Genomic DNA, 113510 nt, shown 5'->3' with positions numbered 1-113510 from the left:
GGTGGCGGGAGTGGCGTGGCTGGCGCTGAAGTAGACCTCCCGGCCGGGGCGGGCCGGGGCTGCGCCCCGTCAGGGGCGTTTTAGGGGCGCGGGGAACTGCGCGCTCAGCCACAAGCGACCCGCAGATCCAATAGAACCCGCTACTTCCACTTCACCGAGACGTCCCGGGTCTCAATATGCATGCCCAGCGGCACCCGCCATGGGTCCACGCAAACAGGCCAGGTCTTCTCAAGCCGCTGACCGGCGTCCAGTGCGGGCAGCTTCTCCGTGGACTTGATCGTGGCCCAGTCCACGCCAAGAGCACCGATGACGTGCGTCGCGAACGTCACCGTGCCCGAACGCACCGGTGATTCCCCGGTGTTGCGGAACGTGACGGTCACCTTCTCGCACCACCGGTCGTCCGCGGGCTTACGTTCCGGCGCGCTGACGCTCAGCTTCGCGGGGCCGCTGGGCGGTGCGCTGCTGCTTGGCGTGGTCGGGGGCGCCGAATCTCCGTCCGTACGCTCGGAGTTGTCACTGCCGTTCGCCGGGGCCGCGCTTTCCGGCGTGGTCGGGGACCCCGAAGCTGTCCGGCCGGAGGGCTTGCCGTCGGACGAGTTGTCGCCCTGGCTGCCGCCGGAACCGCCGTTCCTCTCCGGCGTGCCGGAGGTACCGCTCCCCTCCGGGGTGCCGGAGTTTTCGCCCTTGCCGCCGCCGGGCTCGTCGAGCGGCACGAACTCCACGTCCCCGGTGGGTGCAACTCCCTGCCCCGGCGCCCGCTCAGGGCTCGCCGCAGCCGGCCCCGTAGCCACATAACCGTCGCCGTCCTCGCTGCCGCAAGCAGCAAGGAGGCCGCCCAGGCACAGGGCAGCCGTAGACGCACCCAGTACGTTCCGCATGCCACGTCGCATCGCGCAAGTGTGGCTGACGGTTCGTCAATTAGGAACCCCGTCAGCAACTCGTGCTGCCTTACGGCAACTCCAGTCCCCCTGCGGCGCCTTGAGCCACAGGGGGAGTCCCGTCAGTCCGCGATGAGCCCTTCCCGGAGCTGCGAGAGCGTCCGCGTGAGCAGGCGCGAGACGTGCATCTGCGAGATGCCGACCTCCTCGCCGATCTGCGACTGCGTCATGTTCGCGAAGAAGCGCAGCATGATGATGCGGCGCTCGCGCGGCGGCAGTTTGGCGAGCAGAGGCTTGAGCGACTCGCGGTACTCGACGCCTTCGAGGGCGCTGTCCTCGTACCCCAGGCGGTCCGCGAGCGAGCCCTCGCCGCCGTCGTCCTCAGGGGCCGGGGAGTCGAGCGAGGATGCGGTGTACGCGTTCCCGACGGCCAGGCCGTCGACCACGTCCTCCTCGGAGACCCCGAGCGCCTTGGCGAGTTCGGGCACAGTCGGCGAGCGGTCCAGCTTCTGCGCCAGCTCGTCGCTCGTCTTCGTCAGCGCGAGCCGCAACTCCTGGAGGCGGCGCGGGACGCGCACCGACCAACTCGTGTCGCGGAAGAAGCGCTTGATCTCACCGACGACCGTCGGCATCGCGAACGTCGGGAATTCCACGCCCCGTTCGCAGTCGAAGCGGTCGATCGCCTTGATCAGGCCGATCGTTCCGACCTGGACGATGTCCTCCATCGGTTCGTTGCGGCTGCGGAAGCGCGCGGCCGCGTACCGGACGAGGGGGAGGTTGAGCTCGATCAGCGTGTCTCTCACATAGACACGCTCCGGGCTGTCCTGGTCGAGCGCGGCGAGCCGCAGGAACAGGGAGCGGGACAGGGTGCGGGTGTCGATGGCTCCGGAAGCCCCGGAAACAACTGAGCTCGGAAGCGCGTCGGGCGCTGATTCGCTCGGCGCTGATGCGCTCTTCGTGAGCGTGAGCACCTTCGAGCTGCCCTGGTCTGCGGACATGCCACCCCCTTGAGGTCGCGGACGGTCACGGCGGACGCTCCCGTCGGAGGAACGCAGCCTCCACCTGAATACCGGACGTGGGGCTGCGGCAAACGCGGTTCCAGCAGAATGTCACATGTCGGCAACACGCTGTAGTTACATGTCGACAAAGAAGGGTGACATCGATGCAGGAAAGAGGGGGTCTGGGGCTTTTCTGCTCGCGGGGCCGTCGGGAACCGCTGGAGAGCAGTCCACTCGATACGGTTACGCCTCGATACGGTTTGCGGATCGAAGTCGCGCGAAGCTTCTGGCCAGCAGTCTTGACACATGCATCTGAGAAACGCCCAATTCGGCGCTGATCTGTGATTGCGTCAGATTGCTGTAGTAGCGCAGAAGCAGGATGCGTTGTTCGCGCTCGGGCAGTTGGACGAGGAGATGGCGGACGAGATCGCGGTGCTCGACGCCGTCGAGCGCGGGGTCCTCATAGCCGAGCCGGTCGAGCAGACCGGGAAGCCCGTCGCCCTCCTGGGCGGCCTCCAACGACGTTGCGTGGTAAGAGCGTCCGGCCTCGATACAGGCCAGCACCTCCTCCTCGGTGATCCGAAGGCGCTCGGCGATCTCCGCGGTCGTGGGCGAGCGCCCGTGGGCCGTGGTGAGGTCCTCGGTCGCCCCGGTCACCTGCACCCACAGCTCGTGAAGACGGCGCGGCACATGGACCGTTCGTACGTTGTCGCGGAAGTACCGCTTGATCTCGCCGACCACGGTGGGCATCGCGAAGGTCGGGAACTGCACGCCGCGGTCGGGGTCGAAGCGGTCGATGGCGTTGATCAGGCCGATCGTGCCGACCTGGACGACGTCCTCCATCGGTTCGTTGCGGCTGCGGAAGCGAGCGGCGGCGTACCGCACCAGGGGCAGATTGGCCTCGATGAGAGCACCGCGGACGCGGCCGTGCTCGGGGCTGCCCGGTTCGAGTTCCTTGAGCTCGGCGAAGAGCACCTGGGTCAGGGCCCGGGTGTCGGCACCCCTGCTGCTGGGGGCGCTGGGGGTGCTGGGGGTACTCGGGGCGGTCTGCGCGTCCTGGAGGCCCGGCGCGCTCGGTGGGCCGGGGCTGCTCGCCTGCGGGGTCACGGGTGGCGCTTCGGGCGCAGTACTGGCCGGCACGGTCAACGCCACCCCTTCTCGGTCAAGCCCAATCAAGTCCTGTCGAGCTCAGTCAAGATCAGCCGACCTTGGTCAACTCATCCGTCAAAAGCGGTCATAGCATCACAAGACATGTGCACTGTGTGCAAGCACCCGATAACTACGTGTTGAGGGGCAAGTTGGGCCATAAGACGCAGAAAAGCCCCTCACCGTTCCGGTGAGGGGCCGCTTTTCGCGGGGCCGCTGAGCCGCGTCGCTCAGAACTCGTAGTCGGCGATCACCCACGTGGCGAACTCACGCCACAGGGCGACGCCCGCCTGGTGGGCCGGGTGCTCGATGTACCGCTTCAGCGCATCGGTGTCCTCGACCGCCGAGTTGATGGCGAAGTCGTACGCGATGGGCCGGTCGGTGATGTTCCAGTCGCACTCCCAGAACGTGAGCTCCGGGATCTGCTCGCCGAGCGCGCGGAAGGCCTTGACGCCCTCGACGACGCGCGGCTCGTCGCGCTCCACACCGTCGTTGAGCTTGAAGAGGACCAGATGGCGGATCATGCGCACTCCTGGGAAGCGGGGAGAGGAGAGTCGGGGACGGCGGGCCGAGCCGCTCAGTCCTTGCCTCCGTTGGCGACCCAGGTCATGAAGTCGCCGATGCTCTGAGCAGCGTCCGAAACCGCCTCGAAGCCTATCTGCACGTAGTCCGCGGCCTTGGCGGGGTCAGTGATGATCACGTAGAGCATGAAGACGACGAGCGCGAAGAGCCCGATTTTCTTCCACTGCACCGCCATGCTTCGGCCTCCCCTTACCTGCTGCGTCCTGTGACCCCTGTGACGGCCGTGAGTCTAACCCGGCCCATGCTCACAAGGCTTTTAGGGACCAACGGCCCGGCAGCAGAGGCCCTTTGCCGCCCCGTTCCGAGTGGCGCGAGACGCAGGATTGGTGATGTGCCCCAGCGGATCTGGCAGGAATCCGCGGGCAAGGGACTGGCCCCACTGCGGGGCCACGCGCCGTCGGCTTCCCCCCGAATGACGGCGCTGGCTTAGGGGTTCCAGTCCTCATCGGGGGGAGCGGCTTGTCCCCCCGATGCCGTTCCCCCCGTCCAATCGGAGAGAGCCCCGGTGCCTTCGCGGCAGGCACCGGGGCTCACTTGCGTATGCGGGTATGTACGGAGGTGTGGACGCGGGCCGTCCGGCCCCTCCCCGGAAACGACGAAGGCCCCGTCCTCGCGGACGGGGCCTTCGTATCAAGAGCGGTAGCGGTGGGATTTGAACCCACGGTGAGTTTCCCCACACTCGCTTTCGAGGCGAGCTCCTTCGGCCGCTCGGACACGCTACCGAGAGGAACTCTAGCCCAAAGAGGGCCGTGGTCAGAAATCCGTTCTTCCGAGGGCGCTCAACGCCCCCGGAAGAACCGCGTGAGCAGCCCCGCGGCCTCCTCGGCGAGGACCCCCTCGATCACCTCGGGGCGGTGGTTGAGCCTTCTGTCGCGTACGACGTCCCAGACGGAGCCCGCGGCGCCCGCCTTCTCGTCCCGCGCTCCGTAGACGACCCGGTCGACCCGGGACTGGACGAGCGCGCCCGCGCACATCGTGCAGGGCTCCAGGGTCACCACCAGCGTGCAGCCGGCAAGGCGCCACTCCCCGAGCGCGGCAGCCGCCCGGCGGACGGCCAGCACCTCCGCGTGCGCCGTCGGGTCGCCGGTCGCCTCGCGTTCGTTGTGGCCCGACGCGAGCACCGTCGTGCCGTCCGGGGACAGCACGACGGCGCCGACGGGCACATCGCCGCCCTGGACGGCCAGTTCGGCCTCGGCCAGGGCCAGCCGCATGGCGGCCCGCCAGCGGTCGCGTACGGGATCGGGCTCCAGGCCGGTTTCGGTCACACCGGGAACCTAGCGGACGGTCTCGAGCACCTCCGCCGCCCCGAGGATCTCGGCGATGTCGCTGAGCGCGTCACCGGGCTCCAGACCGAGCAGTTCCTTCTCGGGCACACCGAGGTCGGTCATGAGCTCCGAGTCGCCAAGCGGCCCCGCGGGCACCGCGTCCCCCGGGGCGTCCTCCGTGTCGTCGTCATCGGCGGAATCGGGGGCGGCGCCGGACTCGGCGGGTTCGCCGTCCTCCGTGCCGTCCAGGTCGAGGGCGTCCAGATCGACACCCGGGTCGTCGGTGCCCGGCTCACGGCCGAGCATCTCGTCGGTGAGCAGGATCTCGCCGTACGAACTCTTGGCGGCCGCGGCCGCGTCCGAGACGTAGATACGAGGGTCCTCCTCACCGTCCACGCGGACGACGCCGAACCAGGCGCCCTCCTGTTCGATGAAGACGAGGACGGTGTCGTCCTCAGCGCTGCCGGCCGTGGCCTCGCGGGCCAGGTCGGTCAGATCCGACAGGGTCTCCACATCGTCGAGCTCCGTGTCGCTCGCTTCCCACCCGTCTTCGGTGCGCGCGAGCAGTGCGGCGAAGTACACCGTGACTCTCCCACTGGTCATAGACAGTGCCGGTTGACGGTTTGGGTGTCCCCCCGGCGAGTTCGGGGAGCGGGGGAGTTGCTGTTCCAAGCCCCGCCCACTCGGAATCGTGGCAGAAACCACGGCCTGAGGAGAGGTCTTCCGCCCGCTGTGTCCGCGTCGCGTTTCCCGGACGGCTCCCCGACGCCTGCGTGAGAGGTGGCCGCTACCAGCGGAACGTGCGCATACGCATCTGCTGTCGCATCCGTGCCGCCCGGGCGCGGCGCGGCTTCACACGGTCGCGGAGCTCGATGGCCTCGGCCCGTTCGTGCAGGAACTGGGCACGACGGCGCCGGCGCTCGGCTTCGGTCTCGCGGTCCGGCTCTCGGCCGCCGGGCTCTCTGTCCGGCATGGGCAACACCACCCCAGGTCGTACGTCCACTTTCCCCCGTACGGCGGGTTTGATGCCAGCGCGGGTTCTTCCAGGGGGAACGGGGCGGGTGCGGGGAGGCCGTCGAGGGGGAGTCCGACCGCTCCCGGGAGCGGTCGGGGGCCCCGGGCGCGGTTACTGTTGAGGACATGCGGATCCACGTCGTCGACCACCCGCTGGTGGCGCACAAACTCACCACGCTGCGCGACAAGCGCACCGACTCACCGACCTTCCGGCGCCTCGCCGACGAGCTGGTCACCCTGCTCGCGTACGAGGCCACCCGGGACGTGCGCACCGAGCAGGTCGACATCGAGACCCCGGTCACCCCGACGACCGGCGTCAAGCTGTCCCACCCGCGCCCCCTGGTCGTGCCGATCCTGCGCGCCGGGCTCGGCATGCTGGACGGCATGGTCCGGCTCCTGCCGACCGCCGAGGTGGGCTTCCTCGGGATGATCCGCGACGAGGAGACCCTCCAGGCGTCGACGTACGCGACCCGCATGCCGGAAGACCTCTCGGGGCGCCAGGTGTACGTCCTGGACCCGATGCTGGCCACCGGCGGCACGCTCGTCGCGGCCATCCAGGAACTGATCAAGCGCGGCGCGGACGACGTCACCGCCGTGGTGCTCCTCGCCGCGCCCGAGGGCGTCGAGGTCATGGAGCGCGAGCTCGCGGGCACGCCGGTGACGGTCGTGACGGCGTCGGTGGACGAGCGGCTGAACGAGAACGGCTACATCGTGCCGGGGCTCGGCGACGCCGGGGACCGGATGTACGGGACCGCGGAGTAGCGCTCAGCAGTCCCTGAAACGGTCCTTCGGGACCAGCGCTCAGCAGTCCTTCTTGCCGTTGGACGTCGAGGACGTCGGCTTGGGTTTGGCGAGTACCGCCAGAGCCTTGTCGGCGTCCTCTTTCTTTGCCAGATCCTTGAACTTCGTACCCAGGATCAGGTCCACCTCGCCGCCCTTCCGGGCGTCCGGCCGGCTCTCGGCGCCCGCGAGCTGCGTGCCGAGCACCGGCAGCGCCGTGTCCATGGCGGAGGGGGCGCCGAGCAGTATCCCGGTGCCCTTGACCTTCTTGTCGTACTCCTTCGGCGCGTTGTCCACCTTGCCGATGGTGAAGCCTCGCTTCTTGAGCTCGGCCGCGACGTCCTTGGCGAGGCCGCCGCGGGGCGTGGCGTTGAAGACGTTGACCTTGATCTGGCCCGGCTTGGGCAGCGCCTTGGGGGCGGGCTCGGCGGACGGGTCCGGCTGCTTCGCCGCGCAGTCGCTGCGCGAGCTCGCCGCCGTGGCCTTGTCGCCGCCCGTGAAGACATCAATGAGCTGCAGTGTTCCCCAGCCGATCAGGCCGACCGCCGCGACGGACGCGACCACCGCGAGCACGATCCTGCGGCGGCCACGGGGTCGGCGCATACGCGGATATTTGGCCCCCGTGATGCGGTACTTGCCGCCCATGCCGGGGGGAGTGAGCATGCTCATGGGCGCAGCGTAGTGCGACGACGCCGTGATGCCTACTAAATGATCATTGACTCGGGCTCAGTCCAACCCGAAAGGGCCAATGAGGGCGTAGGTGTGGGTGCGAGGCGTGGGTGCGGGGTGAGGGTTGGGTGTGGGGTGAGCGCGTGGGTGAGGGCATGAGTGCCCGGTGTCACGGCTGTCCGCCGGGGTCAGCCCAGTTCGAGGACGCGGGCGTGCAGCACCTGGCGCTGCTGGAGCGCGGCGCGGACCGCGCGGTGCAGTCCGTCTTCCAGGTAGAGGTCGCCCTGCCACTTCACCACGTGCGCGAAGAGGTCGCCGTAGAACGTCGAGTCCTCCGCGAGGAGCGTCTCTAGGTCCAGCTGGCCCTTGGTCGTCACGAGCTGATCGAGGCGGACCGGGCGCGGCGCGACGTCCGCCCACTGCCGGGTGCTTTCCCGGCCGTGGTCGGGGTACGGCCGGCCGTTTCCGATGCGCTTGAAGATCACACGGAAAGCCTACCGGGCAAGGCTCTCCGGGCGCAGCCATGGAGACGGAGTGTGACTCTGGGAAATGACGCCGTAAATCGGGGCATACCGGGAACACTCAAGCCGGGAACAGGGGCCGAAGTGAGCGACAGCCAGCCGATGCCGTCCACAACGGGCCGCGCGAACCCCTCCAACGAGTCTTCGCCGGTCGCGGGGGTGACGACCGGAGGGGAGGGTTCCGGAGGCGTTGTCTCCGGTGGGGGCGCGCACGTGCTGCGGGCCTTCACGCCGGACGACCAGAAGGCGCTGAAGGCGACGGTGAGGACGTTCCCGAATTCCGTGTACGACCTGGAGGAGACGCTGACCGCGATCGGCACGGGCGAGGCGGTGATCACCGTACTGAGCGAGAAGGGCGCGCCCACGCCGGTGGCCGTGACGCGGTTGCGGGCACCGGAGTCGTTGATGGGGCCGGTGGAGGCGGGGGCGCTGGAGGGGGCGGTGAAGGGGTCGTCGCTGTACGGGCGGTACGCGGGGGCGGTTGACCGGGAGTCGGCGTACGAGAAGTTGACTGGGCGTCAGGCGGAGGAGGGGGCTGCGGGGGCGGAGAAGGGTGCCAAGGGGGGTGGCTCCGGTTCCGTGGTGGACCAGGTGGTGGGGAGCGGGATCTTCAAGTCGCTTGCGCGGTCGTTGGGGACGCAGATCGGGCGGGAGATTTCGCGGTCGGTCTTCGGGACGGCTCGGCGCAGACGCTGAGGCTGGCGGGGCGCCTTGAGCATCTGCGTCTGCGCCGGTGGGGGTCAGCGGCCGTTGTGCTCGGGGCTGTGGTTCTTCTCGGGGTCCTCGTCCTCGGTCTGTGAGGGGGTGGGGGTGTCGGGGTTGGGGTTGGGTGCGTTGCGTACGGCTTCGGCGCGGAGGAGGGCGTGCAGGGCCGCGTACGGGTCGATGGGCATGGGTGTCTGTCCTCGGTTCGCTGCTGGTGGTGGGGGTGGGGGGCGGCCCGTGTGTGTGGGGGGCCGGGCCTGTCAGCAGCGGAGGACTACGGAGTGTGGGGCAGGGCGGTGGATGAGGGCGCGGGTGGGGAGGGGGTGACTGCGGTGGGGGACGCGGGGGCGTGCGGCCGGGGCGGCGGAGGCGGGGGCGGGGCGCCTTGTGGGTACGCGGAGCGCGCTCTCGGCGGTGTCCTGGTGGGCCTCGCCGGTGGGCTCGGTGGAGATGGCCGCGGGTGGGGCGGGGGCGGCTTCGGTGGGGGCCGCGGGGGCGAGGACGGCGCCGAGGAGGGCGAGGAGGATGAGGGCAGCTCTGAGCCACGCGGGGCGGGGTGACGCGGCGCGGCTCATGAGGGGTCATGTCCCCCGACGAACCCCGCTTGCTGTGCCCCACAGCCCAGATCCGCCCTCTTGGGCTACGAACGAAGTCGGGGGGCGTGTGGGGTGCGGGGCTGCTTCGCCTGTGGGTGCGGGGCCGCGCCGGTATGTCCGTCCTCGCTATCGTCCGGTGGCCGCCGGGTCACTTCGGCACCGGAGCGCCGCGAGCCGTGCTCCGGGCAGACATACCGGCACGTCCCCTCCCGAGCGTCGCCGACTGCGCGCGCGTGCGGGCCAGGGCTCCCAAGGATGGGGCGCGGTGCTGCCCCATAGATGTCCCCCCTCGGGTTCCCCACCCACCCCTGCTGCGGACAATCACCCCACTCCTCCGACGCCGCGGGGCAATCGGGCGGATGGGCGGGAGAGCTTGTTCGTTCAGGGGTGGATGCGGGGTGATCGGGTGGGTGGGCGGGGGAGTTTGTTCGGCACGGGGCGGATGCGGGGCCCTGTTACTTGCCGGAGGCCTTCGCTGCCGCCTTGAGCTGCTGCTTGTGGGCGCGGACCCTCTGGAGGGACTCCGGGCCCGTGATGTCCGCGACCGAGCGATACGCGTCCGGCTCCCCGTACGCCCCCGCCGCCTCCCGCCAGCCGGCAGGCCGTACGCCCAGCTGCTTGCCGAGCAGGGCCAGGAAGATCTGTGACTTCTGCTTCCCGAAGCCGGGGAGGTCGTTCAGGCGCTTCAGGAGATCCTTGCCGGAGGCGGCCCCCTCCCACAGGGCGGTGGGGTCACCCTCGTAGTGCTCCACGAGGTATGCGCAGAGTTGTTGAATTCGTTTCGCCATCGATCCGGGGTAGCGGTGCACCGCCGGCTTGGTGGAGAGCAGCGCGGCGAACTCCTCGGGGTCGTACGCCGCGATCTCGTGCGCGTCGAGATCGTCCGCGTTCAACCGCCGCGCGATCGTATGCGGGCCCGCGAACGCCCACTCCATCGGAACCTGCTGGTCGAGCAGCATCCCGACGAGCGCGGCCAGCGGACTGCGGCCGAGGAGCTCATCGGCCTCCGGCTCCTGGGCCAGATGCAGGGTGACGTCGTCCATGGAGTCGATCATCCCGCTTGGGGTCAGGCTTCGCACGCCCGCGCCGGGCGGGGAAATCCGGGTGCGGTCACGGGCCCGGTCTCGCTACCCTCGCCGTATGTCTACGCCCCGCATCTCCTAGCCAGGACACCGGTCTCCACGTCACCCGTGTGTCCATTCGCTACTGCGGAGCGTTACCTCATGATCACCGCCCGACGCATCCACGTCCGCGTCGGCGCCCGGCTTCTGCTGGCCGGCGCCTCCTTCCACATCGCACCCGGCGACCGCATCGGCCTCGTCGGCCGTAACGGCGCAGGGAAGACCACTCTGCTCAAGACGATCGCGGGGCAGGTCACCCCGGCCGAGGGGGCCCTCACCCGTACCGGCTCCCTGGGGTATCTCGCCCAGGACCCCGCAGCCGCCGACCCGCACAGCACCGTCACAGCCCGCATCCTCTCCGCCCGCGGTCTCGACAAGGCCGCTCAAGCCCTGCGTACCGCCGAGAGCGCCATGGCCGAAGCCGAGAGCGCCCCGACGCAGCAGCGGGCCATGGCCGCCTACGCCCGCGCGGACGACGCGTTCCAGGCGCGGGGCGGTTACGCCGCCGAGGCCGAGGCCGCCCGCGTGGCCGCCGGGCTCGGGCTCCCCGAGCGCATGATGGACGCGCCGGTGGGCCACCTCTCGGGCGGCCAGCGGCGCCGCGTAGAGCTGGCCCGGATCCTCTTCTCGCGCCACGACACCCTGCTGCTCGACGAGCCGACCAACCACCTGGACGCGGATTCGGTGGGGTGGCTGCGGGGGTACCTCGGGTCCTATCCCGGTGGGCTCGTTCTCATCAGTCATGACACGGAGCTCCTTGCGGACACCGTCAATCGCGTATTTGTCGTCGACCCCGGTCGCGCCGCCCTCGACGTACACAACACCGGCTGGCACACCTACCTCACCCAGCGCGCCGCGGACGAACGGCGGCGCGGCCGTGAGCGGGCCAACGCGGAGCGGAAGGCCGCTTCGCTGCGCAGCCAGGCGGAGAAGATGCGTTCGCACGTCGCCACCGCCACCGCAGCGAAGAACATGGCCCGTCGCGCCGACCGTATGCTCGCCGCCACCGAGCCCGTACGCAGGGGTGAGCGGGTCGCGCGGATCCGGCTGCCCGAGCCCGCGCCGTGCGGGCGTACGCCGCTCGGTGCGATCAGTCTGGTGAAGGCGTACGGGGGGCATCGGGTGCTCGGCGGTGTTGACCTGGCGGTCGACCGGGGCAGCCGGCTCGTCGTCCTCGGGTTCAACGGCGCCGGGAAGACCACGCTCCTGCGCCTCCTCGCCGGGGCCGAACTCCCGGACAGCGGGCGGGTGGTGCACGGTCACGGAGCCAGGCTCGGCTACTTCGCTCAGGAGCACGACACCCTCGACGGCGGGATGACGGTGCGGGAGAATCTCGCCGCCGCCGCGCCCGGCCTCACGGATGGCGAGGTGCGGGGCGTCCTGGGGTCTTTCCTGTTCCGCGGTGACGACGCCGACAAGCCCGCCGCGGTGCTCTCCGGCGGCGAGAAGACCCGGCTCGCGCTCGCGGGGCTCGTGCACTCGGGGGCGAACGTGCTGCTCCTCGACGAGCCGACCAACAACCTCGACCCGGCATCGCGCGACGAGGTGCTCGGCGCGGTGGGCACGTATCCGGGGGCGATCGTGATGGTGACGCACGACGAAGGGGCCATCGACGCGCTGCGGCCCGACCGCGTGCTGCTCCTGCCGGACGGCACCGAGGACCTCTGGAGCCCGGACTACCGGGAGCTCGTCGCCCTCGCCTAGGGCGGCCTGGCGAGCGACGGGCCCTAGCCGGGGCCGCCAGTAGCGCTGAGGTTGCGTGGCGATCGTGCCCGCAGCCTCAGCGCCAGGAGCGGGAAGACCAGCACCGACACCATCCCGGCCCCGACGAGCGCCGCGGCCTCGCCCGCCGTCAGGGTCTTGTCGTCCAGGCCGATGGCGGTGATCGCGACGACGAGCGGCAGGGCCGTGGAGGAGTAGAGCGTGAGGGCGCGCCGGTCGCGTACGTCCAGGTCGCGTGGGGCGAGGAAGTACACGGGCAGGCCCCTCACGACGAGGAAGAGGAGGAGGAAGGCGGGCAGCAGGACGAGTGAACGGCCGCCGTGCAGCAGGGCGTCCAGGTCGAAGTCGATGCCGGTCACGATGAAGAACACCGGCACCAGGAAGCCGAAGCCCATCGCCTCGATCTTCCCGAGGACCACCTCGCTGCTCTCCGGCGCCGCGCCTTGCAGTACGAGACGGGTGAGCAGGCCCGCCGCGAACGCGCCCAGGAGCGAGTCGAGGCCGAAGGCGTACGAGAGGCCCAGCATCGCGGCGAGCAGCAGCATCACGAAGCGCACCGCGAACTGGCCGCTGCTGTGCAGGGTCTTGGCGATGACGTGGGAGAACCAGGGAGGTCTCGGCCGCATCGCCCAGTAGACTGCGGCGGCCGTGACGGCGGCGAACGCGGCGAGCAGCACGGTCGACGTGCCGGGGGCGCGGCCGCTCAGGAGCAGCGCCATCGCGATGATCGGGCCGAACTCCCCGACCGCGCCGAAGGCCATCATCACCGTCCCGAAGCGGCCCCGCAGGTCCCCGGAGTCGCGCAGGATCGGAAGGACCGTGCCGAGCGCGGTGCTGGTCAGCGCCGTGCCGATGACGAAGCTCTTGGTGACGGCGCCCGCGGTGAGCGCGAACGCGACGCCGAGCCCGAGCGCCAGCGAGATCACCCACGCCCACACCGAACGGCGCAGGGTGTCCCCGCGGACGGCGCCGAACTGGATCTCGTACCCCGCGAGAAAGATCAGCATCGAGAGGCCGAGGTCCGAGAGCACGTCGATCGCCGCGTCGTGGTGGGCCCACCCCAGTACGTCGGGGCCGATGACGATGCCGAGCAGGATCTCGAAGATGACCAGCGGGACGGGGACCCAGCGGCTGAAGCCGTAGGTGAGGAGGGGTGCGAGCACGGCGATGGCCATGATCAGGATGAGCGTCCCCGGCTGCGGCATAGGTCGTATTTAACCTAAACTCGGGCGAAACGGATATCGGGCAGTCAGTCCGGGCGATCCGCAGGGGGGACCTCATCCGATGAATCAAGGGGGCCCCATCCGGCACAGTCGGGAGTGGCGCCGCTGCTCCGGGCCCGCAGTAGAACCCCGCCGGGAAGCGTTACGCCGGGCCGGGGGTGGAAGCGTGGTCGGCCGCGTTCCGTAGCGCGTCCAGGAGGCCCGCCACCGCCGGGCGGTCGGGCGCCGGGCCCCGCACCGCCGCGTAGATGGAACGGAGCGGCACCGGATTGTGGACCTCGCGGACGACCACCCCGGAGTGGGGCGCGTCCAGGCCGAGTTCCGGTACGAGGCTGACGCCGAGGCCCGCGGCGACGAAGCCCTGCGCCGTGGCGTAGTCCCCGCTCTCCACCACGAAGTCCGGGCTGAAACCCGCCGCGCCGCACGCGTCGAGGATGGGGTCGAGGCAGGGCCCCGGCGACTCGCTCGCGACCCACGGCTCCTCGGCCAGGTCCGTCATCTCAAGGAACCGTTTCGCGGCGAGGGGGTGCCCCGCGGGGAGCACGGCGTGGTACCGGTCGTCCAGGAGGTGCTCGAAACGGACGCCGTCCACGCCCAGTTGGTCCTGCGGCCGGACCACGAGGGCCAGGTCCGCCTGCCGGTCCCGCACCTCCGGCATCGGATCGTCGGGATCCGACAGCTTCAACTCGACCTGCACACCCGGCTGTGCGCGCCGCAGCGCGGCCAGCGCCGGAGCGACCAGCGTCGCGCCCGCCGTCGTGAAGTACCGCATGGAGATCCGTCCCGTCCGCCCCGCCCGCAGCGCGGCGAGCGCGGTCTCCGCCTCGGCGATCTGCTTGCCGATCGCGACCGCGTACTCGGTGAGCAGCCGCCCGGCATCCGTCGCCCGCACCCCGCGCCCGGTGCGCTCCAGGAGGGCGATGCCCGCCTCCTTCTCCAGGGCCGCCATCTGCTGGCTCACCGCGGAGGGCGTGTACCCGAGGTTGCGCGCCGCGGCGGTCACGGAGCCGCTGGTGACCACTGCACGGAGGACCTGCATGCGCCGCGTATCAAGCATGCAGTCCAGCTTAACCAAGCCCCGGAACTCTTACGTATAACTAACAGGGGGAGTGGGTTGGCTGGTGGATAAAGTCAGCACCCAGCCAGCACCCAGTCCGCACCCGGTCACCACCCAGCCAGCACCCAGTGAGCGCCAACTGGCCGCGCCACCAACGAAGGAGCGCAACATGTCCTACCCGGAGCCCCGCTATCTCGGCGAAGAAGGCGAAATCAACGCGGTGTTCAGGCCGGCCGACACGGAGCCCGAACTGGTCAGGCCCGGCGGCAACCGCACGCACTACCTCGCGACGCACGCCTCCACCGGCGGCGAATTCGGCCTCTACAAAGTGGACTTGGGCCCGAAGTCCCCCGGGCCGAGCACCCACTTCCACAAGTCGATTTCGGAGTCCTTCTTCGTCCTGTCCGGCCAGGTCCAGCTCTACAACGGAGAGCGCTGGATCACCGGCGGCCCCGGCGACTTCCTCTACGTCCCGGTGGGCGGCCTGCACGCCTTCAAGAACGACAGCGACGACCCCGCCTCCATGATCATGCTCTTCTCGCCGGGCGCCCCGCGCGAGGAGTACTTCGAGCAGGTGGCGGAGATGGCACAGAAGGGCGGCAAGGAGTTCGGCGAGTTCCTCGTCAAGCACGACAGCTTCTTCGTCGAGCGCTGAGGACCCTGTCGCCCGAGCACCCCGATCACCTTGCCGGCCGGGACCTCCAGGTCGACGCCGTCCAGCGCGACGACGAGCAAGACGATGCCGGGGTCCGCTGTCAGCGGCGCCGGTGAATTGCGGGCACCGTCCAACGGCGGGACCCTGGAAAGGGCAGTCCCGGCAAGGAGTCCGTCATGGACGGCAGCACCCTCGAAGAGATGAGAGCCGCGCTCCGTGGCCCGGTCATCGGCCCGCAGGACCCCGAGTACGACCGGGCCCGCGCGATGTACAACGCGATGATCGACCGGCGTCCGGCCGCCCTCGTACGGTGCTCGGACGCGGCGGACGTCATGGCCGCCGTCGACTTCATCCGCGAACGTGACCTGGAACTAGCCGTCAGGGGCGGCGGCCACAGCGGCGCCGGGCTCTGCGAGGTCGACGACGGCGTCACCATCGACCTGTCGCCCATGCGCTGGGCACGCGTCGACCCCGTGGCGAGGACGGCCCGGGTCGGCGGCGGCAGCCGGCTCGCCGACCTGGACCACGCCGCCCATGCCTTCGGTCTCGCCACCCCCACCGGATTCATGTCGACGACGGGCGTCGGGGGCCTCACCCTCGGCGGCGGCCACGGGCACCTCACCCGCAAGTACGGCCTGACGATCGACAACCTCGTCGCCGTGGACGTCGTGCTCGCCGACGGCAGCTTCGTCACCGCGAGCGAGTCACAGCACCCGGACCTGTTCTGGGCCCTGCGCGGCGGAGGCGGGAACTTCGGCATCGTCACCTCGTTCCGCTTCCGGCTGCACCCGGTGGGTGACGTGGTCGTCGCGATCACGGTCTGGCCTGCGGACCAGACCCGGGACGTGCTGCGCTGGTACCGCGACTTCCTGCCGCAGGCACCCGACGACCTGAACGGCTTCTTCACCGCGCTCACCGTCCCGCCGGGCCCGCCGTTCCCCGAGGAGATCCAGGGCCAGAAGATGTGCGGCGTCGTGTGGTGCTGGACGGGCGACCCGGACGAGGCCGAGCAGGTCCTGTACGCGGTGAACGAGCCGGGCCCGCCCGCCTTCCACTTCACCGCACCGATGCCCTACCCGGCGCTCCAGACCATGTTCGACGAGCTGATCCCCAGCGGTCTCCAGTGGTACTGGCGCGGCGACTTCTTCGACCGGATCACCGACGAAGCGATCGACGTACACGTGAAGTACGCCGAGAACCTCCCCACCGACCTGTCGACCATGCACCTCTATCCCGTGGACGGGGCCGCCGCCCGCGTCGACCAGGAAGACACCGCGTGGGGTTATCGCGACGCGGTCTGGTCCGGAGTCATCGGCGGCATCGATCCGGACCCGGACAACGCCGGGACGATCAGAGAGTGGTGCGTCGACTACTGGGAAGAGCTGCACCCGCACTCCATGGGCGGCGCCTACGTGAACTTCATCGGCGAGGGCGAGGACCACAGCCGCGTGAAGGCCACCTACCGCGACCACTACTCCCGGCTCACCCGCATCAAGAACGCCTACGACCCGGCCAACCTCTTCCACGCCAACCAGAACATCGCGCCCGAGCTGTGAGCGGCCGTCCGCGCCGTTCGGGGGTTAGTACGTCCGCTGACCTATTTTCCGTGCTCCGGGCCGTACCACTGAAGGGCTTGCCCGGTAACTGCGGCGATGCGCTCGAAGTCGTGATCGCGATGGAGCAGGGTGAGCCCCTGCAGCTCCGCTGTGGCGGCGACGACGAGGTCGACCGCTCCCGCGCTTCGGTGTCTCCCCTGTCTGGTGAGGGCTTCCTGTACATGCCAGGCACGGTCGTAGGCGCGGTCGTCGACGGGAACCCAGCCGAAGATCAACCGCATGTCCTCGATGCCGCGCGCCCGGTCTGCAGCCGACCGGGCGCTGTAGAAGAACTCAAGCTCGGTGATGGGGCAGGTCGCGATGAGTCCGGCCGCGGCGGCTTGGTCCCAGCCGTATTGCTCTGCGTCCTCGCGCATGAACCGCGCGAGCGCGCTGGTGTCGATCAGGAACTGGGCCGCGTTCACCGGCGGTAGTTCGCCTTGTTCTCGAACAGCTCCAGATCGAATGCGCCCTCACCGGCCGAGGCTCGCAGCCGGGCGAGAGCCAGGGCGCGACGTCGACTCTCCAGGACCTCGCGAAGAGCGGTGTTGACGGTCTCCTTCTTGGTGCTCGTCCCGAGGGCTTTCGCCACGTCCGCGACCAGTTCGTCGTCCAGGTCGATAACCGTCCGACTCATGTTCACCTCACTGATATCAAATGTGGGGCTAAGTATATCTCGCAAGGCGGCATCGTGTGCCCTCCCTGGTGGGGGAGCAAATGTTCGTCTGGGCGTTCTGGGGCCTGTGGGAGCGTCCTGACCTGCGGTGCAGCTGGCCCGGACAGCGGCTGCTTATGCTGCGGGGCGAAGTCGTGTTGCAGCCGGTTCCGGGTCTTGAGCGGGGTGATGTATCCGAACTCGGGGTGTTTGCGGAGTCTGCTGTGGTTGTACTCGACCTTGATGGTTCGCCGTCCGGCCCCGCGGGTGGTCGAGCCACCTGTGCGTCCTCAAGGCTTATGGGTGGCTGGTGTCCGCGGTGCCGTTAACCGCCTCTCCGGGCCCATGAGCCTGTGCCCCGGAGCCGGGAACGCGGCCCGGAGCAGGAAGGAGCCGTCCGGTGTCGGGCCCGCGGTGAGTGCGCCGTCCAGGACGCGGGCGCGTTCGCGCAGACCGGCCAGGCCGTGGCCGCCGCTCTTCTCGGAGGCGGCCACTCCGGTGGTCTCAGGCGCGGCTTCACCGATGGCTCCCCGGGCCAGCGCGCTGCGGGCCTCGACAACCAGGCAGGTGTCGCCGTCCACGGACTCCACGCGCAGACCGACCGGGGCGCCGACGTCGCCGTGCCTCAGTACGTTGGTCAGCGCCTCCTGCACCGTGCGGTAGGCGGCAAGCTCCACTGTGGCGGGCCAGTACACCCCATCCCCCGGGGCGATGGTCAGGGGCTTCACCGTGAGTCCGCTGCGCTCGACGAGGACGGGGATGTCGGCCAGGCGAACAGTTCCTCGTCATCGACGATCACGACGTTGATGACGTCGTCAGGCCGCCCCACCTGTCTGTCCGCCACTGGCCCGTCGCCCCCGTCGTTCCCCCCTGTTGATCAAGTGCCCATCATGGGATTCCCGTCACTGATGTGCGCAAGCCGGACCCGTGCGAGCCGGGGCGACCGCGTCGGGGAAGACGTGCGGCAGCACGAGCAGCAGGGCGACGAGGCCCGTACCGGCGGCCGCGGGGACGAGCAGGGCCTGGCGGCCCTGGTGGCGCCAGGTGCGGACGAGCAGGGCGCCGAGGAGTCCGCCAGTGGTCATGTGGAATCGTCCAGGAGTCGATGGATGGTGGTTTCCATGGCAGTCCGAGCTGCGGTCTCAGTGCCGATTTCTGTGGTGCCTGCGGTGCCCGCGGTGCCTGCGGAGACGGGGCGTACGTCGGTGACCTCGACGCCGTCGGCGACGAGCCCGGCGATGTGCTCACCGATCGTTGTGTCCTGCCCGAGCTCGGCCCGCTCCCAGCCTCCGCCGCCGAGGGAAGTGCGCAGGTCGTACGTGGACCGCGACGCGGCCCGCTCCGGACCTCCTGCCACGGGCAGCCCGGTGAGCTCCCCACCCTTGAGGATCAGCAGTTGTGAGGCGAGCGTCATCGCCTCGGGCACGCTGTGCGTGGAGTAGAGGACGGTCTTGTGCGCGCCCCAGGAACGTACGAGTGCGCGGGTGTGCTCGGCGCTGACCGGGTCGAGCCCCGTCATGGGCTCGTCGAGCAGCAGTACGTGCGGGTCGGTCAGCGTGAGCCTGGCCAGGTCGGCCCGCTGGAGTTGGCCCCTGCTGAGCCGGGCGGTACGCCGGTCGAGCAGCCCCTCGATGTCGAACCGCCCGGCAGCGTCCCGTATCCGCGCGGTGCGCCGCGCCCCGTCCAGGCCCTGCACCCGGGCCCAGAACTCCAGGTTGTCCCGCACGCTCAACTGCGGGCTGAGCGCGGCACGGTGGGTCAGCACGCCGATCGCGCGCTTGGCCTCGCGGTGGGCGGCCAGGTCGGTGCCGCCGAGGAGTACCCGCCCCGCGAGCGGCGGCAGGATACCGGCCAGGACGCGCATGAGCGTGGTCTTCCCAGCGCCGTTGCGCCCGAGCAGGACATGCACCCCTGGGGCCAGTTGCGTGTCGATGGGGCCGATCACCGGGCGTCCGCGGTACCCGGCGACGACCCCGTCAAGCCGTACTCCCGTCACGGTGCGTCGAAGAGTGTGGCGCGCTGCTCGGCCGTCAGTTCGCTCTCGTCTACGCGACGGAGCAGCGACAGATGCCGGCCCGCCTTGCACCTGCCCAGCCGGCGCGGACCGAGCCGGATGGTGGTCACTGAGGCTCCGTGAACCCAGCTTCCCCAGAAAACGTGGCCCTTGCCGCACGCGATGATGGTGTCCGCGGTCATGTGTCTCTCCTTCAGCCGAGGTGGGGGGTGGACGTCGGTTCTCTGTCGGCTTCACCGGCTTCACCAGTTCCACCGGCTTCGTCTGCCCCATCGATGTCTTCGGGCTCTTCCGCGACCGGGGTCTGTCGCCCGTCCTGCGGTACAGCAGGCCGTCCTGGCCGTCGCCCCGACGGCGGTGCCGGGGCCGCCAATTCCACGCGGTCCGGCGTCGCGGCAACCGCGGCAGAACCGATCATGATCAGACTGAAACTCCACAGGCCGATGGTCGCGATGATGGCGCCGTGCAGCAGCACATCCATCCAGAAGGCCAGCTTCCGCCACCGCTCCGGGCCGATCAGCAACGCGGCGATCACCACCTCAATGAGGATCGCACCCCAGGTCATCGCACTCACCAGCAGCCCGTTTCCGGACATTTTCAGCAGCGGTGCCGCGAAGGGCTCGGCGACACCGAAGACCGGGTCGCGCAGCACGTAGTACTCGGCCGAACCATTCAGCCAGTCCGTGACGCCGAACTTGCTGATGCCGGACTGCAGATACAAAATCACCAGCTGTACGCGCAGGGCCCAGAAGGCGGCGAACGCCACCCCTCGGCGCCGCGGCCCGAGTGCGGTGGTCGGCCGCTGCCAGTGCCAGCGCCGGTCGTCGGCCAGGCCCATGAGGATCAGGAGCAGGCAGACGATCCGCGCGATGGCCTCGCCGCCGTCGGGCAGCGAGGTGCTGACGCCGATCGAGTACGCGATCCAGGCATGGATCCACACCGTCCAGCGGGGCCGGTATCCGCTGGCGACCAGGGCGAGCAGCGCGACCATGATCCAGCGGCGCCATTCCTGGGAGACCGCGTCACCGCCCACGCAGTACGTGGAGATGGCCTGCACGCCCGCGCAGTGCGGGTAGGGCTGCTCGCCGAGGAGGGGATGAAGCAGCGCGGCGGACGGCGTGAGTGCCAGCGTGATCAGATGCGCCAGGGCGATGATCGTGCGGCCGCAGCCGAACCACACCGACCGTGGGTCGAAGCGTCGCAGTGCCCGATCCACAGCACCGGCGAGGCTCCCGGGCGGAGTTGCCGTCGCTCGCGAGGCGGTCTCCTTGTTGCTGTCGGCCTTCGACGTGTCCCTTTCGGTTATCGACTTGCTGCTGTCGGCCATCGACGGTCCTTTCGCCCGTGGTCCGGCCTTCGTCGCCTCGGTCACCGCACCGGTACTCGCCGTCTCAGCCATCGCAACGGATCCGCAGGTGCGCCGCGCGGGTCACGCGCGAGGTCTCGGACAGCAACTCGCGATTGGCCCATGGCACGGCCCGCTGGTTGGTCACGATGATGTCTCCGCAGAGCGACGGAAGGGGCGAGGGGTTGGTCACCGCGGTGGCATGCCGGGCCGCGGCCCCGCGCAGACAATCGTCGTTGGAGCCCTGACAGGTCTGCCAGTGACGCACCTTGGAGGCGAGTAGCGCCTCCTCGGGGCCTTGGGCGCGCTGCCGCCGCGAGAGGCCGAAGAGGTTCTCGGCCCTGCCCTGCGGGGTCAGCGAGAGGTTCTCGGGCCTCGCTCCACCGCCGCGCGGCCGGTAGGCGCCGAACTGCTCGCTCTGCGGGTCCTTGGTGAAGAAGGCCCAACCCTGCGGAACGAACGCGGAGAAGGCGGTCTTCACGGGGGGGGCATCCATGGCTGCGTGGTCACATTGCGCGGCATGGCGAAGTAGGTGGAGGCGGCCAGGAGGGCGGACAGCGCGGCGGCAGCCGTGACGAAGGCCCGGCGCTCTCGCCGTACGGCCTGGGACGTGTCGCTCATGTGTGTTTCCTCGGACGTGTGGGGTGCCGCCCGCCTGGAAACGGCGGCACCCCATACACGGTGTTCACGGAGCCTCCGCGCTCATCGCGCCTTGGCCACCGCGACGTTTACAAAGCCTTGGCCACCGCGACGTTCAGCGCCTCGCGGGTGAACTGCGAGGTGTCGTCGGCGGGCCGGTAGGCGACCACCACGACCACGCCGACCTCGGCGACGGCCGCCACCGTGGTGGCCACCGTGCCGGTCTGGACGACGACGTTGTCCGTCTTGACCCAGAAGGAGCCACGCGCGACACCGTCGGGGAGCGACTTCTTGTCGGTGGCCTTGTCGACGTCGGCCGCGAGACGGGTGAGCGCGGCGTCGACCTTGTATGGGTCGCCGCTCTGCACGTTCTCGGTGACGGCCTGGTGGAACTGCGGGTCGGCCTCGCGCAGGGCCCCCGTGAAGGCGGCGGTCTTCGCCGCGTCCACCTTCTGGTGCGGGATGCCGAACTTGTCGAGCACGTCCGGGTGTTCCTGTGCGGCGCGGCCGCTGCCGAGCGCGAAGAGCCCGACGATCTCGTGGTCAGCACAGCGGCTGCGGTGACCGCGCCGACGCCGGCGATCCGGGTACGTCTGGACGCCTTGATCTGCACGTTGTCTCCTCATCGAAGATCTGGTCCAGACAAATGCCGGGACTGAAATTTGATCTTGGTTGCGGCAGTACGGCGCAGCAAGAAAGAGACCGCAAAGAGGCGGCAACGGGACCATCACGACTCTCTTGTCTCCCCCACGCATCAGGGGGGCGCACCCCCTGATCCGGGGGGTGCGTACCCGCCGGTCGTGGGGTGTCGAGCGGACGGCACTCGTCCAGAGGATGGGAACCGGTTGCTTCTGTGGGAAGACCCGCGAAGACCCGCGAAGACCGCACGAAGAAGGGCCCCACCGCGAACGGTGGGGCCCTTCGACATCGTGCCCGGTGAGGCACTGGCGGAGGATACGAGATTCGAACTCGTGAGGGGTTGCCCCCAACACGCTTTCCAAGCGTGCGCCCTAGGCCACTAGGCGAATCCTCCGCCGCAAACAATACAAGACGTTGAGGAGTGCTCGCGAACCAGATCGACTCCGATCCGAAGATCGCTCCCGAGATCGTCTTGAGGTGGGGGCGGAGGTGGGGTCCGGCGTCGCTTCCGGGTCCGGGGATCCGCTAGGGTGGGGTTCAGCCCCTCACGTGGCGCTATCTGACTGAACTCCCCCAGGGCCGGAAGGCAGCAAGGGTAGGTTGGCTCTGGCGGGTGCGTGGGGGGCGCTTTGCGTTGGGGCGGTCCTGGTTGTCAGTGGGCGCCATTAACCTCGTATGTGTGTCGTCTCTCGCGTTGTACCGCCGCTATCGCCCGGAGTCGTTCGCCGAGGTCATCGGGCAGGAGCATGTAACCGACCCGCTGCAGCAGGCGCTGCGCAACAACCGGGTCAATCACGCCTACCTGTTCAGTGGTCCGCGCGGCTGCGGAAAGACGACGAGCGCGCGCATCCTGGCCCGCTGTCTCAACTGTGAGCAAGGTCCCACTCCGACGCCCTGCGGCGAGTGCCAGTCCTGTCGCGACCTGGCGAGGAACGGCCCGGGTTCGATCGACGTCATCGAGATCGACGCCGCTTCGCACGGCGGTGTGGACGATGCGCGTGATCTGCGCGAGAAGGCCTTCTTCGGCCCGGCGAGCAGCCGGTACAAGATCTACATCATCGACGAGGCCCACATGGTCACCTCGGCGGGCTTCAACGCCCTCCTGAAGGTGGTCGAGGAGCCGCCGGAGCATCTCAAGTTCATCTTCGCGACCACGGAGCCCGAGAAGGTCATCGGGACGATCCGGTCGCGTACGCACCACTATCCGTTCCGGCTCGTGCCGCCGGGGACGCTGCGGGAGTATCTGGCAGAGGTGTGCGGCCGGGAGCAGATGGCCGTCGAGGAAGGTGTGTTCCCGCTGGTCGTGCGGGCCGGTGCCGGGTCCGTGCGTGACTCGATGTCCGTCATGGACCAGCTCCTCGCGTCCGCGGCGGACGACGGTGTGACGTATGCCATGGCGACGTCGCTTCTCGGTTATACGGACGGGTCGTTGCTCGACTCCGTGGTGGAGGCCTTCGCTTCGGGGGACGGGGCGGCCGCCTTCGAGATCGTCGACAGCGTCATCGAGGGCGGCAACGACCCTCGGCGCTTCGTCGCCGATCTGCTGGAGCGGCTGCGGGATCTGGTGATCCTCGCGGCGGTTCCCGACGCGGCGGAGAAGGGGCTCATCGACGCCCCGGTGGAAGTCGTGGAGCGGATGCAGGCGCAGGCGGGCGTCTTCGGCGGCGCGGAGCTCAGCCGCGCGGCCGACCTCGTGAACGAAGGCCTCACGGAGATGCGGGGGGCGACGTCGCCCCGGCTGCAGCTGGAGCTGATCTGCGCGCGCGTGCTGCTTCCGGCCGCGTACGACGACGAGCGCTCGCTCATGGCCCGCCTCGACCGTCTTGAGCGTGGCGGCAACTTCATGGCGGGAGCGCAGGCGGGCGGTGGTCCTGGCCCCGCGATGGCGTACGTCCCCGGGCCCGACGCCCATGCGGGAATGCCTGCGGGTGGGCAGCCGGTGCAGCAGGCGGGGCCCGCTGATCCGCAGGTTCCGCCGGGGGGCGGGGCTGCGGCGGCGCGGGCGGCTGTGCGGGGCGGGGGGCAGGCTGCTGCTGAGCCTCCGGCTCCGACTCCGACTCCGACTCCCGAGCCTGCGGCTCCTGCGGCTCCGGCTCCTCCGGCTCCGGAGCCGGCTGCGGCGCCTTCCGGTGAGCGTCGCCCTGGCGGGTGGCCCACGGCTTCGGCGCCGGGGGGCGGCCCGAAGCAGGCCGAGCCGGCTCCTTCGGGGGCCCAGCGTCCGGGGGGCTGGCCCACGGCCGCGCCCGCGGGTGGCGGTGCCGCGGCTCCGCAGCAGTCTGCTCCGGCGGCTCCTGCTCAGGTGGCTCCTGCTCAGGCGGCCGCTCCGGCGGCTGCTCCGGCTCCGGCGGCCGCGGTGGGCGGGCCCGACCCGCGTTCCCTGTGGCCGAACATCCTTGAGGCGGTGAAGGGGCGCCGCCGCTTCACCTGGATCCTGCTGAGCCAGAACGCCCAGGTGGCGGGCTTCGACGGGACGACACTGCAGATCGGCTTCGTGAACGCGGGGGCGCGGGACAACTTCGCGAGCAGCGGCAGTGAGGATGTGCTGCGGCAGGCGTTGTCCGAGCAGTTCGGGGTGCAGTGGAAGGTCGAGGCGATCGTCGACCCCTCGGGGGGCTCGGCACCGCCGCCCGCGGCGGGCAACTTCGGGGGCGGTGCGCCACCGGCTCCCTCGCGGCCGGCTCCACCGCAGCAGCAGTCGCCCCCGCCTGCGGCGCCCGCCGCGAGGTCGGCGCCGGCTGCCTCTGCGCCGACTCCGGCTCCGGCTCCCGCTCCGGCCCCGGCCCCGGCCCCGGAGCGGAGCGTCCCGGACCATGTCTCCCCGGAGGACGACACCTGGGCGGACGACGACCCCGACCTGGTCGAGTCGGCCCTGTCCGGTCATGACCTGATCGTCCGCGAACTGGGCGCCACGATCGTGGAGGAATACAACAACGAACCGTGAGGCGGGCTTGGGCAGGGGGGCGGGGGCTCGGCGGCTCCTGTTTCTGTACCGCCGCTGCGCGGCGGTCTCTCCCCGCCCACCCCGCAGCACGCCCTCGACGTAGGGGCAACGACGTCGCACTGCCGGGTGAACGGGCGGGTGGGCGGGGAGCATCCGCCGCGCAGCGGCGGTCTGGTCCGGGATCGGCCCGCAGACGAAGGCGCCGCAGCGAGGAGCCCCCCGGGCCCGCGGCTGGAGGAACGTACAAGCGAAGGAGCCCCCGCGGCTGAGGCTCCCGTACGAACGCACCGGCCCACGCCAGCTAGGCTGGCGCCCGTGAAGGTCCTCGTCATCGGCAGTGGTGCCCGCGAACACGCCCTGTGCCGCTCTCTGTCCCTCGACCCCGGCGTCTCCGCCCTGTACTGCGCCCCCGGCAACGCCGGCATCGCGGACGTGGCCGAGCTCCACCCGGTCGACGCCCTCGACGGCAGCGCGGTGGCCGCCCTCGCCACCCGGCTCGGCGCCGACCTTGTGATCGTGGGCCCGGAGGCGCCCCTGGTCGCCGGAGTCGCCGACGCCGTACGCGACGCCGGCATCCCCTGCTTCGGCCCCTCCGCGGAGGCCGCCCAGCTGGAGGGTTCCAAGGCCTTCGCCAAGGAAGTGATGGCGGGCGCCCAGGTACCCACCGCGCGGTCCTACGTCTGCACGACCCCCGATGAGATCGATGAGGCGCTGGACGCCTTCGGGGCGCCCTACGTCGTGAAGGACGACGGGCTCGCCGCCGGCAAGGGCGTCGTCGTGACCGACGACATCGAGGCCGCCCGCGCCCACGCCCTCGCCTGCGACCGCGTCGTCATCGAGGAGTTCCTCGACGGCCCCGAGGTCTCCCTCTTCGCCATCACGGACGGCATCACCGTCGTCCCGCTCCAGCCCGCGCAGGACTTCAAGCGCGCGCTCGACGGGGACGAAGGGCCGAACACGGGCGGCATGGGCGCGTACTCGCCCCTCCCCTGGGCCGACCCGAAGCTGGTCGACGAGGTCATGCAGAGCGTGCTGCAGCCGACCGTCGACGAGCTGCGCCGCCGGGGCACTCCGTTCTCGGGGCTGCTGTACGCGGGCCTGGCGATCACCAGCCGCGGCGTACGCGTCATCGAGTTCAACGCCCGCTTCGGCGACCCCGAGACGCAGGTCGTCCTCGCCCGTCTGAAGACCCCGCTCGCCGGAGTCCTGCTGGCCGCGGCGAACGGCACCCTCGTCGACCTGCCCCCGCTGCGCTGGAGCGACGACGCCGCGGTGACCGTGGTCATCGCCTCGCACAACTACCCGGAGACGCCGCGCACCGGCGACCCCATCGAGGGGCTCGGCGACGTCGCGGCACAGGATGCCCCGGACGCGTACGTCCTGCACGCGGGGACGAAGCGCGACGGCGACGCGGTGGTCAGCGCGGGCGGCCGTGTGCTCTCCGTGACGGCGACCGGCACGGACCTGACGGCGGCGCGCGAGAAGGCGTACGCGGCGCTGTCCCGCATCCGGCTCGACGGCTCCCAGCACCGTACGGACATCGCGGCGAAGGCGGCGTCGGAGGCGTAACCAAGGCCGCCCACGCGTCACCCACGAACGACTCTCAGGCCCCGGATCTGACACTGGATCCGGGGCCTGACCGTCATCCACCTTTACCCAAAGCCATTCCATCGAGTGACCGCTGGCCCATCCGGCTGACGATGCCCGGCACCCCAACTAGGGTGCGGCGCAAGCGGTTCAGGCGCCCAGAGCCAAACAGACCACCGGCATTGCGATGTCAGTGGCGGGTGCCACAGTGGGGGAGTGAGCAAATCCATCGGCGGCTGCCGTCCGCCCGTCGTCCCGGCCCCCGGCCGGGCAGCAGGCGGCACAGGCAGCAGGGGGTGACATCGGTCGTGTCAGGTACGGGTGTGGAGGTGGGCGTGCAGTCCGCGCGTTCCCAGGCGCTCGCCGTGCTGCGCATCCGCAGCAGGGCGCTGGCCGTCGCACTGCTGCCCGCGGCCGTCGCCGTCGTGCTGATCGCGGGCGGAGTCACGGGCCATATGACGGGCGGGAGTTGGGACGTCGTGCGCGGCGTCGTGACGGCCGTCGCCGCCGTCGTCCTGCTCGTCGCCGCGGGCGTCGCGCTCGTGGTCGCGCGGTCCAGGCCCGCTGTCAGCCCGACCGTCCCGATCACCGAGGGCTCGGCCCCCGATCTGTACCGCCTGGTGCGGGACCTCGCCGACCGCCTGGACGTGCCCGCCCCCTCGGCGATAGCGCTCACCCCGGACTGCGACAGCTGGCTGGAGGACCGCACGCACCCCGCGCACGGCCCGCCCGCGGAGACCCCCTCCCAGACATCGGCAGAGGGCAATGCAGAGGGCAATGGCGTACGAGACAGCCGTCCCGCCCCGCGCCGCCAGGCACCCGTCGCTCCGGTGCTCGTCATCGGCTCCCCGTTCCTGTGGTGGATGCGGGTCGGCGAGCTGCGGGCGGTGCTCGCGCCGGTCGTGGCCGGCACGGGGCCATCGGCGCACCCCGACATAGCCGCGGCCCGTCGCTTCATCCGCGGGCTCGACGCCGCGGTCGCGGTCACCTCCGCGCCGGGCCGCGGTGCGCTCGTGCGTACGGTCCTCGGTGGCCTCGGCTGGGTGGCGCGGCTGCTCCTGCGCAGCTGCCGGGGGCACGCGGGCGAGATGGAGCGCGGGGTCGCGGCCGCTGCCGCGGAGCGCGCCCAGGCCGTGGACTATGGAGTGCGGATCGTCGCCCAGGAGCAGGTGGGCCTGGCGTATGCCGGGTGGGACCGGCTCCTGACCAAGGTCGCGCTGCCCGCCTGGCGGATGGGCCGCTGGCCCTCACGCCTCGACGCGGGCGTCGTCTCCGCCCTCACCGAGCTCTCCCGCAGGGACCGCCTGGCCGAGGGCTTCACGTCCCGCCTGGGCGAGCGCCCCGCTTGTGACCTCCTGGAGGAGCCGGGCTCGGTGGACGAGGCGGCTTCGCTGCTCGCCGCACGCCTCTTCCACGGCGGCCCCGCAGAGCAGAGCCCGGACTGGGCGCCGGTGGCGTGGCAGGAGTATCCGGACGAGGTCGTCGACCGGAAGTGGCGCATGGACGCCGCCCGCCTCCACCGCGTCCTGGACTCCCTGGGCGTCAGCCACTCCGCCGACCCGACGGCACCCGACTCCAAGGGGCCGACGCTGGGCCGCGTGCTGGACCACCTGACGGCGGAGGGCTCCGGCCCCGCCGGTCCGCCCCACCAGGCCCCGGCTCCCCACATCGAAGAATCCGCGCCCAGCGAAGAACCCGCGCCCAGCGAAGAACCCGCGCCCAGCGAAGAACCCGAGGACGGCGAGGAGTCCACCGACGGCCCCGGTGGTCTCCTGGCCGCAGGCCTCACCGCGGAGCTCGCCCGCGAGGAAGCCGTGGCCCCGCCGCGGCCCGCGCCCACGGGACAGGGCCCGGACGACGCGCTCTGGGACGACGGAATGCTGCCGCTGTTCCCGCTCCAGCCGCCGCGTACGGGGCGGGAGTTGCTGGCCGATCACGTCACGGCGCTGGTCTGCTGCGCGGCGGTCGACACGGCGGGCGCCGCCCCCGGTCTCGACTGGCTGGACGGCCCGTCCCTCCTGGTCGACGGCGAGCGCGCGGCGGATCTCACGCCGCACGTCCTGAGCCTCGTGGAAGACGGCGACCCCATCCCGCTGCGCGGCTGGCTGGCCCGCCTGGGCGTCCGCCCGGAGAAACCAATCCGCCTGGTCTGACCCAACCCCGCTCCGGCCCCCGGCCCCGGCCACCCGCGGGCCACCCGCCCCCGCCCCCGCCCCCGCACCCAGCGCCCCGCACCCAGCGCCCGGCACCCAGTGCCCCGCGCTCGCCCTCGCCCCCACTCCCCGGAACGCTCCCTTCCGTTCTCGTCGATTAGCGACGAACGGTGACGGAGTGCGTGCGTAATGTGATGTGCTGGGATCGGCCGCCGGTCCGGAGATGCCAGCAGCCGCACACGGGGACACCGCGCACAGGAACCAGCACCGCGCAGAGCACTCGCACCGCGCAGAGCAATCTCGGGGGAGCAGCGAGGGAGGGGTACACACATGGGGTCGGAGCAGATCCGCAGGTGGGAATCGGGCGCCCTGGCGCACGCCGTGACCGACCCCTTCGGCCAAGGGCCCCTGCCCTGGCTCCGAGGCGCCGAGCACTACTTCGACGACACGGGTCAGGTCGTCCCCTGGTACATCGACCACGCCCCGGCCCCCGGCGCGCAGGACATCCCCGCGCCTCGCCACCGCGCCCGTACCAACGGCCCGCGCACCGCCGACGACGTGCACGGCCAGATCAAGGGCTTCGCCTCCACCGGCGCCGCCGCCCCCGGCGAGGCGATCGACTTCCACGTGACGGTGGACCCGCCCCAGCAGTTCTTCGTCGACATCTACCGCATCGGGCACTACGGCGGAGACGGCGCCTCGAAGATCACCACGAGCCCGCGTCTCTCCGGCATCGTCCAGCCGCCCCCGCTCGCCGCCGACCGCACGGTCTCCTGCCACCACTGGTGGCTCTCCTGGCGTCTGCAGATCCCGAGTTACTGGAGCGTCGGGGCGTACGTGGCGGTCCTCACCACGGTCGGCGGTTACCGCTCGCACGTCCCGTTCACGGTCCGCGACGACCACCGCGCCGATCTGCTCCTGCTCCTGCCGGACATCACCTGGCAGGCGTACAACCTCTACCCCGAGGACGGCCGCACGGGCGCGAGCCTCTACCACGCGTGGGACGAGAAGGGCCGTCTCCTGGGCGAGAGCGAGGCCGCCCACACGGTCTCCTTCGACCGCCCGTACGCGGGCGCGGGCCTGCCCCTGCACGTCGGTCACGCCTACGACTTCATCCGCTGGGCCGAGCGTTACGGCTACGACCTCGCGTACGCCGACACCCGCGACCTGCACGCGGGCCGCATCGATCCGACCCGCTACCGAGGCCTGGTCTTCCCGGGCCACGACGAGTACTGGTCGTCGAACATGCGCCGTACCACGGAGAAGGCCCGCGAGCACGGCACGTCCCTCGTCTTCCTCTCCGCCAACACCATGTACTGGCAGGTGGAGTTGGGCGCTTCCCCCTCCGGCGTGGAGGACCGCCTGTTGACCTGCCGCAAGCGCCACGGCCCCGGCAGACCGGCCCTCTGGCGGGAGCAGGACAAGGCCGAGCAGCAGCTCCTCGGCATCCAGTACGCGGGCCGGGTCCCCGAGCCCGCCCCCCTCGTCGTGCGCAACGCCGACCACTGGCTGTGGGAGGCGACCGGCGCGCACGAGGGGGACGAGATCGAGGGCCTGGTCGCGGGCGAGGCCGACCGCTACTTCCCGCGCACCGCGCTGCCGGAGAACCAGGGCCGCATCCTCCTCGCCCACTCTCCGTACGAGGACTCCGACGGCGTCATGCGCCACCAGGAGTCGTCCCTCTACCGCGCCCCCTCCGGCGCCCTGGTCTTCGCCTCGGGCACCTTCGCCTGGTCCCCCGCGCTCGACCGCCCAGGCCATGTGGACTCACGCGTCCAGCGCGCCACGGCCAACCTCCTGGACCGCATCTGCAAACGGGACTGAAAACCCACCGATGCCCACCGACGTCCCCCTGGCCGAGAGCAGTCTCCCCATGCTGGGAGAATCAGCAGCATTCAGTCAGAACCACGGGGAGGAACCGTGTCCGGATTCGTAGAAAAGCCCGAGCCGCTTCAGGTGCCGGGCCTGGTGCACGTGCACACCGGAAAGGTGCGCGACCTGTACCGGAACGAGGCGGGCGACCTCGTGATGGTCGCGAGCGACCGCATGTCCGCCTACGACTGGGTGCTGCCCACGGAGATCCCTGACAAGGGCAGGGTCCTCACGCAGCTCTCCCTGTGGTGGTTCGACCAGCTCGCCGACCTCGTCCCGAACCACGTCATCTCCACCGACGTCCCGCCCGGCGCCCCCGCCGACTGGGAGGGCCGCACCACGGTCTGTAAGTCCCTGGCGATGGTCCCGGTCGAGTGTGTCGCCCGCGGCTATCTGACCGGCTCGGGCCTGGTCGAGTACAACGACACGCGCACCGTCTGCGGCCTCGCGCTGCCCGACGGCCTGAGCGACGGCTCGGAGCTGCCCGCGCCGATCTTCACGCCCGCCACGAAGGCGGAGGTCGGCGAGCACGACGAGAACGTGAGCTACGAGGAAGTGGCCCGTCAGGTGGGCGCGGAGACGGCCGCCCAGCTTCGCCAGGCGACCCTCGCGGTCTACGGCCGTGCCCGTGACATCGCCCGCGACCGTGGCGTGATCCTCGCCGACACGAAGTTCGAGTTCGGCTTCGAGGGAGAGACGCTGGTCATCGCCGACGAGGTCCTGACCCCGGACTCGTCCCGCTTCTGGCCCGCGGACAGCTGGCAGCCGGGCCGCGCCCAGCCGTCGTTCGACAAGCAGTTCGTCCGCGACTGGCTGACCTCGCCGGCCTCCGGCTGGGACCGCAGGAGCGAGCAGCCGCCGCCCCCGCTCCCGCAGGAGGTGGTGGACGCCACGCGCGCCAAGTACATCGAGGCGTACGAGCGTCTGACGGGCACCGCCTGGTAGCGGCAGCCCCCAGAAACACAAGAACCCCCGGGCCGAAAGGCACCGGGGGTTCTTCGTGTGGAGCGGACGACCAGGTTCGAACTGGCGACCTCAACCTTGGCAAGGTTGCGCTCTACCAACTGAGCTACGTCCGCGCTGCGCCGAAGCGCGAAGCCAACTATACCCAACCTCGCTCGCGTGCGAGACGCACCGCGGCATGACGATTCTCCGCACCGATCTTGGTGGCGGCGGACGAGAGGTAGTTCCGGACGGTCCCCTGCGACAGCGCGGCCCGCTCGGCGATCTCCGCGACGGGCGCCCCGTCGGCGGCGAGTTCGAGAACCTCGGCCTCGCGGACGGTCAGCGGCGAGTCCCCGGCGGAGATCGCGTCGGCGGCCAACTCCGGGTCCACATAGCGATTACCGGCATGAACGGTACGGATGATCTCGGCGAGGCGCTGCGCGCTCACGGTCTTCGGCACGAAGCCCCGTACGCCCACGGCGAGTGCCCGTTTGAGATGCCCCGGTCTGCCATGGCTCGTCACGATCATGGTGCGGCAGTGCGGCAGTTCGTCCCGCAGCGATGTGGCCACACTCACACCGTCGGCGCCCGGCATCTCCAGGTCGAGCACGGCCACATCGGGCCGGTGGGCGAGGGCCATGGCGAGCGCCTCGGGCCCCGACGCGGCCTCGGCGACCACGACGAGGTCGTCCTCAAGCGCGAGGAGTGCGGCGAGGGCGCCGCGGATGAGGTGCTCGTCATCGGCGAGCAGCACACGCAGGCTCATGGCGCGACCCTTTCGGCTTCCTGTCGGCTGACCTGCTGGGGACTGTCCTGCTGGGGACCGTCCTGCCGGGGGCGGGCCGTCGGCACCTGTGCGGCGAGGCGGAACCGCCCGTCGCCGGAGGCGAAGTCCAGCGTCCCGTCCACCGCGGCGAGCCGCTCCCTGAGCCCTTCGAGGCCGGAGCCCTGCCTGCCCTCGGGCACGGCATCGGGCACCCCGTCGTTCTCGACGACCAGCGACGTACGTTCATCAGTGATCGTCAAGGTGATGTCGCACCGCTGCGCGTCCCCGTGCCGCAGCACATTGGTGGCCGCCTCGCGCACGACCCACCCCAGCGCCGACTGCACCGAGACCGGAAGACCGGCGGACGACCCGCTCACCCGGCAGGCGATCCCCGCCGCCTCGAGCACGCCCTGCGCACCCGCGAGTTCGACCGCGAGGTCGGCCTCCCGATACCCCCTCACCACTTCCCGTACCTCCCGCTGCGACTCCTGCGCGATCCGCTGCACCTCGACCATCTGGTCGACCGCCTCGGGCCGCCCGCGCTTCGCCAGCTGCACGGCCAGCTCGCTCTTCAGCGCGATGACGGCGAGGTTGCGCCCCATCACGTCGTGCAGGTCGCGACCGAACCGCAGCCGCTCCTCGGCCACCGCGAGCCGTCCCTCGACCTCGCGGGCCCGCTCGCTCTCCCACATCACGGCGAGTGTCCAGGCGCCGCAGCGGGAGGAGACCAGCGAGATCAGACCGGCGAGGACGATCACCAGGGCCTGGCCGAGGAGCCGCCCGTCGTGGATGCCGGCCGCCGCCGAAGCGGCCACCGCCGCGACGGCGATCACAGCGATCCGGATGAGGAAGGAGCGGACGGGCACGGCGAACGCGAGGGCCATCGCGTAGGGGACCACGCCGAAGAGGGACGCGAGGACGAGGGTCTCCGGCTCGGCGCCGTCCACGATCTGCAGGGCGATCACCAGGCCCAGGACGAGGACCATGAGCACCGCCGAAACGGCGAGATCGCGGCGCGGCATCCCCGCGCGCTTCAGATAGTGGTCGAGGGACCATCGGATGGTGCGGTTGACGTGCACACACTGCACGGCGGCGAGTGCGATCAGGGTCCAGCCGAGGACGAGCGGAATCGTCTGGTGCCGCAGGCTCAGGCCGACGGGCAGGGAGGCCCAGCTGAGGAAGAACAGCCAGGGCATGGAGTGCCACATGGCCATGCTCTGCAGCTCCACCTTCTGGATCTTGCTGGAGCTGTGCCAGTCCCGCTGCAGCCTTCGCATCCGCCCGACGACCACCGCCGACCCCTTCCTCAACGCCGCGGCTCCCAGCGGAACCACCGTCGTACAGCAAACACCGAGACCACGGTCCAGGCCACCGCGGTGACGAGGGCGCCCAAGGCCTCGGAACCGGAGAGGTCCCCGGTCCAGCCGCCGCGCACCAGCTCGATCACGGGCGAGAGCGGGAGGAGTTCGCAGACCGAGGCCAGCTTGTCGGGCATGACCTCGAAGGGGATGAAGAGGCCCGAGCCGAACATCGAGCCGAACGCCAGAGGCATGGCCATGACCTGCGCGGACTCCACGGACCGGCTGAGGCTGGCGGTCACCGCGCCGAGGGCGCTGAACATCACCAGGCCGAGCAGCACCCCGATGACGGCGAGATGCGGCGCGCTGGGCGCCCCCGCGTCGAGCAGGGCGACGCAGGCGACCGCGAGGACGACGATCTGGATCACGCCGATGGCGACCGAGGGCAGCGCGGCCCCGGCAAGGATCTCCGGGTCCCGCAGCTCACCGGTGCGCAGCCGCTTGAGCACCAGTTCCTCACGGCGGGCGGCGTAGACAGCGGTCAGCGCCGAGTAGACGGCGAAAAGCAGCGAGAAGCCGATGGAGCCGGGCACCACCACGGACCCCACCGAGAGCCCGGTGCCCTTCAGGTCCATGCCGTCCGCGGCCTGGTGCAGGCTGAACGGCATCACCAGCGGCACGAACAGCGCCGCGAACAATGTCCCCTTGCTGCGCCCGAGCAGCGTGAGCTCCGCCCGAGCGAGCGCGGCCATCCGCTTGGCGGGAGTCGTCACCGCTCGCGGGGTAACCGTCAGCGCACTCATGCCACCGTCTCCTTCTCCGCGACGTCAGCCGTACCAGCCGCATCAGCCGCACCCTCGGCCTCCCGCGCGATGCGCAGGAACGCCTCCTCCAGCGAAGCGGCCCGTACGTCGAGCCTGCCGAGCTCGACGTTCGCGTCCCGCGCCCACAGCAGCAGCCCCGTGGCCGCCCGCTGCAACTCGTGCGTGCGCAGCCGCACCCGGCTCCCGTCGATCTCGTGCTCGCTCACGCCGAGCTCGCCGAGCGGCGGCAGATCCCCGACGAAGTACCCGGCGGGCAGTTCGAAGGAGACCTGCGATGGCTGCTCGGCCACCACGTCGGCGACCCGGCCCGCGGCCGCGATCCGTCCCTCGTGCAGGATCGCGAGCCGTTCCGCGAGGTTCTCGGCCTCTTCGAGGTAGTGCGTGGTGAGCAGCACGGTGGTGCCGCCGTCGCGCAGGGCGCGCACCAACTCCCAGGTCTCGCGGCGCCCTTCGGCGTCGAGACCGGTGGTGGGTTCGTCGAGGAAGAGCACCTCGGGCCGCCCGATGAGGGCCGTGGCCAGGTCGAGCCGCCGCTTCTCGCCGCCGGAGAGCATCTTCACGCGTACGCCGGCCCGCTTGCCGAGCCCCACCATGTCCAGGGCTTCCGCGGCGGGACGGGCACCGCTGGTGCACGCCGCCCACATCCGTATGGTCTCCGCGACCGTCAGCTCGGAGGGAAAGCCGCCCTCCTGGAGCATCACACCGATCCGGTGGCGCACGGCGCCGCGCTCGGCGTACGGATCGTGGCCGAGCACCCGCACCCGCCCCCCGGCGGGTGCGGCGAGCCCTTCGAGGAGTTCGACGGTGGAGGTCTTGCCCGCCCCGTTCGTTCCGAGCAGCGCGAAGAGCTCGCCGCGTCCGACGGAGAACGAGACTCCCCGGACCGCCTCGAAACCGCCCCCGTACACGCGCCGCAGATCGGTCACGTCGATCACTTGGTCAGTCATGACTAGAGCGTCCCCCGGCCGCGAGCGCCGGAGCAGTGCGCGCTGTCACCGGCTCGCATGACAAATGTCAGAAGCGGGCGGCACCAGGGGCGGAGCACGAAGAAGGCCCCGGTCGCGATGGCCGGGGCCTTCTTCTCTGGAGCGAACGACGAGGTTCGAACTCGCGACCTCAACCTTGGCAAGGTTGCGCTCTACCAACTGAGCTACGTTCGCATTGCCTCCGACCAGCTCTCACTGATCGGCGCGAGCACCAGCCTACCGCACTCGAAAGAGTGCCTGATCGGCGATGCAGAGCGGGTGACAGGAATTGCACACTGCGCCTTCCCCCTGGAAGGGGGATGTTCTACTACTGAACTACACCCGCAAGACTCCGTGAGGTTCGGACCTTTCGGCCTTGCCCCTCGGCGTGCTCCAGACTTTAGCCGACCGGCGGGGGTGCAGGTCAAGTCGGTTGCCGAGGGGCCCTCATGGCCGGTCGTCGGCCGGGGCTCGACCCCAGGTCAGTTGGCCGCCTCGAAGGCCTCGTAGACCTTCTTGGGGATGCGGCCGCGCGGCGGCACGTCCATCTGGTGCGAGCGGGCCCAGGCGCGGACGGCCGCGGGGTTCGCCGCCACCGTCGTGTGCTTGAAGGCCTTGCCGGACTTCGACTGCTTGCGGGCCGCGTCCAGGTACGGGGCAAGTACCTTGCGCAGTTTCTTGGCATTGGTTTGGTTGAGGTCGATCTCGTACGACTTGCCGTCAAGACCGAAGGCGATCGTCTCCGCCGCTTCCCCGCCGTCGATGTCGTCAAAGAGAGTGACTACGACACGCTGCGCCACGAATATCGGTCCCTTCGTGCGGCTCCACCGCGGTTGACGTGCGGCGATGCCGGCTGTCCGGCTGTTATGGGCACTGTTATGTGCAAAGGATCGGCCAATCCCTTTTCCTTTGTACAGTGCCTGGCATTGCATTGTGAAGCCCGACTAAATCCGCCCGCGTGTCCGGACGCAATGACGATGCGTGATCTTTTCCAGGATTTTTCGCGAAGGTGCCCTGTTCGATACGTGAGTAGGGGCGGGAACGTGACCGTCCTCACGTAGGTTTCTACGAATCTACGCGAGTAGAATTTTTGTGCGGGTAGTCTGAAGGGACCGCTCAGCCAGCACCACACACCGGGAGTGCCAGTGGCACGCGTCGTAGTCGACGTCATGCTCAAGCCGGAGATCCTCGACCCCCAGGGCCAGGCGGTGCAGCGTGCACTGCCGCGCCTCGGATTCAAGGGGATCGCCGACGTACGTCAGGGAAAGCGCTTCGAACTCGAGGTGGACGGGCCCGTCGATGACGCGGCCCTCGCCCGTATCCACGAGATGGCGGAAACCTTCCTCGCCAACACCGTGATCGAGGACTTCTTCGTAAAGGTGGAGGAAGAGAAGTGACTGCTCGAATCGGAGTCGTCACTTTCCCCGGAACGCTCGACGACCGCGACACCCAGCGCGCCGTCCGCGTCGCCGGCGCCGAAGCAGTGCCGCTCTGGCACCGGGACAAGGACCTGAAGCAGGTCGACGCCGTCGTGCTTCCCGGCGGATTCTCGTACGGCGACTATCTCCGGGCCGGGGCCATTTCACGGTTTTCGCCCGTCATGGAGTCGGTCATCGCGCAGGCGAAGGCGGGGATGCCGGTTCTCGGTATCTGCAACGGCTTCCAGGTGCTCACCGAGTCGCACCTGCTGCCGGGCGCGATGCTGCGCAACAACCACCTGCACTTCATCTGCCGCGAGCAGAAGCTGCGGGTGGAGACGGACCGGACCGCCTGGACCGCCGACTACACGGCGGGTCAGGAGATCCGGATCCCGCTCAAGAACATCGACGGCCAGTACACGGCCGACGAGCGGACCCTGGACATGCTGGAGGCCGAGGGCCGCGTCGCCTTCCGGTATCTGGACGGCAACCCCAACGGCTCGCTCCGTGACATCGCCGGCATCACGAACGAGGCGGGCAATGTCGTCGGCCTCATGCCGCACCCCGAGCACGCCGTGGAGCCGCTGGTCGGGACCGGCCGCACCGACGGCCTCGGATTCTTCACCTCGATCCTGAAGAAGCTGGTCAACGCATGACTCTGGACACCGTCAAGCACGCAGCCGAGACTCCCGACGTCAAGCTGCCCTGGGCCGAACTGGGCCTGAAGGAAGACGAGTACGCGCGCGTACGCGAGATCCTGGGCCGCCGCCCGACCGGCGCCGAGCTCGCCATGTACTCCGTCATGTGGTCCGAGCACTGCTCGTACAAGAGCAGCAAGGTCCACCTGCGCCAGTTCGGCGAGAAGGCCCCCGAGGCTGATACACCGGGAGGGGGCGCGATGCTCGTCGGAATCGGTGAGAACGCGGGCGTCGTCGACGTCGGCAACGGCTACGCGGTCACCTTCAAGGTCGAGTCGCACAACCACCCTTCGTACGTCGAGCCCTACCAGGGCGCGGCCACCGGTGTCGGCGGCATCGTCCGCGACATCATCGCGATGGGCGCGCGCCCGGTCGCGGTCGTGGACCCGCTGCGCATGGGCGCCGCCGACCACCCCGACACGAAGCGTGTCCTCCCGGGTGTCGTCGCGGGCATCGGCGGCTACGGCAACTGCCTGGGCCTGCCGAACATCGGTGGCGAGCTCGTCTTCGACGCCTGCTACCAGGGCAACCCGCTGGTCAACGCCGGTGCCATCGGCGTCATGCGGCACGAGGACATTCACCTGGCCAAGGCTTCCGGCCCCGGCAACAAGGTCATCCTCTACGGGGCCCGCACGGGCGGCGACGGCATCGGCGGCGCGTCGATCCTGGCCTCCGAGACCTTCGACGACACGAAGCCGAGCAAGCGCCCGGCGGTCCAGGTCGGTGACCCCTTCCAGGAGAAGCTCCTCATCGAGTGCACCCTGGAGGCCTTCGCCGAGAAGCTGGTCGTGGGTATTCAGGACCTGGGTGCGGCCGGTCTCTCCTGTGCGACCTCCGAGCTGGCCTCCAACGGCTCCGGCGGTATGCGCGTCGAGCTGGACGACGTACCCCTTCGCGACTCCACGCTCACTCCCGAGGAGATCCTCATGAGTGAGTCGCAGGAGCGCATGTGCGCGGTCGTCGAGCCGGAGAAGGTCGAGCGCTTCCTCGCGATCTGCGAGAAGTGGGACGTCATCGCCACCGTCGTCGGTGAGGTCACCGACGGCGACCGGCTTGAGATCTTCTGGCACGGCGAGAAGATCGTCGACCTCGACCCGCGCACCGTCGCCCACGACGGCCCGGTCTACGAGCGTCCCTACGCGCGCCCGAAGTGGCAGGACGCCCTCCAGGCGGACGACGCCAACAAGCTGTCCCGCCCGGCGAGTTCGAAGGAGCTGCGCGAGCAGGTGCTCGCGGTCGTCGCGTCGCCGAACCAGGCCTCCAAGGCGTGGGTGACGGATCAGTACGACCGTTTCGTGCAGGGCAACACGGTGCTCGCGCAGCCCGAGGACTCCGGCATGGTCCGCATCGACGAGGAGACCGGCCTCGGTGTCGCCCTCGCCAACGACGGCAACGGCCGCTACTCGAAGCTCGACCCGTACGCCGGCGCTCAGCTGGCCCTGGCCGAGGCGTACCGCAACGTCGCCGCGACCGGCGCCAAGCCGCTCGCCGTGTCGGACTGCCTGAACTTCGGTTCGCCCGAGGACCCGGACGTCATGTGGCAGTTCGCCGAGACCACCCGTGGTCTCGCCGACGCCTGCCAGATCCTGGGCACCCCGGTGACCGGCGGCAATGTCTCCCTCTACAACCAGACGGGCGAGGCGGCCATCCACCCGACGCCGGTCGTCTCCGTCCTCGGAGTGATCGACGACGTCGCGCGCCGCACGCCGATCGCCTTCGCCGAAGAGGGCCAGCTGCTCTACCTGCTCGGCGACACCTCCGAGGAGTTCGGCGGCTCGGCCTGGTCGCAGGTCGTCCACGACCACCTCGGCGGGCTCCCCCCGAAGGTCGACCTGGAGCGCGAGCGGCTGCTCGCCGAGATCCTGATCTCGGCGTCGCGCGACGGCATGATCGACGCCGCGCACGACCTCTCCGACGGTGGCCTCGCGCAGGCCGTCGCCGAGTCCTGCCTCCGTGGCGGGAAGGGTGCGCGCCTGGTCGTCCCGGACGGGCTCGACGCGTTCACCCTCCTCTTCAGCGAGTCGGCAGGGCGCGCGGTCGTGTCCGTCCCCCGCTCCGAGGAGCTGCGCTTCACCGACATGTGCGGGGCGCGGGGTCTTCCCGCGACGCGGGTCGGTGTGGTCGACGGTGACGCGGTGGAGCTGCAGGGCGAGTTCACGCTGCCGCTGAGCGAGGTCCGCGAGGCGTACGAGGGGACTCTGCCGGGACTCTTCGCCTGACGGGTTCAGCTCGTACGTGACGGAAGGCCTCGCCCGTTGCCGGGGCGAGGCCTTCCGTTCGTCCATCAGTCCAGGAAGTCGAGGAGCTCGGTGGTGTCGAGCTTGATGCCGACCGGGTCCGGCAGGTCTACGGCAGCTCCCATCCGCATCTCGTGGACGTCGGTATAGCGGGCGGTCTCGGCATCGGGCTTGCTGTGGACCACGACCTTGCCGAACTCGCGGTCGATGAGCAGGTACACCGGAATCCCGGCCGCCGCATAGGCGGCGGGCTTCTCCTCGCGGTCCCGACGGTGCGTGTCGGTGTCGTACGAGGTGACCTCGACCGTCATGAGCACACCACTGGCGTCGGCCCAGTCGCGGCGGCCTTTGAAGTAGCCCTTCGGCGCCAGCGAGCTGTCCGGGCGCGCACGGCCCTTGCGGTACGTCTGGATCGTCAGCCCGTGCTCCGCGCTGTAAAGGCGCAGGTCCGGCCTGTGCTGCATGCACTGCTCCTGTAGCCACGTCACGATCTCGACGTGGTCCCCGTCCGGCACGTTCTTGACCCCGATCCGTCCGTTGACGAACTCCAGCCTGACGCCCTCGAGCTGCTTTTCGGCGAGGCGGGAGAGCTCCTCGAAGTCCTCCACCGACATCTGAGACGTGTGCTCGGCCATGACTGTCATGTTGCACTCCTCCCTGGGCAACGGCCAGTGTTGTCCGCTGACCAGCAGTGCCGGGGGTGTTCGGGGATCGTTCACCCGTATGAGGGGGCCACGCACCATGTCTGTACGTCAGCGCAAATTCGCCGTCCGGCTTCAGTACCTGCTGGTGCTGTGCGTCATCGGCGATGTGATCGCCGGGTTCTTCGTGGACCTGCCGTACCCGTACTGGGTGGGCTGGATTGCGATCGTCGGGGTGATCGTGATCGCCCTCGCGCGGCGCGGTTCCATCAGCAGGGAGATAGCGGCAGCGCCTCCGGCCGCCCGGGAGATCGCACCGCCCGTCACCGGCCGCTGGTCCGCCATGAACAGCCCCGCCGACAAGGTGCCGAGCCACGGCACGCACGGCTACGGGCAGACCTACGCGATCGACATCGTGGCCGAGCCGGAGGGCAAGGAGCGTCCCGCCTTCGCCTGGGCCTGGCCCATCGCGCGGGGCAACGAGGCCTTCCCCGCCTTCGGGGCCCCGCTGCTCGCCGTCGCCGACGCCACCGTCGTACACGCGGAGGACGGCCAGCGCGACCACCTCAGCCGCAACTCCCTCGTCGCGCTCGTCTACTTGATGATCGTCGAGGCCATCGTGCGGACGCTCGGCGGCGCCCGCCGCATCGTCGGCAATCACATCGTGCTCGACCTCGGCGAAGGCACGTACGCCATGTACGCCCACGTCCAGCACGGCTCGCTCGGCGTACGCGCCGGGGACAAGGTCCGGGCCGGGCAGGTCGTGGCCCGCTGCGGGAACTCCGGCAACTCGACCGAACCGCACGTGCACTTCCAGCTGATGGACGGCCCCGACCTGGACACCGCGCGGGGTGTGCCGTTCCGCTGGCGGGGGATCGGGGTGCCCGCGAACGGCGAGACGTTCACGGTGCGGGAAGAGGCCCTCCCGGTACCGTGACCTGCATGACTGAGGAGCTCGGGCTGCGCGCGCGCAAGAAGAAGCAGACCGCGTCGCGCATCTGGCAGGCCGCCGTGGACCTCTGCTCCGAGCGGGGCTTCGATCACGTCTCCGTGGCGGAGATCGCCGAGGCCGCCGAAGTGTCGAAGATGACCGTCTTCAACTACTTCGGCACCAAGGAAGGCGCGATCGTCGGCCCGATGGAGGAGCACGTCGGCGACCCGGCCCGCGCGGTGCGCGAACGGCAGCCCGGCGAGTCCGCGGTCGTCGCGATGCGCGGCCGGTTCCTGGAGCAGATCGCCGGGCGCGACCCGTCGATCGGCCTCAGCGGCGACCCGCGCGCCCTCAAGGTGCGCCAGCTCATCAGCGAGACGCCGACCCTCGCTCTCCGCATGGTCAGCTTCCACATGCGCAGCATCCAGCTCCTCGCGGACGCGCTCGCCGAGGAGACGGGTGACATGCTCCTCGCGCGGGTCGCCGCCGCCCAGCTGATCGGCGCCCGGAACGCGCTCATCGTGGAGAACCATCAGCGCACCCTCGACGGCGATCCGCTCGACGAGATCGCCGAGGACTGCGCCGCGGCCGCCGAGCGCGTGTTCGGCCAGGTGGAAAAGGGTCTCCAGGGGTACCCCGGGAAGAATTAGGCTCGGCCCATGCCACCGGCCAAGAAGCGCACGCGTATCTACGACTCCGCCAAGATCCGCACCGCCGTGCTCGCCCAGTTCGGGAACGTACGAGAAGCGGTCGCCGCCCTGGAGCCCGAGCAGCTCGCCCTGCCGACCCGGCTCGGCAGCTGGACCGTCCGCGAGCTTGCCGCGCACCTCACGATGGCGCTCGGCGGCGCCACCCGCTTCCTCGTCATGCCGGAGCCCCCGGCCCGTGAAGTGGCCCTGCTCGACTGGCCGTTCGCGACCGCCTCGGCCGCGGCGCAGGTCGACGAGGCATCGCGGGCCTTCGCCGCGCGGGACGACCTGGACGAGCTGTACGCGCGCACGCTCGCAGGCTTCGAGGAAGCCCTGCCGGACGTCACGGCGGGCCGCCTCATGCCGACCCGGTTCGGCGCGATGGCCCTCGACGACTTCCTGGTCACCCGCACCGTCGAACTCATCGTCCACACCGACGACTTGAACGACGCGGTGCCGGGCCTGGACGTCCCGTACGACCGTCAGGCCCTGGCCGCCTGCACCCGGCTGCTCGCCGACGCCCTCGCGGTGAAGGCCCCCGGCGGCGCCGTCGAGGTCAGGATCCCGCCGTTCGCCGTGGTCCAGTGCGTGGAAGGGCCCCGGCACACCCGCGGAACCCCGCCGAACGTCGTCGAGACCGACCCCCTCACCTGGATCCGCCTCGCGACCGGGCGTACGGACTGGAAGACGGCCCTCGACGCGGCGAAGGTCAGTGCGAGCGGGGAGCGGGCGGACCTGGCGGGGCTGCTGCCGGTCATGAGCTGATCAAGAAAGCCGAGGGGAACCAGAACCCCCACTTGTCCCGTCACAGCGGCATGCAGAAGCAACGACTGACTCCGACCGTCATGGCCCTGGCCGCCGCGGGCATGCTCACCGCGTGCGGCACCGAGACCGGCTCAGGCAGCGGGTCCGTCGGGTCCGAACCGCGCCTCGCCGGCGTCCACTGGAGCGTCGAGAGCGTCACGGTGAACGGCAAGAAGCAGCAGGCTCCGACCGACGCCTACGTCAAGATCGGCGACAAGGGGAAGGCCGAGGGCAACTACGGCTGCAACGGCTTCACGGCGGACGTGTCGACGGACGGCGACACCGTCGACTTCGCCAATGCCCTCTCCACCAAGAGGGCCTGCGACAAACTGGACTTCGAGAACGCTTTCAAGGGCGCCCTCGGCAAAGGCGAGCTGAAGGCCGCGGTCGACGGCGACAAGCTGACGCTCACCACCGACAAGGGAGAACGCGTGGCCCTCACCTCGGAGCCGGACGTCCCGCTGACGGGCACCAAGTGGAACGTGAACGCCATCGGCGACGGCAAGACCACGGCGTCCCTGCCGAAGGAAGTGGACGGCAAGGCCCATCTGACCTTCGACGAGGACGGAATGGTCCGCGGCAAGCTCGGCTGCAACAACGTCTCGGCCAAGGCCGAGGTGAAGGGCGACAGCATCACCCTGGGCGCTCCCCGGAGCACCCGGATGATGTGCGAGGGAGCGGCGGCGGACGCCGAGAAGAAGCTCCTGAAGCTCTTCGACGGCAAGGTGGACTTCAAGCTGACCCACCGGGGGCTCTCGCTCACCACCGCCGACGGCACGGTCGTCAGCGCGAACGCCGACCTGAAGCAGACGAAGGAGAAGTAGCGGGGTAAGGCAGCAACCCCGCGTCGGTCATCTCCCACGCCGCCTTCAGCTCCGCCAGCAGCTTCGGCTCGTCCACGGCCCGGTCGGCCTGCTCCCGCTGATCCGCGGTGAGGTGGAAGAGCTGGTCCTCGCCGCCCTTGCCCCGGTAGTACTTCCACTCCCCGCGCCGCAGCGCCCGCTCCCCGCGCACCCGCCAGAACAGCTCCCGCTCCGCGAGCTCCTCGCCCTTCAGGAGGTACGGCGCGAGGCTGGTCCCGTCCAGCGGGTGCCCGGGGCTCGGCCTGGCTCCGCCGATCTCCAGGAGCGTCGCCGTCCAGTCCGGTGTGAACACGGGCTCGTGGCTGACCTGCCCGCCGTCCAGCCGCGCCGGCCACCGCACGATGGTCGGCACCCGGATGCCGCCCTCCTGGAGCGAGGCCTTGTTGCCCGACAGAGGCCAGTTGTACGAGAAGCGCTCACCGCCGTTGTCGGAGGCGAAGAAGACCAGGGTGTCCCGCTCCTGCCCGGACTTCCTCAGAGCCTTCAGGACCTCACCGACCGACCGGTCCAGGTCCTGCACCATCTCCGTGTACTTCTCGACGGAGCCGCCGTCCTGGTGCCAGAGCGCACCCTTCTCGCCCGCCTCGATCCGCCGCACGATCTCGGCGCTCTGCTCCTCGTCCCCGTCGGCGATCCACGGCCAGTGCGGGGTGGTGAAGTTCAGATTGAGCAGCCACGGCTTGCCTCCGCGGTCCCGCCCCACGTACTCGCTCGCCCTCTCGGTCAGGATCCGCGTGTAGTAGCGCAGGTCTTTGTACTCGGCATCGCCCTCATAGAGGTCGTACTCACCGCCGAGCCCCAGCTTCGAGTAGTACTTCAGGGCTCCGCCGAAGTTCCCGAAGAACTCGTCCCAGCCCGACCTGGTGGGGGAGTAGTCCGGCAGATAGCCGCAGTGCCACTTGCCGATGAGCGCGGTCGCGTACCCCGCGTCCCGCAGCAGCGAGGCCAGCGTCGGATGTGTCGGCTCCAGGCCCACGGCCTTGTCGGCTATCGGCTCCGCGAGCCCGCCCTTCGTACGTCCCGGGAAGCGCCCGGTGTAGAGGCTGAAGCGGGTCGGCGAGCAGGTCGCGGACCCGGAGTAGGCGTCGGTGAACCGCACGCCCTGGCGCGCTAGGCGGTCCAGGTTCGGCGTCTTGATGTGCGGCGACCCGTAGGAGGAGAGGTCGGCCCAGCCCAGGTCGTCGCCGAGGATGAAAAGGATGTTCGGCCGCCGACCGCTCCGCCGCGTGGCCGCGCGGAAGGGCCGCTCACGGGCCTCGGCGGTGGCGGGCAGACCCACCGCGGCGGCGCCGGCTCCCACGGCACCCCCGAAGGCGCGTCGGGACAGAGGGGACTGGTCGTACGAAGGCATCGCGGCGCTCCTGAACGGGGCACGGCGCGGCAGGGCGGCACGTGCCCGGAGTCTGGAAGTGGGACAGAGAGTGAGTTCAGACAGCGCTGCGACAGATGGCGCTCGCGACACGGACCAGGTCGACGTGGCGGCGCTCCACAAGGGTGACCGTCAGGTCACCGAGGGGCGGCAGGGGCATGGACCAGGAGCTTCACGGGTCCCGGCCACCCCCGTCAACGCTCCGGCTCATCTGTTCACACGGGCTTCGTACTTCCCGTACGCACCGGGACCGCAATCACGCTCCGTACAGACCCCGTATCCCCAATTCGGACCAGTGGTCGATCTCGCCTACACTCGGTGTCGTGCCACGTGGTGACGGTCGACTCAATCATGATCTGCTCCCCGGCGAGAAAGGCCCCCAGGACGCTTGTGGCGTCTTCGGTGTCTGGGCCCCGGGTGAAGAGGTCGCCAAGCTCACTTACTTCGGGCTGTACGCCCTACAGCATCGAGGCCAGGAATCCGCGGGAATCGCGGTCAGCAACGGCTCCCAGATCCTTGTCTTCAAGGACATGGGGCTCGTCTCCCAGGTCTTCGACGAAACCTCTCTCAGCTCGCTCCAGGGGCATATCGCGGTCGGTCACGCCCGTTACTCGACCACTGGAGCCTCCGTATGGGAGAACGCCCAGCCGACGTTCCGTGCCACCGCGCACGGCTCCATCGCGCTCGGGCACAACGGCAACCTCGTCAACACGGCCCAGCTCGCCGAGATGGTCGCCGAACTGCCCAAGGAGAACGGCCGCGCGACCCAGGTCGCGGCGACCAACGACACCGACCTGGTGACGGCTCTCCTCGCGGGCCAGACGGACGACGACGGCAAGCCGCTGACCATCGAAGAAGCCGCCATGAAGGTCCTCCCGGACGTTCAGGGCGCCTTCTCCCTCGTCTTCATGGACGAGAACACGCTGTACGCGGCCCGCGACCCGCAGGGCATCCGCCCGCTGGTCCTCGGCCGCCTGGAGCGCGGCTGGGTCGTCGCATCGGAGTCCGCCGCGCTCGACATCTGCGGCGCGAGCTTCGTCCGCGAGGTCGAGCCCGGCGAGTTCGTCGCGGTCGACGAGAACGGACTGCGAACGTCCCGATTCGCGGAAGCGAAGCCCAAGGGCTGTGTCTTCGAGTACGTCTATCTGGCGCGCCCCGACACCGACATCGCCGGCCGGAACGTCTACCTCTCGCGCGTCGAGATGGGCCGGAAACTCGCCAAGGAAGCTCCGGTCGAGGCCGACCTCGTCATAGCGACCCCGGAGTCCGGAACGCCCGCCGCGATCGGTTACGCGGAAGCCTCCGGCATCCCCTTCGGCGCCGGCCTCGTCAAGAACGCCTACGTCGGCCGGACCTTCATCCAGCCCTCGCAGACGATCCGGCAGCTCGGCATCCGCCTCAAGCTGAACCCCCTCAAGGAAGTCATCAAGGGCAAGCGTCTTGTCGTCGTCGACGACTCGATCGTCCGCGGCAACACCCAGCGCGCCCTGGTCAAGATGCTCCGCGAGGCCGGAGCCGCCGAGATCCACATCCGGATCTCATCGCCGCCCGTGAAGTGGCCCTGCTTCTTCGGCATCGACTTCGCGACCCGCGCCGAGCTCATCGCCAACGGCATGACGATCGACGAGATCGCCACCTCGATGGGCGCCGACTCGCTCTCGTACATCTCCATCGACGGCATGATCGAGGCCACGACCATCGACAAGCCGAACCTCTGCCGCGCCTGCTTCGACGGCGTGTACCCGATGGACCTCCCCGACCCCGAGCTGCTCGGCAAGCAGCTCCTGGAGACGGAGCTGGCCGCCGGTCCGGCGTCCACGGCAGCGGCCGACGCGATCCGTCGCCCGTAAGCCACCCGTAGTAACGACACGAAAGCTCTCAATCACCATGCCTGAGACCACTGGTGCCAGCTACGCAGCCGCAGGCGTAGACATCGAAGCGGGCGACCGCGCCGTCGAGCTGATGAAGGAGTGGGTGAAGAAGACGAAGCGCCCCGAGGTCCTCGGCGGCATCGGCGGCTTCGCCGGACTCTTCGACGCCTCCGCCCTCAAGCGCTTCGAGCGCCCCCTGCTCGCCTCCGCCACCGACGGCGTCGGCACGAAGGTCGACCTCGCCCGCCAGCTCGGCGTGTACGACACCATCGGGCACGACCTGGTCGCCATGGTCATGGACGACATCGTGGTGTGCGGCGCGGAGCCGCTCTTCATGACCGACTACATCTGCGTCGGCAAGGTCCACCCCGAGCGTGTCGCGGCCATCGTGAAGGGCATCGCCGAGGGCTGTGTGCTCGCAGGCTGCGCCCTCATCGGCGGCGAGACGGCCGAGCACCCGGGTCTGCTCGGCCCGGACGACTTCGACGTCGCGGGCGCCGGCACGGGCGCGGTCGAGGCCGACCGTGTCCTTGGCCCCGATCGCATCCGTAAGGGTGACGCGGTCATCGCCATGGCGTCCTCCGGCCTTCACTCGAACGGGTACTCGCTCGTCCGGCACGTGGTCTTCGATCGCGCCGGCTGGTCCCTGGACCGCCAGGTCGAGGAGTTCGGCCGCACGCTCGGCGAGGAGCTCCTGGAGCCCACCAAGATCTACTCCCTGGACTGCCTGGCGCTCACCCGCACCACGGACGTCCACGCCTTCAGCCACATCACGGGCGGCGGCCTCGCGGCGAACCTGGGCCGGGTCATCCCGGACGGTCTGCACGCGGTCGTCGACCGCGAGACCTGGACGCCCGGCGCGGTCTTCGACGTCGTCGGCAAGGCAGGCCAGGTCGAGCGCCTGGAGCTGGAGAAGACGCTGAACATGGGCGTCGGCATGATGGCGATCGTCCCCGAGGAGTCCGCCGACGCGGCCCTCGCGACCCTCGCGGACCGCGGCGTGGACGCCTGGATCGCCGGTGAGATCACCGAGCGTGGCGAGCACACGACGGGCGCTGAGCTCATCGGTACGTATTCAAATTAAATACGCCTCGAAGTAAGCCCCCGGCGGGGCAGCACAAAACCCGGTCCGGGGTGGTGACCACCCCGGACCGGGTGAAGTGCAGTTGCTACGAGAACTGCGAATACTGCGAGTGCTACGAATGCAACGAGGTCAAGCGCCGCGGCGCTGCGACGAAGGACCGGACTCGTCGGCAGAGTCCTCGTCCTCGTCGTCGTTATACAGATCCGCGTACTGGGCGTACGGGTCGTCTTCCTCGTCGTCGTCCTCGAACGGCTCGCCATTCGGCGGCTGTTGCGAAGTCGAAGCGCCCAGCTCATTGGCCAGACGCGAGAGGTCAGTCCCGCCGCTGCTGTACTTCAGCTGGCGGGCGACCTTCGTCTGCTTGGCCTTTGCCCGGCCGCGCCCCATGGCTCGACCCCCTCGGATATGGGGCTTGGTGACCCCAGAGTCTTGACACGCGTTCATGATCAGGAACGGGCTCTCCGTGGAGAGGCCGGTCCGTAGGGCTTCCACGGTACCTGCTCCTGCGGCCATACGGTACGTCGCCCGCAGGACGCGCCTCGGCGCAGAACCCGCGAGGAGCCCTGTCCTCGCTGGTCAACTGCGATTTTAACCTCTTCTTGTCGGGCGACCCGCCGACGGGGGTGAGTCTTGTCTCTCGCGCACGTCGACGGGGCCCTTCCACGGCACCTGCGGAGTCAGCGGAGGCGGGCCTCCGCCATCCGCTGCTCGGCGATCCTGTCGGCCGCCGCGGCCGGCGGAATGCCGTCTTCCTTCGCACGAGCGAATATGGCAAGAGTGGTGTCGAAGATCTTCGACGCCTTCGCCTTGCACCGGTCGAAGTCGAAGCCGTGCAGCTCGTCGGCGACCTGGATCACACCGCCCGCGTTCACCACGTAGTCCGGCGCGTAGAGGATCCCGCGGTCGGCGAGGTCCTTCTCCACACCCGGGTGTTCGAGCTGGTTGTTGGCGGCGCCGCAGACCACCTTCGCGGTGAGCACCGGCACGGAGTCGTCGTTCAGGGCGCCGCCCAGCGCGCAGGGGGCGTACACATCGAGGCCCTCGACCCGGATCAGCGCCTCGGTGTCGGCGACGGCTGTCACGGACGGGTGCTTGTGGATGATCCGGTTCACGGACTCCTCGCGCACATCGGTGATCACGACCTCGGCGCCGTCCTCCAGGAGGTGCTCGACGAGGTGGTGGCCGACCTTGCCGACGCCCGCGACGCCGACCTTGCGGCCGCGCAGCGACGAGACGCCCCACAGGTGCATGGCCGAGGCGCGCATGCCCTGGAAGACACCGAAGGCGGTGAGCACCGAGGAGTCACCTGCGCCGCCGTTCTCGGGGGAGCGGCCGGTCGTCCAGCGGCACTCGCGCGCGACGACGTCCATGTCCGCGACGTACGTACCGACGTCGCACGCCGTCACGTACCGGCCACCGAGCGAGGCCACGAAGCGGCCGTAGGCGAGGAGCAGCTCCTCGCTCTTGATCTGCTCGGGGTCGCCGATGATCACGGCTTTGCCGCCGCCGTGGTCGAGACCGGCCATGGCGTTCTTGTACGACATCCCGCGCGCGAGGTTCAGCGCGTCGGCGACGGCCGCTTCCTCGCTCGCGTACGGATAGAAGCGGGTGCCGCCGAGGGCCGGGCCCAGGGCGGTGGAGTGGATGGCGATGACGGCCTTGAGGCCGCTGGCACGGTCCTGGCAGAGCACTACTTGCTCATGGCCCCCCTGGTCCGAGTGGAACAGGGTGTGCAGGACGCCGTTGTCTGCTTCGGTCACTGTGGTGACTCCCGGTCAAGTGGCGGCGGTTGGGCGGGCTCCCGTGCGGGTGGCGGGGGTCCGATGGGCATGAGACTAAAGCCTGTGAGAACCCGGTGGCCGCGCAGTGCCGAGGATCACCCTCTCCCGGCGCAGCGAGCGGTACGGCGGAGTTCGGCCATGGCACGATTTGCAGTGTTTTCCAGCCGGTACGCGGGGGAGGGAGCAGCCGTGCCCAAGGTGTCTTCGTTGGTCGTCCCGTACGCGTCCTACTTGCGCGTCTATGAGCCTCTCGCGGCCTTTCCCGAACCTGAACGAGACCACTGGGCGCGGTACGCGCGGCGCACCGACCGCCCCTCGTACCAGGAGGAACTGCGGCGCTCCCTGGCCGACTTGCTGCCGACACCGCCGGTGCCCGTCCCGGTGCACGAGAGCAGCGACGCGTTCGTGGTGGAGGCCGACGGAGTGGTGTGCGTCTGCCCCTGGCGCACCCGGCTGCGCGGCTGGCAGGCCCTGGGGGAGCTGGTGGGGCAGCTGCCGGTGCCGGTCCTCGACGCGGTCCTGCCGCCGGTGGTGCGCCGCCAGACGGCCGCGGACTACGAACAGTGGCTCGCCCGGAACCCTGACGCGCGCCCCTGGATCCGTACGTCGACGTGGCAGGTGCCGCTGAACTGGTTCGTGCTCGTCTCGGACGAGGAGCGTCAGTTCGAGAAGGGGTACGAGAAGCGGGGCGAGGACGAAGAGCGTGCGGCGGTGGCCTGCGCGCCCGTCCTGCGCTACCGCACGCCGATGGTGCAGGCGCGGCGCCGGGTGGCCCGCGGGCTCAGGACGCTGCGGGACGCCCTCGACGACGGACCGCTCGTCGAGGGTCTCATGGACGTGGGCCGGTGGCTGGAGGAGTTCCATCCGCGCTCCCTGGTCGAGCTCGACTACGGCGGGCTCGTGCATGCCCTGTCCGAGGGGCAGCTCGACGAGGACCACTCGGCGGCGGACGTGGCGGAAGGAATCGAGGCGCTGCGCAACGGCGACGGCGAGGGTGCCGGCGAGGCGTATGCGAGGCTCATGGAGCGATGGAGGGCGGTCCGGGACCGCCAGTTCTCGAACTGAGCCTCGGCCCGTTCTCGAACTCGGCGTCAGCGGGGCGTTGGTGGGTCACCCCCACGGGACACCCTGACGTGACGCCTACACGGGACGTAGGTCCCGATCCGGGCTTTTGTATCAAGCGTGACGGACCGCACTTACGGGGCCCTTGCGCCCATCACCCCCCCTCGTGCCAAAATAGGACAAGGAGTCCGGGGAGGGCTCCTTCCGTCCATGTATGGGCGGAATACTCAGCATTGCACGCTATGGGGGGTCTGTTGACTCCTGATCGCTCTGTGACTGATCGTCACTGTGGCGTGACTGTCCGCTATGGCATGGTCCATCGGCTTCCGTCGCTGATAGACACCTGGGAGGGCAATTCCATCGGTTTGGCCGACGTGGCTGGACGGATGGTGTAGTTGTAGTGCCGAGGACAAGCCGTTCGTCCTATAACCGACTCGACTCGCGTCCGCCATTTCGGGCAACGCGGGTCAAGGTGCAGAATTTAGAGGAATGAACCGAGAAGGTTCGGTTCTCCGAGGAGGCCGCTCATGACCGCTCGCACCCCTGATGCCGAGCCGCTGCTGACCCCGGCTGAGGTTGCCACGATGTTCCGCGTCGACCCGAAGACGGTGACGCGCTGGGCCAAGGCTGGCAAGCTCACGTCGATTCGCACGCTCGGCGGGCATCGTCGTTACCGCGAGGCTGAGGTCCGCGCACTGCTCGCGGGCATCCCGCAGCAGCGCAGCGAGGCTTGATTCACCGCAAAACCGCAGTAATCGCAGTATCCGCAGTAATCGCAGTACTCGGACGAAGAGCACGACCGCTGTCGGGTCCCCCAACCCGTCCGCAACGTCCGACCTCTAGCTACACGCGACGCGGGTCCCGCCCCAACGGGTCCCACGCCTGAGCCTCATGGGTGAGTCGTTTCGATCGCGCTGGACTCCGCCGGGTCCAGCGCGATCTTTTTTGTGCGCCCGGGAGGTGCTGGTGAGCGCCGCTGTGAGCGGGCTTGTTGGTCTCTGAGGAGTGCCGTTGCGCTGCCGCTGGGCCGGCCGGGGGGAGGCCGCCCAGGTGCTGGGTGGAGCCCCCTCCGGGTGGTGCAATTGCACATATTAAATTGACCTGTTGTAGGACGGGTGTAAGTTCCGGGGTTTCCAAAACTCCTTCGGTGACACCCATCACACGCCGTGACTCTTGTTGCCCTCGATGCCTCTGGGCTAGTGGAGCAGCTGGTGGAACCGCTGGAATCGCCTGCCCCGCCCAGGAGTTCAGCCTCCCATCGCGGAGGGGGGTCGCGGGTCGGCTTTGGTCACGCGTTCGGGGGACTTTCGTCCTCGTCCGGCTCGCAGCCCTCGCAGCCGCCCTCACAGCCGCCCTGGGCGGCAGAGGTGGCCGAGGCGGCGGAGGCGGCGGACGAGGTCTCCAGGGCGAGCCGCTCGAGCCGGTGGCAGATCGGGCAGTGCCGGGTCACGTGGCGATAGCTGGTCGCCGCGGAGAGGTGGGCGCGCAGCAGCGCGCGTATCTCGTGCCGTGCGGACGCCGCTGAAGCCGTCATACGCCACCTCCCGCTGGGGAGCGGGTCGCGCCCCGTTCCCTGTTGTCTAGGTACCGGCGGAATGTGACGCAGTCAAGATGCGGGAACGACGATGGGCCGCATCCCTGAGGGATGCGGCCCATCGATCTACTGCGGTCCTGACGGGATTTGAACCCGCGGCCTCCACCTTGACAGGGTGGCGAGCACTCCAAACTGCTCCACAGGACCTTGCTTTGCGGCGTCCACGCGACGGAGTCGCATATTGACTCTGTGCTGCGTTGCGCTGCGAGACAGGACTCTACAGCAGCGCAGGCCCGGCGGTCGAACTCACCCAGGGTGCGCGGATGATCACGGTGCGGCCGCGTCGATCGCCTTCACGATCCGCTTGTCCGAGACGGGGTACGCCGTGCCGAGCGCGTGCGCGAAGTAGCTGACCCGGAGCTCCTCCAGCATCCACCGGATGTCCAGGACCTCCTGGGGGACGGAGCGGCCCTGCGGGAGCTGTTCCAGGAGCCAGGCGTACTCGTCCTGCATCTCGTGGACCTTCTCCATGCGCGAGGTGTCCCGCTGCACGTTCGTCGGCATCTGCTGGAGCCGGCGGTCGGCGGCCACCATGTAGCGCATCAGGTCGGCCAGCCGGCGGATCCCCGTGGCCGTGACGAAGCCGGGGCCGATGAGGGCGTCCAACTGCGCCCGTACGTCCGTGAGGTTGGGCAGCAGCGTCGGGCTCTTCGTCGACTTCAGGCGGCGCTCGCAGGCCTGCCAGGCGGCGAGGACCTGCTGGACCTGGGCGACCGTGCGGACCGTCGTGTCGACGATCTCGGCGCGCACCTTCTCGTACAGCTTGCGGTACGACTCCTCGTCCCAGGCGGGACCGCCGAAGTCGCCGATCAGTTTGTCCGCGGCCGCCATCGCGCAGTCGGCGAAGAGCGCCTGGATGGAGCCGTGCGGGTTCGCGGACAGGGCGATCTTCTGGGCGTTGGTCAGCTTGTCCGAAGCGAACTTGGCCGGATTCACCGGGATGTTGCGCAGGATGAGGCGGCGCGTGCCCTTCCACATCGCCTGCTGCTGCTCGGCCTCGGTGTCGAAGAGGCGTACGGAGACGGTGTTCGCTTCGGAGCCGTCGTCCACGAGCGCCGGGTACGCCTTCACCGGCTGGCCCGCGCGACGCGTCTCGAAGACACGGCTGAGGGTGCCGATCGTCCAGTCCGTGAGGCCGGATCGCTCGACGGCCGCGCCGCCACTGCGCTCGGCGGTCGCGGCGGCCGCCTGGGAGAGGGCCTTGCGGGCCTTCGGGCGGAGCTGGAGCTTCAGCGCCTCCAGGTCCTTGTCCTCGGCGAGCTTCCTGCGCCGCTCGTCGGTGATCCGGAAGGTGATCTTCAGGTGGTCGGGTACGCGCGTGAGGTCGAAGTCGTCCGGTGAGACGGGGACGCCGACCATCCGCTGGAGCTCTCGCGCCAGCGTCACGTGCAGCGGTTCCTGGAGCGGCACGGCGCGGTCGAGGAACGCCGTCGCGTAGTTGGGCGCGGGGACGTAGTGCCGGCGGATCGGCTTGGGCAGGGAGCGGATCAGCTCGATCACGACCTCCTCGCGCAGGCCCGGGATCTGCCAGTCGAAGCCGTCAGCGGTGACCTGGTTCAGGACCTGGAGCGGTACGTGCACCGTGACGCCGTCCGCGTCCGCGCCCGGCTCGAACTGGTACGTCACCTTGAACTTGAGCGCGCCCTGACGCCACGTATCGGGATAGTCGTCCTTCGACACGTCCCCGGCACGTTCGTTGATGAGCATCGAGCGCTCGAAGTCGAGCAGCTCCGGTTCCTCGCGCTGCTTCTTCTTCCACCAGGAGTCGAAGTGCGCCCCGGAGACGACGTCTTCCGGCACCCGCTGGTCGTAGAAGTCGAAGAGCGTCTCGTCGTCGACGAGGATGTCGCGGCGCCTCGCGCGGTGCTCCAGCTCCTCCACCTCGGTCAGGAGGCGGCGGTTGGCGGCGAAGAACTTGTGGTGCGTGCGCCAGTCGCCCTCGACGAGCGCGTTGCGGATGAACAGGTCGCGGGAGACCTCGGCGTCGATCCGGCCGTAGTTCACCTTGCGCTGGGCGATGATCGGGACGCCGTACAGCGTGACCTTCTCGTACGCCATCACGGCCGCCGCGTCCTTCTCCCAGTGCGGCTCGCTGTACGTGCGCTTGAGCAGATGCTGGGCGAGCGGCTCGACCCACTCCGGCTCGATCTTCGCGTTCACGCGGGCCCAGAGGCGCGAGGTCTCCACCAGCTCCGCGGACATGATGAAGCGCGGGGGCTTCTTGAAGAGCGCCGAGCCGGGGAAGACCGCGAACTTGGCGGACCGGGCGCCCAGATACTCGTTCTTCGCGCCCTCCTTCACGTCCTTCATCCCGATGTGGGAGAGCAGCCCGGCGAGCAGGGAGATGTGCACCTGCTGCTCGGGTGCATCGTCCTCGTTGAGGTGGATGCCCATCTGCTTGGCGACCGTACGCAGCTGGGTGTAGATGTCCTGCCACTCGCGGATCCGCAGGAAGTTCAGGTACTCCGCCTTGCACATCCTGCGGAACGAGGACGAGCCGCGCTCCTTCTGCTGCTCGCGGACGTACCGCCACATGTTGAGGAAGGCCAGGAAGTCGGACGTCTCGTCCTTGAAGCGCGCGTGCTGCTGGTCGGCCTGCGTCTGCTTCTCGGCGGGGCGCTCGCGCGGGTCCTGGATGGAGAGCGCGGCCGCGATCACCATGACCTCGCGTACGCAGCCGTTCTTGTCGGCCTCAAGGACCATGCGGGCCAGGCGCGGGTCCACCGGCAGCTGGGCCAGCTTGCGGCCCTCCGGGGTGAGGCGCTTCTTCGGGTCCTTCTGCGTCGGGTCCAACGCGCCCAGTTCCTGGAGGAGTTGGACGCCGTCGCGGATGTTGCGGTGGTCCGGCGGGTCGATGAAGGGGAACTTCTCGATGTCGCCGAGACCGGCCGCGGTCATCTGCAGGATGACGCTCGCCAGGTTCGTACGGAGGATCTCCGCGTCGGTGAACTCGGGGCGGGCGGTGAAGTCCTCCTCCGAGTACAGGCGGATGCAGATGCCGTCCGACGTACGGCCGCAGCGGCCCTTGCGCTGGTTGGCGCTGGCCTGGCTGATCGCCTCGATGGGCAGCCGCTGCACCTTCGTACGGTGGCTGTAGCGGGAGATGCGGGCCGTGCCGGGGTCGATGACGTACTTGATGCCCGGGACGGTGAGGGAGGTCTCGGCGACGTTCGTCGCGAGGACGATGCGTCTTCCCGTGTGCTGCTGGAAGACGCGGTGCTGCTCGGCGTGCGAGAGGCGGGCGTAGAGGGGGAGGACCTCGGTGAACTTGTAGTTCTTCTTGTTCAGCGCGTCCGCCGTGTCCCGGATCTCGCGCTCTCCGGAGAGGAAGACGAGGATGTCGCCCTTGCCCTCGCCCTGGAGCTCCTCGACGGCGTCCGTGATCGCGGTGATCTGGTCGCGGTCGCTGTCCTCGGCATCCTCCTCCAGGAGCGGGCGATAGCGCACCTCGACCGGATACGTACGGCCGCTGACCTCGACGATCGGGGCGTCCCCGAAGTGCCGGGAGAACCGCTCCGGGTCGATGGTCGCCGAGGTGATGACGACCTTCAGGTCCGGGCGCTTGGGGAGGAGCTGGGCGAGATAGCCGAGCAGGAAGTCGATGTTCAGGGACCGCTCGTGGGCCTCGTCGATGATGATCGTGTCGTACGCGCGCAGCTCGCGGTCCGTCTGGATCTCGGCCAGCAGGATGCCGTCCGTCATCAGCTTCACGTACGTGGCGTCCGGGTTCACCTGGTCCGTGAAGCGGACCTTCCAGCCGACGGCCTCGCCGAGCGGCGTCCTCAGCTCGTCGGCCACGCGCTCGGCCACCGTGCGGGCCGCGATACGGCGCGGCTGCGTATGGCCGATCATGCCGCGGAGGCCACGGCCGAGCTCCATGCAGATCTTGGGGATCTGCGTCGTCTTGCCGGAGCCCGTCTCGCCCGCGACGATCACGACCTGGTGGTCGCGGATCGCCTCGGCGATGTCGTCCTTCTTCTGGCTGACCGGGAGTTCCGGCGGATACGTGATCTTGGGCAGACGGCTGCCCCGCTCGGCCATCCGCGCCGCGGCCTTGTCGACGTCCGCCGCGATCTCGGCGAGGACGGCGGCTCGGGCATCGGGCTTGCGGATCCGGCGCGCACCCTCGAGCCGGCGTCCGATCCGGTGCTCGTCGCGCAGCGACAGCTCGGACAGGCGCGGGGCGAGGGCGTCGAGGGTGAGGGCAGGCTGCGTAGACATACGGCGTCCAGGATCTCACCCGCCGCTCGGAGGTGGCGAACCGATTTCTCTGGCGGGGCGCCCGGGTTTCTCCGGCGAGGTGCCCGGGGACGTACGATTCCGGGCATGTCGTCCCGTACGCGTCTGTCGTGGTGCCCCTTGCTGGGGGTACTGCTCGTCGTGCTCGGGGGGTTCTGCGCGCCCGCGATGGCCGCGCAACCCGTGGCGAAGCCCACCGTGTCGGTGCAGGCCGAGGCGTCCGCGGGGGCGCCCGGCTGCGGCAAGGGCGGACAGCGGGACGCGGGTCAGGCTCCCGCCGCTCCGCCGCGCTCCAGCTCGGCGTACGAGCTGCTGCCCGCCCTGCATCAGGCCCATGCCGCGTCCGGCGCGTGGGACCTCGGGCAGACGGTGCCGTCCCTGACGCCGGAGCGCGGGCCGCCGCCGCTCACGCCGCCCTCGCCCATAGACCTCTCGATCCTGCGCGTGTAGAGGCCCCTGTCCCGGGGCCCTTCAACGACGTACATCACGTGCAGGAACGAGAGAGAACTCCCTGATGCCCAAGAACAACAACAAAAAGAAGAACATCGCCATCGGAGCGGGCGTGGCCGTCGCCGCCCTGCTGCTCGGCGCCGCTTCCTACAGCGCCACCAGGCCCGACGAGCCCTCCTCCGTCACCGCGAAGGAGGAGTCCCCCGCCGACGTCTCCGCCGACCCGCAGGCCGGGGTCTACCCGGAGCTGGCCAAGCTCGCCCGGCGCGACGGCAAGGACGCCCTTGCCCAGGGGCGCAAGGACGCGCCGGTCGTGCTCATCGAGTACGCCGACTTCAAGTGCGGCTACTGCGGGAAGTTCGCCCGCGACACCGAGCCGGGCCTCGTGAAGAAGTACGTCGAGGACGGCACCCTGCGCATCGAGTGGCGCAACTTCCCCATCTTCGGGGCCGACTCCGAGTCCGCAGCGCGCGGCGCCTGGGCCGCCGGGCAGCAAGGACGCTTCTGGCAGTTCCACGCGGCGGCCTACGCCGAGGGCTCCAAGGAGAAGGGCTTCGGGGGCGACCGCCTGAAGGAGCTCGCCGAGCAGGCCGGGGTCAAGGACATCGGCCGCTTCACGGAGGACGCGGGCAGCGCTGCCGCCAAGGCGGCGGTGAAGAAGGACCAGGAGGAGGCGTACGGCCTCGGCGCCACGTCGACCCCGTCCTTCCTGGTCAACGGGCGGCCCATCTCCGGCGCACAGCCGGACGAGGTCTTCGACCAGGCGATCGAGCAGGCGGCCGCGGCCGAGGGCAAGGCGGGGGACAAGGCGGGGGACAAGTGACCGCCGACGTCGGGTACTTCGCGGCGTTCCTCGGCGGTCTCCTCGCCCTGGTGAGCCCGTGCAGCGCGCTGCTCCTGCCCGCCTTCTTCGCGTACTCGATCGACTCGACCTCACGGCTGCTCGCGCGCACCGGCATCTTCTACGCCGGTCTCGCGACGACCCTCGTGCCGCTGGGCGCTGCGGGCTCGGTCGCCGGGCGGTTCTTCTTCGGGCACCGGGACCAGCTGGTGCTCGTCGCCGGGTGGCTGATCATCGCGCTCGGTGTGCTCCAGGTGGTGGGCATGGGGTTCGCCTCGCGGAAGATGGCCGAGCTTTCGGGCCGCATCCGGCCGACGACCGCGGTCTCCGTGTACGCGCTGGGTGCGGTGTACGGGCTCGCCGGTTTCTGCGCGGGGCCGATCCTCGGCAGCGTCCTGACCGTGGCGGCGGTGAGCGGGAGTCCCGTCTACGGGGGCCTGCTGCTCGCCGTGTACGCGCTGGGGATGGCCGTTCCGCTGTTCGTCCTCGCGCTGCTCTGGGAGCGGTTCGACCTGGGGCGGCGGAGGTGGCTGCGGGGGCGTGCCTTCCGTATCGGCCGCTTCGAACTGCACACGACCTCGCTCCTGTCGGGCCTCTTCTTCGTGGCCCTGGGTGCCCTCTTCCTCGCGTACGACGGGACCACCGCGCTTCCGGGACTGCTCGACGTGGACGACTCGTTCGCCGTGGAGCGGTGGGCCGGGAACGTGGGCCGGGCAGTGCCGGACTCGGTGCTGCTGGTCGGCGTGGTGGCGCTGGTGGGCGCCGGGTTCGCGGTGCGGGCGTGGCGGAGGAGGTCCGGTGGGGGGAAGGGGCCGGTCGAGGCCGAGCAGGGGTGAGTCTGTTTTGGGTGGTTTAGCGTTGTTCGTATGCCTGAACAGCCCGACCAGCCCGACCAGCCCGACCAGCCCGACCACGAAGAACACCGGCACGGCGCTCACGGCGCTCACGGCCCCCATGGGGCCCACGGAAGGGCTCCCACCGGGCGTGAGCGGTGGTCGGCGTTCAAGGAGTCGCCCTTCCTGCCCGCGGTCGTCCTCGTGTTCATCCTGGCGGCGGCCGCGGGCCTCTTCGCGGGTTCGTACACGTACTCCATGGCGAACCCGACCCCGCACCGCATCCCCACCGCGGTGGTCGGCGCCCAGGAGGCCACGCGGGGCAAGGCGTTCCTCGACGGCATGGAGAAGGCGCTGAACGCCTCCCTTGAGTTGCACGAGTACGACAGTGTCGCCGCGGCGAGGAACGGCGTGGAGGAGCAGAAGGTCTTCGCGATCCTCGCGGTGGCTCCGGGGGGCGGGGACAAGGTGAGGTTCGACGTCTCGGGGGCGTCGGGCGCCTCGGTCGCGCAGGTCCTGGCGGAGACGGCGCCGAAGGTGGGGAAGAAGGTGGGGGTGCCGGTGACCGTGAAGGACATCAAGCCCCTCCAGGAGGGCGACCCACGGGGCCTCGCGATCTTCTACATCTCGCTGGCCGCGGTGATCATCGGCTTCGTCGGGGCGATTCAGCTGAGCGTGCACGCGCGGGGTCTGAACCCGGCGGAACGGATCGCTTTCACCATCCTCTACGCGCTGCTCGGCGGGTTCGTGATCGCGGCAGTGGTGGACTGGTGGCTGGGGGCGGTGGATCTGCCGTTCGTCGAGTCGTGGCTGATCCTGGCGCTGACGATGTTCGCGTCGGGGATGGTCTTCACGATGTTCAACACCTTGTTCGGGCGCTGGGCGATGATCCCGACGTGGGGCCTGATGGTCCTGCTCGGCAACCCGTCATCGGGCGGCGCGGTGTCCTGGCCTCTGCTTCCGTCGGTGCTCGGCCACATCGGGAGGTGGCTGCCACCGGGGGCATCGGTGAACGCGCAGCACACGGCGGTGTACTTCGGCGGCCACCAGCACGCGTTCCCGTTCCTGGTGCTCGCGGGGTGGGCGCTGGTGGCGTCCACGGTGTTCTGGGTGTGGCGTCACCGGCACCCGGGAGGCCGCGAGAAGCCCGCGGCCCATGCGGCGGTTCCGGCGGCGGGGTGAGCGGGCGGTGCTGTTCCGTCTGTGGGGCGGGGCCGCGCCGGTATGTCCGTCCTCGCCATCGTCCGGTGGCCGTCGGGCTGCTTCGGCGGTCGCTGCAGGGCAATCGGGCGTGTGGGTGGGAAAGGCCTGTTCGCGCTGGTGAGGCCGGGAACGGCGAAGGCCCCGTCCGCTGGACGGGGCCTTCGAAGAGGTGGCTGGGGCCGGGATCGAACCGGCGACCTATCGCTTTTCAGGCGATCGCTCGTACCAACTGAGCTACCCAGCCACGCGATCCGCGAGCGGAATCGCAAGCGGTCCTGACGGGATTTGAACCCGCGGCCTCCACCTTGACAGGGTGGCGAGCACTCCAAACTGCTCCACAGGACCAAGCGTTGTGCGAGCACTAGTCTCGCACAAGGTGTTGCGTGCCCCCAACGGGATTCGAACCCGTGCTACCGCCTTGAAAGGGCGGCGTCCTGGGCCACTAGACGATGAGGGCTAAGGGCCCACCTGGGCGCTTTGCAGCGCGTCGGGGACGTGAGAAGCATATGGGATGCGGGGAGCTATCGCCAAAACGGTTATCGGGGGGCCGGGGTGCCGGTCCCGGAGGGACGGCCCCCAGGGGCCGGCGAGGGTGTCGCTCCGGGCCGGTTCTCCTTCGGCAGATGGCGGCTGACCTCCGCCTTCGTCAGTCCGAGGCCGCCCAGTTTGATCTCGTCCCAGGCCTGGAGGCGCCGGGTGTCGCGGTCCAGGTAGAGGACCGACGTCTCGACCGGGTCGGGGTACTTGCCCTCCACCGCCCGCAGCCCGCTGCCGCCCGTCGACCCCTCGATGCGCAGGCGGGTCCCGCGGTCCATGACCTCCATCTCCGAGTGGTGCACATGACCCGCGAGGACGAGCGGCACCTCGCCGTCCGTCTCGCGCGCGGCATCGGGGTTGTGCGCGACGGCGACGTCGACGGGGGTGCCGGCCGCCTGCTGGTCGCGCAGGGCCGAGGCGAGCCGGATGCCCGCCATCTCCTCGGCGGGCTTGCCCTCCGCCGCCACCGAGCGGTCCGGGGTGTACTGCGGATCGCCCGTCCCCGCGAACCGCAGGCCCGCGACCGACACGGCCCTGCCCTCGTCCAGGACGTGGACGTTCTTCATGCGCTGGAGGTAGCGCTGGGTGGTGTGCGAGTCGTGGTTGCCGCGGACCCACACGTACGGGGCTCCGAGGTCCTCGATCGGGTCCAGGAAGGCGTTCTCGGCGGCGCTTCCGTGGTCCATCGTGTCGCCGGAGTCGACGATGACGTTGATGTCGTACTGCTCGACGAGCGAGGAGATGATCTTCCAGCTCGCCGGGTTGAGGTGGATGTCCGAGACGTGCAGGACACGGATCGTGGACGGGTCGGGCTGGTACGCGGGGAGCGTCGACGTCACGTCGTACAGCTTCGTCACGTTGGTGACCAGGCGCGCCAACTCCTGCTGGTACACGTCGAATTCGCTCACGATGCTGCGGGCGTTGCCGACCACCGACGGCGCGCTGCTGAGGAGGCCGGAGAACTTCGGTTCGAGGACCGACTTCGGGTTCCACGTCGCGTACGCCGCCGTGCCCGACGCGGCGAGCAGGGCGAGGGCGAGGCCGCCCGCCGCGAGGGCCCGGCGCGGGCGCCGGTAGACCGCGAGGCCCAGTGTCGTGGCGCCCGCGACGACGGCCGCGCAGGAGCGCACGGCCAGGTCGAGCGTGCCGTGCCCGACGTCCTTCGCCACCTCGTCCTGGAGGCCCGAGAGGCGCTCGGGGTGGTCGACCAGGGCCTGGGAGCGGACGGGGTCCAGGCGGTCCACGTCCACGTCAAGGCGGATGGGTGCGATGTGCGAGCGCAGTTCGAGGGCGCCCAGCGGGGAGACGTCGATCTTCGTGCCGCCGGTGAGCGAGGGGCGCAGCGTCATCCGCGTGTCCATCGGCCCCACCGGCGCGTGCACGCTGCCGACGATCAGCAGGCCCAGCCAGGCGCCGAACAGGACGACCGCGACCAGGCCCATGGCGCGGCCGTAGGGATGCGGAGGGCTGACGAGTTCGCCGACCGGACGAGGGTGGCGGGATCGGTAGTGGCGTACGAGGGCGGCGGGCGCACGGAAGTCGCGAAGCCGGACCATTGGGGCCGTATGCCCATGGGGGCGGGTGGCTATGCGGGGCTGTGGCTGACAATGGGGGTGTGCTGGAGATGACGCGGGAAGAGTTCGAGGAACTGGTCGCCGAGGCGCTCGACCGGATTCCTCCCGAGTTGACGCGGTTGATGGACAACGTGGCGGTGTTCGTGGAGGACGAACCACCGGCCGAGGACCCGGAGCTGCTCGGGCTCTACGAGGGGACGCCCCTGACGGACCGGGGCGAGTGGTACGCGGGAGTGCTGCCCGACCGGATCACCATCTACCGGGGGCCGACGCTGCGCATGTGCGAGTCGCGCGAGGACGTGGTCGCGGAGACCGAGATCACCGTGGTGCACGAAGTCGCACATCACTTCGGGATCGACGACGACCGCCTGCACGCCCTGGGATACGGCTGACGGCCGGTGCCACGGGCCGTGCGCCGGTCCGTGTCCTCTTGCGGGGCAAGGGAGTTGGGTAGGGCGTCCCCGCTTCTCAGCGCCTCGGAGGTGCTCGGCCGTGCGCCAGTTGTACGTTCCTGTCCGGTGGGCCGCGGCGGCAGTGGCCGTCATGGCGACCGCGGGCTGTATGAGCATCGGCGACGACGGGGGCGGTGAGCCAGGGCCCGCGCGGTCCGCGGGCGAGCGCAGCGCGGCGGCCGCTCCGGACGGCGGGGGCGTGACGCCGGGTGCCGGTTCGGCCGGTGGCCGCGGTGGCGACCGTGACGACGGGAAGGGCGGCAAGCGCGGCAAGGGCGGCAAGGGGAAGAGTCCGGGCAAGGGGGGTTCGGGCGGGCGGGGTGGCTCCGGTTCCGGTGCCGCCCGGGCCTCGGCGTCCGCGACCGGCGGCGGCGATGCCCCGGCCCCGCCGACGAAGGACGGGCGGCCCACGCCCACGCGTACGAAGCCCGACGCGCCGCGCCCCACGCCGACGCCCGATCCCCCGAAGCCGACCCCGACGCCGACTCCCGAGCCCACTCCGGAGCCCTCCTCGTCGGCGCACGAGCCCCCGAAGCAGGAAGCGCAGCTGGGGGAGCGGTCGGAGGGGCTCAGGTCGCGGGAGCCCTCACCGGAGGCGGGGCCCGCTTAGGGCGGGGTTGGGAGGGGTTCGTCAGGGTTTGGCCTCCCTGTCCGAAAACCCGCTTCGTCGCAGGTGGGACGAGCTGTGAGGGGTGGAATCGAAGGTGCCCCGGAGGGTGCGGTTTGCCTTCTGGGGGGTTGGGTGCGTATGGTGGTAGATCGTTTGATCCCATTTGCCCGGCGCCGAAAAAGAAGAGCGCCGCGTGGCGCGTACTCTCCCTTGCCGTGGCTGACCGCATAGAGGCGGTCCATTGCGAAATCACGGAGTTGACGGGCGCGTGCCGAGACTCCGGAAGGTTTCGCATTTCGCATGTCCATTTCTCATTCTGACCACGCCGTCCTGCCCGAGAACGAGACGACCGACGAGCTGACGGTGGAGCCCACCGTCGACGCGGTCGAGGTCGTCGAGACCGTCCAGGCAGCCGACGTCGTGGAAGCCGCCGAGCAGGTCGTCGAGACCGAGGCGGCCGACGAGGCCGCCGAAGAGGCTCCGGCCGGCCCCACCTTCGGTGACCTCGGTCTGCCCGAGGGCATCGTCCGCAAGCTCGCCCAGAACGGCGTGACCTCCCCCTTCCCGATCCAGGCCGCGACCATCCCGGACGCCCTGGCCGGCAAGGACATCCTCGGCCGTGGCCGCACCGGCTCCGGCAAGACCCTCTCCTTCGGCCTCCCGATGCTGGCGACGCTGGCCTCCGAGGGCCGCACCGAGAAGAAGAAGCCCCGCGGCGTCATCCTGACCCCGACGCGTGAGCTCGCGATGCAGGTCGCGGACGCGCTCCAGCCGTACGGCGACGTGCTCGGCCTGAAGATGAAGGTCGTCTGCGGCGGTACGTCCATGGGCAACCAGATCTACGCCCTCGAGCGCGGCGTCGACATCCTCGTCGCGACCCCGGGCCGTCTGCGCGACATCATCAGCCGCGGCGCCTGCTCGCTCGAGAACACCCAGATCGCGGTGCTCGACGAGGCCGACCAGATGTCCGACCTGGGCTTCCTGCCCGAGGTCACCGAGCTGCTCGACCAGGTTCCGTCCGGCGGCCAGCGGATGCTGTTCTCGGCCACGATGGAGAACGAGATCTCCACGCTGGTCAAGCGCTACCTGAACAGCCCGGTCACGCACGAGGTCGACAGCGCCCAGGGCAACGTCACGACCATGACCCACCACATCCTGATCGTGAAGCCGCGGGACAAGGCGCCCGTCACGGCCGCCATCGCCTCGCGCAAGGGCCGCACGATCATCTTCGTCCGCACCCAGCTGGGCGCGGACCGCATCGCCGAGCAGCTCTGCGAGTCCGGCGTGAAGGCCGACGCGCTGCACGGCGGTATGACGCAGGGCGCCCGTACGCGCGTTCTTGAGGACTTCAAGAAGGGCTACGTCAACGCCCTCGTCGCCACGGACGTCGCCGCGCGCGGCATCCACGTCGACGGCATCGACCTGGTCCTGAACGTGGACCCGGCCGGCGACCACAAGGACTACCTGCACCGCTCCGGCCGTACGGCCCGCGCGGGCCGCTCCGGCACGGTCGTCTCGCTCTCGCTGCCGCACCAGCGCCGCCAGATCTTCCGTCTGATGGAGGACGCGGGCGTCGACGCCACGCGTCACATCATCAACGGCGGCGGCACCTTCGACCCGGAGGTCGCCGAGATCACCGGCGCCCGTTCGATGACCGAGGTGCAGGCCGACTCCGCGGGCAACGCGGCGACCCAGGCCGAGCGTGAGGTCAAGGACCTCACCAAGGAGCTGGAGCGCGCCACCCGCCGCGCGACGGAGCTGCGCGAGGAGGCCTCGCGTCTCACCGCGCGTGCCGCCCGCGAGCGTGGCGACGACCCGGAGACCGCGGTCGCCGAGGCCACCGCCGCAGCCGAGGCCGAGGTCGAGGCCGCTGTCTCCGTCCCGGAGCAGTCCGCTGCACCGGCCGCCCGCGAGGAGCGCCGTCCGCAGCGCGACGAGCGCGGCAACTACGAGCGTGAGCGCCGTGACGACCGCGGTGGCCGTCCCTCCTCGGGCGGTTTCCGTGGCGGTGACCGTCGTGAGGGCGGCGACCGCGGCGGCTTCAACCGTGACCGCGGCAACGACAGCCGTGGCGGCCGTTCCTTCGAGCGTCGTGACGACCGCTCCTCGGGTGGCTTCCGTGGCGGCGACCGTCGCGAGGGTGGCGGCGGCTTCAACCGTGACCGCAACGACCGTGGCGGCTCCGGCTTCCGTCGTGACGACCGTCCCTCGGGCGGCGGCTTCAACCGTGACCGCAACGACCGTGGCGGCTCCGGCTTCCGTCGTGACGACCGTCCCTCGGGCGGCGACCGTGGCGGCTTCCGCCGCGACGACCGCCGTGACGACAACCGCGGTGGCTCGAGCTTCCGTCGCGACGACCGCCCGTCGGGCGGCCACCGCGGCAGCGACCGCCCGTTCAACCGTGACCGCCGTGACGACCGCCCCTCCGGCGGCGCCCGCTCCGGTGGCCACGACCGCCCGGCGTTCAACCGCGACCGCTCCGGCACCGGCACCGGTTCCTTCGGCCGCCGTGACGACAAGCCGCGCTGGAAGCGCAACGGCTGAGGCCTGAGCGACTGAACCACGGCAGCGGGCCCGTCCCTTCGGGGGCGGGCCCGCTGCCGTATGCCAAACGTGACGTGTGTCATGTCCCTGCCGTGGGCAACGCTCGTGCATGAAACCACCACCCGGCTCACCGCCCGGCTCACCACCCGGCTCCGACGAGGAACGCCTCGCCCAGCTCGGGTACACCCAGGTTCTGGCGCGTCGTATGTCCGCGTTCTCCAACTACGCGGTCTCCTTCACGATCATCTCGGTCCTGTCCGGCTGCCTCACCATGTATCTGTTCGGCATGAACACCGGCGGTCCCGCCCTGATCACCTGGGGGTGGGTCGGGGTCGGACTGATGACGCTGTTCGTCGGTCTCGCGATGGCGGAGATCTGTTCCGCCTATCCGACCTCCGCCGGGCTCTACTTCTGGGCGCACCGGCTCGCGCCGACGCGGACCGCGGCCGCGTGGGCATGGTTCACGGGGTGGTTCAACGTGCTCGGGCAGGTCGCCGTCACCGCGGGGATCGACTTCGGCGCGGCCTCGTTCCTCGGCGCGTACCTGAATCTGCAGTTCGACTTCCAGGTCACCGAAGAGCGCACGATCCTGCTCTTCGCCGCGATCCTCGTGCTCCACGGCCTGCTCAACACCTTCGGTGTGCGCATCGTCGGGCTGCTCAACAGCGTCAGTGTGTGGTGGCACGTCTTCGGGGTCGCCGTGATCGTCGGGGCGCTCGCCTTCTCGCCCGACTCGCATCAGTCGGCGTCCTTCGTCTTCACCGAGTTCGTCAACAACACGGGCTGGGGCAGCGGGCTGTACGTGGCGCTCATCGGGCTGCTGATGGCCCAGTACACCTTCACCGGGTACGACGCCTCCGCCCACATGACCGAGGAGACGCACGACGCGTCGACCGCCGGGCCCAAGGGCATCGTCCGGTCCATCTGGACGTCCTGGATCGCCGGCTTCGTGCTGCTCCTGGGCTTCACCTTCGCCATCCAGTCGTACGACGGCGCCCGCGAGTCGGCGACGGGGGCGCCGCCCGCCCAGATCCTGCTCGACGCGCTCGGAGCGACCACGGGCAAGCTGCTCCTGCTGGTCGTCATCGGAGCGCAGCTCTTCTGCGGCATGGCGTCCGTGACCGCCAACTCCCGCATGATCTACGCCTTCTCGCGGGACGGAGCGCTGCCGTTCTCGCACATCTGGCACTCGGTCAACCCGCGTACGCGCACGCCCGTCGCGGCGGTCTGGCTAGCGGCCCTGGGCGCGCTCGTGCTCGGCCTGCCCTACCTGATCAACGTCACGGCGTACGCGGCGGTGACGTCCATCGCCGTCATCGGCCTCTACATCGCCTACGTCATCCCGACCCTCCTGCGGCTGCGCAAGGGCGACGAATTCGAGCGCGGGCCCTGGCACTTGGGCCGCTGGTCACGCCCGATCGGCATCGTCGCGGTGGCGTGGGTCGGCGTGATCACGGTGCTCTTCATGCTGCCGCAGGTCTCGCCGGTCACCTGGGGGACCTTCAACTACGCCCCGATCGCGGTCCTCGTCGTCCTCGGATCCGCCGCGACCTGGTGGTTCGCATCGGCCAGGCACTGGTTCCTCAACCCGGACCACGAACGCACGGCGGCCCGCGAGGCGGCCAGGAGCGGGGCGCCGGAACCGGCCGATCCCTGAGCGCGCGGCGGCCTTCGACGGCCCGTCGCGGAAGCTGCGACGGGCCGAGGAAGCGATACCCGATCGGACGACTGGGCCTCTGCGGCTATGCTCGGGGGGTGCGTCCGCACGGACCGTTAGCTCAATTGGCAGAGCAGTGGACTTTTAATCCATTGGTTGTGGGTTCGAGTCCCACACGGTCTACCGGAAGCAGGTGCGGGGAAACCCCCTCTGACCTGCTACGCAGCGTCCGGGTCGACTTTGGTCGGCTCGGGCGCTGCTTCGTTTCCGGGGCCTGCGCGAGCGGACGGGGCAGCAGTCGGCACTATTCTGGGAGACCTGCGGCTGAGCCCCGCCGCGCCTCATGGGAACCGACGAATGCGAGGTCGGAGAGTATGAGTTCGACGGTCGGTGAACTCCTGGACAGCCTGCCTGCGGCGGCGGATCAGGAACAGCGTCGGGGGTGGGTGGTTGCCTGCGCGCAGGCGTTGGGCCTTGGTGGGATCGCTGTCGCCTTGGGGCAGGAGCTGGTGTGGTTCAGCGATGAGACCAGTGCGCGCCTGGAGGACCTGCAGTTCGTCCTCGGGCAGGGGCCCGGGAAATTCGTCCACGACGAAGCAGAGGTACGCGCGTTGCCCGACCTCGGCCGGTCGCTGGCCCAGCAGTGGCCGCAGTTCGCTGCCGAGGCCGAAGAGCTGGGGATCGCGGCCTTGTTCGTCTGGCCCGTGCGCATCGGCGCCGTGCAAGTGGGGACGATGACCGGCTACCGGCGCACGGTGGGTCCGCTCACCGGACAGCAGTTGGCACAAGGCCAGTTGGTCGCCGACGCGCTGGCCCAGTACGTACTGAGCCACTGGCCGGCCGGCACCGACGTCGGCAACGGCCCGGGTCACGTAGGAGCGGTGGACCTGCACCGGGCCGAAGTGCATCACGCCACCGGCGTCCTCAGCGAGAGACTCGGCGTTTCGCTGGCCGAAGCCCTGGACCGGCTGCGCGCACGCGCCTATGCATCCGGCTTGTCCCTGTCGGACACCGCCCACACCGTGATTCGGCAGGAGCTGCCGTAATGCTCAGCCGTTGTGACTCGTGGCTGTCAGGGTCGCTGATTCGGCGGCGCGGTGGTGTTCGGCGTTGATGCGCTGAGCTTCTTCGAGTTGATCTTCGAGGATGACGATGCGGCAGGCGGCCTCGATGGGGGTGCCCTGGTCGACGAGCTCTCGGGCGCGGGCGGCGATGCGCAGTTGGTAGCGGGAGTAGCGGCGGTGGCCGCCCGCGGAGCGCAGGGGGGTGATGAGGCGGGCTTCTCCGATGGCGCGCAGGAAGCCTTGGGTGGTGCCGAGCATGTCGGCGGCCCGGCCCATGGTGTAGGCGGGGTAGTCGTCGTCATCGAGACGCCCGAACGAATCGTCTGCTGTCACTTGCACCTCTCTATGGAACGCGTGGAGGGGCCCGGGTGCTGTACGGCACCCGGGCCCCGAAGGAACTGCTACACCATCTGCCGGCCCTGTTGCTGCGCCGGCCTTCTGTTTCCGCAGACCCGACCGAGATGCTGTCGGGACTGCCGGGATCGCGGTTGCTTGACCGGAGACCACCTCACTATCGATGTCCTGCGGTACCCGGGCTCAAGATTCCGCCCGGGCGATCCTCCTGATGGCGCTCGGCTCCTCCGTTCTTCCCTCTTGAATCACTTGCTTACCTACGGGAACTGCGTACTGCTGGTGATGCGAACTACTGGTGGCCTTTCATAGCGCCACGCTTCGGCAGCCAGCCCCGTTGCCTCTCCTGCATCTGCTCTGGCTTCGGAACTCCACCACCGCATCGTCCTGCGAACTGCACTTGCGGGTATTGCTGCCCGGTAGTTCGTCTCTGCCAGGCCCTGCTGTCTCTCTGGGTTACGAGAGAAACCATAACCACACCACCGCCCAATGTCTACTCCAGCCAACATAGGTTTTCGTCTGTTCGATGGTGAGGTAATCGACCTCGAACAGCGAGGGTGAGCAAGCCCGGTATTGACGATCCGGTCGCAGCGCGTCACCCCGGACAGGTCCATGACCAGATGCCGACTGCGCCGGTCAGGGCCAGCGCCACACGGCGGGCCGCCGCGTACAGCTCGACCTTGGTCGCCAAGCCTGCGCACGTATCCCTAGTCGAGTCGGTGGGTGTTGATGACCTGTTCCGCCGTGTGCAGCAGGGGCTGGTTGTGGCTGAAGGCGTGGGCGCGGAGGCGGGCCAGGGCGTCGTCGGGGGTGAGCCCGTCCTTGGCTGCGAGGACACCGGCGGCCATGTGGACGGTGGGCGGGTAGCCCTGGGGGCCGCGCTGGGTGGGCCGGGAACCGCTGGTGAGCAGGTGCGGGTGCTCTTCCAGGGCGAGCAGGGCCAGAATGCGGGCGTAGGCGCTGGCCCGCTTCTTCTGGGCGGGGCTGAACGGGGTGGGCTCGACGCGGTAGAGGTCCATGGCACCGATGGCGAGGGCGCCGATCGTCAGGGGGAGCGCCAGAACGCTGCGGACGCCCTGTTCGGCGGCCACGCGGGCAAACGCGGGCCAGCGGTCGGCCGCGTGGTGCAGGTCCACGGCGTCGACGGGGGCGTGGCGGGTGTAGGCGTCGGTGCATGGTCCTTCGCCGGTGACCAGCTGGGCGTCTTCCACGGTGCGGGCGCGCTCATCGGTGGCGGTGCCCAGCAGGCGCAGTTCTCCGGCGACGACGAGGGTGGCTCCGGCGAAGTCGGCTTCCACGTCGTCGGCGCAGGTCCGGCAGGCGACCGTGAGCGTGACGCCGCCGGTGTGAGCGGCGGTGCTGATGCGTTGCCAGGCCGCGGCGTGGTGGTCCTGGTTCACGAGGTGTCCCTTTGACGAGGCCGGTGGCGGGAGAGACACGTCCTTCCGCCGAGGGCTGGGGCGGGTACCGGGCCGGGGTGCGGTCAGGCTTGTGCGGTCAGTTCGTGCGGTCAGGGGCGTTGCACTGTAGAGGAGTCGAGGGAGCCGTCGATGAGTTGCTTGCAGAGTCCGGCCAGGCTCTGCCGGTGGGAGCGAGCGTGTCGGCGCAGGGCATCGAACGCCTCGTCGAGGGTGGCCTGCCAGCGCTCGGCCATGATGCCCTTGGCCTGCTCGATGACGATGCGGCTGGAGAGAGCGGCCCGTAGCTGGGCGCGCTCGATGTTGCCGTGCACGACGGAGCGGTGCTGCAGGATGGCGATGGTGGCCACGTCCGCCAGTGCTTGCGCCACCCGCGCATCGGCGTCGCTGAGTTTCTGTTCACGGGAGTCGAAGAGGTTCAGCGCGCCCACGGCCTTCCGGCGCAAGTGCATCGGCAGGGCGTGGGTGGTGGCGAATCCGGCCTGGCGGGCACGCTCGGCGAAGAGCGGGAAGGCGGCTGTCTCGTCGGGGGACCTCAGGGAGATGTTGAAGCGGGCGGCGCCATCGCGGTGGCACTCCACGCAGGGCCCTTCGTCGGCCTGGATGGCGAAGAGTTCCAGCAGCCGGGTGTGCTCGTCCGATGCGGCGATCAGCTGCAGGCCGCCGCTGGGGTCGGCGAGCATGACTCCGACGGCGGAGACGTCGAGCAACTCATTGCACCGGTCGCACAGCTGGTGCAGGAAGTCGATCAGGTCGAAGTCGTCGACGAGGGTGTCTACGGCATCGACCATGGCTGCCAGCAGTTGTTCTTCACGTGTCATGGCCCTTCAGTCCCTTCGCCGGCAGGATTGTCCGGCCCGTTTTCATCATTGTGGAAGGCCAACCGCCTGGCTACCACGTCCTCGGCTACCTCGAGCAGGGGCCGCCCGCACCGGTAGGCGTGGGCGCGCAGCCGCAGGAGGGCCTGGGCGAGCGAGACCTCGGCCTGGACGCTGATCATGCCGCTGGCCTGGTGGACGGCGGCCCGGTAGAAGTCCGAGGAATCAGCTGCGGTGGCGAGGGCTTCTTGTTGCGGATCGCTGTCCAGCAGAACGGCGATCAAAGCGTTGGCCACGAGCCAGACGTCGGTCGACGTGGCGTCCGGCAGCGGGCCCGGTGCCGCGCGCTGCAGGGTCATCGTGCCCAGGCAGGCGGACCCGATGGCCAACGGGAAGCAGAAGACCGCGCCGACACCCAGGGCCGTGACCTCGGGCAGCAGGGCGGGCCACCGGTCCATCGGCAGGCGCGCCAAGTCTGCCACCAGGACGGGCTTGCACGTAGCGGCCACTTCGAGTGCCGGTCCCTGTCCCATCGTGAACTGCAGGTCCTCCAGCCATGCGCTGGCGCCCGCCGTGGACCACAGCAGTTCGCTCAGACCCCCGTCGGTTGTCGCGGAGACGGCGATGCCGTCCATGAGCAGAGCCTGGGCACACAGTTTCGGGTCGGCGCCGATCAGGCCCGGATTCCCGCGGGAGGGGTGCAGGCTCCGCAGTACGTGAGTCAGGTCACTCTCCGTGCTCACTGCGTTCACCTCCCACTATTGCCTCAGGAGGGGCCTCCGAAGGCGCGGAGGACGCACTGACGACGCCCTCCAGTTTAGGGACCTTTTGGCAGCGCACGCTCTTCCTCCGCCGAACGCGAAGTGAGGCGTACGGTGGAGATACAGGCTGCCCGCAGGCGAACAGCTCGCCCACCCCACCCTGACATTGGCTTCCGATCAGGGCAGCGTCGGCGGTGAATGCCGGAGTTCGGACGCCACCATGACTGCATGCCTCAGCGCCGCGCGCCTGCCCGCTTCCGCACCGAGCCTCCGGTGACAGGGGCCCGGCGGGAGGCCGTCTTCCTCGCCGCCCGCTACACAGGACACGCAGAACCCGGATCGACCATCGGCGAGGCGTGCCGGAGAGCCCTGCACAGCGCGTATTCCGTGGGGCTCACACTGGCGGCCGACGCCGCCCTGGCGCAGCGGGTGTCGCTCTGCGCGGTCGGGCCGCTGGCCCGCAAGGGCGAGGAGCTGCAGATCAGTCTCGGAGAAGGCCCCTGTGTGCAGGCCCTGAGCCAGCGCGCCCGGGTCCTGGCCGACGATCTCAACGACCAGGCCGCCACCCGGCACTGGCCTGTCTTCGCCCACCAGGCGAAGGCACACCACATCCGCGCCGCCTACGCCCTGCCGATCCTCAACGGCGCCGACCCGGCACGGCAGGCCGGCCTCGTCCTCACCCTGTACCGCCACCGCCCCGGCCCGATCTCCGACGCCGACCTGCAAGTTGCCCAGGACCATGCCGACGCTGCCGACCTCCTGCTTCTCGCCGCGCCCGTGCCGACCGAGGACGAGCTCGTCCACGCCTGGCTCCTGCCGGCGGACGCCGTGGTCCACCACGCCATCGGCATGATCAGCTACCGCCATTCCCTCACCACCGGCCAGGCGCTTGCCCTGCTGCGCGCCCACGCCCACACCCGGGCGACGACCTTGATCGCCCTGTCCCGTGCCGTCGTCGACGGCCACGTCACACTCTTCGATCCGCCCGACTCCGACACCGGAGAGAGCTGACGGGGTTGCCGGATCGCGACGGCAGGCACGGGGCGCGCCGCAGGGCGGGCTGCTGCCTGGAACGGCCCCCTATCGCGGCAGCCCATGGGGCCATATCCTGATCCCGGACGAAGGATTCACGTGCTGTCACCGACCACGTGATCCCAGCAGGCTCCCAGCCCCCGAGCCGGAACACCACTGAGGCCCGGCTGGAGCCGCATCGCCGACAACACAGCTCCAGCCTCCGCCCGCCCGGCATGTGGGGGCTATTCCCGCATCCCCAACTCCGGGAGGGCCCTCGTGAGGATGCGGTGGAGGGGAGCCGCGCATCCTCACGCTTGGGGATCGCCGTCACACACCGGCGGCGATTCCCAAGCCCGGCCTCACGACCGGTCCGTCCCAAGTCTCCCACCGCAGGCCGCCACTGGACCGGTTCCGTAGATATCTCGCTCACCGATGCCCTGTCGCCGTCAGCGTCTGTCGTTGTCCAGCTGAAGTCGGTGGAGCAGCACGGCGCGGGCGGCGGCGAGCAGGGGGAGGTCGTGGGTGAAGGCGTGGGAGCGAAGCCGGACGAGGGCCTGGGCCGGGGGTATGCCGAGTTCGGTGGCCAGGTACCCGGTGGCCTGGTGGACCTCCGCGAAGTACAGGTCGCTGTACTGGACGTCGAGGAAGCCGGTGGCGTCGGACCGGGCGGCGAGGTTGACGACGAGGCCGGCCAAGGCGTTGGCCAGGGCGAGGGAGTCGGCGAGTTGGCCGTCGGCCAGCGGGCCCGGGACGGTGCGGTGGCCGGTGAGCACGCCCAGCGTGATGACCCCGATCCTGAGAGGTAGCGCGAAGACCGCGGCGATGCCCAGGTCGGCCAACGGGCCGGCCAGTCCGGGCCAACGATCGGTCGCCACGGCCGCGACGTCAGGTATCAGCACCATCGCGGATTGCTGCGCCGCCTCAGGGGTGGGGCCCTGGCCCTGGACCCGCTGGAGATCTTCGAGCGCGCCGCTCAGCAGGCCGCTGTGTTGCAGGAGTTCGGCGTCCTGGCCGCCGGGAGCAAGGGCCAGTGCCAGGCCGTCAAGGCTCAGCAGTCGTGTGCAGGCGGTCAGCGGCAGCAGCGGCATGCCTGCCCCGCGATAGGAGGTCAGGGCGAGCAGATGTGGGGCCATCGGACGATCCGGCACGGCGCACCGCCTTTCCAAGGCTGCCGGTCAGGTGCTGGTGCCGGGATCCAGTAACGGCCCCTCGGCGGTGCCGTCCAGGACCTGCAGCGCCACGGCAGTCAGCGGGGCCCGCCGTTCGCGGGCGTAGCGGCGCATCAGGCGGAACGCTTCGTCGACGTCGATCTGACGGCGGTTGGACAGCGCGCCCTTCGCCTGCTCGATGATGACCCGGCTGTCCAGGGCCTGCTGCAGTTGGCCGATGACGCTCCGGTGTTCGTGTGCCGCCCATTGCTGGAGGATGCCGATGGTGGCGGTGTCCGCCAGTGCCTGGCCCAGCCGCAGACCGGCGGGGGCCAGCGGGTGGGTCTGGTCCCTGAACAGGTTCAGGGCGCCGATGACCTGACCGCGCAACTGGAGCGGGGCGGCCACCACCGAGGTGAACCCCGCCTGCCGCGCCTGCGGCGCGAATCGCGGCCACCGCACCTGGGCGTCGGCATCGTCCAGGCGTTCCTCGGCGACGGAAGTCCCGCGGCGGTAGCAGTCGTGACAGGGGCCTTCGTCCCACTCCACGCCGGCCAGCTCAAGACGGCGGGTGTTCTCGTCGGAGGCTGCCACGTCCACCACCGGACCGTGTGGCAGCGCAAGCACGACCCCGGCCGCACGGACATCCAGAAGGTCCACGCAGTGCTCGGTCAGTTGGTGCAGGAACGCGATGACGTCGAAGTCCTTGACCAGCGTGTCGGCGAGTTCCACGAACGCCGTGGCCAGCCGCTCCTCACGCGATGGATCCGTCATGGCGCACTCAGCGCCCCTTCCCCTTTTTGCACACTGCGGAAGGGACGAGGTGATGACCTGCGGAGTGCGGCGTTCTCCCGCCCACGACAGCCCGTCGACCGGAACCGACCCGGCAGCGCGATGATTGGGCCAGACACAGAGGGCTGGGAAAGCATCCGCTGGCGGGTATCGCACTTCTCAGGAGCCACCGACTACCGGCATCAGACCGACGCACAACCTGCTGGGGACGTCACGGATCCCCTCCACCGTACTGCGAATCGCCGCCACAAACCGGGCATGCCTCCTCCCGATCACCGGAAGGAGACACAGGCCGTGTCCTGGCCCCTGAGAACCGGTTCGCTTTCACTCCCCCTGATGGCGTAGAGTTGCATTCAACGGCGCGGGGTGGAGCAGCTCGGTAGCTCGCTGGGCTCATAACCCAGAGGTCGCAGGTTCAAATCCTGTCCCCGCTACTAAAGACCGAAGGCCCGGATCCAGAAATGGATCCGGGCCTTCGGTGTTTTCCGCCGTGACCGGGTCGGTAACCCGCTCGGCCCACACCGCTCGCCCCGCGTCGCCGCACCGGGAACCCTGAATGAGTGGGGCAGCGAGAAGGAAGCGGCGGGGGCGGCGGCGAGCGTCCCGATGTCCGGCACGAGCGCGCGCTCGTGCGGGCCCTCCCCCTGCTGCTCATCGTCGTCGGGGTCGTCTACGACCTCTCGACCCCGCCCAGGTTCACCGCCGCGCCCCTCTTCACCGCGGCCCCGCTCGTCGCCGCGCCCTTCTACTCGCTGTTCGGCACCACCCTCATCGGCGCCTGCTCCTGCGCCGCCGTGCTCGCCCTGCACTTCAAGAACAACACCGCCACCGACGTCGAGGCCGTCACCGAACTGATCACGGTGGCGACCGTCGCCGTCCTCGCTGCCGTCATCAACCGCGTCGTACGCCGCAGCGACAAGCAGCTCGCCTCCGCCCGCTCCATCGCCGAGGCCGCCCAGCGCGCCGTACTGCCGCAGCCGGACCCCCGCATCGGCGGGCTCGATATCGCGGCGCGGTACGAGGCCGCGGAGGCGGACGCGTTCATCGGAGGTGATCTGTACGCGGTGCAGGACACCCCGCACGGCGTACGCGTCATCGTGGGCGACGTACGGGGGAAGGGCATGGGCGCGGTCGCGGCCGTCGCCGTCGTGATCGGGGCGTTCCGGGAGGCCGCCGAGCAGGAGGCCACGCTGGAGGCCGTGGCGCAGCGCCTGGAGCGGGCCCTGGCGCGCGAGGGAACGCGGCGCGACGGGCTCGACGCCTTCGAGGGGTTCACCACCGCTGTCCTCGCGGAGATCCCGCACGGCGACGGTCCGGTGCGCCTCATCAACCGCGGGCACCCGGGGCCGCTGCTCCTGCGCGGCGACGGGCGGCTGTGCGTCCTGTCCGCCACCGAGCCCGCGCTGCCGCTCGGGATGGGCGATCTGGGCGTCTGGCCCGACCGCGCGGACGAGACGGAGTTCCCGCCGGGGGCGATGCTGCTGCTCTACACCGACGGGCTCTCCGAGGCGCGTGACATCCGGGGCGAGTTCTACAACCCGGCGGCCCGGCTCGGCGGCCGGATCTTCCCGGGGCCCTACGGACCTGACGCGCTCCTTGCGACGCTCGTCGAGGAAGTGCGGCGGCACACCGGGGGTGGAGGGACCGACGACATGGCGCTGCTCGCGGTGCGGCGGCCGATGTCACCGGCCGTGACCGAAGAACACCACTCCGCATAACAACTGACGTACTGTCAAGGAGATGTGAAGCTCCGGTGTGTGAAGAAGTGGGGTCAACTCGCCCCGTTCCAGACCTCGGTGTCCCGATAAGTACGGGCCAAAGACGTTAACGATCAGTCGGAACAGCTTGGAATACGACCCCGCTGTCTATTAACGTTCGATAACGCAGCGCGGTCGTCCCAGCCGTCACTCGAGTCGGCTCCGCGCGCACGCGCCTAATCCCGAAAGGGAGCCGGGGAACCACTAATTGGGGTGAATCGGGCATCTGTGCCTCCGTGCCAGATGTTCGTAGGAGACCTTCCTGCTCCGAACCCGTCAGCTAACCCGGTAGGCGAGAAGGAAGGAAAGGAGTGCGCCCCAGTGGCGTCCAACCGCCCTGCCCCCCAAGGCGTGTACGTACCGAATGACGACGATTTCGGTGGGTGCGACGACAATTCCTGGGAGGAATGGAATCCCACCGAGGAGTCCATCCGTCCCGTCCGCGGCAGGCACCGCGTCCACAAGCGGGGCGGTGGCGGGCTCGCCCGCAGCTCCACGGTTCTCGGCGTAGGCGTCATCGCCGCCGTCGGCGCGGGCGGCATCGCCACCGCGCAGGGCGGCAAGCCCCCGGTCGCCATCGAGATGCCGGACCTGTCGGCCGTCACGGACTCGCTGCCGGAGGCCAAGTCGCTTCCGGGCGTGGGGTCTTTGATATCCGACGACTCGTCTGACTCGGGCTCCGCGGACAACGGCGTGACGACCGCCGCCGCGCCCCTCAGCGCCGCGGGCCTCAGCACCGCCGACGCCGAGCAGGGCACCACGGACGCGGGCGAGGCACTGCGGGCCCGCATCATGGAGCAGGCCGAGAACCAGCAGGACCAGGCGGACGACGCGGTCCAGAAGGCGGCCGAAGAAGCCGCCGTCAAGCAGGCCGCCGAGCAGGCCGCCGCCGAGCAGTCCGCGGCCGAGAAGAAGATCGCCGCCGAGCAGGCCGCCGCGAAGAAGAAGGCCGAGGCCGCCGCGAAGAAGAAGGCCGAGGCGGAGCGCCTGGCCAAGCTCGCGAAGAGCTACACCCTCCCCGTCGCCTCGTACACGCTCACCGGCACCTTCGGTCAGCCCGGCTCCATGTGGTCCTCCGGCTACCACACCGGCCTGGACTTCGCGGCTCCCACGGGCACGCCCATCAAGGCCGTCCACTCCGGCACCATCAAGGAAGCCGGCTGGGCGGGGGCGTACGGCTACCGCACGATCCTGGAGCTCGACGACGGCACCGAGGTCTGGTTGTGCCACCAGTCCTCGATGAACGTCAGCGTCGGCCAGAAGGTCACCACCGGCGAGACCATCGGCCGCGTCGGCGCGACCGGCAACGTCACCGGGGCCCACCTCCACATGGAGGTCCACCCGGGCGGCGACTCCACCGGGGTCGACCCGGCGGCGTGGCTGCGCGGCAAGGGCCAGTCGCTCTGAGACGGCCCTTCTGAAGCAGCCCTTCTGAAGCAGCCCAGAACCCCGGCGGTCCTGGCGACAACCCCCCGACGTCAGGGCTGCCGGTTCGGCAGGCCCGTTCACGGACCGGAATCGGCGTCCCGCTGTATGGAATTCCGTGGTCCGTACAGGCGTTGAGCCCCGTATGACTTCTCTCCGCAAGCTTGGCTCGTCCGACCTCGAGGTCTTCCCGCTCGCCCTGGGCGGCAACGTCTTCGGCTGGACGGCCGACGAGGCGCAGTCCTTCTCCGTGCTCGACGCCTACACCGCCGCCGGCGGCAACTTCATCGACACCGCCGACGTCTACTCGGCCTGGGTGCCCGGCAACAAGGGCGGCGAGTCCGAGACCGTCATCGGCAACTGGCTCGCAGCGCGCGGCAACCGCTCCGACGTCGTGCTCGCCACCAAGGTCGGCGCCCACCCCGACTACAAGGGCCTGTCCGCGAACACCATCAAGTCCGGCGTCGAGGAGTCGCTGCGCCGCCTGCGCACCGACTACATCGACCTCTTCTACACGCACTACGACGACCCGACCGTCTCGGTCGAGGAGATCATCGGCGCCCTCGACGAGCTGGTGACGTCCGGCAAGGTGCGCGCCATCGCCGCGTCGAACGTGACCCCCGAGCGGCTCCAGGAGTTCCTGGACTTCTCCGACCGCGAGGGCCTCGCGCGCTACTCGGTGCTTCAGCCGCACTACAACCTCGTCTCGCGTGACACCTACGAGGGCCCGCTGGAGCAGGTCGCATCGCGCTCCGGCCTGGCCGCCGTCCCGTACTACGCGCTCGCATCGGGCTTCCTGACCGGCAAGTACCGCCCGGGTGCGGCGGTCGACAGCGCGCGGGCCGAGGGCGCGGGCAAGCACCTGGGCACCGACCGTGGCCTGCGCGTGCTCGCCGCCCTCGACGAGATCGCCCAGGCGCGCGGCGCCGAGCTCGCGACCGTGGCTCTGGCGTGGCTCGCGGCGCAGCCGACGGTGGCGGCGCCGATCGCGTCGGCCCGTACGGTCGAGCAGCTGCCGGCGCTGCTCGCGGTGGGGGAGCTCGAACTGACGGACGCCGAGGTGTCGGCGCTGACGGCGGCTTCCGCCTGAGCCGAGGCCCGGTCAGCCGCGGTAGGGGTTGTACGCGGGGTAGGGCATCGCAGGCTGGGCGTACGGATATCCGTAGGGGGGCTGCTGGGGGTACGGCTGCGGGTTGGGGTGTGGGTACGGCTGCCGGTACCCGTACGGCGGTGGCATCGGTACGAGCACGGGTGCCGTCGCCTGCGCCGCGTAGGCGAGGGCGGGCCGCGCGGCCTCGCGGCGTTCCCACAGCGCGTGCAGCAACTCCCGCTCCCGTACGACGAAGTCGGCGCCCGCCCTGCCCCGGCGCCCCCGGTGCCGCAGGAGCGCGAGAGACGTCGCGTACGTCTCGTACTGGGCGACCGTGCGCGCCGCGGCCTTGCCCTGGGTGTACGAGGCGTAGTCGCGGGCGAGGGTGCGGGCGCGCATCGTGCCGAGCGCGTAGGGCTCGGGCGCGGTGAGCCAGCCCGCGATCACGTAGGCGGGCAGTTCGGCGCGCACGATGCGCAGGCCGCGCTGCCTGATCCAGATGACCAGCCAGGTGAGCAGTCCGAACGCGGGCAGCATGAACAGGGCGTACACGGCGAAGAAGCCGTACTCCCCGAAGCTTGCCGAGCCGTTCCACAGGGCGTGCAGGCCCATCGCGAGGAGCAGCCCGCCGAGCGGCAGCAGGACGCGCCGCCAGTTCTGACGGTCGGCGCTGAGCGCGGCGATGCCGAAGCCGATGCCGGTGAGCACGGTGAACAGCGGGTGCGCGAAGGGCGACATCACGACGCGTACGAAGAAGGTCGCCGCCGTCACGGAGGCGAGCCCCGTCCCGCCGTTGAGCTGGTCGGTGCCGAAGGCGCTGCCGAGGTAGAGGATGTTCTCGGTGAACGCGAAGCCGGTGGCGGTCACTCCGGCTATCACGACGCCGTCGACGATGCCGGTGAACTCGCGTCTGCGGAAGAGGAAGACGAGCAGTACGGCCACGGCTTTCGCGCTCTCCTCGACGATCGGCGCTATGACCGTCGCGCCGAGGGTGTCCGCGCTGGTGGGGTCGGCCGTGGCGGTGGCTATCCAGCGGGTCGCGAAGCTGTTCGCGACGATGGCTATGAGGGCGGCGGCGCAGGCGCCCCAGGCGAAGGCGAAGAGAAGATTCCGCCAGGGGCCCGGCTGGACGCGTTGCAGCCAGCGGAAGGCGGCCACCAGGAGCGGTACGGGCAGCGTCGCGAGGCCGAGCCCGACCAGGAAGCCTTCGGTGCCGGTCTGTTCCCTGACCAGGGCCAGGATCACAAGGCCCGACAGGGCGAGCAGCGTGACCAGGGCGGCCGCGCGTATCGCCCGCCGCTGCCACCAGCGCGCGTGCCGCAGCCCGGCGGGCCCTGCGGGGGGCATTGGGTGCGGGTGCGGAGAACGGATGGCCACCCGTTGACCCTAACGAGGGACGGGGGTGGGCCGCGACGGTGTCTCGGGCCCGGTGGCTGGTAAGTCAGGCCTCTTGGCCGGATGCACGGCGGAACAGCAGGTCGTGGACGACGTGTCCCTTGTCCAGGCCCTGGCCTTCGAAGCGGGTGAGGGGACGGAAGGCGGGCCGGGGCGCGTACCCGCCGTCGGCCTGGGTGTTCTCGAAGGCGGGGTGCGCGGTGAGGACCTCCAGCATCTGCTCGGCGTACGGCTCCCAGTCGGTCGCGCAGTGCAGTACGGCGCCGGGCTTGAGGCGGGGCGCGGCGAGGTCGAGGAAGTCGGGCTGGATGATGCGGCGCTTGTGGTGGCGGGCCTTGGGCCAGGGGTCGGGGAAGTAGACGCGGAGGCCGTCGAGGGAGGCGGGCGGGAGCATTTCGCGGAGCAGGATGACGGCGTCGCCGTTCGCGACGCGGATGTTGGTGAGGTTGTTCCGCTCGGCGAGGCCGAGGAGATTTCCCTGGCCCGGGGTGTGCACGTCCACGGCGAGGATGCCGGTGTCCGGGTCGTCCGCTGCCATCTGGGCGGTGGCCTCGCCCATACCGAAGCCGATCTCCAGTACGACGGGGCTGTCGGCGCCGAAGAGCTCGGCGAGGTCGAGGGTGCGCTGCCCGTCGATGTCCAGGCCCCACTTGGGCCAGAGCCGCTGGAGCGCGTCCGCTTGGCCGGCGGTGACGCGGCTCCTGCGGGGCTGGAAGCTGCGGATCCGCCGCTCGAAGTGTGACCCTGCGGGGTCGGGCGCGGGCCCGTCCGGGAAGCGGGGCTCGCCCTTCGGGCGGGGGGCTTGGGGGCTGGTGGGGGTGGTGGGTGACTCAGACACAGTGGGGGGAGTTTAGTCCCCAACCCCGCCCCTTCCCGAAAACTCGCTCGGCGCGAGGGCCTTGGTGACCGTCATCGCCGGCTGCGCCGAGCTCGTCCTCAAACGCCGGACGGGCTGGAAATCCAGCCCGTCCGGCGTTTGAGGACATCTTGTACGGGGTCTGGGGCGGAGCCCCAGTTTCGGGAAGGGGTGGGATTGGGGAAAGCCCCGCAGGGACCGCCCCTACAGCAGCGCCAGCACCCGCCGGGCCACCGCCCTCCCGATCGGCAGCGAAGCCGTAGCCGCAGGCGAGGGTGCGTTCAGGACGTGCACCGCCCGCACCCCCTCCCGGATGAGGAAGTCATCCACCAGCGTCCCGTCCCGCAAGACGGCCTGCGCCCGCACCCCCGCCGCCACCGGCACAAGATCATCCGAGGTCACCGCGGGCAGCAGCCTCCGCACCGCCGAGGTGAACGCCTCCTTGGAGAAGGAGCGCCGAAGCTCCCCCGCCCCATACCGCCAGTGCCGCGAGGCCATCCGCCAGGCCCCCGGCCAGCCCAGCGTCCCCGCCACGTCCAGCGGCCGCACCACACCCCATCCGTACCCCTCACGGGCCAGTGCCGGCACCGCGTTCGGCCCCACGTGGACCCCGCCGCCGATGCCCCGCGTCAGATGCACCCCGAGGAAGGGGAAGGCCGGGTCCGGCACCGGATACACCAGGCCCCGCACAAGATCGGGCCGCGCCAGGTCGAAGTACTCCCCGCGGAAGGGCACGATCCGCATCCCGGGGTCGTCGCCGGTCAGCATCGCCACCCGGTCGCAGTGCAGCCCCGCGCAGTTGACCAGGACCTTTCCCCGCACCACCGAGCCGTCGGCCGTGCGGACGGCCACCCCGAGCGACTCGCGCCGGTCGATGCGGACGACCTCCGCCCCGTACCGGACGTCGGCCCCCGAGGCGTCCGCGAGGTGCTCCGCCACCGAGCCGTAGTCACAGATACCCGTCGTCCCGACCTGGATCGCGGCGAGCCCCCGCACCTCCGGTTCGAACTCCGCTATCTGGGCGGGGCCCAGCTCCCGCACCGGAATGCCGTTCTCCCTGCCGCGCTGGACGAGGGCGTGCAGGCGGGGCAGCTCGGAGCGCTCCGTGGCGACGATCAGCTTGCCGGTGACCTCGTGCGCGATGCCGTACTCCGCGCAGAACTTGACCATCTCGGCGGCGCCCCGCACCGCGTACCGCGCCTTCAGGGAGTCGGGGCGGTAATAGATCCCGCTGTGGATCACCCCGCTGTTGCGTCCCGTCTGGTGCCTGGCGGGGCCGGGCTCCTTCTCCAGGACGGTGACCCGCGTCCCCGGCGCGGCGCGCGTGATGGCATACGCCGTCGACAGACCGACGATCCCGCCGCCGATCACCAGCACATCGCAGTCGTACGCCACGGCTCGGACCATCCCGCATCACCTCCCACCCCGATAGTGCACTGCGCCACTGACAACGCCCTCAAACCCGGCGAGGACCGCAGGGTTACAAGGGGCGTAAATGCTGTTGCCGATCCGGCGGTGCAGAGGGTCCGGAGGTGCATGGGAGGCGGACTACGCGGGGGCCACGAGCAGCGGCCGGGCCCGCTCCCGCAGCTCCACCACCCGCGGCTCGTCCCCGTACGGCTCCAGGCGGTGCAGCAGGTCCTTCACGTACTCCGTGGTCCGCGCGGACGAGATGCGTCCGGCGACCTCCAGGGCGCGTGTGCCCTGCTCGCACGCCGCGTCGAGGTTCCCCGACTCCAGCTCGGCGACCGCCGACACCACGAGCCGAAGCCCGTGCGAGCGGACGAACTCCTCCGTCGGCCGTTTGAGCGCCTGCTCCGTGAAGCGCCGCACCTGGCGGGGCGCCTTCAGGTCGCGGTAGCACTCGGCGGCGTCCGCCGCGAAGCGGTCGTATCCGTAGAAACCGAGCCATGAGGGGTCGTTGTCGCCGTCCCTGGCCCGCTCCAGCCAGCCCTCGGCCGCCCGGAGGGCCGCTCCGGCCGCCTGCGCGTCATTGGCGCGCGCGTGTGCGCGTGCCTCGACGAGGCGGAAGAAGCTCATCGTGCGCGCGGTGGCCAGACCGCGGTTGCGCTCCAGGGCCGCCTGCGCGAGGTCGACGCCCTCGTCACCGAAGCCGCGGTAGGTCGCCTGGAGGGACATGGAAGCCAGGACGTAGCCCCCTAAGGGGACGTCGGCCGCCGCGCGGGCCAGGCGCAGGGCCTGGATGTAGTAGCGCTGTGCGGCCTCCTGCTGGCCGGTGTCGAAGGCCATCCACCCTGCCAGGCGGGTCAGTTCGGCCGACGCCCCGAAGAGCGAGCGGCCCACCTCGTCCGAGTACGAACCGAGCAGCAGGGGCGCCGCCTCGACCCGCAGGCACTCCGGGACCATCGACGAACGCCAGTCGCCGCCCCCGTACTTGGAGTCCCAGCGGCGGGCGTCCTCGGCGGCCTCCCGCAGTTTCACCACGTCGCTGTGGCCGACCTTCATCGGCTGCCCGCTGTCTTCGGAGTGGCCCCCCAACTCGCGGGGCTCGTCCAGGATGACGTCGCGGGCGACCGAGCTGTCGGCCGGGGTTATCAGCCAGCGCGAGGCCGGCGTCGCGTACGCGCTCACCGCGAAGGAGCCGGCGAGCGACTGCCAGATGCCTCCGCTGCCCGCGCGCCTGCCCGCCAGATCGAGGCGGTAGAGCTCGGTCGCCGACTTCACCGCGGCGCCCACGTCGCGCGGGAAGGCAAGGCCCACCTCAGGCGCCGGATCGGCGTCCGCGAGCCCGATCTCGTGCAGCGGGACGGGACGCCCGAGCTTCTGGCCGATGGCCGCGGCGATGAGGTGCGGGGCAGCGCCTTGCGGCACCATGCCCTTGGACACCCACCGGGCCACCGACGTCTTGTCGTATCGAAGCGTCAACCCGCGTTGTGCGCCGAGGTCGTTGACCCGGCGGGCGAGTCCCGCATTGCTGATTCCCGCGAGGGCGAGAACGGTGCCGAGTTTTTCGTTCGGCCCGCGTTGCTCCCTGGACATGCGCCACCCCTCGACACAGACGGCTGCCGTGCGATGGCTTGACCGCGCGGCATTCGTGCTGCGTTCCCCCAGGGGCAGCGGCGTCCGCGACTACGACCGCCGTGGCCCGGAACCTCGGCCGCAAGAGCATTTGGCCGAGCCCCCAGGTATATGCCTCCGCGAAAACATCAGCACACACAGCGTAGTTCGCCGAATCCCAAGCGTTAAGAGGCGTAGTTCCGTATGGCGAGATTGTTGCCGGTAGGGGAGCGGGGGAGTGACGGGGTGTGCTCCGGGTGTGTGGCCGTGCGCCTGCGTGTGCGCTCTTCACCGGCCATAAGGGGAGCGCTTCCATTGATGGTGCGTGGGTCGGCCCGCTGCGCTGGAGTCAGTGGGCTGGGGGACACCGCCGCCTCCATCCCCGCGGGCGGCGGACCAGTCCGGGGGGCGAACGACGCCTCCCGGACTGTGTGTTGCCTTTTACGGTTCCGTCACGCGAGCGCCACCGGCTGATTTGGCCGAAAATCGCCTCTCCGGAGGCCGGGGCAGTGCGCCCCCGCGCAGCGAACAGGGCGTGGTCGTGCCCTTCAAGTACCGCTCCCCCGGGGCAGATCGACGGGAGCGTGAGCACCCCCGTAGCCACTCCCGCGCGCCTCCTTCGTGGCAGCATGGGACCCCAGTTCTTCGATGCACTGGTTGTCCACAGCCTGTGGAGGCAACGATGCGGTGGTTGGTGGGGTGGAGCAGCACTGCCGCGAAGCCTTCGGTGGTGGGCTCGGCCGGGGCCACCGGTGAGGACGGCGAGACCGTTCATCCCGTGGGCTCCCAACTCCTTTGGGGCGACCCGGATCCGCTGTGGGCGGTGGGTGACTGGCGCGCCGACGAGGTGCGCACGGTGCAGGCCGACGAGCAGACGCGCATCGCGGTGCTCGGCACCTGCGGGGCGAGCGACGAGGAGCTCAGAGTCGGCCTGTTCGCCGCCCGCGGCGGAGCCCTGCGGCACCTGACCGCGTGGTCCGGGAGCTACACCGCGGTCGTCCAGATCGGGCGGCGCGTCATGGTCGCGGGCGACCTCGCGGGCGCGCGCCCTGTCTTCTACACCCCCTGGGCCGGCGGTACGGCCTTCGCGACGGCCGCGCTGCCGCTCGCCGACCTCATCGAGGCCCACCTGGACATCGGCCACCTCGCGGCGCTCCTGGCGGCGCCCGACGTGCCGGAGGCGCTCCAGGATTCGACGCCCTACCAGGGCGTGCGCCGTGTGCCACCGGGGCACGCGCTGATCCTGCGCGCGGGCGCCCGCGAGATCGCCGGGTACGAACACGTGGCGTCCCTCGCGGTCGCCGCGCCCGCCGCCGACGCGACCACCGCGGTCGACGGCGTCCGAGACGCCCTCGTGGAGGCGGTACGCACCCGGCTCGCGGCCCCGCGGCACGTCCCCGGAGCGACGGAGGTCGACCCCGGACCCGTGCCCGGCATGGGCCCCGCGGAGCGGCGCGCGGCGCGCGGGATGCCGGTGCCCGGCATCGGCGCCGACCTCTCCGGAGGGCCCGCGTCCGGCACGCTCGCGCTGCTCGCGGCGGGCCTCCCGGGGATGCCCGGCACGGTCCTCGGCCACGGCACGGGCGCGGGGGAGCGGCTCCTTGCCGTCACCTTCAACGACCTCGCGATCAACGGCCGCGAGGCCGAGCTGGAGCGGGCGGGCGCCATCGCGGCCAATCCCCGCCTGCACCACGTAGTGGTCGCCGCGGGCGAAGAGGCCCTCCCGTACGCGGACTTGGACGGCCCTCTGACGGACGAGCCGAGCGCCACCCTCGTCACGGCCCAGCGCCACCGTGCGCGGCTCTCCTCGGGCAGCGCGGACCACTTCACGGGGTACGGCGCACGGCAGGTACTCGACGCGCACCCGGCCCGCCTCGCCGACCTCCTGATGGACCGCAGGCGGCGCCATCTGGTGCGCCCCGTCGCGGCGTTGGCGAAAGCGGACGGCTCCCCGGGCTCCGTGATGGTCCCCGCGCGCGTGTACGGCGCCGCGCGCAAGCTCTCCCGGATGTCCTACCGCGCGGGCGTCGATTCGCTCGCCGACCGTCTCCTCCAGCGCCGCTTCGACGAGCCGGGCGGGGCGGTGGGGGCGTCCCTCGCCGGTCTCGCGTGGGCGAGACCGGGGCCCGCGGCCCGGTGGCTGACGGGCGAGGCCCTCGCTGAAGTATCGGTTCGCCTCCAGGACACGACCGGACGTCCCGGCGCCGGACCCGGCCAGCGCCCCGGCGAATTCCGCGCCCGCGCGGCGCTCGCCAGGCACGCGGCCGACCTGCGCGTCCTCGAACAGGCCGCCGAGGTCCGCTTCCAGCGCCTGCACGCGCCCTTCCTGGACAACCAGGTGGTCCGCGCCTGCCGTGCCCTCCCCGTGGCCCTGCGCGTCCAGCCAGGGGCACGCGCGGCCATCCTGCGTACGGTCCTTGAAGGCGCCGGGGTGGCCGAACTGCCGCCCGGCTGGGGCGCTCCGTCCCACGCGTCGTCCGCGGCGGCGGCGCGGACGGGCCTGCGGGTCGCGGTGGACGACCTCCTGTCCCTCTTCGACACGCCCCTGCTCGCACAGGCGGGCCTGGTGGAGGCCCGCGTGGTCCGCAAGGCGCTGCGCGGGGCGGCGGAGGGAGAACCACTGCCGCTGGACGGCTTGGCGGACCTGGTCTCCACGGAGCTGTGGCTGCGCCGCCTGCTGTCCCGCAGGGGGACGTGCTGGACGGGCACGCCCGCGCGGCAGAGGGCTGTCCCTACGGGGAGCGTCGTGCCGCAGAGGGGTGCCTTGGGGGCGGGGCGGTAGCCCGAGAACCACCGGAGCACCTGGAGCGGCTCGCCCAGGGAAGGAAAACCCTCGCGCCTCGCGCGACCCCACCAGGGAGAATGACCCCGTGCGGTACAGAATCCTGGGCGCCACCGAGGCGTACGACGAACAAGGAGCGCCCCTGCCCGTAGGGGGCCGACGGCTTCGCGCGCTCCTGGCCGCCCTCGCGCTCCGCACCAACCGGACCGTCCCCGTGGAATCCCTCATCGCCGAGGTATGGGCGGAGGACGAGCCCCCCACCGACGCCACCGCCGCCCTCCAGGCCCTCGTCGGCAGGCTCCGGCGCGCCCTCGGCAAGGCCGCCGTCGCCTCGGACCCCGGCGGCTACCGCCTCACCGTCACCCCCGAAGACATCGACCTGCACCGCTTCGAACGCCTCGTACGCGAGGGGAGGGCGGCACTCGACCACCACGACCCGGCGTCGGCCGCCCGCACCCTCGGTGAGGCACTCGCCCTGTGGCGCGGCCCCGCCCTCGCCGACCTGCCCGACCGCAGCGCGGCCACCCGCCCCGAAGCGCTGCACGCCGAGGCGACCCGCGCACGCGTCGAGGCGCGGCTGCACCTGGGCCACGCCTCCGACGTCGTACCGGAGCTGAAAGAGCTCACCGCCGCCCAGCCGTACGACGAGGCGCTGCACGCCCTGCTGATCCGGGCCCTGCGCGACGCGGGCCGTGGGGCCGACGCCCTTGCCGCGTACGAGAACGCTCGCCGCACGCTCGCCGAGGGGCTCGGCGCCGACCCGGGCCCGGAACTGCGAGCGCTGCACGCGGAGTTGCTGGACCCGGCCGGGTCCGCGGCGCTCACCACCGGCGGGGCGAACCGTCTTGAGGCCCCGGAGCGTCCGGGGGGACAGGAGCGTCCGGGGGGCCAGGAGCATTCGGAGCGGAGAGGCAACCTCCGTCCCCGCCTGACTTCCTTCGTCGGCCGGGAACCCGAACTCGCCGCCATCCGTTCAGACATGAGACGAGCCCGCCTGGTCACCCTCACCGGCCCCGGCGGCTCCGGCAAGACCCGCCTCGCCGAGGAAGCCGCCGCCGGGCATCCGCAGGCATGGCTGGCCGAGCTCGCCCCGCTCGACCGGCCCGAGGCGGTTCCGGGAGCTGTCGTCAGCGCCCTGGGTCTGCGCGAGACCGCGCTGATGACCAGCGAGATGACCGTCACGCAGGAGGACCCGGCCGCCCTGCTCGTCGAGTACTGCGCCCCGCGCAGCCTGCTCCTGGTCCTTGACAACTGCGAACACGTCATCGGCGCCGCTGCCGAGCTCGCCCAGACCCTCCTCACGCGCTGCCCGGACCTCACGGTCATCGCCACCAGCCGCGAACCCCTGGGTGTCCCCGGGGAGTTCGTCCGCCCCGTCGAGCCCCTGCCGCCCGACCCGGCGCACCGCCTCTTCGCCGAGCGCGCCACAGCCGTGCGCCCGGACTTCGACCCGGAGGAGGACGCCGAGGCCGTCGCCGAGATCTGCCGCCGTCTCGACGGCCTCCCGCTCGCCATCGAGCTGGCAGCGGCCCGCCTGCGCCTGCTCTCGCCCCGGCAGATCGCCGACCGCCTTGACGACCGTTTCCGCCTCCTCACCAGCGGCAGCCGCATGGTCCTGCCCCGCCAGCAGACCCTGCGGGCCGTCGTCGACTGGTCCTGGGATCTGCTCGACGAGCCCGAGCGGACGGTGCTGCGCGAGGTGTCCGTCTTCGCGGGCGGCTGGGACCTCGCGGCGGCCGAGGCGGTCTGCACCGGACCTGTCGCCGACCTCATCGGCGCCCTCGTGGACAAGTCCCTGCTCATCGCCGAGCCCACGTCCAGGGGCGACATGCGCTACCGCATGCTGGAGACCATCCACGAGTACGCCACCGAGCGAGCCGCCGAGACCCCGGAGCTCCGCACCGCGGCGGGCCGCCGCCACACCGCGTACGTCCGTGCACTGGTCGAAGAGGCCGAGCCGCTGCTCCGCTCGGCGGACCAACTCCCGTGGATCCAGCGCCTGGAGACGGAGCTGGACAACATCCGCGCGGCCCTGCAGCGTGCCATCGAGTCCCGCGAGGGCGAGGACGCCCTGGCCATCGCCCTGGGTGTGGGCTGGTTCTGGTCCATGCGGAACTACCGCAGAGAGGGCGCGGGCTGGGTCGCCGGCATCCTGCGCCTCGCACCGCCGCTGCCGCCCGACGGGCCCGATGGCATCCCCGAGGACACGGGCGACCCGCTCCACTGGTCCTGGATGAGCCTGCGGCTGCTGCACTTCTTCCTGGTGGCGGAGTCAAGGCCGACGGAAGCGCTGGCGGGCGAGGAGGACCGCGCGTACCTCAGGCGGGTGCGTGACGCCTTCGCGCAACCGGTGCCGGCGGCGGCCCGCTTCCCCGGCCTCATCTGGCCGTTCACCGCGTACTTCCTGGACGGCCCCGACGCGGCCGGACCCGGCTTGGACGACGTGGTCGCCAACTGCCGTAGGTATGGCGGTGACTGGGAGATCGGCGTCAGCCTGATGTTCCGTACGCACCAGGCCGTCGACGCCCCCGGCAATCTGTCCGGTGTCGACGAGGATCTCGCGGAGCTGCGCGGCCTGAGCAGGCGCGCGGGTGACCGCTGGATGCGCGCCCAGGTGTCCAGCGCCGCGGGCGAGGCCGCGATGGCGCGCTGTCAGCACGCGGAGGCCCGCGTCGAGTACGACGAAGCGCTGCGGCTCGCCTACGAAGTGGGCGCCTACGCCGAGACACCTTTCCTGATCGCCCGCCTCGCCGAGATCGCGTACCGCGAGGGCGACCGCGACCTGGCGGCGAAGGCCCTGCACGAGGCAGGCATCGAGGCCGACCGGTACGGGGTGTCGGACTCGTGGGCGTTCATCCGGACACTGCAGGCGCTGATGGCGCTGGACGACGGCGAAGTCGCCAAGGCCCGCGCCCTGTTCGAGGAGGCCCACGCCGACGCCGGGCGCGGCACGCCGCCGCCGCAGTTCATCGCGGCACTTCAGGGCCTTGAGGCCCAGGTCGTGGCCGCCGAGTCCGGCCCGGCGCAAGCACTGCCCCTGCTCGCCGACGGCCTGCGGGGGGCCCTTGAGAGCCGGTGCGCGGAGGTGGTCATCGCCTCCCTCGTGGAGGGCGGAGCCACCCTGGTGAGCAGGGTCGGCGACCACCCCCGCGCGGCCCGCCTGCTTGCTTTCGGCACCCGGCTGCGGAGCGGCAATCCGCGCCCGATGCCTGAGCTGGCCGAGGCCGAACAGATCGAGACGGCGGCGCTCGCCGCCCTCGGTTCGGAACGGTACGAGGCGGAGCGCGCGGCAGGCGCCGAACTCACCGCCGCCGAGGCGCTCGCGGAGCTGAGCTGAACCCACATCTTCGTGTGGAGCTGAGCTGAACCGCGGCCTACGTACAGCGGAAGCGCGACTGCGCCCAGTCCGCGAGCGCGGCCGAGTCGAACGGCGAGTGCGGCTCGACGACCAGGCGGATCGTCTTGCGCCCGGTCAGGTTCACCTGCACCGGCACCGCCGCGTCCCCGCCCTTGATCAGCGGTGAACGCCACAGCCGCACACCGTCGCCGAAGACCGAGAAACGCACCTTGCCGAGGCCCATCGTCATGTCGTCGACACCGACGACCGCGTCGTACGACGAGCACGCGCGGTTCAGGTCGATGGTGACGGAGGACTGGCCATGGACGGTCACGCCGTGGCCGTACTGCCGGTCCGCGATGGACAGGCCGGACCGCTGCCAGACCCAGCTGCTCTCGCCGAGCCGCATCTCGGGCTTGGTGCCGTCACCGACGACGCCGTACTGCAGCTCGCTCCACTGGTAGACCGCCGGGGCGGGCGGCGGCGGAGGCGGCGGCTCGGGCTTCGGCTCGGACGGCGTGGGAGTCGGCGTCGGCTTCGGGGCCGGCGGCTCGGGCTTCGGAGTGGGCGTCGGGGTCGGCTTCGGCTCGGGGGCCGGCTTCGGAGGAGGCTTCGGCTTCGGCTCTGCGACCGGCTGTTCGGGCTTCGGCTTCGGCTTCGGTTTCGGGGGCGGAGGCTTGCTCGGCACGACGGGTTCGGCGGCCGGAGGCTTCCCGGCGCTCGGCAGGTCCTTGGGCTTGTCCCCGCCGCCCGCGGTGAGGGCGATCGCAGCGGCCGCCGCCGCGACGACCACGGCCGCCGCGATACCGGCCTTCGCGGGCGCGCCGAGCCCCTCGGACGCGGCCGCACCGCCTGCCGCACCCCCCGAGGAGCCGCCGCTCGCCGCTGCCGCGCCCGCCGCGCCGGCGCCCGCGGCACTCGCGGCGCCACCACCGACGAGGGCGGCCACCTTCGCGTACCCGGCGGCGCCGAACCAGCCGATGACCGCGATCGGCACGACCCCGGGAATACCGCTGGCGACTTCCTTGATCTGGCCCGCGGCCAGGCGGCACTTGGCGCACTCCTCCAAGTGCTTGCGCAGGCCGCGCTCGGCCCGGGTGCGCAGACTGCCGCGGGCGTAGGCGCCGAGCCGGTCGGCGTACCGCGCGCACTCCTCGTCGGCGGTGAGCGTGGTGCTCACATGGGCCTGGAGATACGCCTCCTTCAGACCCTCGCGCGCCCGCTTGGCGAGCACCCGGGTGCCGTTGGCGTCGAGCCCGAAGAGCGTGGCGACGTCGCTCGGGGACTCGTCCTCGACCTCCGTGTGCCACAGCACGGCCTGCCAGCGCTCCGGAAGGCTCCGGAACGCCTGCATGGCCATCGACTGCTCGGCCTCGTGCATCGCGCGCACGTCCGCGCCCAGGTCCAGAGTGTCGTCGTCGGAGACCTCGGAGCTGCGCGAGGCCTGCGCCGCGAACACCGCGAAGTCCTCGACCAGTTGCTCCCGCTTCGCCGACTTCGTCCACCCGGCGGCGACGCGGCGCACCGTGGTGAGCAGATAGGCGCGCACCGCGTGCTCGGGCCCACTGCCGCCGCGGACCGCCTGCAGCATCCGCGCGAAGACCTCGGCCGTGAGGTCGTCGGCGGTGTGCGCGTCCCGGCAGCAGGTGCGGGCATACCGGCGGACGGCTTCGGCGTGCCTTCGGTACAGCTCTTCGTACGCGGTGTCGTCGCCCGCCCGCATCTGGGCGATCAAGTCGCTGTCGGCCGCGGAGCCGTCCCCGGACAGGGGGGCTCCGGCCTCGGCCGCTGCCCGCTGCGGCGGAACGCTGGGATCCGCATCGCTCGGACCGCCACCGGCTCCGGGTCCACCCTGGCTCGGCACCTGCCGAGAAGGCAGCCCTCCGGCCTCTTCGCCCAAGGCGGAGGACGACTCGTCCCGCCCGTCACCACTCATCGCGGAAGCCCCCGCTTGCACACTCAGACCCGGCCATCCGGGAAAGAGTGCCATACGGCCGTGCTACGGCGAACGGCGATGACGGTCAACCACCCGTCCGAGGTGATTTCCCGTATTCGAGCACTACCGTTCACTCATTCGGGGAAGGCTCAACAGCCGTATGTTCACCGGGAGTTGAGCCACCCCGAACCGCGTCACACCGTGGGGCGCGAGCGCAGCCCCTCGAGCAGGATGTCGAGCAGCCGCGAGGACGCCGCCGCCTGCTGCGCCGCGTCCGGCAGCGAGGGCGCCGCCGTCGCTATCACCAGGAGCACGTCCGACACGGTCACGTCCGCGCGCAGCTCGCCCGCCGCACGCGCCCGCTCCACGAGGCGCCCGACGACGTCAAGGAGCGCCACCGCCCCCGGGTCGTCGGCCGCCGACTCCTCGGCCGGGGCCGAGCGCTGCTCGACGAGCCGCAGGTCGGGACCGGCCGGAGCCGCCTGCCGCTGCTGCGGCACGCGCGCCTCCTCGTCCCGCACCCCCGCGACCTCGTCCGCGACGCCCACCCGCAGCACCTGCGGCGGCAGGAGCCGCCCCGCGCCCGAGGCGACGGACGTCCGCAGGAAGCGCGAGAGCGCCGACCACGGTTCGTCCTCCTGTCCGAGCGCCGAACGCGCCTGGTCGGTCAGCCGGGAGGTCTCCTCCTCGGCTATGCGCCGCACCAGCACGTCCTTGCTGGGGAAGCGGCGGTAGACCGTGCCGACGCCGACCCGTGCGCGCCGGGCCACGTCCTCCATCGGCGCGCCGTAACCCAGCTCGCCGAAGACCTCGCGCGCCGCGCGAAGAACATGCTCGAGATTGCGCTGTGCGTCCACACGCAGCGGCGTCGAACGCGGTCCGTCCCCCATGTCGCGTCCGTTCCCGCTGGTGGCGACAGCCGATGCCGACGCCGTGGTCGAAGTCCAGTGAGATTCCTGAATATGCATACGCGTTTCCCCCGGTAATGACGTCTCCCCCCGGAGACACTCCCCGCCATTGACACCCGGAGCGTGAGGAGCGAGCCCGATTCCCGGGCCCCGTAGCTGGACCCGACGAGCGCATCCCCCGACACCCCGACAGCACACGAACATAGTTGAGCCAGAGTCAATTCAGAAGAGGTGGGTTCCGCACGGACCGCCCCTCGATCGGAGTACGCACCGATTCCGACCCGATTGCACCCCCTCGCTCTCCTCCTGCCTCCCCTTCTGACCTGCGGTTCATTCCCACGCCCTGTCAGGTCCCCGACGGCGCGCCGCGGGCGACAACCGGTCACACAAATTGCTGAGGCTGTGGACAAACTCAAGAGCTGGGTGCGTCATGGGATGGTGAAGGAACCTGTGCGCATTCTCGTTGTGGGCGGCGGATACGTCGGCATGTACACCGCGCTGCGCCTCCAGCGGAAGCTGAAGCCGGAGCTGAAGCGGGGCGAAGCGGAGATCGTGGTGGTGACGCCCGATCCCTATATGACCTACCAGCCGTTCCTGCCCGAAGCCGCGGCCGGCTCCATCTCGCCGCGCCACGTCGTGGTCCCGCTCCGCCGCGTCCTCGACAGATGCCGCATCGTCATCGGCGAGGTCAAGACGGTCGACCACGCCAAGCGCACCGCGTCCTTCACCACGCTGGCCACCGAGGACGAGGGCTCGGGCGCCGTCGAGATCACGTACGACGAGATCGTCATGGCCCCAGGATCCATCTCGCGCACCTTGCCCGTCCCGGGCCTTGCCGAGCACGGCGTCGGCTTCAAGACCGTCGAAGAGGCCATCGGACTGCGCAACCACGTCATCGAGCAGATGGACATCGCCTCCTCCACGCGCGACCCGGCCATCCGCGACGCGGCCCTCACCTTCGTCTTCGTGGGCGGCGGTTACGCGGGCGTCGAGGCGCTCGGCGAGCTGGAGGACATGGCCCGCTACGCCGCGCGGTACTACCACAACGTCAAGGCCGAGGACATGAAATGGATCCTCGTCGAGGCCTCCGGGCGGATCCTCCCCGAGGTCGGCGAGGAGATGGGCAAGTACACGGTCAGTGAGCTGCGCCGCCGCAACATCGACGTACGTCTGGAGACCCGTCTCGACTCGTGCGAGGACCGGGTCGCCGTCCTGAGCGACGGTTCGCGCTTCCCCACCCGCACGGTCGTGTGGACCGCGGGCGTCAAACCGCACCCGGTGCTCGCCGCGACCGACCTGCCGCTGAACGAACGCGGCCGCCTGGACTGCACCGCGCAGCTGAGGGTGGACGGCGTCACGCACGCGTGGGGCGCGGGAGACGCGGCAGCCGTCCCCGACGTCACCGCGGACGGGTCCGGCAAGGAGTGCGCCCCCAACGCCCAGCACGCGGTACGCCAGGCCAGGACACTCGGCGACAACATCGCCGCCTCCCTGCGCGAACAGCCCCTCAAGGAGTACGCGCACAAGTACGTGGGCTCCGTCGCGTCCCTGGGGCTGCACAAAGGCGTCGCACATGTCTACGGACGGAAGTTGAAGGGCTACCCTGCCTGGTTCATGCACCGCGTCTACCACCTGAGCCGCGTGCCCACCGTCAACCGCAAGTCCCGGGTGCTCGCCGAATGGACCCTGTCCGGCCTGTTCAAACGCGAGATCGTCTCCCTCGGATCGCTCGAGCACCCGCGTGCGGAGTTCGAACTCGCGGCCGGGGGCAGAAGCCCGAAGGAGTCCTCCTGACCGGAGGCAGGAACTCCCCGCACGACACCGGCGTCTGACGGATGTCAGTCCGGTCGGCCAGACTGTTCGTGTGACCATGGGCGGGCCAGGACCGCCGGAAATCCCCGCCCGATCCAGAAGCGACATCACGAGGCCTACCGCAGTGAACTTCACGCGCTGGAGCGCCCGGCTCCCCGGAACGCAGCGCCGCGCCGCGGCGCGCACCGACCTGGGGATCTCCCCGCCACAGCGAGCCGAAAGCTCCGTCCCTGCGGCCCGCGCCGAGGGGGGCCAGGAGGGCACCACCCTCACCCCCGCGGCCGCAGGCGTCGACGAACTGCCGACCCGCGAGGTGCTCGACCGCATCCCCGCCCTCGTCGCCCTGGTGCACGGCCCCGAACACCGCATCGCGTACGTCAACGACGCGTACGCCACCGCCTTCGGCAACCGTCCCGTGGGCGAGCCCGCCCGCGACGCGCTGCCCGAGCTGGACGAGCTCGGCCTGCTGCCCCTCCTGGACCAGGTCCTGCGCAGCTCCAAGCCGCGCACGGTCAAGTCCCGCAAGGCGGCGAGCGGCCGGTCGTACACCTTCACCTGCACGCCCGTGACGCTCCCCGTGAGCGGCTCCGCCGCGGGGCTCAAGGACGAGGGGGTCCTCGTCTTCGCCGCCGACGTCACCGACCACGCCGAGGCCGGCGAGCGCCTTCGGGCCAGCGAGCGCACCCAGCGCGAGACGGCCGTCACCCTGCAACGCTCGCTCCTTCCCCAGGAGTTGGAGCAGCCGGACGACCTGCGCATCGCCGCCACGTACCAACCGGGCGGCACGGAGGCGGCGGTCGGCGGCGACTGGTACGACGTGATCACCCTCGGCGGCGGCCGCACCGCCCTGGTCATCGGCGACGTCATGGGCCGCGGCGTCCGCGCGGCGGCCGTCATGGGCCAGCTCCGCACGGCCGTGCGCGCCTACGCCCGCCTCGACCTGCCCCCGCACGAGGTCCTGCAGCTCCTGGACGGCCTCGCCGCGGAGATCGACGCAAGCCAGATCGCCACCATGGTCTACGCCGTGCACGACCCGAACGAAGGCAGCCTCGTGTACGCCTCCGCCGGGCACCTGCCGATCCTCGTACGGGACGAGGGCGGCACGATCCACCGCGCGGAGGAGCCCACGGGCCCGCCGCTCGGCACCGGAGGCTGGCTGCACACATCGGGCTCGGTCCCGCTGGGCCCCGGCTCGACCGCCGTCCTCTACACGGACGGCCTGGTCGAGCGGCGCAGCGAGGACATCGACGAAGGCGTCGCCGCCCTGGAGCGCGCCCTTGCGGGCGCCACCGGCACACCCCAGGTGGTGTGCGACCGTCTGATCCGCGCCCTGGGGGTGACGGCCGACCACGACGACGACGTGGCGGTCCTGGTCCTCCAGCACCCCGCACGCAAAGGCCTGGACGCCGAGCTGTTCCGCAACGCCGCCCTGGAGCTGCTCGGTGGCGTGGAAGCGGCGCCACGCGCGCGTGCCTTCGCGACCGGTGTCCTCGCCAGCTGGCGCTTCCCGCCCGAACTGCACGACCTGGGAGTCCTCGCGGCCAGCGAACTGGTGGCCAACTCCCTCCAGCACGGCACGCCGCCCATGCGCCTTCGCCTGCGCCGCACGAACCGCCGGCTGATCATCGAGGTCACCGACGGCGACGACCACCTGCCGCGCCGCCGCCGCGCCGAGCCCGCGGACGAGGCGGGACGTGGCATCGCCATCGTCGCCACGATCGCCTCGAACTGGGGCTCACGGCGCACACCGGGCGGCGGCAAGGCGGTCTGGTGCGAGTTCGCACTGCCGCGCGGGTAGCGCCTGTAGCGCCTAGGAGTTGGCGGGCTGGGGTTCCGCGGACTCGGACTCCGGAGCGCCCTGAGCGACGACCCGGCTCTTCGCGACGTACGGCTGGTTCTGCAGCGGAGTGAGCTGCCGCCCAAGGCGCACGGCGAGCACCGTGATGCCGAGCGAGAACAGCAGGAACGTCACGATGTACGGCCCGTGCAGCGCGGCCCCCATCGGACCGCCGACCGCGGGACCGACCGCGAGCGCCAGCTGCTTCACCAGGGCGAAGGCCGAGTTGTACTGACCGACCATCCCGGCGGGCGCCAGATCGGCGACCAGTGGCGCGACGGTCGGCGACAGCATCGCCTCACCGAGCCCGAAGAGCGCGTACGTCGAGATGAACGCGGCGGTCGCCATGGCCTGGCTCCCGTGGCCCATCCCCGCGTACCCGGCCGCGATCCACGCGACGGCCCAGATGAGACCGACGGCCGCGATCACCCGGGACCGCTTGCGCCGCTCGACGAACTTCAGGACGGCGAACTGCGCGATGACGATCACGGCCGTGTTGGCGGCGAGCGCGATGCCGAGCGTCGACGGCGAGATCCCGGCCGCCTCCACGCCGTACGCGGAGAGACCCGACTCGAACTGCCCGTAGCAGGCGAAGAACAGCACGAAGCCGAGCACGCACAGCTGCACCATCGCCTTGTGCCGGACCAGCGCCCGCAGACCGCTCTGCGGCGCGGACCCGTCCTTGGGCACGGAGTCCTGGATGGACGGCGCGTGCGGCAGCCGCACGGTGACGACGATCGCGGCGAGCACCAGGAACATCACGGCCTCGATGGAGAACAGCGTGATGAAGCTGCCCGGGTCGTGCTCGTCGACGATCTGCCCGCCGATGAGTCCACCAATACCCAGACCCAGGTTCTGCAGGAAGAACTGCATCGCGAAGGCACGCGTGCGCGTGGTGGGCGTCGAGCACCAGACGATCATTGTGGCGAGCGCCGGCTGCATCACCGCGGTGCCCGCACCGAGGAGGGCCGCCGAGACGATCGCCGTCGGCTCACTGTTCGAGAAGCCCAGGGCGAGGGCACCCACCGAGGCGGTCAGCGCGGCTCCCATGAGTACGGGGAGCGGGCCGCGGCGGTCGATGACGCGCCCGGTGACGGGCAGGACGATCAGCGCGGCCATGGCAAACGCGGCGAGCACGATGCCCGCCGTACTGGCACCCAGATCCCGCACCTGCGCCACGTAGACGTAGAGGAACGGAACCGTGAACCCGACGCCGAACGCGCTCAGCGCGCTGCCGACCTGAATACGACGCATCGCTGCGCCCATCGCCCTGGTCACTTTCACCTGCCTTAGGAGTTAGACGTGAAGACTTCGAAGCTAAAGTTAGAGTCTAAACAATACACACAGAAGAACTTCAATGCCAAGTAAGGGCGTGCCATACTGCGGCCATGGGTGACACTCCCGGCCCCACTGAGCCGACCCTCGAAGAGCAGATCGCCGCCTACCAGCGGGAGTTCCAGGACCTCGACCCCCAGGTCGAGGAGATCGTCTCGGCCCTCGGCCGCCTCAACCGGCGCATGAGCGTCGCCTACGGGCGGCAGACCGCGACCCTCGGCATCAGTAACGCCGAGTGGGAGGTCCTCAAGGCACTGGTCCTCTCCGGCGCCCCGTACCAAATGGGCCCCGGCGAGCTCGCCAAGCGCCTCGGCCTCACGCCGGCGGCCATGACCCACCGCATCGACCGCATGGTGGCGGAGGGTCTGGTGACCCGGGACCGCGACGAGTCCAACCGCGTACGAGTGATCGTCGAGCTCACCGCGGAAGGCCGCGAGAAGTGGCTGGAGGCGATGCGCCTGGCCACGGTCTTCGAGGAGGACCTCCTCCAGGACCTGTCCCAGGAGGAGCGCGGCGCCCTCGGAGAAGTACTGACTCGTCTTCTACGCAGGGTGGAAGACGCCCAGCCGGACGCGGGCGGACGCCTCACCGACCTGGACTGAGCGCCGGGTTGAGAGGGTGGGTCGAGAGGGTGGGTCGAGGGCTCCACCACGGCGTTTGACAGTCACCCGCCCGATCCGTAAGGTCCTTCGGGTTGCCACGGAGCCGTAACGGTTCTGCGACAGCACCTCCCGCCGCTGAGACGCGGCAAAACAAACTCTGCACGACATCCCACCGGGAACGATTTCGGCATGCCCGAATTCAATTCCAGGGCTCGATTATGAGTAACCGGGAAGAGCCGCTAGAGTTTGAGACGTCGGAACGGCCCAACAGCCGGGAAGACAAGCCCCGCTGACTGGGAATCAGGCCCGAAAGGATCTGGTAGAGTCGGAGCCGCCGGAAAGGGAAACGCGAAAGCCGAAAGGCCGGAGCGGGAACCGGAAAGGCACCGAGGAAATCGGACACGAAAGAGTCTGATAGAGTCGGAAACGCAAGAACGAAGAACAAAAAGAAACACCGAAGGGAAGCGCCCGGAGGAAAGCCCGAGAGGGTGAGTACAAAGGAAGCGTCCGTTCCTTGAGAACTCAACAGCGTGCCAAAAGTCAACGCCAGATATGTTGATACCCCGTCTTCGGCCGTCATGGTCGGGACGAGGTTCCTTTGAAGAAAACATCAGCGAGGACGCTGTGAACCGGAAGATTATTCCTCTTCCTGGTTCCGCTCAACGCGGATGCGATCCCGATTACGGGAAAACATTCACGGAGAGTTTGATCCTGGCTCAGGACGAACGCTGGCGGCGTGCTTAACACATGCAAGTCGAACGATGAAGCCCTTCGGGGTGGATTAGTGGCGAACGGGTGAGTAACACGTGGGCAATCTGCCCTGCACTCTGGGACAAGCCCTGGAAACGGGGTCTAATACCGGATGATATCCCCTCTCGCATGGGAGGGGGTTGAAAGCTCCGGCGGTGCAGGATGAGCCCGCGGCCTATCAGCTAGTTGGTGAGGTAGAAGCTCACCAAGGCGACGACGGGTAGCCGGCCTGAGAGGGCGACCGGCCACACTGGGACTGAGACACGGCCCAGACTCCTACGGGAGGCAGCAGTGGGGAATATTGCACAATGGGCGAAAGCCTGATGCAGCGACGCCGCGTGAGGGATGACGGCCTTCGGGTTGTAAACCTCTTTCAGCAGGGAAGAAGCGAAAGTGACGGTACCTGCAGAAGAAGCGCCGGCTAACTACGTGCCAGCAGCCGCGGTAATACGTAGGGCGCAAGCGTTGTCCGGAATTATTGGGCGTAAAGAGCTCGTAGGCGGCTTGTCACGTCGGTTGTGAAAGCCCGGGGCTTAACCCCGGGTCTGCAGTCGATACGGGCAGGCTAGAGTGTGGTAGGGGAGATCGGAATTCCTGGTGTAGCGGTGAAATGCGCAGATATCAGGAGGAACACCGGTGGCGAAGGCGGATCTCTGGGCCATTACTGACGCTGAGGAGCGAAAGCGTGGGGAGCGAACAGGATTAGATACCCTGGTAGTCCACGCCGTAAACGGTGGGAACTAGGTGTTGGCGACATTCCACGTCGTCGGTGCCGCAGCTAACGCATTAAGTTCCCCGCCTGGGGAGTACGGCCGCAAGGCTAAAACTCAAAGGAATTGACGGGGGCCCGCACAAGCAGCGGAGCATGTGGCTTAATTCGACGCAACGCGAAGAACCTTACCAAGGCTTGACATCGCCCGGAAAGCCGTAGAGATACGGCCCCCCTTGTGGTCGGGTGACAGGTGGTGCATGGCTGTCGTCAGCTCGTGTCGTGAGATGTTGGGTTAAGTCCCGCAACGAGCGCAACCCTTGTTCTGTGTTGCCAGCATGCCCTTCGGGGTGATGGGGACTCACAGGAGACTGCCGGGGTCAACTCGGAGGAAGGTGGGGACGACGTCAAGTCATCATGCCCCTTATGTCTTGGGCTGCACACGTGCTACAATGGCAGGTACAATGAGCTGCGAAGCCGCGAGGCGGAGCGAATCTCAAAAAGCCTGTCTCAGTTCGGATTGGGGTCTGCAACTCGACCCCATGAAGTCGGAGTTGCTAGTAATCGCAGATCAGCATTGCTGCGGTGAATACGTTCCCGGGCCTTGTACACACCGCCCGTCACGTCACGAAAGTCGGTAACACCCGAAGCCGGTGGCCCAACCCCTTGTGGGAGGGAGCTGTCGAAGGTGGGACTGGCGATTGGGACGAAGTCGTAACAAGGTAGCCGTACCGGAAGGTGCGGCTGGATCACCTCCTTTCTAAGGAGCACTTCTTACCAACTCCGGTTGGTCAGAGGCCAGTTCATCAGCGAACGTCTGATGCTGGTTGCTCATGGGTGGAACGTTGACTATTCGGCACGATCATTTGGCTTCACCAGTACTGCTTCGGCGTGGAACGTGAAAGTCAGAGGATCGGGCCGGGCACGCTGTTGGGTATCTGAAGGTATGGCCGTATGGCTGCCTTCAAGTGCCGACCCCAGTGAAAGTTCGTTTCGGCGGGCTGTGATGGGTGGTTGGTCGTTGTTTGAGAACTGCACAGTGGACGCGAGCATCTGTGGCCAAGTTTTTAAGGGCGCACGGTGGATGCCTTGGCACCAGGAACCGATGAAGGACGTGGGAGGCCACGATAGTCCCCGGGGAGTCGTCAACCAGGCTTTGATCCGGGGGTTTCCGAATGGGGAAACCCGGCAGTCGTCATGGGCTGTCACCCGCTGCTGAACACATAGGCAGTGTGGAGGGAACGCGGGGAAGTGAAACATCTCAGTACCCGCAGGAAGAGAAAACAACCGTGATTCCGGGAGTAGTGGCGAGCGAAACCGGATGAGGCCAAACCGTATACGTGTGAGACCCGGCAGGGGTTGCGTGTGCGGGGTTGTGGGATCTCTCTTTCACAGTCTGCCGGCTGTGAGACGAGTCAGAAACCGTTGATGTAGGCGAAGGACATGCGAAAGGTCCGGCGTAGAGGGTAAGACCCCCGTAGTCGAAACATCAACGGCTCGTTTGAGAGACACCCAAGTAGCACGGGGCCCGAGAAATCCCGTGTGAATCTGGCGGGACCACCCGTTAAGCCTAAATATTCCCTGGTGACCGATAGCGGATAGTACCGTGAGGGAATGGTGAAAAGTACCGCGGGAGCGGAGTGAAATAGTACCTGAAACCGTGTGCCTACAAGCCGTGGGAGCGTCGCGCATTGAGTTTACTCAATGCGTCGTGACTGCGTGCCTTTTGAAGAATGAGCCTGCGAGTTTGCGGTGCGTTGCGAGGTTAACCCGTGTGGGGAAGCCGTAGCGAAAGCGAGTCCGAATAGGGCGATTCAGTAGCGCGCTCAAGACCCGAAGCGGAGTGATCTAGCCATGGGCAGGTTGAAGCGGCTGTAAGAGGTCGTGGAGGACCGAACCCACCAGGGTTGAAAACCTGGGGGATGACCTGTGGTTAGGGGTGAAAGGCCAATCAAACTCCGTGATAGCTGGTTCTCCCCGAAATGCATTTAGGTGCAGCGTCGTGTGTTTCTTGCCGGAGGTAGAGCACTGGATAGGCGATGGGCCCTACCGGGTTACTGACCTTAGCCAAACTCCGAATGCCGGTAAGTGAGAGCACGGCAGTGAGACTGTGGGGGATAAGCTCCATGGTCGAGAGGGAAACAGCCCAGAGCATCGACTAAGGCCCCTAAGCGTACGCTAAGTGGGAAAGGATGTGGAGTCGCAGAGACAACCAGGAGGTTGGCTTAGAAGCAGCCACCCTTGAAAGAGTGCGTAATAGCTCACTGGTCAAGTGATTCCGCGCCGACAATGTAGCGGGGCTCAAGCGTACCGCCGAAGTCGTGTCATTCCAGCATATAGGGCCAACGCCTGCTGGGATGGGTAGGGGAGCGTCGTGTGCCGGGTGAAGCTGCCGCGGAAGCGAGTGGTGGACGGTTCACGAGTGAGAATGCAGGCATGAGTAGCGATACATACGTGAGAAACGTGTGCGCCGATTGACTAAGGGTTCCTGGGTCAAGCTGATCTGCCCAGGGTAAGTCGGGACCTAAGGCGAGGCCGACAGGCGTAGTCGATGGATAACCGGTTGATATTCCGGTACCCGCTGTGAAGCGTCAAACATCGAGCCCATTGATGCTAAGGCCGTGAAGCCGTCCTGGAGCCTTCGGGCAAAGGGAAGTGGTGGAGCCGCCGACCCAAGATGGTAGTAGGTGAGTGATGGGGTGACGCAGGAAGGTAGTCCAGCCCGGGCGGTGGTTGTCCCGGGGTAAGGGTGTAGCCCGTCATCTAGGTAAATCCGGATGACATGTGGGTGAGACCTGATGCCGAGCCGATTGTGGTGAAGTGGATGATCCTATGCTGTCGAGAAAAGCCTCTAGCGAGTTTCATGGCGGCCCGTACCCTAAACCGACTCAGGTGGTCAGGTAGAGAATACCGAGGCGTTCGGGTGAACTATGGTTAAGGAACTCGGCAAAATGCCCCCGTAACTTCGGGAGAAGGGGGCCATCACCGGTGATGAGTCTTGCACTCTGAGCTGGGGGTGGCCGCAGAGACCAGCGAGAAGCGACTGTTTACTAAAAACACAGGTCCGTGCGAAGCCGTAAGGCGATGTATACGGACTGACGCCTGCCCGGTGCTGGAACGTTAAGGGGACCGGTTAGTGCGCTTTCGGGCGTGCGAAGCTGAGAACTTAAGCGCCAGTAAACGGCGGTGGTAACTATAACCATCCTAAGGTAGCGAAATTCCTTGTCGGGTAAGTTCCGACCTGCACGAATGGCGTAACGACTTCTCGACTGTCTCAACCATAGGCCCGGTGAAATTGCACTACGAGTAAAGATGCTCGTTTCGCGCAGCAGGACGGAAAGACCCCGGGACCTTTACTACAGTTTGATATTGGTGTTCGGTTCGGCTTGTGTAGGATAGGTGGGAGACTTTGAAGCGGGCACGCCAGTGTTCGTGGAGTCAACGTTGAAATACCACTCTGGTCGTGCTGGATGTCTAACCTGGGTCCGTGATCCGGATCAGGGACAGTGTCTGATGGGTAGTTTAACTGGGGCGGTTGCCTCCCAAAGAGTAACGGAGGCGCCCAAAGGTTCCCTCAGCCTGGTTGGTAATCAGGTGTTGAGTGTAAGTGCACAAGGGAGCTTGACTGTGAGACCGACGGGTCGAGCAGGGACGAAAGTCGGGACTAGTGATCCGGCGGTGGCTTGTGGAAGCGCCGTCGCTCAACGGATAAAAGGTACCCCGGGGATAACAGGCTGATCTTCCCCAAGAGTCCATATCGACGGGATGGTTTGGCACCTCGATGTCGGCTCGTCGCATCCTGGGGCTGGAGTCGGTCCCAAGGGTTGGGCTGTTCGCCCATTAAAGCGGTACGCGAGCTGGGTTTAGAACGTCGTGAGACAGTTCGGTCCCTATCCGCTGTGCGCGTAGGAATATTGAGAAGGGCTGTCCCTAGTACGAGAGGACCGGGACGGACGAACCTCTGGTGTGCCAGTTGTCCTGCCAAGGGCATGGCTGGTTGGCTACGTTCGGAAAGGATAACCGCTGAAAGCATCTAAGCGGGAAGCCTGCTTCGAGATGAGTATTCCCACCCCCTTTGAGGGGTTAAGGCTCCCAGTAGACGACTGGGTTGATAGGCCAGATCTGGAAGCCCGGTAACGGGTGGAGGTGACTGGTACTAATAGGCCGAGGGCTTGTCCTCAGTTGCTCGCGTCCACTGTGTTGGTTCTGAAACCACGAACAACCCCGTATGTCGGGCCACGACTACGGTGCGGTTGACAGTTTCATAGTGTTTCGGTGGTCATAGCGTGAGGGAAACGCCCGGTTACATTCCGAACCCGGAAGCTAAGCCTCACAGCGCCGATGGTACTGCAGGGGGGACCCTGTGGGAGAGTAGGACGCCGCCGAACTATCATTAACGGGAAACCCCCGCACCCTCTGGGTGCGGGGGTTTTCTGCGTTCAGGAGCAATCAGCAATCAGCAATCAGCAATTAGTGATTAGTGATTACTCCGGCCGCACCAATTTCGTGTCGTACGCCAGAATTACCGCCTGCACCCGATCCCTCGCCCCCGTCTTCGCCAGAACGCGCCCCACATGCGTCTTCACCGTCGACTCCGCGAGATGCAGCCGGCCCGCGATCTCCGCGTTCGTCCAGCCCTGCCCGATGACCGTCAGGATTTCGCGCTCCCGGTCCGTCAGTGAGGCCAGGCGTGGGTCCCGGGACGGGTCGGTGGCGTCCGAGCCCGCCCGCGGCATCGGCAAATGATCGGCGTACGCGTCCAGGAGGCGGCGGGTCAGGCTCGGGGCCACGACCGCGTCCCCCGTGGCGACCGCGCGGATGCCGGAGAGCAGTTCCTCCGGCAGGGCGTCCTTGATGAGGAACCCCGAGGCTCCCGCGCGCAGGCCCGCATACGCGTACTCGTCGAGGTCGAACGTGGTGAGGATCAGGACGCGGGTGCGGTCGCCCGCCGCCACGATGCGGCGCGTGGCCTCGATTCCGTCCAGGCCCGGCATGCGGATGTCCATCAGGGCGACGTCCGGGTGGAGTTCGGCCGTCATGCGGACCGCCTCGCTGCCGTTGCCGGCCTCTCCCACGACCCTCATGTCGTCCTGGCTCTCCAGGAGCATGCGGAAGCCGAAGCGTTGCATCGGCTGGTCGTCGACGATGAGCACGGTCGTCACTGGGTGGATTCCTTGGGGAGATGGAGTTCGACGTGCCAGCCGCCCTGCGGGTGCGGCAGCGGGCCTGCCTCAAGTGTCCCGTCGTACAGGGCCGTTCGCTCGCGCATTCCCGTCAGTCCCCTGCCGCCGGAGTCCACGGCCGGCGGCCCGCCTCCCGCACCCGTGTCCGTCACCGTCGCCCGCACCCCGTCGTCGCCGTACGCGACTTCCACATAGGCCGTCGCGTACGGGCCCCCGTGCTTGAGCGTGTTCGTGAGGGCTTCCTGCACCACGCGGTAGACCGTGAGTTGTCGGCCCGCCGGGAGCGAGTCCGGGCGGCCGCGCACCGTGCTGCGTACCGGAAGCCCCGCGGCCCGTACCCCGTCGATGAGTTGGTCCAGGTCGGTGAGGGCGGGCTGGGGAGCGAGAGCAGCGGCCTCAGGTGACTGAGGGGCCTCCTCGCGCAGGACGTCCAGGAGCCGGCGCAGCTCCGTCAGGGCCTGACGGCTTGTGGTGCCGATGGCGGTGAGGGCCTGGGCGGCACGCTCCGGGGACTTGGCGGCGGCGTACGAACCGCCGTCCGCGAGAGTCGTGATGACCGAGAGATTGTGGCCGATGATGTCGTGCATCTCCCGGGCGATGCGCGTGCGTTCGGCGTTGGTGGCGAGCTGCGCCTGCTGGTCGCGTTCGACTTCGAGCTGCTTGGCGCGCTGCACCAGCGATGCCATGTACTCCTGGCGGGTGCGGAACGCGATGCCCATCAGAGCGACGATCGCGAAGCTCATCATCGTCGGCACCACCTGCTGGTCCCAACTGCCCTGCGGGTGGCGGAGATGGCCGACCACGGGCGGCAGCACGAGCAGCGCGTACGACCAGGCCAACGTGCGCAGCGGAAGCCGTATCGCGATGTTGAAGACGACGATGAGCAGGGTGAGCGAGGCCTGCAGGACGGCGCCCGTCCAGTTGTTGGCCAGCGACGCGAGCAGCATGACGATGTAGACCGCGAGCGGATGGGTGCGGCGCCACAGGAGCGGCACCGTGGCGGCCAGCGTGATCGCGTACAGGGCCCAGGCCGGAACGTCCGTGTTCTGGGCGATGTTCCGCCAGCCGTCGCCCACGAGGTCGATGAACGCGGCGAACACGAAGAACCCGACCAGATGGAGATCCCAGACCAGCGGGAGGCGGCGGTCGAAGGCGCGCATCCACTGGACGCCGCGCTCCACGTACCGGGTCAGAGGCTGTGCGCCCTCGGACCAGTCCTGGTCCGGGGCGCCGTGGTCGGAGGTTCCGTGCGCCGGGGTCACCGCTTCATCCTCGTACGGGACATGCTCATACGTCCCGTCGCCTCAACAGATACGTCGCTGCCGCCAGGGAAGCCGCCGCCCACACGCACAGGGTCAGCAGGCCCGCGCCGGGTGAGAGGTCGCCGGGCGAGGTGTTCAGGGCCGCGAGGGACTCGGCGGCGGGTAGCGGGAAGTAGTTCAGGAGATCCTGCACCGTGTAGTTCGGGATCATCGTGGCGAGCTGCGGCAGGAGGATCAGGCCGCCTACGTACGCGCCGATCGTGCCCGGGATGCTGCGCAGGGCCGAGCCGAGGCCGAGCACGATGACGCCGATGAGGGCCGTCCCGGCGGCGGATCCGGCGACGGCGCGCGCGATGCCGGGGTCGCCGAGTGACGCCTCCAGGTCCGTGCCGCCGAGGAACATCTGGGCTAGCGGGAACGTGAGGAAGTTCGTGACCAGCAGCGTCCCGAGCGCCACCGCGGCGAACACGGCCGTCTTCGCCCGGAGCACCGGCACCCGGCGCGGCACCGCGGCCATCGTGGCCCGCACCAGGCCCGTCGAGTACTCGCCCGCGGTGACGAGAATGCCGAGGACCGCGATCGCGACCTGGCCGATCTGCGTGCCGAGCAGGGCGTACGTGACCGGGTCGATCTCGTCACCGGGGCTGGACGTGTAGGTGGCGGCGAGGATCATGCCGAGGACGACGGTGAAGACGCTCGCCAGGCCGAGCGTGATCCAGGTGGAGCGGAGCGTCCACAGCTTGTGCCACTCGGAGCGGAGGATCCCGCGGGAGGACAGGCGGTAGGGGGCTGTTGTCGTGACGGTGCTCATGCCGCTGCTCCTTCCGGGACTTCCGGGACTTCCGGGACGCCGGCGGTCGCGTCGGCGGTCGCGTCGGCGGTCGCGTCGGCGGCGGTGGACACCGACGCGACGTACTCGACCGAATCCCGCGTCAGGTCCATGAATGCCTGCTCCAACGATGCCGTGTGCGGGGTGAGTTCGAAGAGGGGGATGCCGTGCTGCGCCGCCGTGCGGCCGATGTGCTCGCCGTCCGCGCCGCGTACGTCGAGTACGCCCGGCGCGTCACTTGTGATCTGTACGCCGGGTGCGGCGAGCAGCTCGCCGAGGAGGCCCGCCTCGGGGGTGACGACCTTGACGGAGCCTGTGCCCGACTCACGTACGAACGTCTCGACCGTCGTGTCCGCGAGGAGTTTGCCGCGGCCGATGATGATCAGGTGCTCGGCGGTCAGTGCCATCTCGCTCATGAGGTGTGAGGAGACGAGGACCGTACGGCCTTCCGTGGCAAGGGACTTGAGGAGGTTGCGGATCCACAGGACGCCCTCGGGGTCGAGGCCGTTGACCGGCTCGTCGAGGATGACGACGGCCGGGTCGCCGAGGAGCGCGGCCGCGATACCGAGCCGCTGGCCCATGCCGAGCGAGAAGCCCTTCACGCGCTTGCGGGCCACCTCGTGGATGCCCACGAGGTCCAGCACCTCCTCGACGCGGCGGCGTGGGATGCCGTGCGTGTGGGCCAGCGCCATGAGGTGGTGGAAGGCGGTGCGGCCCGGATGGACGGACCTTGCCTCCAGCAGCGCGCCCACCTCGTGCAGGGGCGCGGTGTGCGTCGCGTACGTCCGGTCGCCGACCGTGGAGCGGCCGCGAGTTGGGGCGTCCAGGCCGAGGAGCATCCGCATGGTGGTGGACTTGCCCGCGCCGTTGGGGCCGAGAAAGCCGGTGACGGTACCGGGGTGGACGGTGAAGGAGAGGTCCTCCACGACGGTCTTGTCGCCGTAGCGCTTGGTGAGTTCGTATGCCCGAATCATGCTTCTGATGCTGGCGCTCGCGGGGGTGCGGGGCGTCGGACCAGGGGCGGGACGTGGGCGGGTACGGGTAGTACCGGGGTAGGACGGCGACCCTGAGGCCGTGGCCCGCGCCGGGTGTCAGCCGGGGAGCTCCGCGTGCGGCCAGCGGGCTCGGGCCTGTTCGCGGGAGCGGAGGAGGGCCAGGGTGGGCAGGCCGCGGTCCGCGCCGGTGGACAGGAGCTCCGGGAGCTGGGGGAGCGGTGCTACGGCGGCCACGTCGTCGAGGACCAGCGTCATTGGTGGGTCGAGCCGACCGGAGGATGACCGTTCGGCCATGCGCCGGCCGTGCTCGACCACGCTTGAGGCGAGTGCCGTGAGGAGGGGCATCGCGCCCGGCCCCTTGGGCGATTTGGGGTCCTCGATGGGTTCACCCACCACGAAAAGCGTGCCCCCTTCATCGATGAAGGAATCCAGGGTGAGGGAATCGGTTCGGTTTGGGGTGCACGATTCCCGTACGTTCAGGGTGAAGAGGGCGGACAGTGCGCGTGCCGTCAACTCCTGGGCCATGTCGCGCCGTTCCGGGTACGCCGTGAGGGCCGCCTCCAGCTCGCCCGCGGCTCCCGCGGTGGCCTTCTGGTGGGTGCGGAGGATGCGGACTGCCTCTTGGACTTGGGTGCCTTGTGCCCAGCGGTGTACGTGCTTGACCGGGCGGCCGTCCACCGCTGCCGCGTGGAGGAAGCTGCGGAGGAGGGTTTCGGCGGTGTCGGCGACGGTGCTGTCCAGCTTGGCGCTTGGCCTTATGGCGGCCAGCAGGGCGGTGGCTCGTTGTGCCGCGGTTGCCTTGTCCTCGCAGGCGGTGGTGGGGGACCAGTGCAGTCTTGCGGGGGTGTCGCAGAGGTGGGAGGGGTCGTAGACGAGGACTGGGCCGAGCTTCGCTCTGGCGTCTTTTGTCTCTTCCCACAGGGTGGGGTCCGATGTCAGTACTAGGGCTGCGCCCTCTGCGTCTCGGATTGCTTCTGCGGCTAGGGGTCTGCGGGTTTCTTGGGGGCCCAGTACCAGGGGGGTACGAGGGGTAGGAACCGTGGCTGTCTCTGCACCCAGCACCTCGGTGCTCTGCGGCACCGCAGCCCTGACGTCCTGTTCATCGGCGCCCGGCGGTGTGGGCTGTGCCCACCCTCCCCCACTCTCGGCTGCGCTCGAGCGGGGGGACCCCCATCGCCCTGCGGGACGATTGCCCACAACCGGGGCGACGGCGGGTTCTGGTGGCGCCTCGCGCCTCGCCCTTCGTACCGCCCTCCACCGCGTGACCGTCCCCATCACGAAGATCGTGAGCACCACGAGGACCATCAGCTGGCCGATCAGCAGGCCCCAGAACAGGCCGTAGCCCGTGAGTTGAGGTGCCGGGGTCGCCGGCCACGCGCCCGCGATGTCGTGCGGCTGCTGTACCAGGTGCCGCATCGCCACCGGCGTATTGCCGAAGGTGACGTTCTTGGGCCAGGAGCCGTGCGAGAACAGGCCCGCCAGGCCCGTCGCCGACCAGACGAGCACCGTCAGGCCGAGCACGAAGGCGAGGCCGCCCACCAGGAGGCCGTCGGGGATGCCCCGTTCCCGTGACTCGCGCCGCCCGTCCCGGTAGCGGTAGTCGGAAGGCTCGGGCTCCCGGTACCCCATCCCCTACGCCACCCCGGAACGCGACGACGACGGACCGTTCATCTGCTGCTCCATGTACGCCGCCCGCTCCTCCGCCTCCAGCTCCGCCGCCCGCATCGCGTCGTCGCCGAGCAGCTGGTCCGCCGACGATTCCGTCATGGCGCGGTCGGTGAAGACCAGGGGGCGTTCAGTCTCCGTGATCAGGTGTTTGACGACCTGGACGTTGCCGTTCACGTCCCACACCGCGATGCCAGGCGTGAGGGTGGGGATGATCTCCACCGCCCAGCGTGGCAGGCCGAGGACCCGGCCGGTCGCTCTCGCCTCGTCCGCCTTCTGGGCGTAGATGGTGCGGGTCGACGCCATCTTCAGGATTGCCGCCGCCTCCTTGGCCGCCGCCCCGTCCACCACGTCACTCAAGTGGTGCACCACCGCCACGAACGACAGACCGAGCCGCCGCCCGAACTTCAGCAGCCGCTGGAACAGCTGCGCCACGAAGGGGGAGTTGATGATGTGCCACGCCTCTTCCACCAGGAAGATGCGCTTCTTGCGGTCAGGGCGGATCCACGTGTGTTCGAGCCAGACGCCCACGATCGCCATCAGGATCGGCATCGCGATCGAGTTGCGGTCGATGTGCGAGAGGTCGAAGACGATCAGCGGCGCGTCCAGGTCGATGCCGACCGTGGTCGGGCCGTCGAACATGCCCCGCAGGTCACCGTCCACCAGGCGGTCCAGGACGAGCGCGACGTCCAGACCCCATGCCCGTACGTCGTCTATGGCGACGTTCATGGCCTCGGCCGACTCCGGCTCCGGGTGGCGCAGCTGCTCCACGATGTCGGTCAGGACCGGCTGGCGTTCCACGATCGTCTCGTTCACGTACGCGTGGGCGACCTTGAGCGCGAAGCCCGAGCGCTCGTCGAGGCCGTGCCCCATCGCGACTTCGATGATCGTGCGGAGCAGGGCGAGCTGACCCGTCGTGGTGATCGAGGGGTCCAGCGGGTTGAGGCGGATGCCCATGTCCAGGGCGGCCGTCGGGTCGAGGCGGATGGGAGTTATCCCCAGCTCCTGGGCGATGAGGTTCCATTCGCCGACGCCGTCCTCGCCCTGCGCGTCGAGGACGACGACCTGGCGGTCCTTGAACCTCAACTGCCGCAGGACGTACGTCTTCTCGAGCGCCGACTTGCCGTTGCCCGACTCGCCGAGCACCAGCCAGTGGGGGGCCGGGAGCTGCTGGCCGTAGAGCTGGAACGGGTCGTAGATGTATCCCTTGCCGGAGTACACCTCGCGCCCGATGATCACGCCCGAGTCGCCGAGGCCGGGGGCGGCCGTCGGCAGATAGACCGCCTGGGCCTGCCCCGTCGACGTACGCACGGGAAGTCTGGTCGTCTCCACCTTCCCGAACAGGAAGGACGTGAAGGCGTCCGTGAGGATGGTCAGCGGATCCCGCATGGTGGCAGCCCTCGCCTCTACGTCTCTAGCGTCGGATGCCGGTCGCGAACGGCAGCGTATTGACGAAGGCCCTGTGGTGCTCGCGGTCGCACCACTCCAGCTTCAGATACGACTTCCCGGCCGAGGCCCGGATGGTGCGCTTGTCGCGCGCGAGGGCTTCGGGGGAACGGGACGAGACGGTGATGTAGCCGACGAGATTGACGCCGGCCGCGCCGCTCGCGAGGTCCTCGCCGCGCTGGTCCAGACGGGAGTTCGACGCGATGTCACGCGGGTCGACCGTGCGGTTCAGCTTGGCCTGGCGGCTGGCTTCGGCCTCGTCGTTCGTCTTCTCCGTCAGCATGCGCTCGATGGCGACCTCGGTGGGTTCGAGGTCCATGGTGACGGCGACCGTGCGGATCACGTCCGGGGTGTGGACGAGCAGCGGGGCGAGGAAGTTGACGCCGACGGGCGTCATCGGCCACTCCTTCACCCAGGCCGTGGCGTGACACCAGGGCGCGCGGGTGGAGGACTCACGGGTCTTGGCCTGGAGGTAGGTGGGCTCCATGGCGTCGAGCTCGGCGGGCCATGCGTTGCGCTTGGTCATCGCCTGGATGTGGTCGATGGGGTGGTCCGGGTCGTACATGGAGTGCACGAGGGACGACAGCCGCCCTTGGCCCAGCGGCTGTCGTACGCGGATGTCCGCTTCCTGGAGCCGCGAGCAGATGTCGGTCAGTTCGCGCGCCATGACGACCGCGAGACCGGCGTCCTTGTCGAGCTTCCGGCCTCCGTGCGGGCGGCTGGCGCGGGCCATCGCCTGGGCCTCGGCGGCCAGGTCGCGGGAGTAGTGCATGCAGGCCACGAGGTACGCGCGGTGCTGCTCGCTGCTGGTGGAGACCATCGACTGGAGCTGCTCGTACGACTGCTGAAGCCAGGGCAGTGCCCGGTCGTCGCCTCGTACGGTGACGTCCTTGGCGTGGGCGTCCGGGTCGGCGGGAAGGGTGCGCGCGAGCATCTGGAGCCGCGTCACGAAGCCGTCGCCGTTGGCGACGTGCTTGAGCAGCGTCCCGAACCGGTCGACCAGCGCCTCCTGGTCCTCGGAGTCGCGAAGGCCTACGCCCGGCCCCTCGATCTCGATGGCGGCGGTGACGGTGCGCCGGTCGGCGTGCAGCAGTACGGCGATTTCATCCGGCCCGAAGGGCGCGGCCAGCCAGCTGATGCGGCCGATCCCGGGCGGCGGGCCGACCTCGACCTCCCTGCCGTCGAAGCGGACGCCCGCTTCGGGGGTGGCGGAGCGGTAGGCGGTGCCGTGCTTCAGGGAGCGCTTGTAGCTGCGGTTGATTTCAAACCATTTGAAGAACGTGCGGCCCTTGTAGGGGACGTAGACCGCGGCGATCGCCAGCATCGGGAAGCCCATGAGCAGCACGATGCGCAGGGAGAGGACCGGGACGAGGAGGCCGCACATCATTCCGACGAAGGCGCCGGCGATGATCAGCGCGATCTCACCGGTCTCCCGGTTCTTGCCGACGATCGCGTTCGGCCGTGCGCGGCCGATCAGATATGTGCGGCGGGGCGCGACCGGATGGGACACGTGGGACTGGGTGGTCATGAACGCCCTTCACCTCCCGTGCGATTGGTAGTGCCAGTGGAACCTGTGGAGCCGTGTCCCGAGCCGCGGTTGCGCGCGTGCGGAGTGCTGGTCGCGCTGCCCCGGGGCGGGGGTGCGGCGGAGGGGACAGATCCGCCGCCGTTCGACGAGCCGCCGCCTCCGCTGGGGCGGCTGCTGTGGGCGGCGACGCCGCCGCTGGCGGGGTTGGACGGCCGCGACTGGTTGTTGCCGCCTCCGCCTCCGCCTCCACGGGAGCTGTGGGTCTTGATGCCCTGGGAGACGAGGGACGCGGGGGAGGTGATGACGGCCGCGGCGCGGTTCTCGGCGCCCTGGGAGATGCGGTTGTTCCGGGAGCCCGCGATCTCGTCGCCGAAGCCGGGGACGAAGCGGTAGATCATGGCGCTCGCGAAGATGGCGAGCAGGATGATCGAGAGCCCGGAGACGACGGCGGAGAACGCGTCGGGTCCGTCGTCGGCGGAGAGCGCGCCGGCGAGGCCGAGCACGATGACGATGATCGGTTTGACGAGGATGACGG

At 69.7% G+C, this 113510-nt stretch carries 98 protein-coding genes, 11 tRNA genes, 3 rRNA genes, 1 other RNA gene, 1 pseudogene and 1 riboswitch (2 of these 115 cut by a window edge); of the genes and pseudogenes, 46 read left to right on the top strand and 68 right to left on the bottom strand.

Going from position 1 to position 113510, the window contains the following annotated elements:
* Window positions 1–34 carry the 3' end of a hypothetical protein gene (locus E5671_RS23890; RefSeq protein ID WP_160505986.1) on the top strand. The gene continues 173 nt to the left of window position 1, outside the view, so only the last 34 of its 207 coding nucleotides appear in the window; its start codon lies off the left edge, out of view; the stop codon is at window positions 32–34.
* A gap of 106 nt (window positions 35–140) precedes the next feature.
* Here the strand turns inward: E5671_RS23890 and E5671_RS23885 are convergent, their stop codons facing one another.
* The 9 genes from E5671_RS23885 to E5671_RS23845 form a co-directional block, all read right to left on the bottom strand.
* Window positions 141–890 carry a hypothetical protein gene (locus E5671_RS23885; protein ID WP_160505985.1) on the bottom strand — a complete coding sequence of 250 codons (750 nt, stop codon included), beginning with the start codon at window positions 888–890 and terminating at the stop codon, window positions 141–143.
* Window positions 891–1000: 110 nt separating this feature from the next.
* The gene (locus tag E5671_RS23880; RefSeq protein ID WP_160505984.1) at window positions 1001–1876 is read right to left on the bottom strand and encodes an RNA polymerase sigma factor SigF; all 876 of its coding nucleotides are present in this window, start codon (window positions 1874–1876) and stop codon (window positions 1001–1003) included.
* Window positions 1877–2119: 243 nt separating this feature from the next.
* Window positions 2120–3016: a SigB/SigF/SigG family RNA polymerase sigma factor gene (locus E5671_RS23875; protein ID WP_160505983.1), complete on the bottom strand. Its 897-nt coding sequence runs from the start codon at window positions 3014–3016 to the stop codon at window positions 2120–2122.
* Between the two features lie 236 nt (window positions 3017–3252).
* Complete coding sequence (locus tag E5671_RS23870) at window positions 3253–3546, bottom strand: Dabb family protein (RefSeq protein ID WP_160505982.1); 294 nt, start codon at window positions 3544–3546, stop codon at window positions 3253–3255.
* Window positions 3547–3599: 53 nt separating this feature from the next.
* Window positions 3600–3779: a hypothetical protein gene (locus tag E5671_RS23865; RefSeq protein ID WP_160505981.1), complete on the bottom strand. Its 180-nt coding sequence runs from the start codon at window positions 3777–3779 to the stop codon at window positions 3600–3602.
* 462 nt (window positions 3780–4241) lie between these two features.
* A tRNA-Ser gene (locus E5671_RS23860) sits at window positions 4242–4326 on the bottom strand.
* A 57-nt stretch (window positions 4327–4383) separates the two neighbouring features.
* On the bottom strand, window positions 4384–4815 hold the full coding sequence (gene tadA / locus E5671_RS23855; protein WP_160510375.1) for a tRNA adenosine(34) deaminase TadA: 432 nt from the start codon (window positions 4813–4815) through the stop codon (window positions 4384–4386).
* 63 nt (window positions 4816–4878) lie between these two features.
* Window positions 4879–5451 (bottom strand): tRNA adenosine deaminase-associated protein, encoded by a 573-nt coding sequence (locus tag E5671_RS23850; RefSeq protein ID WP_160510374.1) that lies wholly within the window; start codon window positions 5449–5451, stop codon window positions 4879–4881.
* A 205-nt stretch (window positions 5452–5656) separates the two neighbouring features.
* On the bottom strand, window positions 5657–5842 hold the full coding sequence (locus tag E5671_RS23845) for a hypothetical protein (protein ID WP_160505980.1): 186 nt from the start codon (window positions 5840–5842) through the stop codon (window positions 5657–5659).
* A gap of 167 nt (window positions 5843–6009) precedes the next feature.
* Between E5671_RS23845 and upp the strand changes: the two genes are divergently transcribed.
* The gene (gene upp / locus E5671_RS23840) at window positions 6010–6645 is read left to right on the top strand and encodes a uracil phosphoribosyltransferase (protein WP_160505979.1); all 636 of its coding nucleotides are present in this window, start codon (window positions 6010–6012) and stop codon (window positions 6643–6645) included.
* 39 nt (window positions 6646–6684) lie between these two features.
* On the opposite strand, the gene E5671_RS23835 is transcribed toward upp, so the two are convergent.
* A complete protein-coding gene (locus E5671_RS23835) occupies window positions 6685–7332 on the bottom strand; it encodes a LytR C-terminal domain-containing protein (RefSeq protein WP_160505978.1) in 648 nt (215 codons plus the stop codon).
* A 188-nt stretch (window positions 7333–7520) separates the two neighbouring features.
* A complete protein-coding gene (locus E5671_RS23830; protein ID WP_003955420.1) occupies window positions 7521–7817 on the bottom strand; it encodes a type II toxin-antitoxin system VapB family antitoxin in 297 nt (98 codons plus the stop codon).
* 246 nt (window positions 7818–8063) lie between these two features.
* On the opposite strand from E5671_RS23830, the pseudogene E5671_RS23825 reads away from it, so the two are divergent.
* Window positions 8064–8549, top strand: a pseudogene (locus E5671_RS23825) (helicase HerA-like domain-containing protein); the annotation flags it as partial.
* A gap of 44 nt (window positions 8550–8593) precedes the next feature.
* On the opposite strand, the gene E5671_RS45465 reads toward E5671_RS23825, so the two are convergent.
* The 3 genes from E5671_RS45465 to E5671_RS23815 all read right to left on the bottom strand — a co-directional run bounded on the left by E5671_RS45465 (window position 8594) and on the right by E5671_RS23815 (window position 10197).
* Window positions 8594–8746 (bottom strand): hypothetical protein, encoded by a 153-nt coding sequence (locus E5671_RS45465; RefSeq protein WP_202121235.1) that lies wholly within the window; start codon window positions 8744–8746, stop codon window positions 8594–8596.
* A gap of 72 nt (window positions 8747–8818) precedes the next feature.
* Window positions 8819–9133, bottom strand: a complete 315-nt coding sequence (locus tag E5671_RS23820) for a hypothetical protein (RefSeq protein WP_160505977.1) — start codon at window positions 9131–9133, stop codon at window positions 8819–8821.
* A 476-nt stretch (window positions 9134–9609) separates the two neighbouring features.
* A complete protein-coding gene (locus tag E5671_RS23815; RefSeq protein ID WP_160505976.1) occupies window positions 9610–10197 on the bottom strand; it encodes an HhH-GPD-type base excision DNA repair protein in 588 nt (195 codons plus the stop codon).
* A 180-nt stretch (window positions 10198–10377) separates the two neighbouring features.
* Between E5671_RS23815 and E5671_RS23810 the strand changes: the two genes are divergently transcribed.
* A complete protein-coding gene (locus E5671_RS23810) occupies window positions 10378–11979 on the top strand; it encodes an ABC-F family ATP-binding cassette domain-containing protein (RefSeq protein ID WP_160505975.1) in 1602 nt (533 codons plus the stop codon).
* A gap of 23 nt (window positions 11980–12002) precedes the next feature.
* On the opposite strand, the gene E5671_RS23805 is transcribed toward E5671_RS23810, so the two are convergent.
* A complete protein-coding gene (locus E5671_RS23805; protein ID WP_160505974.1) occupies window positions 12003–13202 on the bottom strand; it encodes a cation:proton antiporter in 1200 nt (399 codons plus the stop codon).
* Between the two features lie 160 nt (window positions 13203–13362).
* A complete protein-coding gene (locus tag E5671_RS23800) occupies window positions 13363–14277 on the bottom strand; it encodes a LysR family transcriptional regulator (RefSeq protein ID WP_160505973.1) in 915 nt (304 codons plus the stop codon).
* Between the two features lie 169 nt (window positions 14278–14446).
* Here E5671_RS23800 and E5671_RS23795 point away from each other — a divergent pair, with 169 nt between their 5' ends.
* Window positions 14447–14932, top strand: a complete 486-nt coding sequence (locus E5671_RS23795) for a cupin domain-containing protein (RefSeq protein WP_160505972.1) — start codon at window positions 14447–14449, stop codon at window positions 14930–14932.
* Between the two features lie 176 nt (window positions 14933–15108).
* A complete protein-coding gene (locus E5671_RS23790; protein ID WP_160505971.1) occupies window positions 15109–16488 on the top strand; it encodes an FAD-binding oxidoreductase in 1380 nt (459 codons plus the stop codon).
* 41 nt (window positions 16489–16529) lie between these two features.
* On the opposite strand, the gene E5671_RS23785 is transcribed toward E5671_RS23790, so the two are convergent.
* The 11 genes from E5671_RS23785 to E5671_RS23735 all read right to left on the bottom strand — a co-directional run bounded on the left by E5671_RS23785 (window position 16530) and on the right by E5671_RS23735 (window position 22213).
* Complete coding sequence (locus E5671_RS23785; protein ID WP_160505970.1) at window positions 16530–16952, bottom strand: PIN domain-containing protein; 423 nt, start codon at window positions 16950–16952, stop codon at window positions 16530–16532.
* Window positions 16949–17164 carry a type II toxin-antitoxin system VapB family antitoxin gene (locus tag E5671_RS23780; RefSeq protein ID WP_160505969.1) on the bottom strand — a complete coding sequence of 72 codons (216 nt, stop codon included), beginning with the start codon at window positions 17162–17164 and terminating at the stop codon, window positions 16949–16951. Before E5671_RS23780 ends, E5671_RS23785 begins: the two co-directional genes overlap by 4 nt.
* Window positions 17165–17472: 308 nt before the next feature.
* Window positions 17473–17910 carry a sensor histidine kinase gene (locus E5671_RS23775; protein ID WP_160505968.1) on the bottom strand — a complete coding sequence of 146 codons (438 nt, stop codon included), beginning with the start codon at window positions 17908–17910 and terminating at the stop codon, window positions 17473–17475.
* 174 nt (window positions 17911–18084) lie between these two features.
* Window positions 18085–18267 (bottom strand): hypothetical protein, encoded by a 183-nt coding sequence (locus E5671_RS23770; protein ID WP_160505967.1) that lies wholly within the window; start codon window positions 18265–18267, stop codon window positions 18085–18087.
* Window positions 18264–19178: an ATP-binding cassette domain-containing protein gene (locus tag E5671_RS23765; protein WP_160505966.1), complete on the bottom strand. Its 915-nt coding sequence runs from the start codon at window positions 19176–19178 to the stop codon at window positions 18264–18266. Before E5671_RS23765 ends, E5671_RS23770 begins: the two co-directional genes overlap by 4 nt.
* Window positions 19175–19378, bottom strand: a complete 204-nt coding sequence (locus E5671_RS23760) for a hypothetical protein (RefSeq protein WP_160505965.1) — start codon at window positions 19376–19378, stop codon at window positions 19175–19177. Before E5671_RS23760 ends, E5671_RS23765 begins: the two co-directional genes overlap by 4 nt.
* 11 nt (window positions 19379–19389) lie before the next feature.
* The gene (locus tag E5671_RS23755; protein ID WP_160505964.1) at window positions 19390–20523 is read right to left on the bottom strand and encodes a sporulation-delaying protein SdpB family protein; all 1134 of its coding nucleotides are present in this window, start codon (window positions 20521–20523) and stop codon (window positions 19390–19392) included.
* A gap of 64 nt (window positions 20524–20587) precedes the next feature.
* Complete coding sequence (locus tag E5671_RS23750; RefSeq protein WP_160505963.1) at window positions 20588–21037, bottom strand: SdpA family antimicrobial peptide system protein; 450 nt, start codon at window positions 21035–21037, stop codon at window positions 20588–20590.
* Entirely contained in the window at window positions 21019–21162 is a 144-nt protein-coding gene (locus E5671_RS23745; RefSeq protein WP_160505962.1) for a twin-arginine translocation signal domain-containing protein, read from the bottom strand. Before E5671_RS23745 ends, E5671_RS23750 begins: the two co-directional genes overlap by 19 nt.
* 107 nt (window positions 21163–21269) lie before the next feature.
* Entirely contained in the window at window positions 21270–21806 is a 537-nt protein-coding gene (locus E5671_RS23740; protein WP_160505961.1) for a hypothetical protein, read from the bottom strand.
* 319 nt (window positions 21807–22125) lie between these two features.
* Window positions 22126–22213 (bottom strand) — tRNA-Ser (locus E5671_RS23735).
* Between the two features lie 142 nt (window positions 22214–22355).
* Between E5671_RS23735 and ffs the strand changes: the two genes are divergently transcribed.
* From ffs to E5671_RS23705, 6 genes are all read left to right on the top strand, one after another.
* An RNA gene (gene ffs / locus E5671_RS23730) (signal recognition particle sRNA small type) lies at window positions 22356–22454 on the top strand.
* 44 nt (window positions 22455–22498) lie between these two features.
* Window positions 22499–24760: a DNA polymerase III subunit gamma and tau gene (locus tag E5671_RS23725; protein ID WP_160505960.1), complete on the top strand. Its 2262-nt coding sequence runs from the start codon at window positions 22499–22501 to the stop codon at window positions 24758–24760.
* Between the two features lie 315 nt (window positions 24761–25075).
* The gene (gene purD / locus E5671_RS23720; RefSeq protein WP_160505959.1) at window positions 25076–26329 is read left to right on the top strand and encodes a phosphoribosylamine--glycine ligase; all 1254 of its coding nucleotides are present in this window, start codon (window positions 25076–25078) and stop codon (window positions 26327–26329) included.
* Window positions 26330–26655: 326 nt separating this feature from the next.
* A complete protein-coding gene (locus E5671_RS23715; RefSeq protein WP_160505958.1) occupies window positions 26656–28500 on the top strand; it encodes a hypothetical protein in 1845 nt (614 codons plus the stop codon).
* Between the two features lie 330 nt (window positions 28501–28830).
* Entirely contained in the window at window positions 28831–30324 is a 1494-nt protein-coding gene (locus E5671_RS23710; RefSeq protein ID WP_160505957.1) for a N,N-dimethylformamidase beta subunit family domain-containing protein, read from the top strand.
* Between the two features lie 96 nt (window positions 30325–30420).
* Window positions 30421–31317 carry a phosphoribosylaminoimidazolesuccinocarboxamide synthase gene (locus E5671_RS23705; RefSeq protein WP_160505956.1) on the top strand — a complete coding sequence of 299 codons (897 nt, stop codon included), beginning with the start codon at window positions 30421–30423 and terminating at the stop codon, window positions 31315–31317.
* A gap of 58 nt (window positions 31318–31375) precedes the next feature.
* On the opposite strand, the gene E5671_RS23700 is transcribed toward E5671_RS23705, so the two are convergent.
* The 8 genes from E5671_RS23700 to E5671_RS23665 all read right to left on the bottom strand — a co-directional run bounded on the left by E5671_RS23700 (window position 31376) and on the right by E5671_RS23665 (window position 35970).
* Window positions 31376–31451 (bottom strand) — tRNA-Gly (locus tag E5671_RS23700).
* A gap of 23 nt (window positions 31452–31474) precedes the next feature.
* Window positions 31475–32083 (bottom strand): response regulator transcription factor, encoded by a 609-nt coding sequence (locus E5671_RS23695; RefSeq protein WP_160505955.1) that lies wholly within the window; start codon window positions 32081–32083, stop codon window positions 31475–31477.
* Window positions 32080–33393 carry a sensor histidine kinase gene (locus E5671_RS23690; RefSeq protein WP_237330225.1) on the bottom strand — a complete coding sequence of 438 codons (1314 nt, stop codon included), beginning with the start codon at window positions 33391–33393 and terminating at the stop codon, window positions 32080–32082. The genes E5671_RS23695 and E5671_RS23690 overlap by 4 nt, the downstream gene beginning before the upstream one ends.
* Window positions 33390–34184, bottom strand: coding sequence for an ABC transporter permease (locus E5671_RS23685; RefSeq protein ID WP_160505954.1), 795 nt, complete (start codon window positions 34182–34184; stop codon window positions 33390–33392). Before E5671_RS23685 ends, E5671_RS23690 begins: the two co-directional genes overlap by 4 nt.
* Window positions 34181–35152 carry an ABC transporter ATP-binding protein gene (locus E5671_RS23680; RefSeq protein ID WP_160505953.1) on the bottom strand — a complete coding sequence of 324 codons (972 nt, stop codon included), beginning with the start codon at window positions 35150–35152 and terminating at the stop codon, window positions 34181–34183. The genes E5671_RS23685 and E5671_RS23680 overlap by 4 nt, the downstream gene beginning before the upstream one ends.
* Before the next feature lie 137 nt (window positions 35153–35289).
* Window positions 35290–35365: transfer RNA gene (locus E5671_RS23675), tRNA-Gly, on the bottom strand.
* A 79-nt stretch (window positions 35366–35444) separates the two neighbouring features.
* Window positions 35445–35516 (bottom strand) — tRNA-Gly (locus tag E5671_RS23670).
* A gap of 136 nt (window positions 35517–35652) precedes the next feature.
* Window positions 35653–35970 (bottom strand): Lsr2 dimerization domain-containing protein, encoded by a 318-nt coding sequence (locus tag E5671_RS23665; protein WP_160505952.1) that lies wholly within the window; start codon window positions 35968–35970, stop codon window positions 35653–35655.
* Between the two features lie 345 nt (window positions 35971–36315).
* Between E5671_RS23665 and purS the strand changes: the two genes are divergently transcribed.
* Genes purS through purL form a run of 3 tightly spaced genes read left to right on the top strand, consistent with a single transcriptional unit; the run spans window position 36316 to window position 39505 of the window.
* Entirely contained in the window at window positions 36316–36567 is a 252-nt protein-coding gene (gene purS / locus E5671_RS23660) for a phosphoribosylformylglycinamidine synthase subunit PurS (protein ID WP_135332092.1), read from the top strand.
* Window positions 36564–37244 (top strand): phosphoribosylformylglycinamidine synthase subunit PurQ, encoded by a 681-nt coding sequence (gene purQ / locus E5671_RS23655; protein WP_160505951.1) that lies wholly within the window; start codon window positions 36564–36566, stop codon window positions 37242–37244. The genes purS and purQ overlap by 4 nt, the downstream gene beginning before the upstream one ends.
* On the top strand, window positions 37241–39505 hold the full coding sequence (gene purL / locus E5671_RS23650) for a phosphoribosylformylglycinamidine synthase subunit PurL (RefSeq protein ID WP_160505950.1): 2265 nt from the start codon (window positions 37241–37243) through the stop codon (window positions 39503–39505). The genes purQ and purL overlap by 4 nt, the downstream gene beginning before the upstream one ends.
* Before the next feature lie 65 nt (window positions 39506–39570).
* Here purL and E5671_RS23645 read toward each other — a convergent pair whose 3' ends face one another.
* Window positions 39571–40167 (bottom strand): Uma2 family endonuclease, encoded by a 597-nt coding sequence (locus E5671_RS23645; RefSeq protein ID WP_160505949.1) that lies wholly within the window; start codon window positions 40165–40167, stop codon window positions 39571–39573.
* A gap of 97 nt (window positions 40168–40264) precedes the next feature.
* On the opposite strand from E5671_RS23645, the gene E5671_RS23640 reads away from it, so the two are divergent.
* Genes E5671_RS23640 through E5671_RS23625 form a run of 4 tightly spaced genes read left to right on the top strand, consistent with a single transcriptional unit; the run spans window position 40265 to window position 43412 of the window.
* Window positions 40265–41101: a M23 family metallopeptidase gene (locus E5671_RS23640; RefSeq protein WP_160505948.1), complete on the top strand. Its 837-nt coding sequence runs from the start codon at window positions 40265–40267 to the stop codon at window positions 41099–41101.
* Between the two features lie 5 nt (window positions 41102–41106).
* The gene (locus E5671_RS23635; RefSeq protein ID WP_160505947.1) at window positions 41107–41745 is read left to right on the top strand and encodes a TetR/AcrR family transcriptional regulator; all 639 of its coding nucleotides are present in this window, start codon (window positions 41107–41109) and stop codon (window positions 41743–41745) included.
* 9 nt (window positions 41746–41754) lie between these two features.
* Window positions 41755–42549 (top strand): maleylpyruvate isomerase family mycothiol-dependent enzyme, encoded by a 795-nt coding sequence (locus tag E5671_RS23630; protein ID WP_160505946.1) that lies wholly within the window; start codon window positions 41755–41757, stop codon window positions 42547–42549.
* A 50-nt stretch (window positions 42550–42599) separates the two neighbouring features.
* Window positions 42600–43412: an META domain-containing protein gene (locus E5671_RS23625; RefSeq protein ID WP_160505945.1), complete on the top strand. Its 813-nt coding sequence runs from the start codon at window positions 42600–42602 to the stop codon at window positions 43410–43412.
* Here the strand turns inward: E5671_RS23625 and E5671_RS23620 are convergent.
* Entirely contained in the window at window positions 43372–44802 is a 1431-nt protein-coding gene (locus tag E5671_RS23620; protein WP_160505944.1) for a sulfatase family protein, read from the bottom strand. The two genes, E5671_RS23625 and E5671_RS23620, sit on opposite strands and share 41 nt — an antisense overlap.
* A 76-nt stretch (window positions 44803–44878) precedes the next feature.
* Complete coding sequence (locus E5671_RS47455) at window positions 44879–44980, bottom strand: putative leader peptide (RefSeq protein ID WP_336605825.1); 102 nt, start codon at window positions 44978–44980, stop codon at window positions 44879–44881.
* Window positions 44981–45143: 163 nt separating this feature from the next.
* Here E5671_RS47455 and purF point away from each other — a divergent pair, with 163 nt between their 5' ends.
* Together purF and purM are read left to right on the top strand one after the other, a co-directional pair.
* Complete coding sequence (purF, locus tag E5671_RS23615; protein WP_160505943.1) at window positions 45144–46670, top strand: amidophosphoribosyltransferase; 1527 nt, start codon at window positions 45144–45146, stop codon at window positions 46668–46670.
* A gap of 37 nt (window positions 46671–46707) precedes the next feature.
* Window positions 46708–47775, top strand: a complete 1068-nt coding sequence (purM, locus tag E5671_RS23610) for a phosphoribosylformylglycinamidine cyclo-ligase (RefSeq protein WP_160505942.1) — start codon at window positions 46708–46710, stop codon at window positions 47773–47775.
* A gap of 129 nt (window positions 47776–47904) precedes the next feature.
* Here the strand turns inward: purM and E5671_RS23605 are convergent, their stop codons facing one another.
* Entirely contained in the window at window positions 47905–48162 is a 258-nt protein-coding gene (locus E5671_RS23605) for a DUF3073 domain-containing protein (RefSeq protein ID WP_160505941.1), read from the bottom strand.
* Between the two features lie 290 nt (window positions 48163–48452).
* Window positions 48453–49535 carry a Glu/Leu/Phe/Val dehydrogenase dimerization domain-containing protein gene (locus E5671_RS23600; protein ID WP_160505940.1) on the bottom strand — a complete coding sequence of 361 codons (1083 nt, stop codon included), beginning with the start codon at window positions 49533–49535 and terminating at the stop codon, window positions 48453–48455.
* Window positions 49536–49745: 210 nt separating this feature from the next.
* Here E5671_RS23600 and E5671_RS23595 point away from each other — a divergent pair, with 210 nt between their 5' ends.
* On the top strand, window positions 49746–50621 hold the full coding sequence (locus E5671_RS23595; RefSeq protein WP_160505939.1) for a hypothetical protein: 876 nt from the start codon (window positions 49746–49748) through the stop codon (window positions 50619–50621).
* A 524-nt stretch (window positions 50622–51145) separates the two neighbouring features.
* Complete coding sequence (bldC, locus tag E5671_RS23590) at window positions 51146–51352, top strand: developmental transcriptional regulator BldC (RefSeq protein WP_003949541.1); 207 nt, start codon at window positions 51146–51148, stop codon at window positions 51350–51352.
* Between the two features lie 554 nt (window positions 51353–51906).
* On the opposite strand, the gene E5671_RS23585 is transcribed toward bldC, so the two are convergent.
* The 3 genes from E5671_RS23585 to hrpA form a co-directional block, all read right to left on the bottom strand.
* Complete coding sequence (locus E5671_RS23585) at window positions 51907–52152, bottom strand: DUF6274 family protein (protein WP_160505938.1); 246 nt, start codon at window positions 52150–52152, stop codon at window positions 51907–51909.
* Between the two features lie 132 nt (window positions 52153–52284).
* Window positions 52285–52359 (bottom strand) — tRNA-Asp (locus E5671_RS23580).
* Window positions 52360–52479: 120 nt separating this feature from the next.
* Window positions 52480–56433, bottom strand: coding sequence for an ATP-dependent RNA helicase HrpA (hrpA, locus tag E5671_RS23575; protein WP_160505937.1), 3954 nt, complete (start codon window positions 56431–56433; stop codon window positions 52480–52482).
* A 105-nt stretch (window positions 56434–56538) separates the two neighbouring features.
* Here hrpA and E5671_RS23570 point away from each other — a divergent pair, with 105 nt between their 5' ends.
* From E5671_RS23570 to E5671_RS23555, 4 genes are all read left to right on the top strand, one after another.
* Window positions 56539–56901, top strand: a complete 363-nt coding sequence (locus E5671_RS23570; RefSeq protein WP_160505936.1) for a hypothetical protein — start codon at window positions 56539–56541, stop codon at window positions 56899–56901.
* Between the two features lie 64 nt (window positions 56902–56965).
* Window positions 56966–57724, top strand: a complete 759-nt coding sequence (locus tag E5671_RS23565) for a DsbA family protein (RefSeq protein ID WP_160505935.1) — start codon at window positions 56966–56968, stop codon at window positions 57722–57724.
* Window positions 57721–58578 (top strand): cytochrome c biogenesis protein CcdA, encoded by an 858-nt coding sequence (locus E5671_RS23560; RefSeq protein ID WP_160505934.1) that lies wholly within the window; start codon window positions 57721–57723, stop codon window positions 58576–58578. The genes E5671_RS23565 and E5671_RS23560 overlap by 4 nt, the downstream gene beginning before the upstream one ends.
* A gap of 30 nt (window positions 58579–58608) precedes the next feature.
* Entirely contained in the window at window positions 58609–59757 is a 1149-nt protein-coding gene (locus tag E5671_RS23555; protein ID WP_160505933.1) for an ABC transporter permease, read from the top strand.
* 191 nt (window positions 59758–59948) lie between these two features.
* Here E5671_RS23555 and E5671_RS23550 read toward each other — a convergent pair.
* The 4 genes from E5671_RS23550 to E5671_RS23535 all read right to left on the bottom strand — a co-directional run bounded on the left by E5671_RS23550 (window position 59949) and on the right by E5671_RS23535 (window position 61871).
* Window positions 59949–60022: transfer RNA gene (locus E5671_RS23550), tRNA-Phe, on the bottom strand.
* A gap of 26 nt (window positions 60023–60048) precedes the next feature.
* A tRNA-Asp gene (locus tag E5671_RS23545) sits at window positions 60049–60123 on the bottom strand.
* 39 nt (window positions 60124–60162) lie between these two features.
* Window positions 60163–60235: transfer RNA gene (locus E5671_RS23540), tRNA-Glu, on the bottom strand.
* A gap of 79 nt (window positions 60236–60314) precedes the next feature.
* Window positions 60315–61871, bottom strand: a complete 1557-nt coding sequence (locus E5671_RS23535; RefSeq protein WP_160505932.1) for a metallophosphoesterase family protein — start codon at window positions 61869–61871, stop codon at window positions 60315–60317.
* Between the two features lie 59 nt (window positions 61872–61930).
* Between E5671_RS23535 and E5671_RS23530 the strand changes: the two genes are divergently transcribed.
* The 6 genes from E5671_RS23530 to E5671_RS23505 all read left to right on the top strand — a co-directional run bounded on the left by E5671_RS23530 (window position 61931) and on the right by E5671_RS23505 (window position 68198).
* Window positions 61931–62281 (top strand): metallopeptidase family protein, encoded by a 351-nt coding sequence (locus tag E5671_RS23530; RefSeq protein WP_336605824.1) that lies wholly within the window; start codon window positions 61931–61933, stop codon window positions 62279–62281.
* 100 nt (window positions 62282–62381) lie between these two features.
* Entirely contained in the window at window positions 62382–62951 is a 570-nt protein-coding gene (locus tag E5671_RS23525; RefSeq protein ID WP_160505931.1) for a hypothetical protein, read from the top strand.
* A 300-nt stretch (window positions 62952–63251) separates the two neighbouring features.
* A complete protein-coding gene (locus E5671_RS23520) occupies window positions 63252–65495 on the top strand; it encodes a DEAD/DEAH box helicase (RefSeq protein ID WP_160505930.1) in 2244 nt (747 codons plus the stop codon).
* A 109-nt stretch (window positions 65496–65604) separates the two neighbouring features.
* On the top strand, window positions 65605–67152 hold the full coding sequence (locus tag E5671_RS23515) for an amino acid permease (RefSeq protein WP_160505929.1): 1548 nt from the start codon (window positions 65605–65607) through the stop codon (window positions 67150–67152).
* Between the two features lie 110 nt (window positions 67153–67262).
* Window positions 67263–67335, top strand: a tRNA-Lys gene (locus tag E5671_RS23510).
* 191 nt (window positions 67336–67526) lie between these two features.
* On the top strand, window positions 67527–68198 hold the full coding sequence (locus tag E5671_RS23505; RefSeq protein ID WP_160505928.1) for an ANTAR domain-containing protein: 672 nt from the start codon (window positions 67527–67529) through the stop codon (window positions 68196–68198).
* A gap of 3 nt (window positions 68199–68201) precedes the next feature.
* On the opposite strand, the gene E5671_RS23500 is transcribed toward E5671_RS23505, so the two are convergent.
* The 4 genes from E5671_RS23500 to E5671_RS23485 all read right to left on the bottom strand — a co-directional run bounded on the left by E5671_RS23500 (window position 68202) and on the right by E5671_RS23485 (window position 71546).
* Window positions 68202–68549, bottom strand: coding sequence for a MerR family transcriptional regulator (locus E5671_RS23500; RefSeq protein WP_160505927.1), 348 nt, complete (start codon window positions 68547–68549; stop codon window positions 68202–68204).
* A gap of 725 nt (window positions 68550–69274) precedes the next feature.
* Window positions 69275–69967, bottom strand: coding sequence for an ANTAR domain-containing protein (locus E5671_RS23495; protein WP_160505926.1), 693 nt, complete (start codon window positions 69965–69967; stop codon window positions 69275–69277).
* 110 nt (window positions 69968–70077) lie between these two features.
* The gene (locus E5671_RS23490; RefSeq protein WP_160505925.1) at window positions 70078–70806 is read right to left on the bottom strand and encodes a GAF and ANTAR domain-containing protein; all 729 of its coding nucleotides are present in this window, start codon (window positions 70804–70806) and stop codon (window positions 70078–70080) included.
* A complete protein-coding gene (locus E5671_RS23485; RefSeq protein WP_160505924.1) occupies window positions 70803–71546 on the bottom strand; it encodes a GAF and ANTAR domain-containing protein in 744 nt (247 codons plus the stop codon). The genes E5671_RS23490 and E5671_RS23485 overlap by 4 nt, the downstream gene beginning before the upstream one ends.
* Before the next feature lie 246 nt (window positions 71547–71792).
* Here E5671_RS23485 and E5671_RS23480 point away from each other — a divergent pair, with 246 nt between their 5' ends.
* A complete protein-coding gene (locus E5671_RS23480) occupies window positions 71793–72575 on the top strand; it encodes a GAF domain-containing protein (RefSeq protein ID WP_160505923.1) in 783 nt (260 codons plus the stop codon).
* A 449-nt stretch (window positions 72576–73024) separates the two neighbouring features.
* Here E5671_RS23480 and E5671_RS23475 read toward each other — a convergent pair whose 3' ends face one another.
* Window positions 73025–73726: a GAF domain-containing protein gene (locus tag E5671_RS23475; RefSeq protein WP_160505922.1), complete on the bottom strand. Its 702-nt coding sequence runs from the start codon at window positions 73724–73726 to the stop codon at window positions 73025–73027.
* Window positions 73727–73753: 27 nt separating this feature from the next.
* Window positions 73754–74500 carry a GAF and ANTAR domain-containing protein gene (locus tag E5671_RS23470; protein ID WP_160505921.1) on the bottom strand — a complete coding sequence of 249 codons (747 nt, stop codon included), beginning with the start codon at window positions 74498–74500 and terminating at the stop codon, window positions 73754–73756.
* Window positions 74501–74878: 378 nt separating this feature from the next.
* Between E5671_RS23470 and E5671_RS23465 the strand changes: the two genes are divergently transcribed.
* The 4 genes from E5671_RS23465 (at window position 74879) to E5671_RS23450 (ending at window position 78790) form a co-directional block, all read left to right on the top strand.
* Window positions 74879–74952: transfer RNA gene (locus tag E5671_RS23465), tRNA-Met, on the top strand.
* A gap of 126 nt (window positions 74953–75078) precedes the next feature.
* Entirely contained in the window at window positions 75079–76236 is a 1158-nt protein-coding gene (locus tag E5671_RS23460; protein ID WP_443032681.1) for a PP2C family protein-serine/threonine phosphatase, read from the top strand.
* Between the two features lie 202 nt (window positions 76237–76438).
* Window positions 76439–76585, top strand: a riboswitch (cyclic di-AMP (ydaO/yuaA leader).
* An 11-nt stretch (window positions 76586–76596) separates the two neighbouring features.
* A complete protein-coding gene (locus E5671_RS23455) occupies window positions 76597–77682 on the top strand; it encodes a peptidoglycan DD-metalloendopeptidase family protein (protein WP_160505920.1) in 1086 nt (361 codons plus the stop codon).
* A gap of 163 nt (window positions 77683–77845) precedes the next feature.
* The gene (locus E5671_RS23450) at window positions 77846–78790 is read left to right on the top strand and encodes an aldo/keto reductase (RefSeq protein WP_160505919.1); all 945 of its coding nucleotides are present in this window, start codon (window positions 77846–77848) and stop codon (window positions 78788–78790) included.
* 12 nt (window positions 78791–78802) lie between these two features.
* Here the strand turns inward: E5671_RS23450 and E5671_RS23445 are convergent, their stop codons facing one another.
* From E5671_RS23445 to E5671_RS23430, 4 genes are all read right to left on the bottom strand, one after another.
* On the bottom strand, window positions 78803–80137 hold the full coding sequence (locus E5671_RS23445) for a PrsW family intramembrane metalloprotease (RefSeq protein ID WP_202121230.1): 1335 nt from the start codon (window positions 80135–80137) through the stop codon (window positions 78803–78805).
* 94 nt (window positions 80138–80231) lie between these two features.
* The gene (gene trmB, locus E5671_RS23440) at window positions 80232–81023 is read right to left on the bottom strand and encodes a tRNA (guanosine(46)-N7)-methyltransferase TrmB (protein WP_160505917.1); all 792 of its coding nucleotides are present in this window, start codon (window positions 81021–81023) and stop codon (window positions 80232–80234) included.
* 222 nt (window positions 81024–81245) lie between these two features.
* Entirely contained in the window at window positions 81246–82448 is a 1203-nt protein-coding gene (lhgO, locus tag E5671_RS23435; RefSeq protein WP_160505916.1) for an L-2-hydroxyglutarate oxidase, read from the bottom strand.
* A gap of 141 nt (window positions 82449–82589) precedes the next feature.
* A complete protein-coding gene (locus tag E5671_RS23430; RefSeq protein ID WP_160505915.1) occupies window positions 82590–84041 on the bottom strand; it encodes an MFS transporter in 1452 nt (483 codons plus the stop codon).
* Between the two features lie 700 nt (window positions 84042–84741).
* Between E5671_RS23430 and E5671_RS23425 the strand changes: the two genes are divergently transcribed.
* On the top strand, window positions 84742–86841 hold the full coding sequence (locus E5671_RS23425; RefSeq protein WP_160505914.1) for an asparagine synthase-related protein: 2100 nt from the start codon (window positions 84742–84744) through the stop codon (window positions 86839–86841).
* Between the two features lie 88 nt (window positions 86842–86929).
* Window positions 86930–90178 carry a BTAD domain-containing putative transcriptional regulator gene (locus tag E5671_RS23420; protein WP_160505913.1) on the top strand — a complete coding sequence of 1083 codons (3249 nt, stop codon included), beginning with the start codon at window positions 86930–86932 and terminating at the stop codon, window positions 90176–90178.
* A 37-nt stretch (window positions 90179–90215) separates the two neighbouring features.
* Here E5671_RS23420 and E5671_RS23415 read toward each other — a convergent pair whose 3' ends face one another.
* Both E5671_RS23415 and E5671_RS23410 read right to left on the bottom strand, forming a co-directional pair.
* Entirely contained in the window at window positions 90216–92114 is a 1899-nt protein-coding gene (locus E5671_RS23415; RefSeq protein WP_160505912.1) for a sigma-70 family RNA polymerase sigma factor, read from the bottom strand.
* A gap of 194 nt (window positions 92115–92308) precedes the next feature.
* On the bottom strand, window positions 92309–93082 hold the full coding sequence (locus E5671_RS23410; RefSeq protein WP_160505911.1) for a TetR/AcrR family transcriptional regulator: 774 nt from the start codon (window positions 93080–93082) through the stop codon (window positions 92309–92311).
* A gap of 375 nt (window positions 93083–93457) precedes the next feature.
* On the opposite strand from E5671_RS23410, the gene E5671_RS23405 reads away from it, so the two are divergent.
* Entirely contained in the window at window positions 93458–94816 is a 1359-nt protein-coding gene (locus E5671_RS23405; protein ID WP_160505910.1) for an NAD(P)/FAD-dependent oxidoreductase, read from the top strand.
* A 142-nt stretch (window positions 94817–94958) separates the two neighbouring features.
* Complete coding sequence (locus E5671_RS23400) at window positions 94959–96632, top strand: SpoIIE family protein phosphatase (protein WP_160505909.1); 1674 nt, start codon at window positions 94959–94961, stop codon at window positions 96630–96632.
* Window positions 96633–96644: 12 nt separating this feature from the next.
* Here E5671_RS23400 and E5671_RS23395 read toward each other — a convergent pair whose 3' ends face one another.
* Window positions 96645–97937 (bottom strand): MDR family MFS transporter, encoded by a 1293-nt coding sequence (locus tag E5671_RS23395; RefSeq protein ID WP_160505908.1) that lies wholly within the window; start codon window positions 97935–97937, stop codon window positions 96645–96647.
* A gap of 122 nt (window positions 97938–98059) precedes the next feature.
* Here E5671_RS23395 and E5671_RS23390 point away from each other — a divergent pair, with 122 nt between their 5' ends.
* From E5671_RS23390 to rrf, 4 genes are all read left to right on the top strand, one after another.
* Entirely contained in the window at window positions 98060–98608 is a 549-nt protein-coding gene (locus tag E5671_RS23390) for a MarR family winged helix-turn-helix transcriptional regulator (RefSeq protein WP_160505907.1), read from the top strand.
* A 693-nt stretch (window positions 98609–99301) separates the two neighbouring features.
* Window positions 99302–100827 (top strand): 16S ribosomal RNA (locus E5671_RS23385).
* 297 nt (window positions 100828–101124) lie between these two features.
* A 23S ribosomal RNA gene (locus E5671_RS23380) occupies window positions 101125–104247 on the top strand.
* 91 nt (window positions 104248–104338) lie between these two features.
* Window positions 104339–104455: ribosomal RNA gene (gene rrf, locus E5671_RS23375) — 5S ribosomal RNA — on the top strand.
* The 16S, 23S and 5S rRNA genes sit together here, the layout of an rRNA operon.
* A 96-nt stretch (window positions 104456–104551) precedes the next feature.
* On the opposite strand, the gene E5671_RS23370 is transcribed toward rrf, so the two are convergent.
* The 8 genes from E5671_RS23370 to E5671_RS23335 form a co-directional block, all read right to left on the bottom strand.
* Window positions 104552–105229: a response regulator gene (locus E5671_RS23370; RefSeq protein ID WP_160505906.1), complete on the bottom strand. Its 678-nt coding sequence runs from the start codon at window positions 105227–105229 to the stop codon at window positions 104552–104554.
* Entirely contained in the window at window positions 105226–106512 is a 1287-nt protein-coding gene (locus tag E5671_RS23365) for a sensor histidine kinase (RefSeq protein ID WP_443032680.1), read from the bottom strand. Before E5671_RS23365 ends, E5671_RS23370 begins: the two co-directional genes overlap by 4 nt.
* 25 nt (window positions 106513–106537) lie before the next feature.
* The gene (locus tag E5671_RS23360; RefSeq protein ID WP_160505905.1) at window positions 106538–107323 is read right to left on the bottom strand and encodes an ABC transporter permease; all 786 of its coding nucleotides are present in this window, start codon (window positions 107321–107323) and stop codon (window positions 106538–106540) included.
* Complete coding sequence (locus E5671_RS23355) at window positions 107320–108315, bottom strand: ATP-binding cassette domain-containing protein (protein WP_160505904.1); 996 nt, start codon at window positions 108313–108315, stop codon at window positions 107320–107322. The genes E5671_RS23360 and E5671_RS23355 overlap by 4 nt, the downstream gene beginning before the upstream one ends.
* 117 nt (window positions 108316–108432) lie before the next feature.
* Window positions 108433–109965, bottom strand: a complete 1533-nt coding sequence (locus E5671_RS23350; RefSeq protein WP_160505903.1) for a type IV secretory system conjugative DNA transfer family protein — start codon at window positions 109963–109965, stop codon at window positions 108433–108435.
* 3 nt (window positions 109966–109968) lie between these two features.
* Window positions 109969–111390, bottom strand: a complete 1422-nt coding sequence (locus E5671_RS23345) for an ATP-binding protein (protein WP_160505902.1) — start codon at window positions 111388–111390, stop codon at window positions 109969–109971.
* Window positions 111391–111415: 25 nt separating this feature from the next.
* Window positions 111416–112975, bottom strand: a complete 1560-nt coding sequence (locus E5671_RS23340; RefSeq protein ID WP_160505901.1) for an SCO6880 family protein — start codon at window positions 112973–112975, stop codon at window positions 111416–111418.
* Window positions 112972–113510 carry the final stretch of a hypothetical protein gene (locus E5671_RS23335; protein ID WP_160505900.1) on the bottom strand. 826 nt of this gene lie beyond the right edge of the window, so the window shows 539 of its 1365 coding nt (coding positions 827–1365); its start codon lies off the right edge, out of view; its stop codon occupies window positions 112972–112974. Before E5671_RS23335 ends, E5671_RS23340 begins: the two co-directional genes overlap by 4 nt.

The organism is Streptomyces sp. BA2 (genome assembly GCF_009769735.1).
Taxonomy (GTDB): Bacteria; Actinomycetota; Actinomycetes; order Streptomycetales; family Streptomycetaceae; genus Streptomyces.
Note: the sequence above shows the minus strand (reverse complement) of the source record. Positions and strands in the feature narration are given on the sequence as shown.

Excerpts from the sequence above, each read along its gene's own strand:
- E5671_RS23885 (WP_160505985.1), bottom strand. The coding sequence starts at position 890 with ATGCGACGTGGCATGCGGAACGTACTGGGTGCGTCTACGGCTGCCCTG.
- E5671_RS23880 (WP_160505984.1), bottom strand. The coding sequence starts at position 1,876 with ATGTCCGCAGACCAGGGCAGCTCGAAGGTGCTCACGCTCACGAAGAGC.
- E5671_RS23870 (WP_160505982.1), bottom strand. The coding sequence starts at position 3,546 with ATGATCCGCCATCTGGTCCTCTTCAAGCTCAACGACGGTGTGGAGCGC.
- E5671_RS23865 (WP_160505981.1), bottom strand. The coding sequence starts at position 3,779 with ATGGCGGTGCAGTGGAAGAAAATCGGGCTCTTCGCGCTCGTCGTCTTC.
- tadA (WP_160510375.1), bottom strand. The coding sequence starts at position 4,815 with ATGCGGCTGGCCCTGGCCGAGGCCGAACTGGCCGTCCAGGGCGGCGAT.
- E5671_RS23845 (WP_160505980.1), bottom strand. The coding sequence starts at position 5,842 with ATGCCGGACAGAGAGCCCGGCGGCCGAGAGCCGGACCGCGAGACCGAA.
- upp (WP_160505979.1), top strand. The coding sequence starts at position 6,010 with ATGCGGATCCACGTCGTCGACCACCCGCTGGTGGCGCACAAACTCACC.
- E5671_RS23835 (WP_160505978.1), bottom strand. The coding sequence starts at position 7,332 with ATGAGCATGCTCACTCCCCCCGGCATGGGCGGCAAGTACCGCATCACG.
- E5671_RS45465 (WP_202121235.1), bottom strand. The coding sequence starts at position 8,746 with ATGCCCATCGACCCGTACGCGGCCCTGCACGCCCTCCTCCGCGCCGAA.
- E5671_RS23820 (WP_160505977.1), bottom strand. The coding sequence starts at position 9,133 with ATGAGCCGCGCCGCGTCACCCCGCCCCGCGTGGCTCAGAGCTGCCCTC.
- E5671_RS23815 (WP_160505976.1), bottom strand. The coding sequence starts at position 10,197 with ATGGACGACGTCACCCTGCATCTGGCCCAGGAGCCGGAGGCCGATGAG.
- E5671_RS23810 (WP_160505975.1), top strand. The coding sequence starts at position 10,378 with ATGATCACCGCCCGACGCATCCACGTCCGCGTCGGCGCCCGGCTTCTG.
- E5671_RS23805 (WP_160505974.1), bottom strand. The coding sequence starts at position 13,202 with ATGCCGCAGCCGGGGACGCTCATCCTGATCATGGCCATCGCCGTGCTC.
- E5671_RS23800 (WP_160505973.1), bottom strand. The coding sequence starts at position 14,277 with ATGCTTGATACGCGGCGCATGCAGGTCCTCCGTGCAGTGGTCACCAGC.
- E5671_RS23795 (WP_160505972.1), top strand. The coding sequence starts at position 14,447 with ATGTCCTACCCGGAGCCCCGCTATCTCGGCGAAGAAGGCGAAATCAAC.
- E5671_RS23790 (WP_160505971.1), top strand. The coding sequence starts at position 15,109 with ATGGACGGCAGCACCCTCGAAGAGATGAGAGCCGCGCTCCGTGGCCCG.
- E5671_RS23780 (WP_160505969.1), bottom strand. The coding sequence starts at position 17,164 with ATGAGTCGGACGGTTATCGACCTGGACGACGAACTGGTCGCGGACGTG.
- E5671_RS23770 (WP_160505967.1), bottom strand. The coding sequence starts at position 18,267 with ATGACCACTGGCGGACTCCTCGGCGCCCTGCTCGTCCGCACCTGGCGC.
- E5671_RS23760 (WP_160505965.1), bottom strand. The coding sequence starts at position 19,378 with ATGACCGCGGACACCATCATCGCGTGCGGCAAGGGCCACGTTTTCTGG.
- E5671_RS23755 (WP_160505964.1), bottom strand. The coding sequence starts at position 20,523 with ATGGCCGACAGCAGCAAGTCGATAACCGAAAGGGACACGTCGAAGGCC.
- E5671_RS23750 (WP_160505963.1), bottom strand. The coding sequence starts at position 21,037 with ATGGATGCCCCCCCCGTGAAGACCGCCTTCTCCGCGTTCGTTCCGCAG.
- E5671_RS23745 (WP_160505962.1), bottom strand. The coding sequence starts at position 21,162 with ATGAGCGACACGTCCCAGGCCGTACGGCGAGAGCGCCGGGCCTTCGTC.
- E5671_RS23740 (WP_160505961.1), bottom strand. The coding sequence starts at position 21,806 with ATGAGGAGACAACGTGCAGATCAAGGCGTCCAGACGTACCCGGATCGC.
- E5671_RS23710 (WP_160505957.1), top strand. The coding sequence starts at position 28,831 with ATGGGGTCGGAGCAGATCCGCAGGTGGGAATCGGGCGCCCTGGCGCAC.
- E5671_RS23695 (WP_160505955.1), bottom strand. The coding sequence starts at position 32,083 with ATGAGCCTGCGTGTGCTGCTCGCCGATGACGAGCACCTCATCCGCGGC.
- E5671_RS23685 (WP_160505954.1), bottom strand. The coding sequence starts at position 34,184 with ATGAGTGCGCTGACGGTTACCCCGCGAGCGGTGACGACTCCCGCCAAG.
- E5671_RS23680 (WP_160505953.1), bottom strand. The coding sequence starts at position 35,152 with ATGACTGACCAAGTGATCGACGTGACCGATCTGCGGCGCGTGTACGGG.
- purL (WP_160505950.1), top strand. The coding sequence starts at position 37,241 with ATGACTCTGGACACCGTCAAGCACGCAGCCGAGACTCCCGACGTCAAG.
- E5671_RS23645 (WP_160505949.1), bottom strand. The coding sequence starts at position 40,167 with ATGACAGTCATGGCCGAGCACACGTCTCAGATGTCGGTGGAGGACTTC.
- E5671_RS23640 (WP_160505948.1), top strand. The coding sequence starts at position 40,265 with ATGTCTGTACGTCAGCGCAAATTCGCCGTCCGGCTTCAGTACCTGCTG.
- E5671_RS23635 (WP_160505947.1), top strand. The coding sequence starts at position 41,107 with ATGACTGAGGAGCTCGGGCTGCGCGCGCGCAAGAAGAAGCAGACCGCG.
- E5671_RS23630 (WP_160505946.1), top strand. The coding sequence starts at position 41,755 with ATGCCACCGGCCAAGAAGCGCACGCGTATCTACGACTCCGCCAAGATC.
- E5671_RS23625 (WP_160505945.1), top strand. The coding sequence starts at position 42,600 with ATGCAGAAGCAACGACTGACTCCGACCGTCATGGCCCTGGCCGCCGCG.
- E5671_RS23620 (WP_160505944.1), bottom strand. The coding sequence starts at position 44,802 with ATGCCTTCGTACGACCAGTCCCCTCTGTCCCGACGCGCCTTCGGGGGT.
- E5671_RS47455 (WP_336605825.1), bottom strand. The coding sequence starts at position 44,980 with ATGCCCCTGCCGCCCCTCGGTGACCTGACGGTCACCCTTGTGGAGCGC.
- purM (WP_160505942.1), top strand. The coding sequence starts at position 46,708 with ATGCCTGAGACCACTGGTGCCAGCTACGCAGCCGCAGGCGTAGACATC.
- E5671_RS23605 (WP_160505941.1), bottom strand. The coding sequence starts at position 48,162 with ATGGGGCGCGGCCGGGCAAAGGCCAAGCAGACGAAGGTCGCCCGCCAG.
- bldC (WP_003949541.1), top strand. The coding sequence starts at position 51,146 with ATGACCGCTCGCACCCCTGATGCCGAGCCGCTGCTGACCCCGGCTGAG.
- E5671_RS23585 (WP_160505938.1), bottom strand. The coding sequence starts at position 52,152 with ATGACGGCTTCAGCGGCGTCCGCACGGCACGAGATACGCGCGCTGCTG.
- hrpA (WP_160505937.1), bottom strand. The coding sequence starts at position 56,433 with ATGTCTACGCAGCCTGCCCTCACCCTCGACGCCCTCGCCCCGCGCCTG.
- E5671_RS23570 (WP_160505936.1), top strand. The coding sequence starts at position 56,539 with ATGTCGTCCCGTACGCGTCTGTCGTGGTGCCCCTTGCTGGGGGTACTG.
- E5671_RS23565 (WP_160505935.1), top strand. The coding sequence starts at position 56,966 with ATGCCCAAGAACAACAACAAAAAGAAGAACATCGCCATCGGAGCGGGC.
- E5671_RS23555 (WP_160505933.1), top strand. The coding sequence starts at position 58,609 with ATGCCTGAACAGCCCGACCAGCCCGACCAGCCCGACCAGCCCGACCAC.
- E5671_RS23535 (WP_160505932.1), bottom strand. The coding sequence starts at position 61,871 with ATGGTCCGGCTTCGCGACTTCCGTGCGCCCGCCGCCCTCGTACGCCAC.
- E5671_RS23520 (WP_160505930.1), top strand. The coding sequence starts at position 63,252 with ATGTCCATTTCTCATTCTGACCACGCCGTCCTGCCCGAGAACGAGACG.
- E5671_RS23515 (WP_160505929.1), top strand. The coding sequence starts at position 65,605 with ATGAAACCACCACCCGGCTCACCGCCCGGCTCACCACCCGGCTCCGAC.
- E5671_RS23505 (WP_160505928.1), top strand. The coding sequence starts at position 67,527 with ATGAGTTCGACGGTCGGTGAACTCCTGGACAGCCTGCCTGCGGCGGCG.
- E5671_RS23490 (WP_160505925.1), bottom strand. The coding sequence starts at position 70,806 with ATGACACGTGAAGAACAACTGCTGGCAGCCATGGTCGATGCCGTAGAC.
- E5671_RS23480 (WP_160505923.1), top strand. The coding sequence starts at position 71,793 with ATGCCTCAGCGCCGCGCGCCTGCCCGCTTCCGCACCGAGCCTCCGGTG.
- E5671_RS23470 (WP_160505921.1), bottom strand. The coding sequence starts at position 74,500 with ATGACGGATCCATCGCGTGAGGAGCGGCTGGCCACGGCGTTCGTGGAA.
- E5671_RS23450 (WP_160505919.1), top strand. The coding sequence starts at position 77,846 with ATGACTTCTCTCCGCAAGCTTGGCTCGTCCGACCTCGAGGTCTTCCCG.
- E5671_RS23445 (WP_202121230.1), bottom strand. The coding sequence starts at position 80,137 with ATGCCCCCCGCAGGGCCCGCCGGGCTGCGGCACGCGCGCTGGTGGCAG.
- lhgO (WP_160505916.1), bottom strand. The coding sequence starts at position 82,448 with ATGGTCCGAGCCGTGGCGTACGACTGCGATGTGCTGGTGATCGGCGGC.
- E5671_RS23430 (WP_160505915.1), bottom strand. The coding sequence starts at position 84,041 with ATGTCCAGGGAGCAACGCGGGCCGAACGAAAAACTCGGCACCGTTCTC.
- E5671_RS23425 (WP_160505914.1), top strand. The coding sequence starts at position 84,742 with ATGCGGTGGTTGGTGGGGTGGAGCAGCACTGCCGCGAAGCCTTCGGTG.
- E5671_RS23415 (WP_160505912.1), bottom strand. The coding sequence starts at position 92,114 with ATGAGTGGTGACGGGCGGGACGAGTCGTCCTCCGCCTTGGGCGAAGAG.
- E5671_RS23410 (WP_160505911.1), bottom strand. The coding sequence starts at position 93,082 with ATGCATATTCAGGAATCTCACTGGACTTCGACCACGGCGTCGGCATCG.
- E5671_RS23405 (WP_160505910.1), top strand. The coding sequence starts at position 93,458 with ATGGTGAAGGAACCTGTGCGCATTCTCGTTGTGGGCGGCGGATACGTC.
- E5671_RS23395 (WP_160505908.1), bottom strand. The coding sequence starts at position 97,937 with ATGGGCGCAGCGATGCGTCGTATTCAGGTCGGCAGCGCGCTGAGCGCG.
- E5671_RS23390 (WP_160505907.1), top strand. The coding sequence starts at position 98,060 with ATGGGTGACACTCCCGGCCCCACTGAGCCGACCCTCGAAGAGCAGATC.
- E5671_RS23360 (WP_160505905.1), bottom strand. The coding sequence starts at position 107,323 with ATGAGCACCGTCACGACAACAGCCCCCTACCGCCTGTCCTCCCGCGGG.
- E5671_RS23355 (WP_160505904.1), bottom strand. The coding sequence starts at position 108,315 with ATGATTCGGGCATACGAACTCACCAAGCGCTACGGCGACAAGACCGTC.
- E5671_RS23350 (WP_160505903.1), bottom strand. The coding sequence starts at position 109,965 with ATGGGGTACCGGGAGCCCGAGCCTTCCGACTACCGCTACCGGGACGGG.
- E5671_RS23345 (WP_160505902.1), bottom strand. The coding sequence starts at position 111,390 with ATGCGGGATCCGCTGACCATCCTCACGGACGCCTTCACGTCCTTCCTG.
- E5671_RS23340 (WP_160505901.1), bottom strand. The coding sequence starts at position 112,975 with ATGACCACCCAGTCCCACGTGTCCCATCCGGTCGCGCCCCGCCGCACA.